Consider the following 112,467-nt stretch of genomic DNA (forward strand, 5'->3'; position numbering starts at 1 on the left):
ACGCGGCCGCGCTGCTGAACCAGACCTTCAACACCGACGCCGTCCAGGACGAGATGCTCGTCGGCGTCGCGAAGATCACCGTCGCCACCGAGTAGTCCTCGCTGACGGCCCCGTCGGGCCCCACCACCTCGACGTTCCCGGTAGAGCCCCGTCCCGCAGCTGCGGGGCGGGGCTCTCCGCGTTGCCGGGGCAGGGCTCCCGGGTGACCGGGGCGGGGTCTGCGGGTGGGCGACCCGTCCTCGTCGGCCGGCCCGCGCCTCCTCGTGGTCCCGGCCCGCGCCTCCTCGTGGTCCCGGCCCACGCCTCCGCGTGCTCGTGACCAGCGCCTCCTCGTGGTCCCGGCCCGCGCCTCCGAGTGGTCCCCATCGGCGCCTCCGCGCGCCCCCGCCAGCACGACGCGACCACTCGGGCCGACGACGACCTCCTCCCCCGCAGCCGAGGACGAGGAGGAGCGGGTCGGCAGGCACCAGGAACTCCCGACCCGCGCCTCCTGCGCCGGGCACTCGGCAGCTCGCACGATCCAGGAACGGCGGGCCCCAGGTTCCTGAACCGTGCACGGATCAGGACGCCGCCCACCCCTCTCGCGCGGATCAGGACCGATGTTCCTGAACGAGGGAGGAAGAGAGAGACACACACGGCGGCGGGCGAGGCGCAGAGGGCCGGACGCAGAGAGGCCCTCCCCGGCGAACCGGGGAGGGCCTCTCGTGCTGCGCGACGACTAGAGCAGGTCGTACTCCGTCAGGAACGCGGTGGCGACGGACGCCGAGTCCTTCTTGTCGACCTGCACCATGGCGAGGTACTCGGTGAGGTTCTCGGTGGTGAGCGCCTCCGAGACGCCGTTCAGCGCCTCCTCGACGGTGTCGCTGGACTTGTCCTCGCGGATGATCGGCACGATGTTCTCCGACAGGAACAGGTTCTTCGTGTCGTCGAGGGTGACGAGGTCGTTCGTCGTGATCGCCGAGTCGGTCGAGAAGAGGTTCGCGACCTCGACGTCGCCGTTCTCGAGCGCCGCGAGCGTCAGGGGGCCGCCGGCGTCGAGGGGGACGAACTCCTTGAACGTGAGGCCGTAGACCGACTCGAGGCCGACGACGCCCTGCTGGCGCTCGGCGAACTCGGGGCCGCCGGCGAGGCGCAGCTCGCCCGCGACGGGCTCGAGGTCCTCGATGGTCGAGAGGCCGTACTGGTCGGCGGTCGCGCGGGTGACGGTGAGCGTGTCCTTGTCCTCGGCCTCGGACTGCGGCAGCGAGACGATGCCCTCGGGCAGCACGTCCTGCAGCGCGTCGTAGACGTCGTCGGGCGAGGTGACGCCCTCGTCGACGCCGTCGGTCGAGAGCGCGGCGAGCAGGGCGCCGTTGTACTCGGGCAGCAGGTCGATCGAGCCGTCGTCGAGGGCCTTGAGGTACACCTCGCGGGCGCCGATGTTGAAGGTCCGCTTGACCGTGACGCCCTTCGCCTCGAGCGCCTGCGCGTAGATCTCGCCGAGCAGCTCGCTCTCGGGGAAGTTCGCCGAGCCGATCGCGATGGTGTCCGAGTCGGTCGACGAGCCGCCTCCGGTGCTGGCGGTCGGGTCGGAGCAGGCGGACAGCGCGAGCACGCCGACGCCGATGACGCCCAGGGCGCCGAACAGGGTCTTCTTCATGGGAGGTGGCCTTCGATCTCGTGCACCTGACGGAGGATCCGACCGGTGCGGGTGTGCGGTGTGGGGTGACCCTGGAGGTGCAGGTCGGGTCGAGGAGGCGCGGGCCGGGAGGCGCGCACCGGGTTCAGGAGGACGCGCGGTCGCGTGCCGAGAGGGCGGCGCCGTCGCCGGGGGCGAGGGCGGCGCTGTCGGTGTCGCCGTCGCCGGCCGCGAGCGCGTCGCGGTCGCCGGCCGCGAGGGCCGTGCCGACGCGACGCCGCGGGATGCGCCCGGTCAGCCCGGGCGACACGACCAGCCGCTGCGCGCCGGCGGCGAGCAGGTCGAGCACGATCGCGAGCGCGGCCACGACGACGGCCCCCGCGACGACGCGGCCGTAGTCGTTGAGCGACAGCCCGTCGATGAGCAGCCGGCCGAGGCCGCCGATGCCGACGTACGCGGCCACCGTCGAGGTGGCGACGACCTGCAGCAGGGCGTTGCGCAGGCCCGACGAGATGAGGGGCAGCGCGATCGGCACCTCGACCTTGAAGAGCACCTGCAGCGGCCGCATCCCCATGCCGCGGGCGGCGTCGATCGCGGCGGGGTCGACCGCCCGGATGCCGGCGTAGGTCGTGGTGAGGATCGGCGGGATCGCCAGCACGACGAGCGCGATCAGCACCGGGCCGAAGCCGAGGCCCATGATCACGACGAGCAGGATGATGAGGCCGAGCGTCGGCAGCGACCGACCCGCGTTCGCCGCGTTGATGGCGATGAACGACCCCTTGCCGGTGTGGCCGATGTACAGCCCGAGCGGCAGGGCGACGGCCGCCGCGACGACGAGCGCCTGCACCGTGTACCAGAGGTGCGTGACGATCAGCGAAGGGATCGAGGCGCGCACGCCGCCGCCCTGCCAGTTGGCGGGGTCGAGCAGGTAGCCGAGCAGTCCGTCGCTCATGCGGCGATCCTCCCGGCCGCGCGGGTCCAGGGCGTCACGCGCCGCTGGATCAGCACGATGACGCCGTCGCAGACCGCCGCGAGCAGCACCGAGAGCACGATGCCGACGACGATCGGCGGCGCGTAGTCGAGCTGCTGGCCCCGGGTGAAGAGGGCGCCGAGGCCGCCGACGCCGATGAGGGCGCCGACGCTGACGAGGCTGACGTTGGCGACGGTCGCGACGCGCAGCCCCGCGAGCATGACCGGCAGGGCGATCGGCAGCTCGACCGAGACCAGGCGCCGGAGGCGGCGGTAGCCCATCGCGGACGCGGCCTCGGTCACGAGGGGGTCGACCGACTTGAGCCCGTCGGCCACCACCCGCACGAGCAGCGCGACCGTGTAGACCGTGAGCGCGATGATGATGTTGAGCGGCGACAGGATGCGGATGCCGACGATGGTCGGCACGAGCACGATCAGCGCGATCGAGGGCACCGCGTAGAGGATGCCGCTGAGGTTGAGCAGCGGGTGGTAGAGGAACCCGAAGCGCACCGCGAGGTAGCCGATCGGCAGCGACACGACGATGCCGATCAGCACCGGCACGAGCGCGAGCACCACGTGCTGCGAGAGGGCGGCCTCGATGACCGCGACGTTGTTCTGCAGGTACTGGATCACGCCGGGTCGACCTCCCGTCGACGGCGGGCCCCCAGCTGCTGCATGAGGGCGGTGTGCCGGATCACCCCGTCGGCGACGCCGTGCTCGTCGACGCGGACGACGACGCCGACCGGCGACGTGATCGCGAGGTCGGTCACGAGGCGCAGCGAGTCCGTGACCTGGAACGCGCCTCCTGTGGGGGTCGGGGAGGCGGTCGACCCGAGACCGGGACCGGTCCAGCCGAGCGGGCGCCCGGCCTCGTCGAGCACGAGCTGCTCGGGCCCGGCGGCGACCTCGGAGAGCGGGGCGACGTCGAGGCCCGCGGCCGAGTCGAACGAGAGGCTGCGGAACCCGCGGTCGCGGCCCACGAAGCCCGCGACGAAGTCGTCGGCCGGCGAGGCGAGCAGCTCGCGGGGCGTGGCGAACTGGGCGAGCCGGCCGCCCTCCTGGAACACCGCGACGTTGTCGCCGAGCTTGATGGCCTCGTCGATGTCGTGGGTGACCATGGCGATCGTCTTGCCGAGGTCGCGCTGCAGGCGCAGGAACTCGGCCTGCAGCCCCTCGCGCACGATCGGGTCGACGGCGCTGAACGGCTCGTCCATGATCATCACCGGCGGGTCGGCGGCGAGCGCGCGGGCGACGCCGACGCGCTGCTGCTGGCCGCCCGAGAGCTGCACGGGGTAACGGTCGGCGAGCGACGCGGTCAGGCCGACGCGCTCCATCAGCTCGACGGCGGTGGCGCGCGCCTTCTTCTTGCTCGTGCCCACGAGGGCCGGCACCGTCATGATGTTCTCGACGATGGTGCGGTGCGGGAACAGGCCCGCCGCCTGGATGACGTAGCCGATGCCGCGGCGCAGCAGCGCCTCGTCCTGGCCGGCGACGTCGACGCCGTCGATCAGCACCCGCCCGGTGGTCGGCGTGACCATCCGGTTGATCATGCGCAGCGACGTGGTCTTGCCGCAGCCGGAGGGGCCGACGAGCACGGTCAGCTCGCCCGTGGGCAGCTCCATGTCGAGCCGCTCGACGGCGACGGTGCCGTCCGGATAGACCTTGCTGACGCCCTCGAACGTGATCATGGGTGTTCTCCTCGCCTGTCGGAACCGTGGTGGCCGGGTGATCGACATGACCGGTAGAACAGCCATTCGCCGTCCATTGTCCCCGATCCGACGCCTCCTCGCCCTCATCGAGTCGTGATCGTGATGCGGGGCGTGCCCCGTTCGGGGGGGCACGGGAAGTCCTGGGAGCACGATTCGACGCCGACGCCCCCCTCGTCACCCGGACGGGGACACGTAAGACATCCTCGTTTCTGTCAAGATCCTGAGATGACCACACCCGAACCGCCTCTCGGCGGGCAGCAGCACCCTCAGCCTCCCTACCAGACCGACGCCCCCACGCAGGCGTACCCGCCCGCCGCCACCGGCACGCTTCCTCCGCAACAGCCCGGTCAGCCATTCCCGAAGAAGCCGGCAGGACTCGCGATCGCCGCACTCGTCGTCGGGATCGCGGCGTTCCTCACGGGCCTCGTGCCGGTCCTCGGTGCGATCATCGGCATCGTGGCGGTCGTGCTCGGCATCATCGCCCTGCGCAAGCAGCAGTCGAAGGGGATGTCCATCGCCGGGATCGCACTCGGCGGCGTCGCGGTCATCTCGTCGATCGTCGCCGCCGTCGGCCTCGGCGCCGCCGTGAGCAGCCTCCCCGACGCCGCGCCCGTCGCCGCTGTCACCGAGAGTTCGGCGCCGTCCGAGCCCGTCGCCGAGGACCCTTCAGCAGCAGCGGCACCCGCACCCGCACCCGAGGAGCCCGCCGTCGAGGCAGCCCCCGAAGAGCCTGCCGTGCCCGCGGACTACGCGACGGCCCTCATCAAGGCGGGGATGTACTCGGAGACGATGTACATGAGCAAGGCAGGCCTCTACGACCAGCTCACGAGCGAGTACGGCGAGAAGTACTCCCCGGAGGCCGCCCAGTACGCGGTCGACACCCTCCAGGCGGACTACAACGCGAACGCACTGGCGAAGGCCAAGACGTACCGCGACACCATGGCGATGTCGCCTGAGGCCATCCGCGACCAGCTGACGAGCGAGTACGGCGAGCAGTTCACGCCCGAGGAAGCCGAGTACGCGATCGCCAACCTGAACAACTGATCGACACGACACACGCCTCGTCAGGAGGGCCTCGCCGACCTCGGCGAGGCCCTTCGGCGCTCAGGCCGACCTCGGCGACTCGGCGACGACGGCGAGAGGGCGACAGCCGTCCTTCGTGAGCCGCTGGAAGACCATCACTGACCACTCGTCCCGGTGGGGCGAGCCTGCTGGGCTCGCGTGCCCCATTCGGGGGCATACCGACCCGTCTGGGGGCTGGCAGGCTCAGGTGATGAGCACATCGAGTCCGCTGGGGGGCGGGCCGCACGAGCCCCAGCCCCCTCACGCCCACCAGCCCGGCCCCTACGGCAACACCGCGACCACCACGACCACGGCAGGCGGCGCCCCCGGGGCGAGCACGCCCAAGAGCCTCGCGCTCGCCGCCCTGATCGTCGGCATCGTCGCGTTCCTGACCGGCCTCGTCCCCGTCTTCGGCGCGATCGTCGGCATCGCCGCGATCGTCCTCGCGGCGCTGGCGCTGCGAAAGCGGCAGCCGAAGGCCCTGGCCGTGACGGGTCTCGCGCTCGGCGCGGTCGCCGTCGTCGCGTCGATCCTCGTCACGGCGGGCATCGGCGCCGTCCTCGGCGGCGCGGCCGACGAGCCGATCGCCGCGGTCACCCCGACCCCGGACGAGGAGGCGGCAGCCCCGTCGACGACGCCCGACGCGTCCCCTGCGCCCTCCGTCTCGCCCTCCGCCTCAGCCCCGGCCGACTCGGACGTCCCGCCCGAGTACGCCGCCGCGCTCGAGGTGGCCGAGACGCGCGCCGTCTCGCTCCGCAGCAGCAAGGCCGTCACCTACGCCGCGATCATCAGCAGCGGCGCCTCGGCCGAGGCCGCCGACTACGCGATCGAGGCCGTCGGGGTCGACTGGAAGGAGAACGCCCTCCTCAAGGCGAAGCAGTACCGGGACGGCGGGATGCCCGTCGAGACCATCCACGACCAGCTCACCAGCGAATACGGCGAGGCGTACACGGTCGAGGAGGCCGACTACGCGATGGCCGCCCTCGACGGCTGAGCCCTCTCCTCCCTCCCGGCGAGGCTGACGAGCCGACGCGAACGGCTGTTCCCCGCCCCGGGAACGGCCTTTCGCGTCGTCTCACGGACGGCGGGCGAGCCTGCGGGAGGCGAGGCGCGCCTCCTCGGCTCGCAGCCCGGCCCGGCCAGACTCGGTCCATGGACGACCGCGAGACCGACGACCGCATCCTCAAGGCCCTGGCAGCCGTCACGGGCGAGCAGCGTCGCGCCCTGGAGCAGGCGCGCGACGCCGTGGCGCCGCGAGAGGCGTCCTTCGGCGAGTGGCACGGCGGCCAGCGCGGGGCGAACGGCCAGATCCGCATGCCGTGGGCGACCTCCGGGCCGGAGCTGACCCTCGCCGTCGAGGCGGCGGAGGCGGCGGGCCTGCTGGTCCCGTTCCCGTGGACCACGTGGGAGCGGGGCCGCGCCTACCTCTCCGACCCGGCCACCTGGCCGGGCATGACTCCCGTCGACGGGGTCAAGACGTTCGTGACGGCCCTGCGGGCGAACCGCTTCTCGGAGGGCGTGCTGCTCGAGGCGGCCGACGACGGCGTCCTCCACCGGGCCCTCGAGGCCGTGCTCGAGGGCTGCCCCGACCTGGCCTGACCGGGCCCCGTGCCGAGAGGCCCCGGATCGACCCTGGGCGAGGCCCCGAGGGTCGATCCGGGGCCTCTCGCCGGCCGACACCCGTCGGGCAGCGCGGCGGCGCCGGGCGTAGCGTCCAGGCCATGAAGGCACTCCAGTACACGAAGATCGGCCAGCACCCCGAGGTCGTCGAGATCGAGAAGCCGACCCCGGGGCCCGGCCAGGTGCTGCTGCGGGTGACCGCCGCGGGCGTCTGCCACAGCGACGAGTTCGTCATGGGCCTCAGCGAGGAGGACTACACGGCGGGCGGCTACCCCCTGCCCCTCACGCTCGGCCACGAGGGAGCGGGCGTCGTCGACGAGCTGGGCGAGGGCGTCGAGCACCTGCAGGTCGGCGACGCGGTCGCCGTCTACGGGCCGTGGGGCTGCGGCCGCTGCCGGCCCTGCTCGCAGGGCAAGGAGAACTACTGCGTCAACGCCGCCGCCGAGGGCATCAAGCCTCCCGGGCTCGGTGCGCCCGGCTCCATGGCCGAGTACATGATCGTCGACGACCCGCGCCACCTCGTGCCGCTCGGCGACCTCGACCCGGTCGAGAACGTGTCGCTCACCGACGCGGGCCTCACGCCGTACCACGCGATCAAGACGTCGCTGCCGAAGCTCGGCGCCGGCACCTTCGCCGTCGTCATCGGCACGGGCGGGCTCGGGCACGTCGGCATCCAGATCCTCAAGGCGCTCTCGGGCGCGCAGGTCATCGCCCTCGACGTCAGCGACGAGAAGCTCGAGCTGGCCACCCACGTCGGCGCCGACCACGTGCTGATCAGCGACGGGGACGCCGCCGACGGCATCCGCGAGCTCACCGGCGGACTCGGCGCGGACGCCGTCTTCGACTTCGTGGGCGCCGCGCCCACGATCGCCCTCGCCACGTCGGTCGCCGCCACGGAGGCGGACGTCACCATCGTGGGGATCGGCGGCGGCACCGCGCAGGTCGGCTTCGGCTCCATCGCGTACGACGCCGCCGTCCGGGTGCCGTACTGGGGCAGCCGCTCCGAGCTGATCGAGGTGCTCGAGCTGGCGCGCGCCGGCCGCGTGTCGGTCGAGACGCAGCGCTACTCGCTCGACGACGGCCCGAAGGCGTACGAGGCGCTCGCCGCCGGGACCGTCCGGGGCCGCGCGGTCATCGTCCCGTAGCGCGCGTCGAGTCGGCGGGCTCGCGGGCTCGCGGTGCTCGCGGTGCTCGCGGTGCTCGACGAGTTGCCCCGGATGGTCGCCCCCGAGTCGGCGAGGCAGCCATCCGGGGCAACTAGGCAGGCTCGGGTCGAGTCGACGAGCTCGTGGTGCTTGGCGGGCTCGTGATGCTCGCGGGCTCGACGAGTTGCCCCCGATGGTCGCCCCCGAGTCGGCGAGGCAGCCATCCGGGGCAACCCGTCACTTCGTCGAGCGCGAGCGCGCGCGGACGGTCCGCGAGCGCGCCGCTCCGTCGTTCGGCTGAGCAGCGGACGCCGCCCGCGGCACGGCGGCTCATCCCTCCGGACCGAACCGGGCGTCGCAGGGAGGGGACCGGCCCGGACGGCTCGACCCGCGCCTCCTCGGGCTCGTAGCGTCCGGAGGGTCGGCACCGCGACGCACCGTCGCACCCCGCCGGCCCGACCGAGGAGCACCTCATGGACCACGACCGCACCACCCCCGACGCCCGCATCGCCGGGCACGCCGGCTCGACCCCCCACAGCACGCCCGGCACCGGCCGCGGTGCCTCGTTCCGTCGCGCCGGCGTCGTCGCCGTCGTCGCCTGTGCCGTGACCGGCTCGGCTCTCGGGCTGGGCGCGGCGGGCGCCTTCGCGACCGACGCCGCCGCTCCCTCGTCCGAGCAGGTCGCCGCCGACGCCGCCGCACAGGCGGCCGGTGCGTCGGAGGGCACCGCCGCCGCGCCGAAGATCACCTACGACGCCGCCGACCTCGCCGCCTTCGCCGCCTCGCCGTACGCGGACGACGCGCTGAACCTCGCCGTCGTCTGGGGCACGCCCGACCTCGTCACGGCGCAGGGCAAGGCGGGTGCCGCGATCGCGGCGGGCACGCCGCTGCCGTTCGGCCCCGACGACGCACCCGGCGCCTCGTACACGGACGACCAGCGGCTCGAGGCGTTCTTCCTCGCCGGGTCGAGCTGGCCGCAGGCCCTCGGGCTGGCCGTCGCGTGGGGCGAGCCCAGCATCTACACGGTGAAGACGACGATCGGCGGCACGCTCCTGGCGCACGAGCAGGTTCCGGCCGCGCCCGCGACGTTCACCGAGGACCAGCAGGTGGCCGCGTTCTCCGCCGGCGGCTACACCGAGGCGAACGCGGTCCAGCTCGCGGAGACGTGGCAGAGCGGCTCGGTGCGCGAGGCCCAGGCCCGGGCCGGTGCCGCCCTGCTCGCCGGCGAGACGCTGCCGGTCACCCCCTGAGCCGCGCCGTGACGACGCCGGCCCCCGCCGCCCAGGCGGTTCCAGGCCCTGCCGCCGAAGCGTCACCCGGCCCCGCAGCCGGGGCCGCACCCGGCCCCGCCGTCCAAGCCGCACCGGGCCCCGCCGCCGAGGCGCCCCTGCGGCGCCGCATCGGCGTCGAGATCGAGCTGCTCGCCCCGGCCGGCGTCGATCGCGGCGTGCTCGCCCGCCGGGTCGCCCTCGCCTCGGGCGGGGCGGCCCGGCGGGTGTTCCACACCGACTCCGAGCCCTCGCTCGTGCCGGGCATGGGCCACTTCTGGCACCTCACGCCCGCGTGGGAGGTGACCGGTGCCGACGGCGCGCCCGTCGCCTCCTTCGTGGACGACGTCACCCTCGTCGACGACCTGCGCCGCGAGCACGAGGAGGCGCGGGCCGGCCGGGCAGCGACCGCGACCGCTCCCGGTGCCCGCGGCCCGCACCTCCCCCCGCCGTCCCGCGACCTGTGGCGGGTGCTGTCGGACGACCCCCGCCTCCTGCGCCTCGTGGGCGACCACGGCGACGCTGACGGCCCCTTCTCGCGGGCGCTCGACGCGGCCGCGCGGGTCTTCGGCACCGACGTCGAGGTCGTCGGCGGCGTCCGGCGCCTGCGCGACCGCTCGGGGGCCAGCATCGCGATGGCCGCCCCGCTCGCCCCGGGCCGCGAACGGCCCTGCGAGATCGTGACGGCTCCCTTGACGGTCGACCACGAGGCCGCGCTGGAGGCGCTGCTCCGGCCGGCGCGCGAGCTCGGGTTCACCGTCCCCGTCGAGGCCGCCGTGCACCTGCACGTCGACGGGGCGCCGTTCCGGTCGGCGCACGCGTTCGCCAACCTGGTGCGCTTGTCCGGCCACTGGCGCGCGGCGCTGCACGTGCTGCTCGAGACGAACCCGGCCTGCACCCGGCTGGCGCCGCTGCCGCCCGCGCTGCTCGCCCTGGTCGAGTCCGAGGCGGCGGACGCGACGACCCGAGGAGGCGCCTCCCCCGCCCGGCGCTGGCACCGCCTCCAGCAGGCCGCGGCCGGCACCGGCCTCGTGAAGTACATGGACGTGAACCTCACCGCGCTGCTGACCGACAGCCCGGTGCGCGACACGGTCGAGGTGCGGATCCTGCCCGGCTCGCTCTCCGCCTCGGCGATCACCGGGCGTGCACGGATCGTCGAGGGGCTGCTCGACCGGTGCCTCGAGGAGGCGCCCCTCCCGCTCCCGACGACCCCGGACGACCCTGCGCGGGCCGCGTCCGAGCTGAGGCGGCTCGCGGGGATGTGACGGGCGACCGGCCCGGGCCGGGCCGACCGGACCCGGGCCGGGCCGGCCTGCGCTAGAACGCCTCGATCGCGCTCGTCGTGAGCTGCTGGAGGTCCGTGTTCGCGCACGCCTCGAAGCTCGCGCCCGAGGCGGCCACGAAGATCGAGCGGACCGACCCGGGCGGGTAGACGCGGAAGCCGTCCGTCGCGGTGGGCCGGCAGGTCGCGGCGTCGTAGCCCCCGGTCTGGACGATCCTGACCAGCGCCTGCACCTCGCCGCCGGGGGCGACGCTCTGGGTCTCGTGGGGCGTCCCGCGGTCGAGCGCGGCGGAGGCGCCGATCTGGGTGCCGTCGCCGCCTCCCACGAACGAGACTCCCGGCCAGCCCTGCAGGGTGCAGGTGCGGTCGCCGGTGTTCGCGAAGATGAACGCGATGCCGTAGCTGCCGGCTGCACCACCGCCTCCGTCCGCGATCTCGGCGCTCAGCTCGTCGACCGTGCAGCGGGCCGACGCGTCGCCCGTGGCGCCGTCGCCGAGGTCGCCCCCGCCGCCCGAGGCGCCGTCCGGCCCCGGGGTCGCGCTCGGCTCGGCCGGGGCCGACGGGCTGGTCGCGCCCGCCGTGGCGGAGGCGGTCGGGGAGGGCGAGGCGGGTGCGGCGGGTGCGGATGCGCTCGTCGTCGTGCCCGGATCGCCGGAGGTGCAGCCCGAGACGAGCAGGCCGAGCGACGCCGCGAGCACGAGGGGCAGGAGGACGGGGGCGGTTCTGGTCATGTCCCCGATCGTGCACTCGCTGCAAGGACGCGGTTCATCCTCATGGCCGAGAAACGCGCCCCGGGCCGGAGCTAGCGTGTGGACGTGCAGACAGCAGACGTGCAGGCCCCGGCAGCGCAGGCCCCGACGGCGCGGACCGCGGCAGCCCGGACCGCCGCGGCCCAGGCCCAGGCCGTGGCGTCGCAGGCCGCGGCCCCGGCGGACCGCCGCGGGTCGTCGCCGATCGCCCGCCTCCGCGCCGTCTCGCCGTTCCGCGACCTCGGCCCGGGCCTCCGCCGCGTGCTCCTCCTCGGGCTCGGCGTCGCCGCCTACCTGACGGCCCTGACCGTGGCCCTGCAGTTCGACTGGTACCCGCGCAGCATCCCGGGCTACGTCGTCCTCGGCCTCACGGCGCTCGTGGCGGCGGCGACCACGCGGCGGTTCCCGCTCACGTCCCTCACCGTCGTGTCGGCCGTCACCGCGGTCACCGCCTTCGGCCTCGTGCCGGAGGGCTACGGCGTCCGCGCGCCCGAGCTGCTCGTGCCGCTCGCGGTCACGGTCTTCATCGCGGTGTCGAACGGGTGCCCGGCGTTCGCGCCGTCCGCCTCCTTCGCGGTGCTGGCGGTGCTCGCGGTCATCCCGTGGCCGGTGGTCGTGGCGTCCTGGCAGATCGGCGGCTCCGTGGTCGACGCGTTCGACTGGGCGGTCTTCTACGACCGCTCGACGCAGCTGGGCTACCTCGTGGGCTGTGCGCTCGTCATCGCCGCCGCGCTCGCCCTGCAGCGCCAGCGCCGCGCCACGGCACAGCTCGCGGCCCGCAACCGCGAGCTCGTCGCCCTGCGCGCCGAGGAGGCCGTCCGGATCGCCGAGCGCGAGCGCACCCGCATGGCCCGCGACGTCCACGACGAGGTCGCGCACCACGTCGCCGCGCTCGTGATCGGCGCCCAGGCCGCGATCCGCGTCGCCGACCAGCACCCCGACCGGCTCGTCGCCGCGCTCGACGACGTGGTGGTCGGGGGCAAGGACGTGCTGACCCGCATCCGCAGCGTCGTGCGCGTGCTGAAGGCCGCGCCGGTCGGGCCGGTCGCCGACGCGTCGGGCGACCTCGACGTCGAGCTGGACGCGATGGCCGGCAGGCTGCGGGCCATCGGCTACCGCGTCGACTGCACGGTGCTGGTGCACGGCCAGCTGCCCGCTGCGCAGCGCGTCGCCGTGCTCGGCGTGGTGCAGGAGTGCCTCACGAACACGATGCTGCACTCGTCCGCCGAGGAGGTGCGGGTCGCGATCACGGAGGGGCCCACGGCCTGGCAAGTGGTCGTCACCGACCCCGGCCCCGCGGCCGAGCGGTTCCCGGACGTGCCGCGCGGCGGCGCCGGCATCGCGAACATGCGCGAGCGGATCGTCGGCCTCGGCGGCGTGCTCGTCACGGGGCACGACGCGGCCGGGACGGGCTGGGCCGTCCGGGCCGAGCTGCCCCGCGGGGGCGTGTCGTGACGCTGCGGGTCCTCGTCGTCGACGACCAGGCCATCGCCCGTGCCGGCATCGCGACGATGCTCGACGCCGAGGACGACCTCGTCGTCGTGGGCCAGAGCCGGGACGGCGAGGACGCGGTGCGCGACGCCCTCGAGCTCCGGCCGGACGTCGTCGTCATGGACATCCGGATGCCCCGCCTCGACGGGATCGCGGCGACCCGGCGCATCGTCGCCGAGCCGTCCACGGCCGTCGTGCTCATCACGACGTTCGACGACGACGAGCACCTGTTCGACGGCATCGCCGCGGGCGCGTCGGGGTTCCTGCTCAAGGACTCGGGGCCCGACCTCATGGCCGCGGCCGTCCGCTCGGCGGCCCGCGGCGACTCGCTCATCGACCCGGCGATGACGCGGGCGCTGATCGAGCAGACCGTCGCGACGGAGGCGGTGCGCGGCTCGGCGGACTCGCCCGCCTCGGCGGGGACGCGCGCCTCCCCCTCGCGACCGGACGCCGCCCGCCCGGTGCCGCCGCTCCTCCGTGCCGCGCTCGACGGCTTGAGCGACCGCGAGCTCGACGTGCTCGACGGGGTCGCGCGGGGCCTCAGCAACGTCGACATCGCCCAGGAGCTCTACCTCAGCATCGCGACCGTCAAGACGCACATCTCGAACCTGCTCGCGAAGACCGGCACCCGCACGCGCGTGCAGGCCGCCGTCTTCGCGTACGAGTCGGGCTTCGCGCGGGCGGGCGGCGACGCAGGAGGCGCCGAGCGCTGACCCGGGACGCGCGCCGTCCTGCGCGTCGCGGCCGTCGCCTCCTCCCGCGCGTCGCGTCGCGTCGCGCCGGGTCGCGCCGCCTCGCGTCGCGCCCCGGTTCTCGACGAGTTGCCCCGGATGGTCGCCGCGACGACCCGACGGCGACCATCCGGGGCACGTCGTGTCCCCTCGGGCAGGCGTGCGGGGCGTGCCGGGCGGGGCGTCGGCGGCGTCGGCGGCGGCGGCGGCGGCGGCGTCGGCGTCGGGGTCGGCGGCGGCGTCGGCGGCGTCGGGCAGACTGCCGTCATGCAGCTGCACACGACCACGACGGGCGACGGCGAGCGACACGTGGGGCTGGTGCACGGCCTCGGCGGCGACGGGGCCACCTGGCAGCCGCTCGTCGACCGGATGCTGGCGACGGGCCGGTGCACGGTGACGACGGTCGACCTGCGCGGGCACGGGCAGAGCCCGCGGGCGTCGTCGTACCGCCTCGACGAGTTCGCGGCCGACGTGGCCGAGGCCCTGCCGACCGGGCTGCACGGCGTCGTGGGGCACTCCCTCGGCGGGGCGGTGCTCGTCCGTGCCGTGGAGCACCTGCGGCCCCGGCGTGCCGTCTACCTCGACCCGGGGTTCCACCTCGCGCTGCCGACCACCGGTCTCGCCGGGCGGCTGTTCTGGGCGGTGCCGCCGCTGACGCTCGGCGTCGCGGGGCTGGCCCAGGCCCGCAAGGGCAAGGAGGTGCGGGCCGGGTACGACGCGGCCACGACCGCCCTGCTCGACGGCGCCCGCGAGCGCTTCGACTCGCGGATGGCGATCGGGGTGCTGCGGGACGTGGCCCACTCGCCCGTCGAGGTGGCGCCTCCTGCGGTCCCGTCGACGATCGTGCTCTCGGACGACAGTCCCGCCGTGCTGCCCGACCCCGTCGCCCGGTCGCTCGAGGCCGTCGGCTGGGAGGTGCGCCGCCTGGCCGGCGTGCACCACGACATGCACCTCGAGGCGCCCGACCGCGTGTCCGAGCTGGTCGCCGCCCTGATCTGACTGCCGGGGCCGCTGGTCGGCCCGCCCTGCGCCCTGCCCGGACGGCGGACGGGCGGGTCCGTCGTGCCCGGGCTGTCGCCGCGGCCCGGCCTGGACGGACTCGCCCGCCCCGGCACGAGGAGGCGGCGAGCAGACGATCCGGTTCGGATGACTTCCGCAGGTGCTCCCGGGGATCTGCACATCGGGGGCCAGCACGATGGGCGCATGCCCGACTTCAAGCGCCTCCTGGGTGCCGCCGCGAAAGCGCTCGGCGACTCGAACTCCTCCTCGTCCTCCCGCACCGGCCAGCCGCCGAGGCAGGGCTCCGGCTCGGGCACCGGCTCGGGCTCCGGCTCCGGCACCGACTGGCGGGACCTCGTCCGCACGGCCGCCGACAAGCTGACCGGCGACGGCAGCCAGCACGGAGGCGGCGGCCAGCAGCAGGGACACGGCCAGCAGGCCTGGGGCCAGGGCCAGCAGCAGGGCCACGACCAGCAGGGCTGGGGCCAGGGCCACGGCCAGCAGCAGGGCGGCCACGACCCCCGCCAACAGCGCCCGGCGTCGCAGCAGCAGCCCGGCGGCCCCTCGGGCGCCGGCGCCCCGCGCGCGACCGAGGCCGACCGCGTCGCCCTCGGCAAGTACGACTACCTGCTCCGAACCGCCGAGCCCGAGCAGCTCGAGCAGGTGCACCGCGACGCCTTCGCGCGTCTCACCCCGCAGCAGCGCGAGCTCGTCCAGGCCCGCCTCGTCGAGGAGCTGCCCGCCCACGAGCAGCCCCGCAGCGGCGGCACCGACGACCTCGCCCGGGCGGCCACCCGCGGCGAGACCGCGCACCCCGGCCTCATGCAGCGCGTCTTCGGCGGCCACGGCCGCCCCGGTTCGGGCGCGGCGGGCACCGCGTCCGGCGGGCGCCCCGGCTCGCGGGCCGGCACCTTCGCGGCGGGCGCCGCGGCCGGTGCGGGCGTGGCCGCGCTCGGCGGCCTGGCCCTGGCGGTCGCGGGCGGCGCGGCCGTGAGCAGCGTGGCGGGCCCGCTCCTCTCCGGCGCGCTCGCGGACGGCGTCGACTTCGGCGGGCTCGCCGAGAACTTCGGCCTCGAGGGCATCGCGGGCCTCTCCGAGGGCCTCGGCGGCCTGACCGAGGGCGTCGACGGCGTCGCGCAGGCCGGCGAGGACCACCTCACCGGTCTCGGCGAGCAGGTCGGCGGTCTCGGCGAGCAGGTCGGCGGTCTCGGCGACGGGTTCCAGATCCCCGGGCTCGGCGATCTCGGCGGCCTCTTCGACCGCTGAGCCGAGCGGCGCCCAGGCCGCACGGCCACCGGCGTCTGCGCGGATTCCGAGCCTGCCGGGAGCATGATCCTCGAGGAGGCGCCACCCGGCCGCCCCCAGAGAGGAACGCCATGACCGACATCACCGGCAACGACCCCTTCCACCGCCTCCCCGAGGTGCCGAGCTTCACCGTGACGAGCAGCACGGTCGAGGACGGCGCGCCCTTCGCGCAGCAGCAGTACTCGGGGGCCTTCGGCGTCCCCGGCGGGCAGGACGTCTCGCCGCAGCTCTCGTGGTCGGGCGCGCCCGAGGGCACGAAGAGCTACGCCGTCACGGTCTACGACCCCGACGCCCCGACGCAGTCGGGCTTCTGGCACTGGGCCGTCGCGAACGTCCCCGCCTCGGTGACCTCGCTGCCCGAGGGCGCGGGCGACGCGTCCGGCGCACAGCTGCCCGAGGGCGCGTACCAGCTGCCGAACGACTCGCGGGCTCCCTCGTTCATCGGCGCCGCGCCTCCTGCGGGCCACGGTCCGCACCGCTACTTCGTGACGGTCCACGCGCTCGACGTCGAGGACATCGAGGTGCCCGCCGACGGCACGCCGGCGTACCTCGCCTTCACGATGGCGTCGCACATCCTCGGGCGCGCGACGCTCGTCGCGACGGGCGAGATCCCCGCCGCCTGACGCACCGCGCCCCGCTCGCGCTGCTCGCGCGCCCCGCTCGCGGGTACGAGCGCTCGCGCGCATGATCGAGTTGCCCCGAACGGCCGCCCCCGACCTCGTCGGGCGGCCGTTCGGGGCAACTCGTCCTCCTAGGGCACGCGCCGAGTGCGTGCATATGGTTTCGCTGTGAAGTCTTTTCATGGTGAAGCTAGTGTGACGTCATGAGGCCGAGACGCGCCTCCTCGACGGAAGGCACCCCATGACGACCTCGCACTCCCCCGCCGCCGACGGCCGAGCGGCCGGCACCGGCCGCCGCGTGCTCGTGACCGGCGCGAGCATCGCCGGCCCCGCACTCGCCTGGGGCCTCGCGAAGTCCGGCTTCGACGTCGTGCTGCTCGAGCGCTCGGCCGAGCCCCGCGAGACCGGCCAGAACATCGACGTGCGCGGACTCGGCCGCGAGGTGCTCGTGCGCATGGGAGTCGAGGAGGCGGTGCTTGCGAACACGACCGGCGAGGACGGCACGCGCTTCGTCGACGAGACCGGCCGCCCCTACGCCGTGTTCCCCAAGGAGCACGGGCAGGACGGCCCCACCGCCGAGGTCGAGATCCTCCGCGGACGGATGGCCGGCATCCTCGTCGACGTCGTCCCGGCCGAGGTCGAGCGCCGCTTCGGCGACTTCGTCGTGGGCGCCGAGCAGGACGCGACCGGCGTCGACGTCACCTTCGACAGCGGCGCCGAGGAGCGCTTCGACCTGTTCCTGGTGGCCGAGGGGCGCAGCTCGCGCACCCGCCGCCTCCTCTTCGCCGACGAGACCGAGCTGCGCGACTTCGGCGTCAGCATCGCCTACGGTACCGTCGACCGCCGGCCCGACGACGTCGACACCTGGGACTGGTACACCGCCACCCGCGGCCGCGTCGCGTCGGTGCGGCCCGACGACGTCGGCACGATCCGCGCGAGCATGTCGTTCGAGTCCGAGCCGATGGGCTTCGAGGGCCTCCCGACGGAGGTGCAGCTCCAGCTGCTGAGGGAGCGCTTCCGAGGCGCGGGCTGGCAGACGGAGCGGATCCTCGACGGCTTCGCCGCCCGGCCCGACGAGTTCTACACGCAGCGGATGGAGCAGGTCGTGATGTCGACCTGGAGCCGCGGCCGCATCGCGCTCGTCGGCGACGCCGCCTGGGGCTCGGGGCCCACCGGCATGGGCACGACGCTGTCGCTGGTGGGGGCGCACATCCTCGTCGGCGAGCTCGCGGCCTCGCCCGACCGGCCCCGGCAGGCCTTCGCCCGCTACGAGCAGCAGATGCGCCGGTACGCCGACAGCGCCCAGGGGCTGCCGCGCGGCGGGGCCCGGCTGATGCACCCGTCGTCGGAGGCCGGGGTGAGGGCGATCCGGACGATGCACCGGGTGACCGCGTCGCGGCCGGTGCGGCGGTTCTTCCAGGCGAACCTGCTGACGAGCGAGAAGCACGTGCCCGTGCTCGCCGAGTACCCGCAGCTGCGTGCGTAGGGCGGCGGGGCAGGGTCGGCGCGGGGTCGTGGCCCGGGTCGGCGGCGGGACCGCGGCCCGGGTCGAGGCCGGCGGCGGGACCGCGGCCTGGGTCGGACGCGGGACCGGGCCCCGGGTCGGCGGTGGGAGGATCGACCCATGACGACGCCGAGGACGCAGGTGCTGGAGGCGCTGCGGCACTACGCCGTGACCTACCAGGAGTCGGCGCACCAGCTCGCCCGCCGCATGGACCTGCCGACCGTCGACGGCACGGCCCTCGGCGAGGTGATCTGGGCCGAGCGCGAGGGCGTGCCGCTGTCGCCCGCCAGGCTCTCGCCGCGCATCGGCCTCACCTCCGGGGCGACGAACGCCCTGCTCAACCGGCTCGAGGCGCAGGGCCTGGTCGCCCGCAGCCGCGAGAGCAGCGACCGCCGCGTCGTGACGCTGCGCGCGACCGCGCTGGCGCACGAGCGCATCGACCCGTTCCTCCGTCGCGGGGCAGCCGCGCTCGAGGTCGCCCTCGACGAGTACGACGACGCGGAGCTCGAGACGGTGCGCGGGTTCCTCGTGCGGCTCGCGGGCGTCCTGCCGGACGCCTCCGACGGTCCGGTGACCACCGCCTCCTGAGCTCGAGGGCGCGTCCGCGCGTCGGCACTTGTCCGCAGGCGGGGAGCCGCGGCGCGGTCAGGCCTCGATCAGCGACGGACGGTCGTCGACGACCTGCTCGAGCCCGCCCACCGGCACGATGCGCTTGGTGAACAGGCCGGCCCGGCGGTAGCGCTGAGCGAAGACGACCCCGTGGGCGGACCCGGACTCGTGCACCTCGAGGAACACGGCCTCGGACCGCCCGTCGGCGCCCGTGTAGTAGCCGTCCCACACGATCACCGCGCTCTGCAGGCCGACCACGGACGACACGACCTGGTAGGTCTGCTCGAGCGCGTCCTCGAGCCGTTCGGCCATGCAGCGCTGCAGCTTGCGCTCGCGCCCGTCGTCGGTCAGGGCGAAGGGGAGCATCGCGCCGCGGGGCGGGATGGACGCGACGGCGTGCTCCCGGGCGACGGGGAGGAGGGCGGAGGTCGAGCCGGGAACGTGATCCATGCTCGGAGGCTACGAAGGGCCGGGCGGGGAGCGCCATGCCCACAACAGGGGTGCGTGGGTGCGCCCGCGCGCTTCGTCGAGTTGCCCCGAACGGTCGCCTCCGACCCCGCCGAGCAGCCTTCCGGGGCAAGTCGTCCCCTCGGGCACGTGGGCGTGCGCGAGCGCATGTCAGCGAGTTGCCCCGAACGGTCGGCCCCGACCCCGGCGATCGACCGTTCGGGGCAACTCGTCTCCTGGGGCGACGGGGCGGACGCTCCTAGGGGGCGAGGCGCGGGGCGCGCTCGAGGGTCAGCCACTCCTCGTCGCGGACGTAGCCGAGCGACTCGCCCGCCCGGATGATCGCCGGGTTCTCGGACGAGCCTCCGGTGCGGAACCGTCGCACCCCCTCCTCGACCAGGGCGAGCACGGACGCGGCCTTCACGGCGGTGCCGAGCCCCCGCCCGCGGTGCCCGCGACGGACGACCGTGACGTCGGTCTCGGCGGGGGCGTCGCCGGTGTCGGCGGCGGCGGCCACGAGGTCGACGACCGTCACCGCGAGCAGCTCGCCGCCCTCGGACAGGGCGCCCCACGCACGACGCACGGGCGTCGGGGTCGCCGCCGCCCGGTCGAAGGGCTCGTGCTGCGTGGCCGCGCCGCCCGGGTAGTCGCCGGCGGTTGCGCCGTCGAGCTCGAGGACCGCGTCGACGTCACCGGCGGTCAGCTCCCGCACGACGAGCTCGGGGCCGACCCGTCGCACGAGGTCGAGCAGGCGGTCGCGGTCGACGCTCGCGGCGTCGAGCCGGGCGCCGAAGGAGCGGGCCGTCACCTGCCACCCCTCGCCGAGCAGCACCGGGACGTCGGGCGACCCCGCGGGCAGGACGATCGGCTGCAGCACGGGCCGATCTTGTCATGCGTCGGCGGACGACCCGCCCTGCGACGTCGGCGCGGGCGCCTGCTCGCCCCGCTCCTCCTGCGACCCGCCCTGCTCGCGGTCCGCCCCCGCGTGCCCGGAGCCCAGCAGCTTGAGCCCCATCACGCTGCCGACGATGCCCGCGAGCAGCAGCACGCGCACCACGGTCACGGCCTCGCCGCCGGTGAGCATGCTCCAGCTCACGGTGAAGGCCGCGCCGAGCCCGGCCCAGATCGCGTAGGCCGTGCTGATCGGCACGTGCCGGGTGACCCAGCCGAGCGTCGCCATCGAGGCGACGAGGCCCAGGACGAAGACGACGGAGGGGCCCAGCACCGTCAGCCCGTCGCTCCGACCCAGCGCGGTCGCCCAGACCGCCTCGAGCGCGGCGCTGACGACGAGCACGAGCCACGGCATCAGCTGACCACCTTGAGGCCGACGACGCAGCCGATCAGCACGGCGAGCAGCAGGGCCCGGGCCACGGTCAGCACCTCCTGGCCGCGGACGACCGCGACCACGACCGTCAGCACGGCGCCGATGCCGACCCACACGGCGTAGGCCGTGCCGACCGGCAGGTCGCCCATCGCCAGCGCGAGGCCGACCATGCTCAGCACGAGCGCGACGACGAAGAGCGCCGTCGGCCCCTTCTTCGTGAAGTTCTGCGACGCGCCGAGCGCCGAGGCCCAGACGGCCTCGAGCATCCCGGCGACCACCAGCAGCACCCAGGCCATGACCGACTCCTCGTCCGCACGACGTCGGTCCCGCGCCCGGCCCTGTGGGCGGGACGAGCAGGAGGCGACGGGTTGTCGCACGATCGTGCGAGATCAGTTCTAGCACGTTCTCGCACAGTCGTGCCAGGATGATCGGGTGCCTCGCAGCCTCGATCTCGACGACCGCCGCCGCACCGTCTCCGAGGCGGCGTGGCGGGTGCTCGTGCGCGACGGGGCCGCCGAACTCTCGGTGCGCAAGGTGGCCGCCGAGGCCGGGCTGCCCCCCTCCTCCCTGCGCTACGCGTTCCCGACCCAGGCGAGCGTGCGCGATGCGGCGGTGGCGCTGCTCGTGTCTCGGCTGCGCGAGCGCGTCGACCGCGCCGCGCGCTCTGCCGGCGGACGCGACGGCGCCCGCGCCGTGCTGCTCGAGCTGCTGCCCCTCGACGACGAGCGCCGCGTCGAGATGCAGGTCACCGTCTCGTTCGTCGCCCTCGCCCTGACCGACCCGTCGCTGCGGGCGGCGCACGAGCGGACCCACGAGGCCGTCCGCGAGGTCTGCGCGCAGGCGCTCGCTCACCTCGGCGCGGGCGTCCGCCCCGGCGTCGCGGGCGACGCCGTCGCTCGCACCGACGTCGAGCTCACCCACGCGGTGGTGGACGGCCTGGCCCTGCACCTGCTCGCACAGGCTCCCGGGACCGACGCCTCCTGGGCCGTCGCCGCCCTTGACGCGCACCTCGACGCATTGACGCGCTGACGCGGCGACGCCGAGCCGCACCGCACCGCACCGCGTCGCGCCGCCGAGCAGCCTGGCCGGATCGAGCCGAGGTGAACATCAGGTGACGTTTGCGTGAACTGCAACCTTGTGATCAGCTATGAGTTCGCCCACACCGACGTGGTCGAGGAAGGCCGAGATGACCACCGATCACCGCACCCCCACCGAGACGTCGCCGCGACGAGGGCTGACCGCCTTCCTCGCGGCCCCGCCGCCCGCTCCCCGACTCGACGACGCGACCGTGGCGCGTCGCTACCCGCGCCTCCGCCTCCAGGTCTTCGTCGGCATCTTCATCGGGTACGCGGCCTACTACCTGATCCGCAACAACGTGCCGCTCGTCTCGACGATCCTCAAGGACGAGAACGGCTTCAGCACCGTCGGCCTCGGGGTCATCACCAACGGCGTGCTGCTCGCCTACGGGTTCAGCAAGTTCCTCAGCGCCATCGTGAGCGACAAGAGCAGCGCGCGCTTCTTCCTGCCGATCGGGCTCGCCCTGTCGGCCCTCGCGAACCTGTTCATCGCGTTCGTGCCCGCGGTCGGCGCCTCCGTGGCGTTCTTCGCCGTCGTGATGATCGTCAACGGCTTCTTCCAGGGCATGGGGTGGCCGCCCAGCGGCCGCACGCTCGTGCACTGGTTCTCGACGTCCGAGCGCGGCGGCAAGACCGCGATCTGGAACGTCGCGCACAACGTGGGAGGCGCGGGTGCCGGAGGTCTCGCCGGTGTCGCGCTCGCGTCGTTCGGCACCTGGCAGAGCGTGTTCTGGTTCCCCGCGATCGTCTGCCTCGTCATCGCCGTCGTGGCCCTGGTGCTGCTGCGCGACACCCCCGAGTCCGAGGGCCTGCCCCCCATCGAGGAGCACCGGCACGACCCGGCCCCCGTCGAGACCGACGCCGCCGACGAGGGCGCCTCGACCTGGTCGACGATCCGCCGCTACGTGCTCACGAACCGCACGATGGTGAACCTCGCCCTGGCCAACGTGTTCGTCTACACGCTGCGCTACGGGGTGCTCGTCTGGGCGCCCGTGTACCTGTCCGAGGTGCGCGGCGCGAGCCTCGGCGAGGGCATCGCCGGGTTCTCGTTGTTCGAGCTCGCGGGCATCCCCGGCACGCTGCTCTGCGGCTACGTCAGCGACAAGGTGTTCCGGGGCCGCCGCTCCCCCACGGGCATCCTCTTCATGACCGCCGTCGGCGTCGCCGTCGCCGTGTACTGGCTGTCGCCGGCCGAGGGCCCGTTGTGGGTCTCGCTCGCGATGCTGGTCGCCATCGGTGGCCTCATCTACGGCCCGGTCATGCTGATCGGCCTGCAGGCCCTCGACCTGAGCCCGCGCTCGGTCGCCGGCACCGCCGCGGGGTTCACGGGGCTGTTCGGCTACGTGCTCGGCGCGACCCTCGCCTCCACCGGCATCGGCCTGGCCGTGCACGCCTTCGGGTGGGACGTCACCTTCGTGCTGATCCTCGCCTGCGTGGTGCTCGCGATCGTGCTGCTGGCGGTCGTCGGCCGTGACGAGCGCGCGCTGAACGAGCGCAAGCGCGCCCGCGACGCGACGGAGGCGGAGGCCCGCTAGCCGGGACCGCTCCGGCCCGAGCACCACCGAGCAGCCCCGGCACCCCCGGGCAGCACGGACGCCCCCGCACCGAGCGTGCGGGGGCGTCCGTGTGAGACAGGGCGCGCGGTCGGCGCGGACCTGCGGCGACCTACGCGAACGTGGCCGCGTCGATGACGAAGCGGTAGCGCACGTCCGACTTCAGCACGCGGTCGTAGGCCTCGTTGATCTGGTCGGCCGAGATGAGCTCGGTCTCGGGCAGGATGCCGTGCTCGGCGCAGAAGTCGAGCATCTCCTGGGTCTCGCGGATGCCGCCGATGGCCGAGCCGGCCCAGCTACGACGTGCGGGGATCAGGGCGAAGGCGGGCACCTCCAGCGGCTCCGACGGGGCCCCGACGTTGACGAGCGTGCCGTCGACGGCGAGCAGGCCCAGGTAGGCGCCCATGTCGACCTTGGCCGACACGGTGTTGACGATCAGGTCGAACGAGTTCGCCAGGTCGGTGAAGGTCTGCTCGTCGCTGGTCGCGTAGTGCGCCTTCGCGCCGAAGCGCAGCGAGTCCTCCTCCTTCGAGGTGGTCTGCGACAGCACGGTCACGTCGGCGCCGAGCGCCGCGGCGATCTTCACGCCCATGTGGCCGAGGCCGCCCATGCCGACGATGGCGACCTTGGTGCCTTCGGTGACGCCCCAGTGGTGCAGCGGCGAGTAGAGCGTGATGCCGGCGCAGAGCAGGGGCGCGACCTTGTCGTAGTCGAGCGACTCGGGCACGCGCAGCACGAAGTCCTCGGTCACGACGACGGCCTGCGAGTAGCCGCCCTGCGTGATCGTGCCGTCGGCCGGGTCGACGCTCGTGTAGGTGCCGGTGTTGCCCTTCGCGCAGTACTGCTCGTCGCCGCGCTGGCAGTACTCGCACTCGCCGCACGAGTTCACCATGCAGCCGACGCCGACGCGGTCGCCGACGGAGAACTTCGAGACCTCGGAGCCGACCTCCGAGACGGTGCCGACAATCTCGTGGCCGACGACCTGCGGGTACTGGATCTCGCCCCACTCGCCGCGGACCGTGTGGATGTCGCTGTGGCAGATGCCGGCGTAGGCGATGTCGATCATGACGTCCTTCGGGCCGACGTCGCGGCGCTCGATGGTCGTCGGGACGAGGGGCTCGGTGGCGGACGGTGCCGCGTAGGCGTTGACGGTGCGCATGGAGTGCTCCTGTGGTGGGGTGTCGGTGTGTGTCGCCGAGAGGGGCGGAGGAGGCGCGGGTCGGCCCGGTCGAGCCGCCAGCGGCACGAGGGCACGACACGTCTCGGGCGCTCAGGCCCCGGCGCCGAGATCGACGCTACCCCCGCGCCTCCCGCGACGCGCCTCCCTCGGGGGGGTCCTGTCGCCCCCTCCCTCCCTGCCCCGCGGCGTGTGACGCGGGGCGGGCGCCCGAGCAACGGTCATGTGACGCGTCGCGGGCCCCCGAGGGCCGTACGCCCCCGCGACGTGACACCTGACACCCGCTCACGCCACGAGCTGCCCCGCGCCGCTCACGCCACGCGCGACCCCGCGACACGAGGAGGCGGTGGGCAGGTCCCGACGACCTGCCCACCGCCTCCTCGTGTCGGCCCGACCGCCGCTACTGCGGCGCGAGGCTCTGCAGGAACGCGAAGTGCCCGCGCAGCGCCTTCGACCCCGTCGGGGTGAGCTCGACCCAGGTTCGGGCCTGGCCACGGGGCCGCTGCACCCGGCGGAGCTCGACGTAGCCGGCGTCCGTGAGGGTGCGGAGGTGCTTGCTGAGGGTGGCGTCCGAGACGTCGAGCCCCTCGCGGAGGACGCCGAACTCCACCTCGCCGCCCCGCGCGAGCATGGCGCAGATCTGCAGCCGCTGGGGAGCGTGGACGACGGCGTCGAAGACGGGTTCCGGGGCGGTCACGGGGCGGTCACCGTGCGCCGCCGCCGGGCAGTCCGGCGGCGAGGTCGGCGCCGAGGCGGCCGCGGGCGGCGGCGTCGGCGAGGGGGCCGAGGGCCATGGTGACGGCACCCGCCACGCCGGCGGCGACGCCGACCTGCCAGAGGGGCTCGTCCTGGGCGATCACGACGAAGGCCATGCCGGCGACGGCGACCACCAGGGCGACGATCGACCACGGGGCGCCGAGCGTGAGGAACCTCCACCGCTCGGGGTTCGCCCGGGCCACGCCGACGTCGCGGACGCGGCGGCGGGCCAGGGCGATGAGACCGAGGACGCCGAGCAGCATCCACGCGGAGCTGTCGGGGGCGCCGAGGCCGTAGACGACGGCGGCGATGCAGAGGCCGCGGAGCACGTGCACCCACCAGGGCGAGCGGACGCGGGCGGCCATGCGGGCCTGCGCGTCGTTCGCGACCTGGAACGCGGCGACGGGGTCGACGGGCTGGGACGGGTTGTCGTTCGAATGGCTTTCCATGTCGGCAACACTAAGTGTTTCCGAAACGGAAAGTCAACCCCTCTCGATGCGCAGGAGGCGCCTCCTCGTCTCGCAGGCCCGTCGCGTCGGACGACGGGCCGCCCTCAGCTCGTCTCGTCGAGCAGCCGTGCGAGCTCGGGCCACAGGCTGCCCGCCCACAACTCGTGCACGCGCCGCCACGACCACAGCTGCCCGTCGAGGCGGGCGCTGCCGACGGCCGGCTCGGGCTCCGGGAACGGCACGAACGCACAGTCGCCCCGCTCGCGCACGAGCCTCTCGGACTCGGCGTTGAGCCGACCGATCTGGGTGCGCACGAGCCCGCGGGCCCAGCGCGACGTGAGGCGCAGCCGGTCGATCGGCGGGATGCCCGCGACCAGCACGGGGCTGAGAACGCTGCCCGGGTGCCGCGCCCCGTCGAGCACGCGGTCGAGGTCGCGGCGCCACGCGGCAGCCGACGTCATGAGCAGCACGTCGCTGAACCCGAGCGCGACGACCACCGCGTCGACGTCGCCGAGGCGGGCGGTCGACTCGTCCGCGGCCTCGCGCACCGTCAGCACCGTGGCCGAGCCCTCGACCCAGGCGAACGGCCGTCCTCTGGCGGTGCCGACCGCGGCGGCGACCCGGCTGAGCGTGCCGAGGTGCTCCTCGAGCACGCCGAACCGGCCGGCGTCGGCGTTGCCGACCCAGGCGACGCGGTCGGCGGTGACGTCGACCGGGGCCGCAGGAGGCGCGGCGGAGGCAGGCGGGAACGTCCCCTTCCGCACCGCCCGCCGGAACAGGGCCAGCCGGATCCGCAGCGCCGGACGCAGGGCCGTCCACACGAGGTCGCGGAGCTGCAGCCCCGCCGCTCGTGCCGGGGTCGCCAGGGGGTCGGTCATGTCCCCTCCTCCTCCTTCTGCCGTCCCGACCCTATGCCCGCGGCGACGCGCCCCGAGCGGCGGGCCCCGCCGAGCGCCCGCGCGGCCCGCGGCGGCGACGGCAGCGGCGAGTTGCCCCGAACGGCCACGTGCGCGCCGCGCGGGCAGCCATTCGGGGCAACTCGGTCGCTCGGCGCACGCGCACACGGGCACGCACACGCGCACGCCCGCGCCCGCGCCCACGCCTCACTCGAAGCGCGTCGAGGCGACCGCCGTGCTCCGCCGCACCGTGCCGAAGGTCGCCGTGACCGACACGACCGCCAGGAGCGAGGCCGCCGCGAGGGTCGCCACGTACGACCAGTCGGGCCAGCCGACGCGACGGTCGCCGCCGCTCAGGCCGGTGATGATCGTCCAGGCCACGACGAAGCCGAGCACGACGGCGGCGAGGGTGACGGCGAGGAGCGGGACGGCCGCCTCCTTCACGACGATCGAGCGCAGGGTGCGCACCGGCATGCCGACGAGGCGGAGCAGGCCGAAGGTCCGCCGTCGGTCGAGGACTCCGGCGACCGTCGCGACCGTGAGCGAGGCCGACGCGACCAGGGTCGCGATCGCCATGCCGACGTTCGCCATCGCGGCGAAGCTCGCGGCCGTGCTGTCCGAGGTGTCGATCACCTGCTCGGCCCGGGTCGAGGGGTAGCCGAGGACGGGCAGGTCCGACGTCTCGAGAGCCGTGCGGGCCCGGTCGACCGCCGCGGACGAGCCGTCCGTCAGCACGAGCAGCTGTGTGGGCACGGCCGCGTCCCGCACCGAGGGGTCGACGGCCTCGACCTGGTCGACGACGCCGCGCAGCACGGTCACGACCTGCGCGCCGGAGGGCACGGCGACGCCGATCGCCTCGGCGTCGGCGGCGTCGAGCACGAGGGTGCCGTCGAGGTCGTCGACGATCGCGCCCGCGACGACGACCCTCGTCACCCCGGCGACGTCGGCCAGGCCGGCCACCTCCGAGCGCATCTCGGCGATGGTGAGACCAGGCACGGACGCCCCGCCCGAGCCGTCCTCGCTCCCGTCCCCGAGCCCCGGGTCCACCCCGACCTGCACGACGCTGCGGTCCAGCGCCGTGAGCTCGACGTCGGGCCCGCCCGCGAAGGCCGTCGTGGCGGCGACCGCGAAGACGGACACCATGAACACGGCGATGACGAGCCCGCTGACCGACCGGAACGTCGCCCGCGGCGTCCGTGCGATGCGGCTCAGGGCGACCATGCCGGAGGCGCTGCGAGCGTGCCGCAGGGCGACGCGGCTGACCAGCAGGGTCGCCCACGGCCCGGCGAGCACCAGCCCGACGCTCGTGACGACGAACCCGCCGACGAGCAGCAGGTCGAGCCCCGGCACCGCGACTCCGGCGAGCCCGGCGACGGAGATCCCGAGCAGGGCGGCGAGCCCGACCGCGAGCACGAGGAGCCGCGTGGCTCGGGGCCGCTGCTCGGCCGTCTCGCGCGCCGTGCTGAGCGGGCCGCGGTCGGACCGCGTCGCACGCCGCACCGCGACCGCGACCGAGGCGGCGGTCGCCACCACGACCGCCAGGCCGGCGACGAGCGGCGAGGTCACGAGGTCCGAGGCGAAGAGCCGCCCGTCGTCGATGCGCAGCTGCGCCGCGAGGGGCACGAGGAGGCGCGCGAGACCCGTGCCCACCAGCGCGCCCCCGAGGGCGGTCGCCCCCGTCTCGACCGCGGCGATCCGTACCGTGTCGCCCCTCGTCGCCCCCATCAGCCGGAGGGTCGTCCAGCGTTCGCGCCGCTGGGCCGCGCCGAGGTCGGTGACGATGCCGACGAGCAGCAGCACGGGGAACAGGATCGCGACGCTGCCGACGAGCGCGACGACCTGGTAGTTCGAGTTGCCGCCGTAGGGCCGCCCCGTGAACGACCGGACCACCGCGGCGTCGGACGTCTCGGCGAGCTCGTCACGGGACGCCCCCGTGACCGCGACCAGCGCGTCGGGGCTGCCCAGCGCCTCCGTGCCCACGGTGCCGGCCACCGTGCCGAACCGGTCGCCGAGCTGGTCGGCGGGGAGGGCCGCGACGAGCTCGGCCAGCGCCGGCGAGAGCCACGTGGTGCCCGGTGCGGGCACGGCGCCCACGCCGGGGACGGGACCGACCGGGCTCGTCGCGCCTGCCGCCTCCTCGGCGGGCCCGGCGAGGTCGATCCGGGTGACGACCTGCCCGCGGACGAGGTCGCGGCCCGTCGCGGCGAGCACGGCGTCGGCGGGGACGTCGCCCGGGTCGCCGACGTAGGTGAGGCCCGCGTCGCCTGCCCCGAACTGCGTCCAGGCGGTGCGCTCCTCCCGCTCGCCGAGGGCGTGGTAGGCGCCCAGCAGGAGCAGGAACAGGGAGACCCCGACCGCCACCCCGGCCACCATGCCCAGCAGGCGGCCCCGGTCGCGGCGCGTCCCCAGCGCGAGCCGGGCGGCGGTCGACCACCTCACGACGACACCGCGCCGGAGGTGCGGACGGCCCCCGTCCCGCCGCTCAGCCTGCCGTCGCGCACGACCACCTCGCGGTCGGCGTGCGCGGCCGTGCGGGCGTCGTGGGTCACCAGCACGACCGTGGTGCCGGTGTCGCGCGCGAGGTCGGTCAGCACGGTCATGACCCCCTCGGCCGCGTACGAGTCGAGCGAGCCGGTCGGCTCGTCGGCGAACACGACCCGGGGGCCGGACACGAGGGCGCGCGCGATGGCGACCCGCTGCGACTGGCCGCCCGAGAGCTCGCCCGGCACCGTGTCGGCGAGCTCGGCGACGCCCAGCCGGCCGAGCCAGGACCGCGCCTGCCGACGGGCCCGTCGCCGGCCCTCGCCCGCGAGCATGAGCGGCAGCGACACGTTGTCGAGCGCCGTCAGGTCGGGCAGCAGCTGCCCGAACTGGAACACGAAGCCGAACTCGGCGAGGCGCAGGCGGGCTCTCTCGGGCTCGGAGAGCTCGCTGACGACGACGTCGCCGAGGGCGACCGTGCCGCGGTCGGGGCGCACGACCCCCGCGAGCGCGTGCAGCAGCGTCGACTTGCCCGAGCCGGACGGCCCCATCACGGCGAGCACCTCGCCGGCGACGACGTCGAGGTCGACGCCGCGCAGGGCCGGGGTCGGCCCGAACGACACGTGCACGTCGCGGGCACGGAGGACGACGGTGTCGGCCGCACCGCCGGGCGCCTCCGACCCGGCGCCGGCCGGCTCGAGGTCGGCGCGGGTCACGGGAACCTCACCGCCGACCGCAGCTCGGCCAGGCGCGCCGCCGTGAGGTCGATCCAGCGCAGGTCGGCCTCGATGTGGAACAGGGCGTGGTCGTGCAGCAGCACGTCGACGAGGTCGGCGCCGCGCTTGGCGCGGGTGTGCTCGCGCATGCGGTCCATGTGCTCGGACCGCTGGGCGTCGAGCAGGCTCTCGGCGTCGTCGTCGAGCAGCAGGGCGATGACGGTCTTGGCGAAGAGGTTGCTCTGGAGCGCCTCGGACGGGACGTCGGGCGTGTGCATCCACCGCCGGAGCACCTCCCTGCCCTCGCCCGTGACCTCGTACCGCTTGCGGTCGGGCCCGCCGCCGCTCTCCTCGCCGAGGGTGCGGATGAGCCCGTCGCGGATCATCCGGGCGAGCGTCGAGTACACCTGCCCGTAGGCCAGCGGCTTGCGACGGCCGAAGTGCCGGTCGTAGTCGTGCTTGAGGTCGTAGCCGTAGGTCGGCTCGACGCTGAGCAGCCCCAGGAGGGCACGTGAGTTGTCCACGTGCCAACTATACACTCAGTATCTAGTGGCCTCGCCGGCCGTGCGCGGCGACTCGCCCCGGACGGCGACCCCGACGGTTCCTGCCCAGCCGTCTGGGGCTGATGGTCCGTTCCGGGACGCGACGACCGCCTCCTGCGCCCGCACGTCGCGAGGGGGCGTCCCGACCCGGGACGGCCGCACCCCGAGGAGGCGCGCGACCAGCCCCACGAGCCGCCACAGCACCGCGCCCAGCAGGGCTCCCGAGGTGTTCGCGAGCACGTCGTCGACGTCGGTCGACCGGTTGCCCCCGACGGTCTCGTGCAGGACGAGCTGCAGCAGCTCGACCGAGACGCTCGCCACCAGGGCGATCGCCGTGACCCGGGCGACCCCGCGGAGGCGCCCCCGCCCCGTGACCACCCGGCCCGTCAGGAAGGCCCCGAGGGGCACCGTCATGACGATGTTGAGCCAGAACGAGCGGAGGTGCACCGAGCCCAGCGGCTCGAGGTTGACGGAGTCGCGCCACGACGTCTGCCAGACCGGCTCGAGCCCCGTCACGAACGGGAAGAACGTGATCGCGACGAGCGCGCCGAGGTACGCGACGAACGAGGTGCGCCACAGCGTCGTCGTCAGGTCGGCGCCGGCACGACGACAGGCGAGGCCGACCAGCACGACGGCGACGATCGTCGCCGGCACGACCGACGCGACGGCCGGCACCACGAGGGGCGGGGATGCGGGGTCCATGGTCACCTGTCCTTCCGCCGCCAGTCTCGCGGGCGGGCCCCGCCTGCCGCGTCGCCCTCAGGGCTGAATCGTCGAGGGCCTGAGCCGACCCGCTCCTCCTCCGGGCCCGTCCCCCCGCGCCCGACGACGCCGCCCCGTGCCCCGCGTCGGGAGTGTCTAGTCTGTTCGTACGGACCGCTCGACACACGACGACGATGGGGGCACGGATGCAGCAGATAGAACGGGAGTCGCCGACTCCGTACTACGAGCAGCTCTACCGGATCCTCCGCGGGCAGGTCGAGTCGGGCGAGTTCCCCGTCGACGAACGCCTGCCGAGCGAGCTCGAGCTGTGCCGCGACTTCGGCCTCTCACGGGCGACGGTGCGGCAGACGCTGCAGAAGCTCGAGACCGACGGCTGGGCGCGTCGCGTGATGCGCCGCGGCGTCTTCGCCGCCCGCCCCGCGGAGTCGACGGGCTGGTTCGTGCAGGACTCGCAGGGGTTCCTCGAGTCGCAGGTGCGGCAGGGGCAGCGGGGCATCACCACCGAGGTCGTGAGCGCGGGCACGGTCGCCCCGCCCGAGCACGTGGCCCAGGCGCTGCAGGTCGCGCCCGGCGACGAGGTCTTCGCCCTCGAGCGCGTCCGCTCCCGCGACGGCCGGGTCGCGATGTTCAGCACGAACTGGTTCCCGGCCGCGGTCGGTGAGACGATCTCCGCCGCGGGCGACGTGCTCGACGGCACCGGCTCGGTGAACCAGACCCTCCGCGAGAACGGGTGGGTGACGGCGGGGGCGCGACGGGTCGTCGAGGCCCTGCGCGCCGGCCCGCACGTCGCGGCGGCGCTCGGCGTCGCCGACGACGAGCCGGCGCTCCGCGTGCGCTCGTCGTCGTGGGGCGCCGACGGCGTCCGGTTCGACTACTACGAGACCTGGGTCCTCACGGACGTCATCCCGCTCGAGGTCAACGTCACCGCGAGCTGACCACGCCGCCCCCGGCGAGCGCCCGCGCCGGGTCGACGCGCCAGCCGAGGGCCCGTGCGGCCAGCATCGCCGCGCCGACCGCGGTCACCTCGGGCTCGCCGACGACCGCGACGGGCCCCGCGTGCGTCGCCTCCTTCAGCCCGAGCCACCCGGGCGACCGCGTCCACCCGCCGGCCAGGCTCACCGCCCCCGTCGCCTCGAGCGCCCCGGCCCGGCGCACGGCCTCGACCGAGCGCCGACCCGCCTCGGCGAGCGCGACGAGCACCGCCGACGCGCGCAGCGCGGGGTCGCGGGGGGCGTCGTCGGCCCACGAGGGCTGGCCGCCTCCCCTGCCGCCGGGCACGAACCAGGCCGTCCCGGGCTCGGCGACCACCGCCTCCGTGCCCTGGAGCACGTCGCGGACGTGTCGGCGGACGTCGGCGTCGCGGGTCGCCCACTCGACGTTGCGGGCGAGCTCGTCGACGCGCAGCAGGGTGGTGCCGGTCGACAGGATGCCGGGGGCGAGGTCGACGTGCTCGCGTCGCGTCGCGACGACGAGCGGCGTCGTGGCCACGACGACCTCGGCGGTGCCCATCGAGTCGAGCACGGTGCCGGGCGCGGCCTCGTGCACGCCCCACCCGCCGACCGGGTGGTCGTGGCCGCCGACGACGACGACCGCGTCGGCGGCGACCACGCCCGCCTCGCGCAGGCGTCGCGACGCCAGCGGGCCCACGACGCCGCCGGTCGGGAGCACCTCCGGCAGCAGCCCCGACGAGCCGAGCGCGAGGGCCACGCGGTCGTCGGCCCAGGCCCGGTCGGCCGACGACCACGCCCCGGTGCGGGAGGCGAGGGTCTCGCTGAGGAACGGCCGCCCGGTCCAGCGCACGGAGGCGAGGTCGGTCAGCGACGACCACCGGTGCGCGTCGGCCGGCGCCGTCCGGGCGCGCGACCACGCCCACCCCACGAGGGCGAGGACGGGGCCGGTCTGGGCGTCGAAGCGGTCGTCGTCGAGGAGGTGCGGGCGCAGCGAGCGGAACAGGTCCTGTCGACGAGGGTCGAACCAGGGCAGCGCGGTGGTCAGGGGGCGCAGCTCCGCGTCGAGCAGCACGCCGTCCTCGCCCACGCCGGCCGCGCACACGGCGACGACCTGCAGCTCGGCGCCGCAGAGCTGCTCGACGAGCCCCTCGAGGGCGTCGACGAGGTCGTCGGCGTCGATGTCCGCGCCCGGGGCCGTGCGGGGCGTCGGGCAGGCGACCCGGGACACCACCTGGCCCGAGTCGACGAGGGCGACGAGCTTGGTGTTGGTGCTGCCCACGTCGATGCCGCAGACGACGGGGCGCCGTGTGCCGTGGCTCATGCGCGCCTCCTCGTCCTCGCCGCTGCTGGATCATACGGCGAGCGGCGAGGGACGAGGTCAGAGCGCCCGGGCGACCGCCTTCGCGAGCGGGTAGCCGAGGGCGGCCTTGGCCGACTCGTGCTGGTCGAGCACCTGGGGCTGCGGGGGCACGGACGGCAGGTCGACGACGTGCGCCGGCCAGCTCGGGAACGCCCCGGTGAGCGCCGAGGCCGCCTGCATCGACGCCCCCTTGGCGACGTACTCGTCGGGGGTGGGCACGGCGACCGGCACCGACGAGAGCTGCGCGAGCACGACCTGCACCGCCTCGCTCTCGGCGGCGCCGCCGATCAGCAGCAGCCGTCGGGGCTCGAGCCCGCAGGCGCGCAGGTTGTCGAGCATGGTCAGCTGCCCGGCGAGGGTGCCCTCGACCACGGCGCGGGCGAGGTTCTCCCGGGTCAGGTTGGTGAGGGTCACCCCGTGCAGCGAGCCCCGCGCGTCGGGCAGGTCGGGGGTGCGCTCGCCCTCGAAGTACGGCAGCAGGGCCAGCCCGCCCGCCCCGGGCTCGGCACGGAGCGCCAGGTCCGACAGCTCGGCGTGGCCGCAGCCGAGCAGGCGCGTGCCGACGCCGAAGTTGCGGGCCGCGTTCAGGGTCGCGACGAGCGGCAGGTGGTCGCCGGTCGCGTCGGCGTAGCTGCAGACGAAGCCGTCGTGGTCCTCGACCGGGTCGGCCGACCGCAGGTAGACCACGCCCGAGGTGCCGAGCGAGAGCACGGCGTCGCCCTCGGCCAGCCCGAGCGCGAGCGCGGCGGCCGCGTTGTCGCCGCTGCCCACGCCGACGGGGATGCCGGCGGGGACGCCCGGCAGGCCGCGGCGGGTCGTCCCGGCCCGCCCGAGCGGGTCGAGCACCCGGGGCAGCACCACCCGGCGGCCGAAGGCGTGCTCGAGCAGCTCGAGGTCGTACTCGCCCGTGGCGCCCGACCAGTAGGCCGTGCCGCTCGCCTCCGAGCGGTCGGTGACGAGGCCGTCGAAGAGCGCGCCGTCGCCGCGGCCGGTGAGGCGCCAGGTGAGCCAGTCGTGCACGATCGCGACGGCGGCCACGCGCCGGGCGGCCTCGGGGTGCTCGTCCCGAAGCCAGCGCAGCTTGGGCGCCGTGTCCGAGAGGGTGAGCGGCAGGCCGGTGCGGCGGATCCACTCGCCGCGGCCCAGCTCGTCGTTGAGGGCGACCATGGCGCCGTGCGATCCGGTGTCGTTCCACAGCGGCGACGGGCAGACCACCTCGCCGTCCGTGCCGAGGAACACGGGCGTGTGCTGCTGCCCGCTGACCGAGACGGCCGAGACGTCGGCCAGGCCGCCCGCCCGGGCCACGGCGACGAGCAGCGCCTGCCACCAGGCCTCGGGGTCGACGATCGTGCCGTCGGGGTGCGGGGCCCGGCCCTCGCGCACCCGCTGCCCCGTCGCGAGGTCGCTGACGACGACCTTGCAGGCCTGGGTGGACGAGTCGATGCCGGCGACGAGGGTCACAGCGCCGCTCCCGCCACGAGGTGCTCCCACCGCGGGCGCACGCGCTCGCGCCACAGGGCGAGGGCCCGGTGCCGCTCGGGGTCGGGCACGACCTCGACCGGGTCGCAGGCCTCCCAGCTCGACGGCTGCCCCGAGGCCAGCGCCTGCGCCCCGCGCGAGACGACCTCGGCCGAGCGCGCGACGCTCAGCGGCCGGCCGAGCAGGTCGGCCTTGAGCTGGTTCCAGAGCGGGTTCCGGCTGGCGGGCCCGATGACCTTGACGCGCTCGGGGGTCGACCGGAAGAGCTCGAGCACGTCGGCGAACTGCAGCACCATGCCGAGGAAGCAGCCGAGCACGACGTCGTCCGCCGAGGTGTCGCCGCGCAGGCCCGAGATCGCGCCCGTGGCGGTCGTGTCCTTGCGCGGCGGGGGGCTGCCGCGGAACCAGGGCAGCACGAGCGGCACCCGGTCGAGGTCGACGCCCCCGGCAGTCCAGCGCCGGTGCGCGGCGGCGACGGCGGTCGTGAGCCCGGCCGGGTCGAGCCCGAGCAGCGCCTGCAGGGTCTCGAAGGCCGCCCCGCCCGTGGGGATCGAGGCGAAGACCGTCGTGTCGTCGCCGACCACGGCGACGCCGTTCGCGAGCTTCGCGAGGCGGGCGTGGTCGTCGCGCAGCGGCGCCTCGCGCAGCATCAGCAGGCCCTCGGTCGTGCCGGTCGAGTTGAGCAGCTCGCCGCGCCGCAGGTCGGCCCCGACGGCTCCGACCATGTGGTCGTGGCCGGCCACGTGCACGCGCACCTCGGGCCGCAGCCCCGTCTCGCGGACGAAGTCCGGGCTGACCGCGACGCCGTCGGAGGCCGCCCGCAGCTCGGGGAACACCGTCGGGTCCACGCCGAACAGCCCGCACACCTCGTCCGACCAGGCCCGCGAGTCGAGGTCGAGGGCCATCGTCCGGCTGGCCAGGGAGGGCTCGGACCACAGCGCACCCGTCATGCGGGCGGCGAGCAGCTCGGACACGTTCAGCCACCGCACCTCCTCGGGGTCGACGTCCGACCGGTCGAGCAGCCAGGCGACCTTCGAGATGCCGTAGGAGGCGCTGGTCGGCAACCCGGTGACCGCGAAGACCCGGCGGCGTGCGGAGTCGTCGAGGGCCGCGACGGCGGGGGCGCCGCGCTGGTCGTGCCAGAGGACGACGGGCGAGGCGAGGGAGCCGTCGGGGCGGACGAGCCCGCCGCTCTCGCCGACGCCGGTCACGGCGACCCGCTCGACGGCGGCGCGCCCCTCGGGGCCGAGCTCGTCGACGAACCCGGTCACCATGCGCCAGAGCACGGCGACGTCGTAGACCTCGCCGGCGTCGTCGCGCTGCGTCGGCGTGGGGTGCCGGACGACCTCGAGCGCCTCGCCGTCGGCGCCCAGCCGGCTGATCTTGACGCTGGTGGTCCCCACGTCGATCGTCATCGTCGAGAGCACGACGGCCTCCTGCCTACGCCGCCGGGTTCAGCACGCGGATGCGGCGCTCGACGACGTCGCGGATCGAGACCACCGCCTCCTTCGACACCCTGATCAGCGACGCCTCGTCGTTGTTCGCGGTCCACGCCTCGCCGAAGGTGCGGATCATCGCGTTGCGGAGGTCGCTGGCGACGTTCACCTTGACGACGCCGAACTCGGCAAGGCGGCCGAGCTGCTCGGAGGGCAGCCCGGAGCCGCCGTGGACGACGAGGGGCACGCTGCTGGCGTCGCGCACGTCGGCGAGCAGGTCGAAGTCGATGCGGGCGTGCGGGGCGACGCCGTGGACGTTGCCGACCGAGACGGCGAGCATGTCGACGCCGACGGCCTCGACGAAGCCCGGCACCTGGGCGGGGTCGGTCGTGGCGGCGTGCTCCGGCCCGATGTCGTCCTCCTTGCCGCCGATGCTGCCGAGCTCGGCCTCGAGGGCGATGTGCGCCGGCGTCATGGCCCTGGCCGCGGTCGACGTGGCGACGTTCTGCTCGTACGAGGCCTCGGAGTCGTCGATCATGATCGACGTGAAGCGCGCCGCGAGCGCCGCCTCGACCGCCTCGAGGGACTTGCCGTGGTCGAGGTGCAGCGCCACGGGCACGCTCGTCGACGCGAGGCGCCGGGCGACCATGTCGTAGATGTACTCGTAGCCCGACAGCGCGACGTTGGTCGGCGCCACCTGGATGAACGTGGGCACGCCGACCCGCTCGACCGCGTCGATGATGCCCATCGTCGTCTCGAGGTTGGTCGTGTTGAACGCCCCGGCCACCTGCCTCCGTGCCGTGCATTCGCTGATGACGTCCATGCCGCTGACTAGTGCCACGGGTCCGCTCCTTCGTCGAGTCGTGGGCGGTGGGCCCGCCTGGCGGCACAGTAACGCGCTGCCGTCCGCATTGTCCAGCTTGTACGTACAAACAGGCATGTAGAAACAGAATCGGGCCAATTCGCCGCGAACGTCTTGCGAGGCCGGGATCAGCGGATGTATGTTCCGTCCGTACAAGCCGTACACCAACCCGACGGCGGACCACGCACTCCGGCACCCGCCTGCTGCTTCAGAGAGGAAGCCTGCACATGCGATCACGAGCGAAGACCCTCCCCCTGGTCGTGGGGCTCGGCGCCAGCGCCGTCCTGCTCGCCGGGTGCGCCTCCGGCGACACCGGCACGTCCGGCTCGTCCGACCCGGCCGACATCTCGCTGAGCTACTCGCAGCCCCACACCGACCCGTTCCAGAACGCCGAGAACGTGGGCTCGATGGAGCGCTTCGCCGAGCTGGGCTACAAGACGATCCCGGCGACCAACGCCGACCGCGACGCCGCCCAGCAGCTCACCGACATCCAGACGCTGGTCAACAAGGGCGCCCAGGGCCTCGTCATCTCGGTGGGCGACGCGGACGCGATCGTCCCCGCGATCGAGTACGCGAACGACGCGAGCGTGCCCCTCGTCGCCATCGACGAGGCGCCGGCCTCGGGCGAGGTCGCCATGATCGTGCGCGCCGACAACGTCTCGATGGGCGCGATCGCCTGCGAGCAGCTCGGCTCGCGGGTCGAGGCGGGCACCACCGTCATCACCCTCGACGGCGACCCCGTCACCTCGAACGGCCGCGACCGCACGAACGGCTTCAACGACTGCATGGCCGAGAACTACCCCGACGTCGACCTGGTGAACGTCGCGACCGAGTGGGACCCGGCGAAGGCCGCCTCCGGCATCGAGACCGCGATGAACCAGTACGACGACATCTCGGGCATCTACAACCAGAGCGACGCGACGTTCTTCCCGACCATCCTCGACACCCTCGACTCGCTGGACGCGCTCGCGCCCGTCGGCGAGGACGGGCACATCGTGCAGGTGTCGGTCGACGCCAGCCCGATGGCCATGACCGCCATCCGCGACGGCTACCTCGACGCCGCCGTGGCCCAGCCGATGACGGACTACATCGACTACGGCGTCGACTACCTGACCCGGGCCGTCGCGGGCGAGACCTTCGAGCCCGGCGAGACCGACCACGGCAGCGAGATCGTCGAGCGCAACGGCAACCTCGTCGACCTGCTGCCCACGCCCGTGGTCACGGCCGAGAACGTCGACGACCCGGAGCTCTGGGGCAACAAGGAGTTCGCCCTCGAGGCGTTCGGCGCGCAGTAGCCGGCCGCCCCGCACCGACCCCCTGGACAGCACCACCGAGACGGAGACGTCATGACCACCACCACCGGCCCCGTGCCCGCCGTCGAGATCGCGGGCGTGAGCAAGACCTACGGCGCGACGAGGGCCCTCCGCGACGTCTCCGTCTCCGTGCTGCCCGGCCAGGTGCACGGCCTGATCGGGCGCAACGGGGCCGGCAAGTCGACCCTGCTGCGCATGATCACCGGGCTCGAGCAGCCCGACACCGGCTCCGTCTCGTTCTGGGGCGAGCCGGCCCCGTCGCCGGCCGACCGGGCGGGCTGGAAGCAGCGCGTCGCGGCGGTCTACCAGCGGCCGTCCGTGTTCCCGAACCTGACCGTCGCCGAGAACCTCTTCGCCGGGCGGCTGCCGACCCTGCGCGGCGGCGTCTCGTGGCGGCGGGTGCAGCACGACGCCGAGCGCATCCTCGGCGAGTGGAACATCGACCTCGACCCCCGCACGTCGCTCGCCGACGCGCCCCTCGAGGAGCGCCAGATGCTCACCATCGCGAGGGCGCTCGAGGCGGGCACCCGCATCGTGCTGCTCGACGAGCCGACCGTGCAGCTCGAGGGCGCCGCGATCCGGCGCCTCTTCGACAAGGTCGCCGAGCTGCAGGAGGCGGGCGTCACCTTCGTGTTCGTCTCGCACTTCCTGCGCGAGGTCACGGCGATCTGCGACTCGGCGTCCGTCCTGCGCGACGGCCGCCTCCTCTGGTCCCGCGAGGGCGACGACATCCGGTCGGACGACCTGGTGGAGGCGCTCCTCGCCGGGCAGGAGCAGCGCCGGTACCGCGTCGCCACGGCCGCGATCGACCTCAGCCACACGCCCGCGATCCGTCTCGACGCCGTCAGCGACAAGGCAGGCGACGTGGACGGCCTCTCGCTGACGGTGGGACCGGGCGAGCTGGTCGCGATCGGCGGCAGCGGCGGCAGCGGCAAGTACGCCGCCGGCGAGGTCATGGCCGGTCTGCGCCGGGCGACGTCCGGCCGGGTCGAGGTCGACGGCGAGCCCGTCAGGTCGGGCGACGTCAAGGCCAGCCAGCGGGCCGGCGTGGGCTTCGTGCCCGCCGACCGCCACAAGGACGGCTACGTGCCGCAGCTCAGCGTGGCCGAGAACATGACCATGGGCGTGATGGACCAGCTCGCCCCCGCCGGCCTGGTGTCGCCCCGACGCCGCACGGCCGTCTCGCGCGAGCTGATCGCCGACGTGGCCCTGGTGCCGCCGGACCCGTCGCTGCCGGTGTCCGGGCTGTCGGGCGGCAACCAGCAGAAGGTCGTGCTCGCCCGGGCCCTGGCCCGCAAGCCCCGCGTGCTGGTGCTCATCTCGCCGACCGCCGGCGTCGACATCGCCGCGAAGGACGCGATCTACGGGCTCATGGTCCGGGCCCTCGAGGACGGCGTCGCCGTCGTCCTCATCTCGGACGACGTGGAGGAGCTGCTCGTCAGCTCGCGCGTCGTCATCATGAGCGACGGCCGCGTCAGCGCCGAGCTCCTCGAACCGACCGAAGAAGACATCGTCAGAGCGATCGAAGGCCTCGAATGACAACCGTGAGCAAGTCCCCCACCACCCGCGCGGCCGCCCCGACCGGCGGCGGCCCCGACGGACCGAGCACCGGCCAGCGCGTGCTGGGCGGCGTCGTCAAGAACGTCCGCGAGCTGAGCGTGCTGCCCGGCCTGGCCGTCGTCGTCGTCATCGGCGCCGTGGTCAGCCCGGCGTTCCTGTCGCCGGCGAACCTGACGCTGATCCTGCGCCAGTCGTCGGAGCTCGGCATCGTCGTGATCGGCCTGACGTTCATCCTGCTCACCGGCAAGCTCGACATCTCGCTCGAGTCGACCGTGGGCCTCGCCCCGATGGTCGCGGCCTGGCTGATGATCCCCGCCGCGGTCGGCGGGCTCGGCACCGAGATCAGCCCCCTGACGGCCATCGCGATCACCGTCGCCATCGGCCTCCTGATCGGGCTGGTGAACGGCCTGCTCGTCGTCAAGCTCGGGCTCGACCCGTTCATCGTCACCCTCGCGATGCTCATCCTGCTGCGCGGCGTCACCCTCGGCATCAGCCAGGGCAAGACCCTCGCGGGGCTGCCCGACGCGTTCCGCTACATCGGCTCGGCCCGGTGGGCGGGCATCCCCGCGGCCATCTGGGTGACGGCGGTGCTCTTCGTGCTGGCCGGGCTCCTCCTGCGCTACACCTCGTGGGGCCGGGCGCTCTACGCCATCGGCGGCAACCCCGAGGCGGCCAGGGCCGCGGGCATCCGCGTCGACTTCGTCCTCATCACCGCGTTCGTCGCGGCCAGCGGCCTCGCGGCGTTCGCGGGCCTCATGCTCGCCGGGCGCCTCGCGTCGGTGACGAGCGGCATGGGCGAGAACCTCATCTTCAGCGCGCTGGCCGCGGCCGTGATCGGCGGCGTGCAGCTGACCGGCGGCCAGGGGCGCATCATCGGGGCGCTCATGGGCGTGCTGCTGCTCGGCACCCTGACCAACGTGCTGACCCTCGCCGGGGTGCCGACGTTCTGGATCAACGCCGTCTACGGCGCCGTCATCCTCTTCGCCCTGCTCGTCGGCCGCTTCGGCGCCCGCCCGGGCGTGCGCTGAGCCGCGCGACGTCGGCAGCTGCCAGCATGAGCACCACCAGCCACACCACCAGCGGTGCCCGGGGCACCACCACCAGCACCACCACCGGAGAGGAAGGGCACACCGTGTCGGAGTTCCGTGACATCAGCTCGAGCGTCGTCGAGGAGCTGGGAGAGGTGTTCCGGCGCGTGCCGCTCGAGAACATCGAGGCCGCCCTCGACGCCCTGGAGTCGCACCAGCGCATCTTCGTGCTGGGGATCGGCCGCGAGGGCCTCGGCTCGAAGGCGTTCGCGATGCGCCTCACGCACTTCGGCAAGACCGTGCACTGGGGCTGGGACGACACCACCCCGGCCGTCGAGGCCGGCGACCTCTTCATCATGCCGACCGGCCCGGCGAACATCCCCCACCTGCACTACGTCGCCGAGCAGGTCAAGAAGACGGGGGCCACGCTCCTGGTGGCCACGGCCATGCCCGACGGGCCGACGTCGCAGCTGGCCGACATCGTGCTCACGGTCCCCGCGCGCACCTACGGCGCCGAGGGCGACGTCGTCGACACCGTGCAGCCGATGGGCAGCCTGTTCGAGCAGTCGCTCTGGATCTTCTGGGACGTGCTCTACCTCATGCTCGTGCGCCGCACCGGTGCCCGTTTCGAGGACCTCGTCGCGCGGCACCGCAACTTCGAGTGAGGCGGCGGGGCCGCCGGGCCTAGGGGCCGGCGCGCCTAGGCGGCGGGGCCCATCCCGCCGGGCCTAGGCCGCGGGGCCGGAGCCGGAGCCGCCGGGCCTAGGCCCCGCTGACGCCCCGCATGAGCGCGTGCCGCGTCATCGACCCGGCGAGCTCGGTCAGCGCCGTCGTCACGACCGCGAGGTCGGACCGCTCGGCGACCCCGTCGAAGACCTCGAGGTAGAAGCCGATCTCGCCGTCGATCAGCTCGACGCCGGCGGGTGCGATCACGAGGAAGCTGCTGCGGCGGTCGGTCGGGTGCGCGGCGCGGTCGAGGAACCCGGCGCGGGTCATCCGGTCGACGAGGCTCGTGACCGAGCCGGACGAGAGGTCGAGGTACGCCGCGAGGTCGCGGGGCGTCACGTCGGTGCCGCCGTGCACGAAGTAGAGCGCCCGCAGGTCCGAGACGCCGATGTCGTGGGCGGTCGCGACGATCTTGAGCAGCGCCTCCGCCCGCATCTGCACGGCGCCGAAGGCCTGCATGAACGCCGCCACGGAGCCGGCGCCGTCGACGCTGGCGGCGGGCGGGGTCGTGTGCCCGGGTCGGGTCGAGAGGGTGGGGGTCGTCATGGTTCGCTCCTGCGTCGTGTGCGGCATCCGTGCCGACACTTAGACTACCGAGAATCTCGACGATCGAACCACCCCCGTTGCGGTGTCAGCACTGTGGGGGACCTCCCTCGCGATCGCGTGGCCAGTTGCACAACACGTCTTGCGCAACGACCCTTGCGCATCTACCGTGGCCCCATGACCCCGCGCGACGACCGCCGCTCCACGCTCACCGACGCCGCCTCGATGCGCGTGCTCGCCCACCCGACGCGGCTGCGCCTCCTCGCCCTGCTCCGCGAGCGCGGTCCGCAGACCGCGGCGCAGCTCGGCGACGTCGTCGACGAGGCGCCGGGCACGGTCAGCTACCACCTGTCGAAGCTCGCCTCGAGCGACCTCATCCAGGCGGCCGAGCCGCAGAGCGCCGACCGTCGCGAGCGCTGGTGGCAGGCCACCGCTCCCCTGACCTCGTGGGAGCCGGCCGACCTGCTCGACGACCCCGACCGCCTCGCGGCGTCGACGGCCCTCGAGAAGTCGATCGCGCAGGAGGGAGCGGCGCGCTACGGCGACTACGTCGACACGAGGGCGAGCCTGCCGCGCGAGTGGGTCGCGGCCGCGGCCAGCGGCGACCGCAGCATCCGCCTCACCGTCGACGAGCTCGCCGCCCTGCGCGCCGAGCTCGAGGCCGTCGTCGAGCGCTGGGTCGAGGTCGGCGCCGCCCACGACCCGGCCGACGACGACGGGGCCGAGTCGGTCCTGCTCGCCTACCAGGCCTACCGGCGCCCCGGAGGCGCGGGCGCGTGACCGAGGACGCCCCCGCTCCCGACGCGGTCGCGTCCCCGGCGCCCGACCCGTCCGCGAGCTCGACAGGGACGGGCGCCTCGGCCCCGCCCGAGACGTCCGGCCGCGCCGCGCGCACCGCTCTCTCGGCCCTCGTCGCCGCCCACGCGATCTCGCAGACCGGCAACGTCGTGACCGCCTTCGCGGTGCCGTTCTCCGTGCTGGCGCTCGGCGGCTCGGGCGTCGAGATCGGCGTCGCGGCGGCCTTCGCCACGGCCCCGGTGATCATCGGCGGCCCGCTCGGCGGCGTGGTCGTCGACCGGGTCGGACACCGTCGTGCCGCGATCGTGGCGGACGTCGTGAGCGGCGCCTCCGTCCTAGCGATGCCCGTGCTGGCGCTGACGGTCGGCCTGCCGTTCTGGGCCCTGCTGACGCTGCTCTTCGTGGGCGGGCTGCTCGACGCCCCCGGCCAGACAGCCCGACGTGTCATGCTGCCCGGGCTGACCGAGCGCGCGGGGGTGCGCATCGAGCGGAGCGTCGGCCTGATCGACGGCTCCGAACGGCTCGCGAAGCTGCTCGGGGCGTCGCTGGCCGGGCTGCTCGTGGCCGCCGTCGGGCCCGTGCCGTCGTTGTTCGTCAACGCGGCGACGTTCGCCGTGTCGGCCGCGCTGACCTGGCTCTTCGTCCCTGCGCCCGCTCCGGTGCGCGACGGAGCGCCCCCCGCCGACCGCACCGACCCTGCCGACGCGGCCCGCGCCTCCTGGTGGTCCGACCTCGTCGAGGGAGCCCGCTTCGTCGCCCGCGACCCGCTGATGCGCCTGATCGTCGGGCTCGTGATGATCACGAACCTGCTCGACGCGGCCCGCGGCTCGACCCTGTTGCCCCTCTATGCGAACGACCGACTAGGAGGCGCCGCCGCCCTGGGTCTGCTGGTCGCGACCATGGGCGGCTGCGCCCTCGTCGGCAACGTCGCGTTCGGCTTCGTCGCGCACCGGGTGCCGCGCAGGGTCACCTTCGCGGTCTGCTTCACGCTCGCCGGCGGGCCGGCGAGCGTCGCCTACGCGCTCGGGGCTACCCTGCCCGTGCTGGTCGGCACGACGGCGCTGGCGGGGCTCGCGGCGGGGGCGCTCAACCCGATCCTCGGCACGGTCGAGCTCGAGCGGACCCCCGAGCACATGCGCGGCCGCGTCTTCGGGCTGATCAACGCCGGGGCGTGGGCCGGCATCCCGGCCGGGGCGCTGCTCGGCGGGCTCGCGGCCGACACGATCGGGCTGGGCGTCGCCTTCGGCGCCGTCGCCGTGGTCTACACGGCCGTGACGCTGGTCCCGCTGACGGGCGGGTCGTGGCGCCTGATGGAGCGGGCGGACGAGCTCAGGCGCCGGTCGGCGTGAGCGGTGCCGCCCGTCCGGTGACGAGCTCGAACAGGGCGGCGAGCCCTCCGGCCAGCAGAGCGACGGTGAGAGCGATCAGCCCCCACTCGCTCGTATCCCCGCCGGCGGCAACGGCCACGACGAGTGCGCACCCGCCCCCGGCGCAGAGACCGGTGGCGACCACGACGAGAGGCACCCTGAGGAGGTGGCGCTCGGCCCCCGAGAGGCAGTGCACGCCCAGGGCCACGGCACCGGTCACGCAGCCGTGGACGATGCCCAGCGGGAGGCTGAACGGGATGACGAACATGACGACCACGAACGAGACGTCGCGACCGGCGCCGGGCCACTCCCCGGTCGCGGTGTCGTTCCAGGCCGGCCCGACGACGAGGAGGAGGGTGAGCAGCACGGCCACGACCGCGCCGACGCCTCCGCCGAGCCCGACGACCGCGAACCCGAACGCCGCCCCGCGGCGGTTCTGCGCCTGAGGGCGCCCCGTCACGACAGGTGACGTCGCAGTCATCCGTGCCCCCGATCAGTCGCGCCCCTCAGCCGGAGTCTGGCGAGGACAGCTGCGCTCTGACAGTCCCCGTCAGGGGCACAGCCCCGTGTCCTGGAGACCACCTGGCCAGCCTGCAGCGAAGTCGATGCGCCCGCAGGGAGAACGGCGGCCTGTCCGCTCAGCTGTCGGCCGGCGTGACTGTTACAGGGGGATGCCAGCCACGAGCAGTTCACCGGCAACACCGGCGGCGGCGACCGCCTCACCGCCGCCGGTGCCATGCCGTCCCCGCAGACGCTGACCTACGACGCCGCGAATCAGATCACCGCAGCTGGGTAGGCCCGGAGGCGCCGAGAACTACACAGCGAACCTGACTTCGGCGTTCACGATGCGCTGTGAATCGATCCGAGCCCCTGGGAAGACCAGGGAGCGAGCGTCCATCAGACGATGGGTCACGTTCGTGGCGGTGCGGGTTTTGCTAGCCGGCGACGTCCATGGTCGTGAGCTTCGCGCGGCGGCGGCGGGCCAGGGCCGTCAGGGTGGTGCCGAGCAGCGGGACGGCAGCGCCGATACCGATCGCTTCGGCGCCGTCGCTACCCGTGCACGCCAGGCCCGAGGGAGTTGCGACCGGAACGGTCCGTTGTTGATCTCAGATGCTCTGACAGAGACGCTGAGCCCGACGAGTCGCCCCGGCTCAAGCGAAGCGCCAAGCCGTAGATCAAGCCCAGCGGGCTCTCGAACCACTTCGGCTCGACGAGCAGCGCCGGCTGATTGTTTCGAAAGTCAGCTCGCGCTCCACGCCTGATGACTCGCTGCAGATGAGGGAGTGCCGTTTCCAAGCTGAGCCAATACCAGGCTTGCAGTTCATCGATCAGCCTGAGTTGCCACGAAGTGAAAGGTGACGCATCCCAACCTGGACTTGGCAGGTGCTCAGCTGACCCGTGACTTGCATTCCACCAGATGGGATACGGAAGCACTCTCTCGAGATGCACTTCCATCAAGTGGGCCTCGAACCAAGTACCTGCAGCGAGGACACGTTCGGCTACTTCTTCGGCCTGGACAGGCAGGTCGATACCCGACCGCTCCACGTATGCGGCAGCGTTGACCTGCAACGCATCGACCTGCCTCTGAAATAGCTCTCGTGCATCGACCTTCGAGAGCTCTGAGGTGAAGATCACCAGCTCACGCTACCCAGAGCGCACGAAGCACGAGGCTCAGGGGTCACATCTCTGCCGCGGAATCCGGCTCTTCGTTCACTGCTTTCATCAACTGTGGGATCAGAGGCTCCAGGGCGTTCGACACACTCCGAGCAAGAGACCCGCCACGAGGGCTGCCCTCGACGAACCAGCTCTCGGCGCCTTCCCGCACAGCCGACTGGACTCCCCGCACACCGAGCAGTGCCCGCGTCACGGTGTCCTCCAGAACGGCTTCGAGCTCACCGCCGCGGATGTACTCCGCGACGGCGACGTCTACCTGCCACCGACCATCCTCGGGATCGCTCGACCAGACGACGTCGACACACCGGAAGTCGTCATCGCTATTGATGTGCCAGGACACTTCCCGGATGCCGTCGTGACGCTCGCTCTGCTTCGTGATCTTCCCCATGCTTCGACTTTCCTCAGCCGGAGGCGCTGCCGCCTCATCGAGATCGACAGATCCTGTTGATCGGATCTCGTCAGGGGTTGAGGCAATGTCTTCCCGTTGGCGATCGGATGTTCCCACCGTCAGATTCTTCTCGAACGCCTCAACGATGTAGTTGACGTCCTCGTCTCGCCCGTCCAGGAGGCGGAGTCCCCATCCGTAGACGAGTATCAACGGGCTTGCATATCGCGCCGGAGCAATCTCCAGGTTCGGCTCCTTGTTGCGCCAATTTCTCTGACTCTCTTTTCGGACTACTCGCTTTGCCGCGGGGAGCGCAGCCTCGACAGCGAGCCAGTACCACGCGGAGAACTGGTCGACCAACTCCAACTGCGGTGATGTGAACGGGGACCTGCCCCGTTCGGCTTCGGGCAGCACTTCCGCCGTCGGCGCGTTGGGGTCCCACCACACTGGCAGCGGCGCGGGCCGCTCCTTTACTCCGGTGACGAGATGGTGCATGAACCAGGATGCGGCCGCAGCGACCTGTGACCGGCGCACATCGAGCGAGTCGGAAGCCTTCGGCATGCTGATCTCGGCGCGCTGCGCGTAGGCCCTGGCGTTTGGCTCAAGCGTCGCGGTGTAAGCGTCGAACAGCTCTTGCGCCTCGCTCTTGGACAGCAGCATCGACGCAATCATGTCGTCAAGGTACCCAGGTCGTGTAGCCGATGCCTTGGCGCTCCAATCGGTCGAGGAGCGCAGGGTCAGGACCAAGTGAGTTGTTGGAGTGTGTGAAGAAGTGCCACTCGACGGACTCGACACCGGAGGTTCGGTCTTGGTTGGTTTCCAAGAAGCCTGCAGACCGGTCGCCCGGTAGACGGTCGTTCATCGGGACACCTTCGCGAGCCCGTCTTGGTGGGCTGGGGTCAAGTAGCGCCTGGCCTGCGGATTCGCGTATGCCTGTCCCGCAAAAAAGCCCGGTGACGGGGGCCTAAACGCTACAGTCATCGGATGCTCATCGGCTACGCCCGCGTCTCGACCTCGGGACAAGATCTCGCAGCACAACGTGACGGTCTCGCAGCACTCGGTGTTGACGAGCAACACGTGCATGTTGACCACGGCCTGTCGGGCACAACTCGAGCCCGGCCAGGCCTTCGCGAGGCAGTAGCCGCGTGCCGTGCCGGCGACGTCTTGGTCGTCACAAAGCTCGACCGTCTCGCCCGCTCCCTGCGGGACGCGACCGACATCGCCGACGAGCTCACGAAGAAGGGCGTCGCGCTCAACCTCGGCGGAGCGGTCTACGACCCCACCGACCCCGTCGGCCGGCTGCTCTTCAACGTCCTCGGCATGGTGGCCGAGTTCGAAGCTGACCTCATCCGAGCCCGCACCCGGGAGGGCATGGCAATCGCGAAGGCCGCCGGCAAGCTTCGCGGTCGCAAGCCCAAGCTCACTGCCTCGCAGGAGAAGCACCTCGTCCAGCTGCACCGCACCGGTGCCCACACCACGAGCGACATCGCCGAGTTGTTCGGCGTCGCTCGTTCGACGGTCTACAGGGCCATTCAGCGAGCCGATCAGCAGTGACCTAGAGGAGAGGACGGCGCGCCCTTAGGGCCGGCGGCTCAGTGGTGATCGGTGCCCTTGGAAGAGCCGGCCTTCCGCACCGCCACGAGGGAACCAATTGCGAGGACGAACATTGCGATGGCCAGGGCGCCGAACAGGAGCCGTCCGGTTAACCGAACAGGAGCCGTCCGGTTAAGTCGGGTGCCCGAAACAGAAGGACAACGGCAAGGACCACCTCCTGGCTCGCGGACGAGGCCGGCGCGTTCCGACATATCTCACGATCCTGGGGATGCGAAGGAAGGCTCTGGTCCGTTGAGCTGATCGGCCGCAGGGTGGGCTGTGGTCATCTCAGGGGTGGAGGTCTCGTCATCCTCGAGTCCCGTCTTGTGTGTCGGAACGATCACGGGACCCTCGGAGGCCGAGCACGCGCCTCCCTGATCCGTACGGTTGAGACATGAGAACTTCTTGGGCGATCAGCGCCGCAGCAGCCGTGGCCGTGTCGATGACGGCAGTGCTCGCGGGGTGCACGTCGACCGAGGCGCCCGCGGCCGAATCGACGGCAAGCGACCCGCAGGCGACCTCGTCACCTGCACTGGAATCCGGCTCCGACGCACTCGCCGGCGTCGACTCGATCGTGGTGTCCTCTGCCGGACTGTCCCTCCGTGACGCCGACTCCGAGGTCGCCTCGATCGATCTTGTCGGAACCACGCTCGACGACGCCCTCGAGACCCTGACCCAGGTGTTGGGTGCGCCGCGATCCAGCGATGTCGAGGCGGGGTCCTGTGTGAGTGCGCAGACCGCCTGGGCCTGGGGTGACAACACGGTCATCGGCACCGCCGACGCCCTCACCGATGAGGGCACGCTGACGTTCGGAACGAACCAGACGTCCGTCGAGACCGCTGACGGTCGCACGGTCCGCATCGAGACACCCACCGGCGCCGCTGTCGGCGATCCCGTCGCGCCCATTGCCGACGGTCTGGACGCCAGCGTGAAGGACACCTTCGACACTGTGCCCGAGGAGGAGCGCCTCTCGGTCGTCTACGACCTCGCCCGAAGCGACCAGGTGGACGGCGAGTGGAACCCCTACGGGGCCTCCGTCTACAGCGAGAAGGGCGTCATCGAGGCGATCCGAGGCCCGGGGCACATCAAGAGCACCTGCTAGGCGACTCAGAACGGTAGGGGGCCTGCCGGTCGATGGACGGGTCATCGGATCTCGCCTGAGGCCACGAATCGTCTCGAGACAGCGTCGAACGACGTGCTGAGCGTCTCAGAAAGGGATGGTTCAACAGGACGTGACAGGCTGCGGTGATGACTGACTCACCTGTTGCTCGGACAACTCTGATGGATCAGAACCTCGGCGGCGTCACCAGCGTCTCGCACGTGGAGGTGCGCCGAATCTCGATTGCGCCCACGACGACCGGCGGTGCGCACACGCATAACGGGCCGGTTTTCGGAACGATTGAGAGCGGCTCCGTCACTTTCCAGATCGGCACGGGCGCGGAGATCGTCTTGCGGGCTGGTGACGTCTTCTACGAGCCGGCCGGGGTCGTGGTCTCGAAGTTCGATACTGGTGGTGAGCCCGTGGTGTTCCTCGGCTACTTCCTCCTCGACGATGGCGCCGTTCCTGAGATCGAGTTCACCTCGTAGGACTGTCCGGTAGGGGATCCTCTTCCGTTCCGATGACGGCGGCTCAGGCGGCCCGTCCTCGTCGGATCAAGGCAGCTTTGACGACACCGATGACGAGGAGCAGGCCTAGGGCTGCTGGGCCGTAGGTGAGCCAGGTGAGAATCCATGCATCAGCTGCTCCTCGAGCGGTCTCGATGACTGACGCAGTCATATAGGTGCACTCGCGACCCAACGGCCAGGCGGAGAAGGAACCGGAGACAAGCTGTGTCTCGATCGAGGAGTGGTCAAGGTACGGACCCTCGACGGCGCATTTGTAGGTCGCGCCCTTGTAGACGTAGAGCAGCCGGGCGGCAAGAAAGAGCGTTCCTGACGCGGCGAGGAGCACGACACCAACGAAGCCCTGCACGCGGTAGGACGTGAAAAGAGGGCGCATATACCTACTCAAGAGGCAATGTGTGCGAGGCACATCCATCGGGCGGGCGACTCGATGAGATGCAGCCCGCGCCGTTCCGATAGACGATCGCTGTTCTGTTTCCTGCGTGAGGCAAACAGAGCCCAACGAGCGCTCTGGCCGGTTTGCCTTCTAGATTTGAGTCGTGTCCATCCTCGGAAGTTCTCCCTCTCGCGACGTCGAGAAACGAACGACTTGGGTTCTCAGTTCGCACCCTGCCATTGGCCAGGTCGAGGGCGTGTCCGTGTGCGTCGAGCGCGTCGAGCTCACTGCGGAGCGCGTGTGGCTTCACGCGCGCGCCGTGTCGAACACGGTCACTGAGGAGCTCACCGCTGACTACTGGACTGCCAGCCGAGCATGGCGTGAGGTCGTAGGACACCGCGGGTGGGACGCAGCTGGCGAGCCACCAGCGGAGCCGGGATTGATGCTGCAACAGGTCGACGTAATGCTGAGCGATGCGAAAAGTCGCCCCGTGCCGGGAAGAACCGTGTCGGTTGGTGGCACCGGCACCGAATGGGTCATCTCGTGGTCGTGGCCGTTCCAGGCGGGAGACGAGCTGGCGTTCCTAGCTAGTTCCCCAGACGGTCGATCGACAACACTCTGCGTAGACATTCGGCGCTAGCTGTTCTCACCTTCAGGCGGTCCCGATAAGGGATCGGCCACCGGGGCGACCTCGTAGGGTCGTTGCATGGATCAGGGCGAAGTCGTCGAGCATGTCGCCCTCAGGGCTCGGTCGGCGGGCCGCCCGATTGTGGTCGGTATCTCGGGCTTCTGCGGGTCGGGGAAGTCCACGCTTGCGCGTCGCATGGTCGAGGCTCTGCTTGGCGCCGTGAGGATGCGCGGTGACGACTTTCTCGATCCTGCACGCTCTCACCTCCGCTCGGCGGACTGGGACGGAGTGGATCGGCAACGTCTCGTTTCGAGTGTCTTGGAGCCCTTCCGCGGCGAGCAGCAGGGCGAATTCCAACGGTATGACTGGGCGGTAGGGGCCCTTGGCGCTCCGGAGCCGGTTCCTCGCGCCGAGATCCTCGTCGTCGATCTCATCGGCCTTTTCCACCCTGAGGCCTTGCCTTCCCTCGACGTCACGGTCTGGTGCGATGTCGAGCTCGACGTCGCCGTCAGCCGCGGCATGGCCCGCGACAGGGAACTAGGCCGACGCCACGAGGTGCTGTGGACCGACGTCTGGGCTCTGAACGAACGCGACTTCGCCCAGGAATTCATGCCGCGAGAGCACGCAGAGACGCTGTACGCATCGTCTCAGTAGGGGATCGGCTTTTGAACCGGTCAGAACCCGTGAATGGAACAGAAGTGGCACTCTTGGGCCATGACTCCCAACGGCGACGTCAGTCCGGCTAAAGCTCAACTTAGAAGGGCGTTCATCGGTATGGCCGTGGGCGTCGTCCTCATCGTTGCTTTCCTTGTGGTCAGTGCTGTGACGAACCGGCTTGGCCTAATAGGGGTGGGCGTCGGGGTGGTGTTCGTTGCTCTGAATGCCGGTCGAGCCATCTGGGTGATGAAGCGACGCGAGGGAAAGAACTAGTGCTCTGCTCTAGCCGGGGCCATGGCATTCGTTCAAGTGCACGGGCCGTCCGATAGGGGATCGGTAGGCGGGGAGAGGAGAGGCGGGCACCGGTCCCCGGTTGGGGGATTTCATGACAAGCCCTCATCGTATTGAATGCTGTCCTGGCTTGACGATGGGGTGCGGCATGAGTGACGACGGTTTTACGGAGCTATCGGCAGTGGCGAGTGGGCTGGCGGACATGTACCGTCCAAGTCCCGCTTGGCGAGGTAGCCCATTTAAGTGGGTGCAATCACTTCCGCCAGGGCGGCGCGGAGCCGTTGGGCGCCAGCTATTCCAGCAGTGGGCACGTAACCAGGGTCTGCAGGCTGAGACACACACATCGCCAGACCGGCAAATCTTTGTGGTCGCAAACGGCGCTCAAGTACAGGTCAAGCTTTCGACCCTTTGGCGGAACGGGTTCTATCGCTTTCAGCAGATCCGAGATCGAGATTTCGACTTCTGTCTATTCCTCGGGCTGTCTCCGCAGTCCGTGCATGCGTGGCTTGTCCCAAAGGAAGTCCTCGATGTGCATGTGATCGGGCACCTCGGGCAGCACACAGGAGCCGGCGCAAGCGAAACGGCTTGGGTGACGGTCTACCCCGAGGAAGTGCCAGGGTGGCTCGAGCCATTTGGTGATTCACTCGAGCGGGTTCGTTCGATGCTTGTTTCGGACTAGGTGGACGAAGCAAGCACGCTCATTCAGCGTCGTCCGCTTCTTCAGGGTGCCCGATAGACGATCGTGGTCTGGGACGGCCGTCCGCGGCACGGTCGACGTGAAAGCATGAGTCATGACGTCAGATAACGCGCCCAGAGACGGTCGGACAACGTGGCGAGTCATGCTCGTCGTTGCGCTGGTCATCGCTGCTACGTCGGTCATCTTGATTGCCGTCGACCCTCACCAGGTGGGCATGTACTTCACGCTGATCGGCATGCTCTGCCTGATCTGGGTGAGCATCAGGAATCTGCGGCGACTCAAGTAGGTCGCTGCGCCCGATAGACGATGGTCTTCTGGGCGTTGGCCCTAGCGTGTCAACGCGTCACAAGGAGCGACAGGGCCACGACGAGTGCAACCACCCCGACGAAACCCGCGGTGACCAAGAGGCGGACCTTGAACCGGGCCCAGGGCAGAGCCACGAAAGCTGCGGCCACAACGGCTGTTCCGATCCCCATGCTCTTGGCTGCCTGAGCCACCCCCTCGGCAACCTGCGCCTCTGACTCACAGCCGGTGTCGGCCGTGCCGCACCACCCGATGAAGCCCGGAATCGCGGTGAAAGTGAGTGTGCCCACGGCGAGGAGACTCATCCAGGCCACATGCGCGACCGCGAGAGTCGCTCGGCTCGGCCGTTGCTCCTCAGCTGACATGACACTCCTCGGCAACAGGTTACGAAGCTGATTGGTCTGGTGCGCTCCCCAGTGAAGGGGGTGAATCGTGCCCGGTAGGGGATCCCGACGCGGGCACACGGGCTGCAGCCGAGGGAGCGCGAGCAGGTAGAAGGATCAACCAGCTCGCTCTCGCAAGATTCGGTCAACGATTTCTTGGTCGAGCTCGATCCGCCGCTGACGATCCGCGTACTCAGCTCGAGGGTCGCTTTTGCGGTCCCAGATCTCCCACGTGCGCTTGAGCTGCCGGGCGCGCGCCTTCAAATCGTCGGTACTGAGCTGGACTAGGTCCTCGTAGGTCTCACCGGTCATGGTTCCGAGACTAAGTGGGGCATCGCGACCTGTCGCGTATGACGATCGTCTTCCGTCCGCGTTCAGTGGTTCGAATGGCCGCCAGGGCGCGAGGTGCGGACAGTCCTGACTATGGCGATGACGAGGAGCGTTAGACCAAGGAGTGCCGGGGCGTAGATGAACCCGGTGAGCAGCCAGGTGTCAGCTGTGCCTCGGGTGGTCTCGATGACGGAGTCAGTGACGTAAGTGCACTCGCGAGCGAGCGGCCAGGCGGAGAAGGAACCCGCAACTAGGTGGGTTTGGAACTGTGAATCTTCGAGATACGGGCCCTCGACGGCGCACTTATATGTCGCGCCTTTATAGACGTAAAGCAGTCGGACAGCGAGGAGGAGTGCTCCCGACGCGGCGATGAGCGCGGCGCCGGCCAGCCCCTGGAAGGGATAGGACATGAACAAGCGGCGCATCGACCTAGCTAAGGGCCCATGGCCGTTAGGCACATCCACCGCGAGAGCGACTCAAGGGAAGCAGCCCATGCCGTGCTGATAAGGGATGCGCCCGCGGACTGAGGGGCGATCAGAACTCATCGCGCTGAGTCCTCCGTGCGGGCCTGTATGCTCCGACCGTGCAACCAGAGACGGTGCTTCTCCACGATGCGACGAGACCGAGCTGGGCGGGGTTGGGGCCGCGGCCGATCCGGGCGCGTGTCTGGCCGAGCCGCCGAGAGGGGCCGGCTGCGACGGTCTTGTTGTCCCACGGCACCGGCGGCGCCGGGGAGGACCTCGATTGGCTGGCCGCGCCGTTGAACGAGGCAGGCTACCTCGTCGCTTCTGTCGACCATCACGGCAACAGCTACAACGACGAGTACCTCGTCGAGGGCTTCACCCTGGTGTCTGAGCGGCCGAGAGACATCAGCTACCTTCTGGACCACGTCCAGAGCCAGTACGACGTTGACGAGCGCCGGATCGGCAGCGCCGGCTTCTCCCTCGGGGGCTACACCGTCGCCGCTCTGCTCGGTGCGGAGATCGACGCTCGGGTCATGAGCGCCCTCTTCGTCGGACACGTCCGTGCCCCGCACGTGCCCGAGTTCCCGGACCTCATGGAGGCATTGCGCGCGAAGTACTCGATGGAGCAACTCGAGCTCCTGGCCCGGTCCGCTGCGAGTCCCGTCCGCGATCCTCGCGTGCGCGTCGGAGCCCTCTTCGCACCCGGCATAGCAGAGGTCCTCACGCCTGAGTCCCTGAGGATGATCGAGGCGCCCGTGCTCGTGCGCTGGGGTGACGTCGACGACATCACGCCCCCTTCGGAGAACGCACGCGTGTACGCCGATCTCATGCCTCGAGCGGAGGCTTCCAGCGTGGGCCCGACCGCGGGCCACTACATCTTTCTCGGTGACCGAGATGATCCTTCCCACGTCCGGGACGCCGCCGCCGCGGACACTGTCGACTTCTTCGCCCGCCACCTCTGATCAAGACCAAAGAGAAGGCAGGGCGCTGAGCGGCACATCGGCCCCCTTCACCGTCCTGGAAACGGCTAAAGGACGGAGGCAGCAGTGTCCGATAAGGGATCGCCAGTCGGGCCAGGGACCGCCGCCCGCCCGCCGGGCTCTCACTCGGACGGCGATCGCGAAGGGGAGGCCGGTCGAGCACGGGGTGTCGACGCCCCGAGTGCTGCTCTCTGCAGGGTGTGCAACGGTAGAGGTGGGACCCCGCAGACCTCTCGGCCAGGGGTGCCGGAAGGAACACATCATGACCGTCTTCGTAGCTGTTGCCTTGTCCGTTCTCGCGTTCGTCATCGCCCGTCTCGCCGGACGGGGAACCGTCGGGGCCAACGGGCTGGTGGGCATTCGCACGCCGGCGTTGCGGTCCTCAGACGCGGCATGGAGAGCAGGGCATCGAGCCGCCGTGCCCGTCCTGGCCGCTCTGACCATCATCTCGGCCACGGCGGGAGCCGCCATCCTCGCCACCACGTGGGGCATGGGCTCTGACGTCACGAACATGGCCGGGCTGTGGGTCATCGGCCTTGTCGTCGCCGGAATGGTCCTCGCAGCGATGCGTGCCGACTCAGTCGCGGCCACCACAGACCCTGGGACGCGCTGACGGAGAGGTCAGCTGAGGGCCCCCTTGACTCGCGGCGACTGGTCACGGCACCGGGATGGGGGTGATCCAGTGATCGGTCCCCACCGAGACATCCAGGCGGACGCTGAGAGGGTCCTCCCTTGACGGCAATGGGATGCTCCCGCTGCTGGTGACGTCACGTGTGCAGTCGCCCGAGCAGAACGTGCCGAGAGTGATCGTGAACTCGCCGGCGGAGCAGGCGACGCAGAAGCGCAGTCGTGTCGAGGACGGGTCGGGCCTGGCCACGTCGAAGGTGGCCGCACCGGTGCCGTGTTCGTGCAGCGACGGGGGCTACGCCGCCTCTCCCCCGCCGGGCTGCACGTCGGCGCCGAACAGCACCGAGGCCTGCTCCCGCGGGGCGAACAGTCGCTCGAAGTCGCGCTCGTTGGGCACCCAGATGTCGCGCCACAAGTCCTCGTGCGAGCGCCCGAGCCGTCGGTCCCGGGCGATGCCGCGCTCGGTCGCCGTGTCGAGGTCGACGTCGCACCACACCGCGACGTCGACCGCGGGCAGAGCCTCCGGGTGGAACAGCCCGATCACGTCGACGACGAGCACCTCGGCGCGGGGCAGGCGCTCCGACGGACCGAGGGCCCGGGCGGACCAGTCGTACCGGCGGAACTCCCCTGCCTGCCCATCGCGGAACGGCACCAGGACGGTCGAGACGAGCCGCGCCCGGTCGACGCCGTCCCAGTCGCTCGACCGCCGGTGCGACCGGACCGGGTCGAGGAAGTCGTCGCCACGCATCCTCACCGCGCTCGGCAGCACCTCGACGAGGCCGCGGGCCAGCGTCGACTTGCCCGATCCGCCGTAGCCCGAGATCCCGACGACGACCGGACCAGCGGCCTCGGCCGCCCGCGCGGCGATGAGGTCGGCGAGACCGGCGAGATCCGTGCGCTCCATCCGACGAACCTACGAGAGCACCAGCACCACCGGCACCAGCACCAGGACACGTACCCACGCGCGCGGCCCCGCACCCGAGATCCCGACCACCACCCTCTCGACCTGCCCTGCCTCCACCCTGTAGCGTCCAGGCAGAACGGTCCCCGAGGCGAGACCCGGTCGACGCCCCGCGCGGCGGCCCCGACTCCCTCATCGACGAGCACGCCCCGACCTGGTCGGGCCCGCTCCCGCACCCCCAGGATCCATGGCCACGCAGAGCTGAGTCGGCGCCTCGAGCGCCGACCCCCGACGCGAGCAGCACGCTCGCCTCCTCTGCCTGCCCGGCCCGCGCCTTCTCGTGGGTCGACGACCCCCAAGGACCTGTCCCCGTGCGCTTCCTCCCTGCCCGTTCCCGGGCCTCGCTCGCGAGCCTCCGCGAGCACCGACCCGTCACCGTCGCCGTCCTCGTCGACACGATCGGCGCGGGCCTGACCCTGCCGCTGACGATCGTGTACTTCACCGTCACCACCGACGTGCCGCTCGCCGTGCTCGGCACCCTCGCCGCCGTGAGCGCGCTGGTCGCGCTGCCCGTGGGCCTCGTCGGCGGGGTGCTCACCGACCGGTTCGGCGCGAAGGCGTCGATGATCGTCAACAACCTGATGTCGGCCGCGGGCTTCGCGCTCTACCTCGTCGCCGACGACCCGGCGACGATCGCCGCCGCGATGTTCCTCACGGGTGCGTCCGAGCGCCTCTACTGGACGGCGTGGACCGCCTACGTGCACGACCTCGCCGCCGGCCGGCCCTTCGAGCGCTGGTTCGCGTTCCTCGAGGCGACCAAGGCCGCCGCGCTCGGGACGGGCGCCGTCGTCGCGGCCGTCACCCTCGCCCGCGGCGGGGACGGCCTGCGCTGGCTGATCGTCGCCAACGTGGTCTCGAGCATCGTCGCGGCGGTCGTGTTCGCGTCGCAGCGCACCGGCGGGCGGGCCGCCGCGGCCACGCCGCCGACCCAGACCCCGAAGGAGGCGCCCCACGGCACCCTGCGCGACTTCGCCCTCTCGAGACCGATGCGCCTCATCACGCTCGGCCAGCTCCTCCTCGGCCCGGCGATGGTCCTGCCCAACGTCGCCCTCAGCGTCTGGTTCGTGCAGCAGTGGGGCATGCCGGCGACGGTCGCGCCCGTGCAGTTCGCGGTGGCGACGGGCCTCTGCGCGCTCTTGCAGACCTCGGTCACCCGGTGGGTCGCGGGCAGGGACCGGGGCACCCTCGTCGCGGTCGGCGCCCTGCTGACCGGCGCGACCGCGGTCCCGCTCGCGGTGCTGCCGCCGCAGAGCGGCGTCGCCGCCTGGGCCTGGGTCGTCGCCGTCGCCGTGGTGCTCGCGGCGGCCGACATGCTGCTCGTGCCCGCCGCGAACGCGGTCATGGCCGAGGCGCCTCACCCGCGTGTGCGGGGTCGTGCGATCGGCGTGTTCCAGACCGCGAGCTCGGTCGGCACGGCGCTGTTCCCGCTGACGCTCGGCCTGGTCGAGACCGACCGGCCGTGGCTGCTCTGGGTGGTGACCGTCGTGGTGTTCGTCGGGGCAGCTGGGGCGTGGCGGGCGGCGGTCGCGGCCCTGCCCGACCGGGTCCGCCGGGCGACCGCCGCGGACGTCGACGCGTGAGGGCGGACCGGCCCCTGCACGGGGGGTCGATCTCGTGCATACCGAGCAGTACCCCTGCCCTAGGCTCAGGCTGAGCTCGGTCGTCACCCGTCCCGAGAGACCGAGCGGCGGCCCATCGGCCGGGTGCCCGGACATCCCCCTCCGCAGCCCCGCTGCCCCGTGAGAACTGGACCCCCGCCCATGTCGCGCCTCCGGACGCCCTCGGCCTCTGCCCCTGCCCGCTCCCTCCGCGCGGGCCTCGTCGCGACCCTGGCAGCGGTCGCCCTGCTCCCGCTCTCGCTGGGCGTCGGCGCGTCGGCCGCGTCGGCGGCCGAGGTGACGCGGACCATCAACGTCGGGTCGGTGCCCCTCGACGTCGCCGTGAGCCCCGACGGATCGCGCATCGCCGTCGCGAACTCGGACGACGAGACCGTCTCGATCATCGACCGGTCCACCCTCGGCGTGATCGCGACCGTCCCGGTCGGCGACCGTCCGGGTCGCATCGCGTTCTCGCCGGACGGCGGCACGGCGTACGCCCTCGTGGGCGAGTTCTCGTCGTCGATCGACGTGATCGACGTGGCGACGAGCCAGGTGGTGGGCTCCATCCCCGGCGTGGGCTTCCTGACCCTCGACTTCGCCGTGACGGCCGACGGCAGCACCGCCTGGGTGGCCCAGTTCGGCCGTGGCGGCCTGGTCCGCGTCGACCTCCGGGCGCGAGCCGTGACGGGGTCCTACCCCGCCGGCAACGCGTTCGTCTCCCTCGTCGTGAGCACGGACGGCTCGACGGTCTTCGCCCGTGAGGCGAACAGCTCGACGGACACGAACGGCCTGGTGAGGAAGTTCGACACGCGCACGAACACGGTGACCTCGAGCGCTGCCCTGGGCAAGTCGGGCACGCTGGCACTGACGCCGGACGGTTCGGCCCTGTGGGCGACGTACGGCGAGCCGGCCATCGCGATCCTGGACACGGCCACGAACACCGTCTCGGCGACCTTCCCGGTCGACGGCGTGCCCGACCGCATCGCGTTCAGCCCGGACGGCGCGACGGCGTACGCCACGATCCCGACCTCGGGGAGCGTGCTGGCGATCGACACCGCGTCGCGGAAGGTCGTCGACACCACCCAGATCGGCCAGTACCCCAGCGGGCTCGCCCTCACCCCCGACGACGAGCTCCTCCTGGTCTCGGACGCGTTCGGCAGGTCGGTCTCGGTCGTCGAGCTGCCCGCCGCACCGGTCTTCACGGCGGCGTCGCCGGCGACCACCGCCACGGTGGGCCAGGCGTACTCGTACGTCTTCGCCGCTTCCGGCGCACCGGACCCCACCTTCGCCGTCGCCTCCGGCGCCCTGCCCGCCGGGCTCACCCTGACCGACGACGGGACGCTCTCGGGCACCCCGACGACCGCCGGCACGAGCACGTTCACCGTCGCCGCCGTCAACGGCGTCGCCCCGGCCGCGACGACCGGTCAGATCACCGTGACGGTCGCGCCCGTGGCCGCACCGGCGCCCGCCCCGGCTCCTGCGCCGACGCCCGACCGCCTCCCTGCGCCCGCCGTCACGAGCCCGACCCCGGGGCAGGCGGTCACGGGCCCGGTGACCTACCGCGGCACCGGCACCCCGGGCTCGCTCATCGCCCTCGTCAGCTACGAGGGCGACACGCCCCCGCAGTCGTCGGGCCCGGTCGAGGAGGCCGTCGCCGCTGCCGACCCGATCCGCGTGGCGGACGACGGCACCTGGTCGCGCACCCTGACGGTCGCGCCCGGCGGCTACACGACCTTCGCGGTCGAGTTCCTCCGCGACGCCGACGGCACCGTGACGAACAGCTCCCCGGCCTCCGACCCGGTCTCGTACACCGTCACCGCGGCGGCGGCCCCTGCCGTCGCCGCACCGACCGCGCCCGTCGCCTCGGGCGCCTCCTCGGGCCCGTCCGCCACGAGGCTCGCCTCCACCGGATCCGACACGGCGGGGCTCGTCGCCGAACTCGGCGCCCTGCTCGCCGCCGCGGGCACCGCCCTCACCGTCGCGTCCCGCCGGCGCCGCGCGGCGATCACCGCCCGCGACTAGGCACGACCGCCCGGAGCCCCCTGCGTCGCCCGACGCGGGGGGCTCCGTCGTGCGCTCGGGTGCGCGAGACCGCAGCCGCCGGCACGACCGGAGCGCCGCCTCCTCGAAGGATCCTCAGCGATCTCGCCGGTGACCCGGCTACTGTCGCCGAACGGCAACACGCGTCGCCCAGAGGCGGCGCCGGCCGACACCCGCAGCACCCGCGACACCCGACATCGACGGCAAAGGAGCCAGCTCATGGACAGACTCACGAACAAGATCGCCCTGATCAGCGGAGGCGCACGAGGCATGGGCGCCTCGCACGCCCGCGCGATCGTGGCCGAGGGAGGCAAGGTCGTCGTCGGCGACCTGCTCGACGACGAGGGCCGCGCGCTGGCCGCCGAGCTCGGCGACGCCGCCCGCTACGTCCACCTCGACGTGACCTCGCCCGACGACTGGGCCGCGGCCGTGCAGACCGCGGTCAGCGAGTTCGGCGGCCTCAACGTGCTCGTCAACAACGCCGGCATCGTCAACTTCGGCCGGCTGGGCACGTACACGCTCGACCAGTGGAACACCATCCTCGGCATCAACGTCACGGGCGCCTTCATCGGCATCACGGCAGCCAAGGAGGCGATGGTCGCGTCGGCCCCGTCGTCGATCGTCAACATCTCCTCCACCGCAGGGCTCCAGGGCACCACGGCGCTGCACGGCTACGTGGCGTCGAAGTTCGCGATCCGCGGCCTGACGAAGTCGGTCGCGCTCGAGCTCGGCAGCGAGAAGGTGCGCGCGAACTCGGTGCACCCGGGCGTCATCCGCACGCCGATGACCGACGGCCTCGAGCTCGGCGACCAGCTCGGCGCCCTGCACCGCATCGGCGAGCCCGAGGAGGTGTCGGCCCTCGTCGTCTACCTGGCCAGCGACGAGTCCAGCTTCCAGACCGGCGCCGAGTTCGTCATCGACGGCGGCGAGCTCGCGGGCGAGAGCGACAGCGTCAGCGAGTGACCCCGCGCCGGGCCGTGCCCATCGGCCCGGCCCGGCCTCGGTCGGCGGCCCCACGGCCGGGCGGACCAAGGCGACCTGAGACCCCGAGCTAGCCTGACCGCATGGACGCGGACGACTGGGAGGAGCGCGTCGCCGCGCTCTGGGCCGACGACGAGATCGACGCCGAGCAGCGGCTGGCGCTGATGCGACCCCTGGCCGAGGCGGCACCGCACCCCGCGCTCGGGGCGTTCGAGCTCGGCGGGGCGCACGACTCGGCCGGGCACGAGGCCGAGGCCGACGTCCACTACGCGGCCGCGACGGAGGCGGGACTCGCCACCGCAGATCCGGCCCGGGCCGCCCAGATGACGGTGCAGCACGCCTCCACGCTGCGGAACCTCGGCCGGATCGACGACGCCATCGTGATGCTGCGCGACGCCCCCGAGCACCCGGCCACGGGCGCGGCGCCGAGGGTCTTCCTCGCGCTGGCCCTGCACAGCGCCGGCCGCGCCGACGAGGCCCTGCGGGTCGCGATCGAGGCCGTCGAGCCGACGCTCCCCCGGTACCACCGCTCGGTCCGCGCCTACGCGGCCGCCCTCACCGGCGACTGAGGCGCCGGCCCGTCGCGCACCGCGCCTCGCGCCCAGCAAGCACACCGCGCCTCGGCGACGCATCTCCCCCTGTCGTGCGACGACCCTGCCCCCTCCGACGGATGCGGCGGCACGCCCCCTCGGGCCAGCATGAGACATGCCGTTCACGCCCAGCCACGCGATCGTCGCCCTGCCCTTCGTCCGGACCCCGCTGCCCTGGGGCGCCGTCGCCGTCGGCTCGATGGCTCCGGACGTGCCGCTCTTCTTCCCCCTCGGCCCGAGCTACCAGCAGACCCACGAGTTCCCGAGCCTTCTCGTCGTGTCGGTGCCGGTGGGCCTGCTGCTCTACCTGATCTGGAGGCGCTTGCTGCGGCCCGCCATGTCGACCCTGCTCCCCCGGGTGGTCGCGTCGCGCCTCCCTGCCTCCTGGGCCGCCGGGGCGACGGGCTCCGCACGGCGGCTGCCCTGGGTGGTGCTCGCGGTCGCCCTCGGCGTCGGCTCGCACGTGGCCTGGGACCTCTTCACGCACCACGGCCGGTTCGGCAGCACGCTCATCCCGGCCCTGGCCGACCAGTGGGGGCCGATCGCCGGCACGCAGTGGCTGCAGTACCTGTCGTCCGTCGGCGGCCTCGCGGTGCTCGCGGTCGCGGCGACCCGGCACCTGCTTCGGACGCCCGCCCTGGCACCGGCGCCGCCCTCGCGCATCCGCAGCGTGTTCTGGGTGCTCGTGGGCGCCTCCCTCGTGGCCGGCCTCGTCGGGGCCGTGCTCGTGCACGGGCTGCTGCCCGGCTCCGCCGACACGGCGAAGGCGTTCACGTTCGTCGCGGGCACCCTCGCCGGGGCGCTCATCCTGCTGCTGACGGCCGCGGCATCCGTCGTCGTGCTGCTCGTGCGGCGGCGCGCCGCCGGCCGCGTCACGACGCGGTGATCACCCGCGCCGCGAGCTCCGAGCCGAGCATCGTGTCCATCGCCGAGTCGACGAGGTGTTCCCCGTGCGGGCGCTCGATGCGCCCGGACGCGACGAGCGCGGCGATCCCCTGCATGGTCGCCGCGAAGAGCATCTTGAAGGTGACCCGGGGCCCGTCCTCCGCCTCGTCTCCCGGTGCCGGCCCCAGCGCCCCGTCGAGCGTCCCGAAGAGGACGCCCGCCGCCTCCTGCACCCCCTGCGACTGCTGGGTCACCTTGGTCTCGAACATGAGGTCCATGAGCGCGGCGTCGTCGACGGCGAAGTCGACGTAGGCGTGGGCGACCCGGCGGAGGCGGTCCGGGAGGGGGCCGCCGGCGTCGAGCGCCCGACGGACCGCGGCCGTGAGGCGCTCGAAGCCGAGCTGCGCGAGCGCGTCGAGCAGGGCCTGCCGGTCGACGAAGTGGCTGCGCGGGGCGCCGTGGCTGACGCCGGCCCGCCGCGCGAGGTCGCGGAGAGACAGCCCGGCCACGCCGGACTCCCGCACGACCGCGGTCGCCTCGTCGAGCAGCACGGCCCGCAGGTTCCCGTGGTGGAACGGTCGTTGCGTCATCGCCCCATCCTAGACGGCGACTAGGCATTGCCTATTTTCTAGACACCGCCTACATTGGCCTCATGACAACTCTTCCTTCCCTCCTGGTGTTCGGCGCCACGGGGCAGACCGGCCAGCACTTCACGCGACTCGCGCTCGAGGCGGGGCACAGCGTCCGGGCCCTCGCCCGGACGCCGAGCAAGCTCGCGATCACGCACGACGACCTCGACGTCGTGCAGGGCTCGATGGACCAGGTCGACGACACCGCCCTCGACGCCCTGCTCGAGGGGGTCGACGCGGTCGCGATGATGGTCGGCGACGTCGCGGCGCAGAGCACGCGCAAGGTCAACACCGAGTTCGTCCGACAGCTCGTGCCGGCCATGCGCCGCAGCGGCACCCGCCGCCTGCTCTACCAGGCGGGCGGCCTGAGCGCCGCCCCGGGCACCCGCCTGCCGCTGCCGCTGAGGGCCGTGCGGAGCACCGTCGCGCGCAGCTACATCGGCCAGCACGAGGACAACGAGGCCGTGATGCGCTACCTCGACGACGACGCCCGTGACGTCGAGTGGATGGTGCACCGAGCCGGCATCGGCGCCGACGGCCCCTCGAAGGGCGAGCTGCGCCGCTCCCGGTCCTGGATCAGCATCGGCACCTTCGTCGACTGCGCCGCGTACGACCTGCGGATGCTGGGCGACGACACCGCGGTGCACACCTGGGACGGCTCGCGATACCGGCGGGCGTGACCGTCGGGCAGGCCCCGCGGCCGCCCCTTGGTCGAGAGGCGGCCGCCCCCTAGAGTCGACGCGAGACGCACAGGTCTCGTCGGAGGGGGAGAACGATGACACCGCGAATCACGTCCGCGACGACCAAGGTCGGCATCGTCCTGGTGGCGGTCATCGTCAGCTTCGGCGTCGGCCTGGGGGTCGCGCTCCTCGCCGGCCAGGCAGCGGGCACGGCGGTGCTCCTGGCCGTGACGGTCGCCACGGTCGTGTTCTGCGGTCGCACCTTCCGCGCCGCGGGCGAGCCGATCCGCCCGGCCCGACCCGCGTGGAAGCTGACCGGCGGCGCCACCTCGAGCGTCGTGCTGACGGCGTTCTTCGTCTGGCAGGCGCTCGGCGACGTCGTGGGCACCTCCTCCGACGGTCGTTCGGCCGCCAGCACGGTCATGTCGACGGTGGTCTACGCGGCCCTGGCCGCGGCCTACCTCGTGTCCGCTCTCACGCAGCGGGCCGCCCGGTCGCACGAGCGGAGTCGCGGCACCCTCGGCTGACGGCGCCGGCGCCGGCGCGTGCGCTGGCGCCACGCCTGGCGACCGCGCCTGTGGCCCCTCCCGCGCTCCCGCCCGCCGACCCGGTCAGACGGCGAGCGACTGGACGGCGTTCCAGAGGTCGTTCTGGAAACCCGCCGCGACGCGAGACCCCGGCGGGAAGTAGTGGTGGGCGCTGGAGCCGAAGATGAGCCACGGCTTGTCGTGACGAACGGTCCCGGCGGGGATCTCCTCCGCGCCGTCCGAGCGAGTGACCGTCCACGTCTGTCGCCGAGGCGTGTCCTCCGCCACCACGCGGTAGCGGTTCCCCTCGTCGGTCTCGAACTCGAACGAGGGCTCCGCGCCGAGATCGTGGTCGCGGCTGACCTCGACACCGTCGACCAGGACTCGCGCGATGTTCGGCCGGTTCGTCATGGTGCGAGTGAACCAGGCACGCGCCGCCACGTCCGCCACTAGCGCGACACCGGCTGACACACCGCCAGCACCGCCAGCACCGCCGACACCGCCGACACCGCCGCCCCACGATGCTCCTCGCGGCGGATGCCGCCGTCGGTCGTCCCTGATGGACTGGGCGCATGACCGACGAGGCCGCCGACCGACCCCGATCCCGACTCCGCACCCGCGCCTCCGGCCCCACCCTCGTGGCGGCGACCGCCGCGGGGCTGTGGCTCGTGAGCGGGGCCCTGGCCGTCGTCGTCAGCTGGAGCGGCCTGCTGCCCGCCAGCGTCGGCGCGGTCCTGCCCGCGACGATCCCGTTCTCGCCCGGGGTGCGCCCGTGGGCCTGGGGCGTGGGGACGAGCCTGCTCGCCGCGGCGGTCGTGTTCCTGGTCGCGCGCCTCCTCGTCCCGCTCGCGACCCGCGTCGACGACCGCACCGCACGGGTCGCGCTCGCCTGGTTCGCGATCGTCCTCGCGGGAGGCGCGGCCGGCCTGGCCCTCGATCTCGCGACGATCGTGGCGGCGCTCCCGGCACCGCGCCTCCGCATGCTGCTCGACGGACTGGGCACCGACGCGACCGTCGGCGCCTGGTGGGGCGTGGTCCAGGGCTGGCTCCCTGCCCTGCTCGTACGGCGACGGGCGGCAGCCCTGGCCCCCTCGGAGCCCGAGCCCGACGACGAGCTGACGGCCGGACGCACGGCCGCGACGCCGTCACGAGCCCGGCGTCGCCAGACCCTCCTCGTCGCGACCGCCGTCGTGGCCGTCGCGGCGGTCGTCGCCACCGGAGCGCTCGGCCAGCGGGCCGCCCGCGTCGCGTCGGCGCAGGAGGCGGCGGTCGCCGAGGGCGCGGACCCTGCCCTGGGCGCCCTCCCCGACCCGTACGCCGAGGGCACTCCCGTCCCGACGCTCGATCCCGGTCGCGACCCGGACCGCGACCCCTCGTGGTGCACCCGCGACCAGGCGATGATGCTGCTCGGCGAGACCGGCGCGGCGACGGGGCACCGCAGCCAGACGCTGCGGCTGACGAACTACACGGACGCCCCCTGCGTGGTCGAGGGCTACCCCGACGTGGCCTTCGCCGACCAGAACGGCCACGAGCTCGCGGTCACGGCCGAGCAGGGCGGGTCGTTCCTCGCCGAGGACCGGGGCTACGCCCAGTTCGAGCTGCCGGCGGGGGCCTCGGCGGTCACGACCCTGGGCTGGGACGCGGGCGCCACCTCCGGCGCCCTCGTCGCCCGCACCCTGTACGCCGCGCCGTTCGCGACCGACGAGCGCGGCTCGTGGCCGGTCGAGCTCGACGTCGTCGCCGGCTCCGTCGTGCACGTGACGGCGTGGTCGCTCGAGACGGGCGCGACGCCCTGAGCCGGGCCGCCCCGCCCAGTCACGGCGCGACCGTGGGGCCCGAGAGCGACTACCCCAGGTCAGCCCCTCGAGGACCCTGCGGAACGGGCCTGCGTCGCGCGGAAGTTCTCTGCCGCGTCCGAGAGCGTCGCCTCGGCGTCGGCGTGCAGCTCGCGGGCGACCGCCTGCAGGTCGCCGCCCGTCGAGATCGCCGCGCCGATCCTGTCGGTGACGGCCTGGATGACCGTGACGAGCACACCGGCGTGGGCACGTGCGACGAGGGGGTTCAGCGCAGGATCGGTCTCGAGGAGGGCCGCCGCGATCGCGTCAGCCTGGTCGTGGCGGAACTGCAGCGCGTATCGCCGCAGCACGTCGCTCACCACCGACTGCGTCGGGTACTGGCCTCGAGCGAGGAGGGGATCCTGCCGCATGAAGTGGTCGATGTCCCGGTGCACGAGGTCGCTGAGGGCCTCGGCGGGAGTGAGGCCAGGATCGCGCTCGGCGACGAGGCGGCGCGAGTGCTCGAGCATCTCGTCGGCGAGGTCGAGGACGAGGTCGGGCTTCGTCGGGAAGTAGTTGTAGACGGTCTGGTCCGCGACCCCGGCTGCCGAAGCCACGTCCGAGACGGACACGGCGTCGTAGCCGTGCGCGGCGAACAGTACGGCCGCGACGTCGGCGAGTCGGGCGCGCATCTCGGCTTTCTTGCGCTCGCGGAGCCCCCGGGACTGTGTCACGCACCCAGCATCGCACGAACAGTGGTGTCACTCCAACTTTGTGCTACCGTGCGAATCGTGTAGTCACTACACGTTTCGATCGAGGGCCCGAGGACGGGCCGGAGCGGGAGGCACCATGGACACGGAGACGGACGAGCAGACTGACGCGAGCACGGAGCCGGGCGCGGACACGACGCGGCGACGGGGGCGGGTCCTGGTGTCGGGAGCGAGCTTCGCCGGGTTGACGACCGCGATCTGGATGAAGCGGCTCGGGTACGAGGTCACGGTCGTCGAGCTCGCGCCGGGGCTCCGCAAGGGCGGGACGCCGGTCGACCTGCGGGACGACACGATGGCGATCTTCGACCGGATGGGCATCCTGGCCGCGGTCCGCGCGAAGGCGCTGCCCCCGCGGACCACCGAGTTCGCGGACGCGCGTGGCACGACCATCGCCAGCACACGACCCGAACCCGATGCCGCGGCCGTCGTCGTCGACGAGTACGAGGTCCACCGCCACGACGACGTCGAGATCCATCGCGACGACCTCCTCGACATCCTGATCAGCGAGCTGGGCGACTCCGTCGAGATCGTCTTCGGCGACTCCGTGACCGATCTCGCCGACACGGCCGACGGCGTCCTCGTCACCTTCCGCGACGCTCCGGCCCGGGAGTTCGAGATGGTGCTGGGGTGCGACGGCGCCCATTCGACGGTGCGCAGGCTCCGTTTCGGCCCCGAGTCCGATCACAGCCACTTCTTGAACCACTACACCTCGGTGACGGTGGCGGAGGGAGCGCTCATCACGCCCTGGACCTCGCGGATCCAGAACACCCCGGGGCGCACCCTGCTGCTGAACGCCTACGACGACACCACCGACATCGTCTTCGTGTTCCGCTCCGAGCACGAGATCCCGTACGACCACCACGACGTCGACGAGCAGAAGGGGATCGTCCGCGACCGCTTCGCCGATGCCGGCGAGCCGTTCACGGCCGACGTCGTCGACCGAGCCCTCGGCGCCGACAACTTCTACTTCGACAAGCTGAGCCAGAACAGGCTGCCCCGCTGGTCGTCGGGTCGTGTCGCGCTCGTCGGCGACGCCGGTTACTGCCCGTCGCCGGCCGCCGGCATGGGGGGCTCGGTCGCGATCCTCGGGGCGACTGCCCTGCACGACGCGATGGTCGCGACCACCGGTGACGTCGAGAGCGCGTTCGTCGAGTACGAACGGCGCTTCCGCCCGACCGCCGAGCGGATCCAACGCGAGACGGAGCAGTTCGGCCTGCCCCTGCTGTTCCCCGACACCGCCGAGGCCATCGCCGCACGCGACGCGCAACTGCGCGCACTGTGACGCGGCAGCGGGGAGGGACGCGACCGGACCGGCGCTGGGGCCGCCCCGCCGCCTCCTCGGGGCCCCGCGTGCTCGAGTGCGGAACCGCTCGGGGCGGTCCCGCTCAGGCCCGGTCCGGCTCAGGCCCGGAAGGCCCGGGCGCCGGCGAGAAGGCGGTCGAAGGCCCGCTCGGCGGCCGGGTCGACCTCGCGCCGCGAAGCGTCGGCGTCGTACCAGTCGACGATCTCGCGAGCGCCGGCGGCCCAGGACGTCGTCGCGTGCCAGCCGGGCACGAACGCCTTGACCTTCGCGTTGTCGAACACGACCGAGTGGGCCTTGTCGCCCAGCAGGCCCGGGCCCCACTCGGGCTCGACGACGGCGACGCTCTCGCTCGCGACGTGCACCAGCCGGGGCTCGTCGACGCCTGCCGCGGCGGCGAGGGTCGTGTAGATCTGGTCCCAGGGCAGGGCCTCGTCGGAGGTGATGTGGAACACGTCGCCGACGGCGGCCGGCAGGCCGAGCAGCCCGACGAACGCGCGGGCGAAGTCGGCGTGGTGGGTGAGGGTCCAGAGCGACGTGCCGTCGCCGTGCACGACGACCTCGAGGCCGCGGCGCATGCGGTCGACGACGGTCCAGCCGCCGGTGACCGGGAGCGCCGTGCGGTCGTAGGTGTGCGACGGGCGGACGATCGTGGCCGGGAACCCGTGGTCGCGGTAGGCGGCGACGAGCAGGTCCTCGCAGGCGATCTTGTCGCGGGAGTACTGCCAGAACGGGTTGCGCAGCGGCGACGACTCGCGGATCGGCAGGGCCGCGACGGGCTTCTGGTACGCCGACGCCGAGCTGATGAAGACGTACTGGCCGGTGCGCCCGGTGAAGAGGTCGATGTCGGCCTGCACCTGGTCGGGCGTGAAGGCGACGAAGTCGACCACGACGTCGAACGACCGGTCGCCGATCGCCCGGCGGACCGAGGCAGGGTCGGACACGTCCCCCGTCAGCACCTCGACCCCGTCGGGCACGGGCCGGGTCGACGACGACCCGCGGTTGAGGACGGTGAGCTCGTGGCCGAGCTCGAGGGCCCGGACGGCCGCCGCCGAGCTGATGATGCCGGTGCCGCCGATGAACAGGACTGTCGACGCTGACATGGTGGGGCCTTCTTCCTTCGAGGTGGAGGGCCCCAGTGTGCTCGCCCCGCGGCCGGTCGGGTCGGCAGCGGCCCGCCGAGCCGGTCGGGACCTACTTCTTGACCGCGCAGGTGACCTGGTCCGCGCTCTGCCCCGAGACGGAGGAGGGGAGCGGGGTCGCCGCCGGAGCCGGAGCCGGGGCCGTGGTCTCGGCCGGCGCGTCCGTCGTGCCGGCGCCTGCGCCCGGCGTGGCCGCGTCGCCGGCGTCGGGGGCCGCGGTGGTAGACGACGGGGTCGGCGCGGGCGCGGGCGCCGGCGCGTCAGGGTCGATGATCGCGGAGCGCCCGAGGCTGTCCTCCCCCAGCACGACCGGCTGGCCGGCCTGCAGCACCGAGTTGAGCAGCGCCGCGGCCTCGGTGTCGACGACGACGCGGTTGCGGTTCGCGGGGTCGTCGGCGACGGGGTACTGGACGAACACCATGTCGGACAGCCCGACGGTGTTCACGGCGATGGCGATCTGCGCGAGCGTCGTGGGGCTCGAGAGGGTGTCCGAGAGCGTCATGTTCTCGAACGCGGTCCGTGCCAGGCGCAGCACCTTGGTCGGGTCCGTCAGCGTGCCCGCCGAGACGACCTGGCGGGCCAGGGCCGACATGAAGGTCTGCTGGTTGCTGATGCGGCCGAGGTCGCTCGCGTCGCCGACGCCGTGCCGCGAGCGCAGGAACGCGCCGGCCTCCACGCCGGAGAGGGTCTGCGTGCCGGCCGGCAGGTCGATGGCCGGCACGACGTCGTCGTCCTTGATGGGGGTCGCCAGGCAGACCTCGACGCCGCCCACCGCGTCGGCCATCGAGACGACGCCGCCGAAGGCGATGCTGCCGGCGTAGTCGATCTGCAGCCCGGTCAGCTGGCCGATCGTGCGCGCCACGCAGGCGAGGCCGTACTGCTCGCCGCCGCGCGACAGCGCCGTGTTGAGCATGGCCTTCGAGGAGGCGGGGGTCGTCTCGCCCGAGTCGTTCGTGCACTCCGGGATCGGCAGCATCAGGTCGCGGGGGAAGCTGATCACGGCCATGTTCGTGTGGTCCTCGGAGATGTGCACGAGGACGGTCGTGTCGTTGTTGCCGACGCCGGTGCTCGCCGCCTGGTTCGCCGGGTCGTCGAAGCCGCCTCCCTGGCCGGTCCGCGTGTCGGTCGCGACGAGCAGCATGTTCACCTCGCCGGACTGGGCCGTGAGCTCGGGGACGGGGCTCGCCGTCGTCCCGGGGACCGCGAGCGAGACGGTCGGCTGGGCCGTGCCCAGCACCTGCCACGTCGCGATGGCCGCCACGGACGTCGAGCTCACGAGGCCGACGACGACCGTGATGCCGAGGAGGCGGGCGACCAGACCGACCGGACCTCGCCTCCTGAGACGCCCGTGTCGGGCGACGCCGACCGTGCCCTGCGGTGCTCCGGTGTCGCTCATCTCCGCCCCCTGCTCCTCGGCCCCCGTCGAGGCGTCCTGCACAGCATCATGCCGTACCGCCCCTGGAGGGCGGTCCGCTCCCGCCGCGCGCCCGCGGTCCGCCCCCGCCGCGTGCCCGCGGACCGCCCGCATCGCGCGACACCCCGAAACCGGCACCACACCCCCATTTCTCGAGGTGTGGCGCCGGTTTCGGGGTGTGGCGCAGGGAGAACTGCGCTCCGCCCCGCGGTGCCCCTCCCACGCGGGGTCGTGCCCGCCCGGCCGCGGCGACAGGATGGCTCGGGGGGCTCGACGTCATGCTCCGGGGAAGCGAGGGCAGGGTGGACGACGAGCGACGCCACGGTCGGACGACGCCGGCGGAGCGCAAGGGCATCCTCGCGGCGTCCGCGATCGCGCTGGTCGGGCTGGGCGCGATCGCCTGGACCGTCAGCGGCGCAGGCTCGACGGACGGCCCCTTCGCCTGGGTGTCCGTCGTCGTCGGGTACCTCATCGGCGCCTGGTGCCTCGCGTTCGCCGGGTGGTTCACGGTGACCTACCTGCGGCAGCGGCGGTCCGCGCGCCGCTTCAGCGACCCGTTCGGCGACGGCGACTCCGAGGCGATCGCCCGGGCGGCGTCGGAGGCGGGCCTGGCCGACGTGCGGACCGTGCTCTTCGTCAGCCCGCGGGGCATCGGGCGGAGTCGGATGGCCGCCGAGTACCTCCGCGCCCTGACGCTGGGGACGCACGACATCGAGGCGGCCGGGGTCGCACCCGAGCCCGCGTCGGCGCTCGACCACGTGCTGCTGGTCGCGGTCACGGCCGTGGACCGGGCGGTCTTCGACACCCGCCGCCCCCCGCAGAGGGTGTCCGCCGCCCTGGTGGACCGCGCCCACCTCGTCGTCCGGATCGGGTGCCCCGGGGCGTTCCGGGTCCCGAGCGGGGTGGCCGTCCGCGACTGGGACGTCCCCGACCCGCTCGGCGGGGACCTCGAGCAGGCCTCGCAGGTGCGCGGCCAGCTGAGGCGCCACGTCGAGGAACTCGCCGGCGAGCTCGGTCTCGCCCATCGGTCGCTCGACCTCCGCGATCGGGTCGTCCCGGGGCAGCGCCACGTGTTCGCCGCGGCGCGGGCGGCGGAGCTGCGTCCGCCCGTCGAGCGGGACGACGAGTCGGCGTGGATGTCCACGCACGCCGAGGCCCGCCTTCTGGTCGAGATCGCCGACGCACCCGAGCGCGCGGCCGAGATCAACGGCCGCGGGCCCCGACGGCCCGACTTCGTCGTCCCGTGGCTGATCTCGGCGGGAGCCGCCTCGTCGGCCTTCGCCCGGGAGCTCGAGTGGCGGGCCCTGGGGTCGCCCTCTCCCCTGTCCGCCGCGGAGGACGCCGTGGCGCGCGTGGTCGACGGGCTCGTGACGATCGGTGCGCTCCGGCCGTTCTCCGACGCCCGGCGACTCGAGCTCCGGCGTTCGGGTCGTGCCCAGCGCGACGTCGACGACCCGCCGGAGCGCTGGCCCGTCGGGCTCGCGGGCGAGTACCCGGCGATGGCGGAGGCGCGGTCGACGGCAGAGGACCTGGCCACCTTCGAGGTCGTGCCGGATCGCATGCTCGCGGCGTACCCGGATCTCGACGTCGAGGGCGACGCCTGGGCGGCAGCCGCGGCCGCGGCTCGCGCCGTTCGGCGAGGATGAGGCGTGATCAGCGACCTGAGCCTCCCCGTCCACCTCTCGGCCCGCGGCGCCGACGTGCTCCTGCGGCGGGCTGCGCCCGACGACCTGCGCGCGATCATGCGGCTGCTGTCCGACGACCCGATCAGTGCGGGCCGAGGTGACGTCGCCGGCGACGAGGACGCCGCCGCGTACGCGACCGCGCTCGAGCGCATCGTCCTCGACCCGAGCAACGAGCTCCTCGTGGCGGTGGACGACGGGCGGGCGGTCGTGGGCACGCTGCAGCTGACGGTCATCCCGGGCATGGCACGCCGAGGGAGCACCCGGCTGCTCGTCGAGGCGGTCCGGGTCGCGAGCACGCAGCGCTCGTCGGGCGTCGGCAGCGCGCTGATGCGGTGGGTGGTCGAGGAGGCCGCCGTCGAGCTCGGCACGCCGCTCGTGCAACTCACCTCCGACGCCGCACGGACCGACGCACACCGCTTCTACACGCGACTCGGCTTCGTCGACTCCCACGTCGGCTTCAAGTACCCGGTGACGCTGCCGGACCCCGTGACGCAGCCGGACCCCGGGGCCGACCGCCGCACCTCCTGATCGGAGCCCGTCGACGGACGGTCCGTCAGGCGCGAGGCGAACGCTCGTCGAGCAGTGCCGCGAGCCGTTCGAGATCGCCGCGCACGGCGTCGGCGTCGGACTCGAACTCGGCCTGCGTCACGCCGTCTCGGCGGAAGAGGGTGAAGACGGCCTCGCTGCCCTGGTCGTTGGCCACGACGCGGAAGGGGTTGCTCACCACCGAGCCGTCGGGCAGGGTCACGTCGTGGTCGAGGATGCCGAGCTCCACCGGCCCCGTGAAGGCCACCTCGACGACGCCCATGGGCGAGTCCGTGAACCACCGCCCGTCCTCCTGACGGATGCCGGCGCTCAGGCCGGCCGCCCACGCGGGCAGGTTCTCCGGGTCGCCGGCGACGCTCGACACGGCGGCGACGTCGTGGTCGAGCGCACGGGAGATGTGGACGACAGGCCAGGTCATGTCGGCAAGCTAGCAGCCCGTCAGCCCCCCTCCTCTGGGGAGCCCGCCGCGAGCACCGGGTCCGTACCGTGTCCACGGGGAGGGCCATGTCGAGCGAGAGAACACAGCCGAGCCGCACGGATCTCGTGCTGGCGCACGCGACCTGGATGACGCTCCTCGCCGTGGGCACCCTGACCGCCGCGGCGATCCCGGGCTTCATCGGATGGTGCGGCACAGCTCGGACCGGTTGCCGATCGGAGGCCGAGGTCGCCGCGGGCATCCTGCAGGCCGTCACGAGCATGGGCGTCGGGGCCGCTCTCGTGGCCGTGGTCTTCGTCGTCCTGCCGTGGGCACGTCTGAAGGTGCGCCTCCTGGTCACGGCCGGCCTCGTCGCCCTCGTCGCGCTCGCGGTGGCCGCGTGGCTGTCGTGGACGCGGTGAGGGGCACGTCGTCGTGAGCGACGGACCGAGGAGGCGCCCCCTCCTTCACCTGCTCTGGGCCGGACCCGTCGGGCTCCTGCTCGGCATCGTCATGGGCGCTGCCGGTTTCTGGGCCTGGTGCGGCACCGAGCAGTGCGCAGAGACGGACCCTCCTCACTACGTGATGGACTCGGTGGTGGCCTTCGCTGCGGCCGGCGTCGGCGCAGCCCTGGGCGGGCTCATCGTCGTCACGGCGACGCGGGGGGCAGGGGTGCGGACTCGCCTGACGGCTGGCGCCGGCGTCTTCGTCGTGGTGATGCTGCTCGCGGTCTGGTACTTCCGGCGTTTCACGGCCTGAGCGTGGACCGCACGCACCAGGCACTACCTGCTGAGCACGGCCGGGGGCTGATCGGCTACCGGACACGGAAGCGAGCCCACGCGTCCGCCGGCAGGTCCGGGCGACCGGGGACGGCACGGCGTTCGAACGCACACGATCCATCAGCGTCGAGGGCGACCGTGCGCCAGAACCGCGCCGCGGCCTCGTTGCGCTCCTGGTAGGCGACGGCCCACCGACCAGGTCGCGCCTCGGTCAGCTGCACCACGGCGGTGCGTCCGACATGAGAACGTCGCGCGGCCTTCACGACGAAGAAGCTGCTGATGACGTGCTCCTCGGCGTCGAGCCCGCGCAGGACGGCGAGCCCGATCGGATGCTGCCCGAGGCGGAAGACGTGGGCGGACTAGCCCGGTTCCGAGAGGCCGGCGTCCAGACGTTCCTGGCGGTACCGGCCTCGTCCGTCGGGGAGCGCGCCCGTGAACGCGGACATCTCGTGGCGGAACATCGTCCAGAGCTGTTCGAGCTCGGGGCGGTCGCGCTCGTCGGCGGTCGTGACGGTGAGGGGCTGAGGAGTGGTCATACAAGAAAACCTCCACCGATCCGGCAGAGGTCTCGTGGACCAGTTTACCGCCCCGTCCCACTGGTCACTGCTCCGCCGCGGCACCGACGTCGGCGCCCCAGACGACCTCGTCGTCGACGAGCAGCGACGTGGGCGCGAGTCCGAGCCGCCCGGCGACCCGCTGCGATGCCGTGTTGTCGGGGTGGATCGAGGCCCGCAGACGCTCGACGCCGCTCAGGCTCAGCCACGTCACGACGGCGGCGGCCGCCTCGGACGCGACTCCGCGCCCCTGCTCCGACGGCGTCACCACCCACGCGAGGTCGGCGACGAGGTCGGGGCCGTCCTGTGTCAGCGTCGCCTGGACGAAGCCGACGGCCGCCCCGCCGTCGACGGGCCGGATGATCCAGTTCGACCACCCGGCTCGTCCGTCGTCGGAGCGGCCTCGCGACTGACGGCGGTAGCGCGCCTCGAGCTCGCCCGGCGTGGGCGACTCACCGCCGGTGAACCGGTACAGGGCTCGGGGCGCCAGGGCGGTCACCATCTCGCTCGCGTGCTCGACGGTCAGCGGCTCGAGGGAGAGGCGCTCCGTCCGGAGGGCGACAGCTCGGGGCCACGACATGAGAAGAGCTTGGCAGGGTCGGTCTGCCCGTCGTGAGCGTGACTCGGTTCACGGCCTGCGGCGTGCACCCCGTCGGTAGCCGAGGCACGCCGCGACCAGCAACAGCCCGATGACGACGACGACCGCGCCGACGAGGCTGGCGGTCGAGAGGACGTGCAGACCGTCCGCGGTGAACACCGTGTCCGAGAGGGGCGCGTACGCGAACCACCCGAACGACACAGGTCGCGCTGCCTCGACGGCCAGGACGACCACGCCCGCGACCGACACGGCGCATCCGAGAAGCAGGAGGAGGCGGGAGGCTCGGTCGACACGACGCGTCATGTCTGGACCATGGCGCCGGTCCACCCCGAGGACGCGCCGAGGGGTGACCCGCGTCGGACCGTCTCAGGCATCTGGCCGCGACTCGGCGGCCCAGGCACGACCCACGCCCTCAGGCTCCGAGCGACGCGATCCAGCTCTGCACCGCGACCGCCGCGGCGCCGCGTGCCCAGGCGGCGAAGTCGGCGTCCCCGGTCAGCACCCGCACCTCCGTGGCCTCGGGGTCGCGGTCGGCGGCGAGGCCGGCCCGCAGCTCCTCGGCGGCGACGGGCACGTCGACGAGGCCGACGCCCTCGCCCGAGAGCACCACGGTGCCGACCATGCCGAGGTTCGCCACCGCGGCGACCAGACGCCCGAGCGACCGGCCGGCCGTGCGGACGACGCCGGACGCGGCCGGGTCGCCGGAGGCGGCGAGCGCCAGCAGCTCGTCGTACGGGACGGGCCGGCCGAGCTCGGCGGCGGCCACGGCGCACAGGCTCGGCGTCGACAGCATCGCCGTCGAGCAGCCGCGGTGCCCCTCGGGGCAGATCGGCCCGGAGGGGTCGAGGGGCACGTGCCCGCCCAGCCCGAGACCCGTGTCGGGCGTGATCACCTGTCGGCCGTGCACGACCAGCCCGTAGCCGACACCGGCGCCGATGGTCAGCACCGCGAGGTCGTCGACGCCGCGCCCGAGACCGAACCAGTGCTCCGCCTCGGTCAGCGCCACCACGTCGTTCTCCACGACGACCGGCAGTCCGAGCCGCGCCGCCAGCATCCCGCCGAGGTCGACCTCCCGCCAGTCGAGGAACGGCGCCCGCCGCACCACCCGCTGCCCGGTCACCGTGCCGCCGACGGTCACCCCGACGCCCGCGAGCCCCACGGCACCCGCGCCCGCCTCGACGCCTGATCCGGTACGTGACGGATCAGCCGCAGCACGAACACCACCACCGACACCCGCGCCCCTCACGGCACCCGCACCCGCCTCGACACCTGATCCGGCACGTGACGGATCAGCCGCAGCACGAACACCACCACCCCCGCCCGAAGCGCCCGCGCCCGCACCTACATCAGCCCAGGCCCCGGCCCCCGCGCCGCTAGCGAACAGCACCGCCACCAGCCCCACCAGCGTCTCGACGACCTCCTCCGGCGACCGCCCGTCGAGGTCGACGTCGACCGACGCGAGCGTGCGTGCCCGCAGGTCGGTGAGCACCCCGAACGCCTGGTCGCCGGTCAGCTTGACCCCCACGAAACGGTGCCCGTCGACCCGGACGTCGAGCGGCCGCACCGGGCGCCCCACGGCCCCCGCCGCCTCGACGGCACCCTCGACGAACAGCCCCGAGTCCAACAACGGCTTGCTCAGGCGCGTCAGGCTCGCCGGCGACAGCCGCAGCCGCCGCCCGAGCTCGGCCCGCGCGACCGGCCCGTGGATCAGCACCTCGCGCACCAGCTCGCGCCCCGACTCGCCCCCGCCCCGCACCGGCTCCGCCGTCATGCCCACCATCCCGCGTCGTCGCCGTGACGGTCGTCACGACTGCCGCGGACCCCGATCCGCAGACCGCGACCCGCCGAGCATATCCACCGGACCCGGCCCGCAGGAGGCGCCCACCGCATCCTCGACTCCCCTTGACACCCCCATTACTTCCGTCATAGAACTAACTCATGCAGCGTCGCACCGACTCGTCCGCGCCCGAGCTCCACCTCCGTCAGGGAGGCACGAGCGTCGTCCTCGACACCTCCGGCGCCGGCCTGCCGAGCATCGTCCACTGGGGCCCCGACCTCGGCGACCTCAGCCCCGCCGCCCTCGCCGGCCTCGTCCTCGTGGCCCGCCCCCAGCGCGTCTCCGGAGCCCTCGACGAACCGGCCCGCCTGACGCTGCTGCCCCTCGAGTCCGACGGCTGGCAGGGCACGCCCGGCCTCGTCGGCAGCCGGGCCGGCGCCTCCTTCTCCCCTGCCTTCGCCGTCACCGACCTCGACGTCGCCGAGAGCGACACCGACACACACACCAGCACAGCCGGCACCACCCTCACCGTCACCGCCGACGACCCCGCCGCCGAGCTCCGCCTCGTCGTCACCCTGCGACTCGACCCGCACGGCCTGCTGCACCAGCGCCTCCGCCTCACGAACACCGCCGCGGGCTCGACGAGCCCCGAGTGGCAGGCCGAGACCGCCTCCGCGGCCGCCGCCCTCGACACCGCCGCGACCTACGAGCTCGGCGAGCTCGCCGCGACGTTCCCCCTGCCGCACACCGCCGGCGAGGTGCTCGACACCACGGGCCGCCACCTCCGCGAGCGCACGCCCCAGCGGCACGCGCTCACGGTCGGCCGGTACGACCGCGAGAGCCGCCGCGGCCGACCCGGGGCCGACGCCAGCCTGCTCGTCGCCGCCGGCACCCCCGGCTTCGGCTTCGAGCGCGGCCTCGTCCACGCCGCCCACCTCGCCTGGAGCGGCAACCACCGCGTCAGCGTCGAGCGCCTCGTCTCGGGCGCCGCCCACACCCGCCTCGCCGAGCTGCTCACCCCGGGCGAGGTCCGGCTCGGACCGGGCGAGAGCTACGAGACGCCGGAGGCGCTCGGCTCGTGGGGAGACGGGCTGACGCAGCTCTCGGCACGGTTCCACCGCCTCCTGCGCGCCCGGCCGCAGCACCCGTCGACGCCGCGCCCGGTGACCCTCAACACGTGGGAGGCCGTCTACTTCGACCACGACCTCGCCCGCCTCAGCGCCCTCGCCGACGCCGGCGCCCGGGTCGGCATCGAGCGGTTCGTGCTCGACGACGGCTGGTTCCACGGTCGGCGCGACGACACCACCTCGCTCGGCGACTGGTGGGTCGACGAGACCGTCTGGCCCGACGGGCTCGCGCCGCTGATCGACCACGTCACCGGGCTCGGCATGCAGTTCGGCATCTGGGTCGAGCCCGAGATGATCAGCCCCGACAGCGAGCTCGCGCGGGCGCACCCCGACTGGATCCTCGGCCCCGGAGAGGGCCGCCTGCCCGCCGTCGCCCGCCAGCAGCAGGTGCTCGACCTGTCGAACGCCGACGCGTCCGCCTACCTGCTCGACGCGCTGGACGCGCTGCTCCGCGACCACGACATCGCCTACCTGAAGTGGGACCACAACCGCGACCTGCTGGAGGCGGGCGCCGGCTCCCCGGCACGGCCGGCGGTGCACGAGAACGTCCTCGCGCTCTACCGCCTGCTCGACGAGCTGCGCCGCCGGCACCCCGGCGTCGAGATCGAGAGCTGCGCCTCCGGCGGGGCCCGCGTCGACCTGGGGATCCTCGACCGGACCGACCGCATCTGGACCAGCGACTGCATCGACCCCGTCGAGCGCCTCGTCAACCAGAAGCACACCGGCCTGCTCGTGCCCTACGAGCTGATGGGCGCCCACGTCGGCGGGCCCCGCTCGCACTCGACCGGTCGGCGGCACGACCTGTCGTTCCGCGCCGGCGTCGCCCTGCCGGGGCACTTCGGCGTCGAGTGGGACATCAGCTCGTCCGACGTCGACGACGCGACCCTCGACGAGCTCGCCGCCTGGATCGCCGTTCACAAGGCGAACCGCGAGCTGCTGCACACCGGGGTCGCCGTGCACGCCGACCTGCCCGACCCGGGCACCGACGTGCGCGGCGTCGTCGCGGACGACGGCAGCCGGGCGCTGTACACGTTCACGCAGGTGACGACGAGCGCGAGCTACCCGCCCGGGCCGATCACGCTGCCCGGCCTCGACGACGACCGCGAGTACCGCGTCCGGCTCGCGGCGCCGACCGACGTGCTCGGCGGCCCCGGCCAGTCGCCGCTCGCCTGGGCGCTCGACGGGGTCGTGCTGACCGGCCGTGCGCTGGGGCTCGGCGGGGTGCAGGCGCCGGTGCTGTTCCCCGAGCAGCTCGTGCTGCTCGAGGCCGTCGCCCTCCCCTCCCTCGTTCAGGAACACCGGTCCTGATCCCCGCGGGAGGGGGACGCGGGTTCCTGAACGGTGCACGGATCAGGATCGCCGCACCCGCGCCTCCTGAATGATGGAGGCGGCACCTCACACCCCCCGGCAGGACGAGACTCGACGCATGACCGACTCCACCTCCCCCGCCCCCACGACCGAAGGAGGAGCGGCGCAGCACCCCGAGGCCCCCTGGTGGACGTCCGCCACCGTCTACCAGATCTGGCCCCGCAGCTTCGCCGACGGCGACGGCGACGGCGTGGGCGACCTGGCGGGCATCCGCAGCAAGCTGGGGCACCTGCACGACCTCGGCGTCGACGTGCTCTGGCTGTCGCCGATCTACCGCTCGCCGCAGGCCGACGCCGGCTACGACATCAGCGACTACGACGACATCGACCCGCTGTTCGGCACGCTCGACGAGTTCGACGAGCTGCTCGCCGAGGTGCACGCGCTCGGCATGAAGCTCGTCATGGACCTCGTCGTCAACCACACGAGCGACCAGCACCCGTGGTTCGCCGAGTCGCGGTCGTCGGTCGACAGCCCCAAGCGCGACTGGTACGTCTGGCGCCCCCGGGCGGCCGACGGCTCGCTGCCGACCGAGTGGCGCAGCTTCTTCAGCGGCCCCGCCTGGCAGCTCGACCCGGCGACCGACGAGCACTACCTGCACATGTTCGCGGTCGGCCAGCCCGACCTGAACTGGCGGAACGCCGAGATGCGCGCCGCCGTCCACGCGATGATGAACCGGTGGCTCGACCGCGGGGTCGACGGGTTCCGCATGGACGTCATCAACTTCATCGCCAAGACCCCGGCCTCGCTCGAGCCCGGCGCGGCGGGCTTCGAGATGGACCCGTCCGTCCACGACCACCTGCAGGAGATGCACCGCGAGGTCTTCGCGCACCGCCCCGACCGCCAGCTGATCACGGTCGGCGAGATGCCCGGGGCCACCGTCGACGACGCCGTGCTCTTCACCGACCAGCAGCGGCACGAGCTCGACATGGTGTTCCAGTTCGAGCACGTCGACCTCGACCACGGCCCCGACTCGAAGTTCGACGTGCGGCCGCTGCGCCTGAGCGCCCTCAAGCGGTCGCTCGCCCGCTGGCAGGAGGGCCTCGCCGACCGCGGCTGGAACAGCCTCTACCTCGGCAACCACGACCAGCCCCGCCTGGTCTCGCGCTTCGGCGACGACGGCCCGTACCGCGTCGAGTCCGCGACGGCCCTCGCCGCCGTGCTGCACCTGCACCGCGGCACGCCCTACGTGTACCAGGGCGACGAGATCGGCATGACGAACGCGGGGTTCACCTCGATCGAGCAGTACCGCGACGTCGAGTCGCTGAACTGGCACGAGGAGGCGCTGGCCGCGGGCGCCTCCGAGGCCGACGTCCTCGAGTCGCTCCGCTCGCGCAGCCGCGACAACGCCCGCACGCCGGTGCAGTGGTCCGCGGGCGCCGCCGCGGGCTTCACGACGGGGACCCCGTGGATCGGGGTGACCGCGAACAGCGCCGAGGTGAACGTCGAGGCCGACCGCGCCTCCGGCGAGCGCAGCGTCTTCGAGTTCACCCGCCGGCTGATCGCCCTGCGGCACGAGCTGCCCGTGGTGCAGCTCGGCGCCTTCGCGCTGCTGGCGCCCGACGACGAGCGGCTCTGGGCGTTCACGCGGACGCTCGGCGACGAGCGGCTGCTCGTGCTCGCGAACTGCTCGGGCGAGCCCCTCGACCTCGACCCGGCGCTCGACCCGGTGCTGCGCCGCCGCTCGGTGCCCGACCTCGTGATCGGCAACACGCCCCACGGCATCGGCTCGCTGACGCTCGGCCCCTGGGAGGTGCGGGTGCTTCGCGGCTGACCGCTTTCCGCCGCCCCAGGGCGCACGTTGACGCGAATCCCCTCTTGCGCCGATGCAGGTGACGCAATAGCGTCGGGTCATGCAGAGCAGCGAGGTGGTCCAGCCCGGTGAGCGAATCGTCCTCGACGACGTCGACCGCCGCCTCCTAGCCGCCCTCGCCGCCGACGGGCGCGGCTCGTGGGCCCACCTCGCGGCCGGCGCGGGCTGCTCGGTCTCGACGGTGCAGCGCCGCTTCGCACGGCTCGTCGACGCCGGCGTCATGACCGTCATCGCCGCGGCCGACGTGCTCGCCTCGGGCCTCGGGGTCTCGGTGATGACCCGCGTGCAGTGCGGCCCCGCCGACGTCGAGGCCGTGGTCGACCGGCTCCGCCGCCGGCCCGAGGTGCGCTTCGCGACCACCGTCTCGGGCTCGACCGACTGCGTGGTCGAGTTCGTGGTGCCCCGGTTCGCCGACCTGCAGGCGCTGCTCGGCGAGCTGTTCCCCGAGCCCGGCATCCGCACCGAGGCGCTGCCCGTGCTCCGCACCTTCACGGTGCCCTTCGCCTCGTTCCCGGGCGCGGCGGCCGGGCCGACCACGCCCGCCGCCTCCCCCCGCACTGCCACCACGGAACCCGCCCCCGGCGACGACGCCCCCGCGACGTCCCCCGGCGACGACACCCCGAACGCGGCGGCCCCCGACCTCGACGAGTCCGAGGGCGTCGTCCCGGTCGCGGCGACGGCCACGGACGCCGAGCGGCAGGTGCTCGACCTGCTCGTCGTCGACGGCCGCCTGCCGGTGGCCGACCTGGCCCGCAGCATCGGCAAGAGCGAGACCGCCACGGGGCGGCTGCTGCAGACGATGATCTCGTCGGGCCGGCTGCGCGTGGGCCCGCTGGTCACCCCCGACCTGCTCGGCCTCGACACCGAGCTGATGGTGTGGATCTCGGTCGCCCCCGACCAGCTGGGCGCCGCCGCCCGGCAGCTGGCGCGGCACGGGTCGGTGCACTACGCCGCCGCGACCGCGGGCCGGTTCAACCTGATCGGCCAGGCCTTCCTCGGCGGCTTCGCCGAGGTCTACGACTTCACGACGACCGTGCTCGGCGCCCTCCCCGGGGTCCGCGAGGTCGACGTGAGCGTCCAGATGACCACGCACAAGCGCATGTGGACCCCGCTCGTGGGCGGCCGCTTCGCCCGGGACGACACGGACGGCGACCCCGCCGACTGACCCGAGGAGGCGCGTCGCCGACCCCGCGACCGTCTCGTCCGCCTCCCCCCGCCCTCCACTCCCCCGACCCCGACCTCTCGCACGTCGACCGTCCGCCTCGCGGACGTCTCCGGCGCGCCCTCGAGCTGTACCCCGAAGGAGCACGATGACCACCGACGACACCGCCCAGCCCTGGCAGTGGGACGAGCCGACCTGGCGCGGCCACGTCGAGCGCGTCCGCGCCGGCCGCTCGCTGCTGCCCGCCGCCGGGCCCGACCGCTGGCCGGGCGGCGCCGCCGTCGCCGTCGCGATCTCGTTCGACTCCGACCACGAGACCCCGTCGCTGCGCGACGGCGAGACGTCGCCCGGCCGCATGGCCCAGGGCGAGTACGGCGCCCGCGCGGCCGTGCCGCGCATCCTCGAGCTGCTGCACCGGCACGAGGCGCCCGCCTCGTTCTACGTCCCGGCGGTCTGCGCGCTGCTGCGGCCCGACGAGGCGCCCGGCTACGTCGAGCGCGGCCACGAGGTCGCGGTGCACGGGTGGATCCACGAGCGGAACACGCAGCTCGGCCACGACGACGAGCTCGACCTGCTCGGCCGGGCGGTCGACGTGCTGACCGCCCAGACCGGCGTGCGGCCCACGGGCATCCGCACCCCCTCGTGGGACTTCAGCGACTCGACCCTCGACGTGGTGCGCGAGCTCGGCTTCGCCTACGACTCGTCGCTGATGGCCGACGACGTGCCCTACGAGCTGCTGCACCGCGGCGAGCGCACCGGCGTCGTCGAGATCCCCGTCGAGTGGATCCGCGACGACGCCCCCTACCTGATGATGGACAGGTTCGGCGGCCTGCGCCCCTGGATGGCGCCCCGCGACCTGCTGCAGATCTGGATCGACGAGCACGACGCCGCCCGCGCTGCCGGCGGCGTGTTCCAGCTGACCCTGCACCCGCACATCATCGGCCACCCGTCCCGGCTGCTCGTGCTCGACCGCCTGCTCGAGCACATCCGCTCGACCGACGACGCGTGGATCACGACGCACGCGGCCCTCGCCGAGCACGTGGCGCCCGGCCTGCGCGACTGAGCCGCCGCCTCCTCGGGTCCCGACCCGACACCCGACCAGCACCGCCCCCCGAACCGACTCACGGAACCACCCGACGACACCGGAGGACATCATGAGCACCGAGAGCACCGCGACCGACCCGCACGACGCCCCCGACGCCGCAGCGCCGGAGGCCGTCCACGACACCAAGCTCAGCCGCCGAGGCAAGAAGGCGATCCTCGCCGGGGCCATCGGCAACACCGTCGAGTGGGTCGACTGGGCGATCTACACGACCTTCTCGTCCATCTTCGCGCACCACTTCTTCCCCGCGGGCGACGACGTCGCGGCGCTGCTGGCGACGCTCGCCATCTTCGCCGTCGGCTTCGTGATGCGCCCGGTCGGGGCGGCCGTGCTCGGCGCCTACGCCGACCGGCACGGCCGCAAGAAGGGCCTGATGCTGACGATCGGCATGATGGCCGGCGCCTCGCTGCTGATCGGCATCACCCCCGACTACGACAGCATCGGCGTGCTCGCCCCGCTGCTGCTCGTCCTCGCCCGGCTCGTGCAGGGCTTCTCGGCGGGCGGCGAGTTCGGCTCGTCGTCGGCGTTCCTCGTCGAGTCGGCCGCGCCGCGCCGTCGGGCCTTCGCCGGCTCGTGGCAGCAGGTCTCGGTCGGGGCCGGCGTGCTGATCGCCTCCGGCATCGGCGCGATCATCACCTCGTCGCTCTCCGAGAGCGCCGTCGACTCGTGGGGCTGGCGCGTGGCGTTCGTCTTCGGCGCGGCGCTGGGAGTCGTGGGCCTGTGGCTGCGCGTCTCGGTCGAGGAGACGGACTCGTTCCAGACCGCCCGTGACGAGCGCGACGCCTCGCCCGAGAAGCACCGCAACCCGCTCGTGGCGATGGTGCGCGACCACCCCCGTGCGACCCTGCGCGTCTTCGGCATCACCATCGCCGGCACGCTGCTCTACTACATGTGGGTCTCGTACATGCCGACCTACGCGGCCGTCACGACGGGCATCCCGCTCAGCCAGGCGCTGCTCGCCAACGTGATCGCGATGGTCGTGTTCCTCGTGCTGCTGCCCTTCGCCGGCATCCTCTCCGACACGATCGGCCGCAAGCCCACCATGGCCGCCTTCGCCGGCGGGTTCCTGATCTTCGCCTGGCCCGCCTTCATGCTGCTCGACGGGTCGTTCGGCATGCTGCTGCTCGTCGAGATCGTGGGCGTCGTGCTGCTGCTCGGCTACTCCGCGAACTGCGCCGCGATCATGGCCGAGCAGTTCCCGCCCGAGGTGCGCGCGACGGGCATCGGCCTGCCCTACGCCCTCGCCGTCGCCCTCTTCGGCGGCACCGCCCCCTACATCACGACGTGGATGAACCAGAACGACCTCGGCCACCTCGTCTGGGTCTACTGCGCGATCGCGGCCGCCATCGGCCTCGCGGTCTACCTGACGATGCCCGAGACCAAGGGCAAGGTGATCAAGTGAGGCGCCACGTCGTCGTCACCGGGGCCGCCAGCGGCATCGGGCTGCAGACCGCGGTGCGCTTCGCCGCCGACGGCGACCGCCTCACGCTGGTCGACGTGCGCGAGGCCGAGCTCGTCGAGGCCGCCGCGACCGTGCGGGCCGCCTCGCTCGGCGCCGCCGCGACCTGGTCGGACGAGGAGGCGGTGCGCACGACGACCGCCGACCTCACCGACCCCGAGGCCCCTGCCCGCGTCGTCGACGAGGCCTGGTCGGCGGCACCCGTCGACGTGCTCGTCAACGCGGCCGGCGTCTACCCGGCCACGCCGTTCCTCGACCTGGACGCCGCCACGTGGGACGCCGTGCAGGCCGTCAACGTGCGGGCGCCCGTGCTGCTCACCGTCTCGCTGGCGCGACGCGTCGTCGGGGCCGGGCTGCGCGCCTCCGTCGTCAACATCTCGTCGGGCGCCGCGCTGCGCGCCCGGCCGGGGGCCGCGCCCTACAGCACGTCGAAGGCCGCCCTCGAGATGGCGACCCGCGCCTCCGCGCTCGAGCTCGGCCCGCTCGGGGTGCGCGTCAACGCCGTCGCCCCCGGGTTCGTCGTCGTCGACAGCACGGCCAACCCGGTCAGCGACGAGTACGCGGCGGCCGTCGGGGCCAACCCCCTCGGCCGCCCCGGCGACCCCGACGACATCGCCCGCGCGGTGCTCTGGGTCGCGGGCGACGAGGCCGCCTGGGTGACCGGCTCGGTGTTCCGGGTCGACGGCGGCTCGTCGACCGGAGCGCACACCCTGCCCCTGCACTGGGGCGACCAGCGAGAGAAGGAGAACGCATGAGCACCACCACCGGGCACGAGCCCTCCCCCGCCGCTCCGCGCGCCTACACGGTCGTCGGCGCCGGGGCCATCGGCGGCACGCTCGCGGTGCACCTCGCCGCGGCCGGCGTGCCCGTGCAGCTCGTCGACGCCGACCCCGAGCACGTCGCCGCGATCCGCGAGCACGGCCTGACGCTCGTCACGCCGGCGGGCACCACCACCGTCGAGCTGCCCGTCTGGACGCTCGACGACGCCCCCGCCGAGCTCGACCGCGTGCTGCTCGCCGTCAAGGCCCAGGCCACGGAGGCGGCGGCCGCCTGGATCGCCCCGCGCCTGTCCCCGACGGGCTGGGTCGCGTCGCTGCAGAACGGCCTGAACGAGGCCACGATCGCCGCCCACGTCGGCGAGCAGCGCACCGTCACCGCCTTCGTCGACCTCTTCGCCGACGTCACGGCGCCCGGCGTCGTCACCGACGGCGGCCACGGCGGCATGGCCCTCGGCGAGTGGGCCGGCGGCGTGAGCCCCCGCGTGCAGCAGCTCGCCGACGACCTCGCCCACTGGGGCACGCCCGTCGTGACCGACAACGTCGCCGGGTTCCTCTGGTCGAAGCTCGCGTTCGGCGCCATGCTCGTCGCCACCGCCCTCGCCGACGAGGACATGAGCGTGCTCATCGACCGGCACCGCGCGGTGATGTCCGAGCTCGCGGCCGAGGTGGTCGCCGTGGCCGACGCCCAGGGCGTCTCGCTCGAGGCCTTCGACGCGTTCCAGCCCGACGCGTTCCGCCGCGGCGTCGACCCGGCGACGACGGAGCGCTCGCTCGACGGCCTCGTGGCCTGGCTGGCGACGCAGTCCAAGACGCGCAGCGGCATCTGGCGCGACGTCGCGGTGCGTGGACGCCCCACGGAGGTGCCCGTCCAGTACCAGCCGGTGCTCGAGGCCGGCCGCGCCCACGGCGTCGCCCTGCCGCACGTGGCCGCGCTGGTCGCGGCGATCGGCGAGCTCGAGCGCGGCGAGCGCCGGATGGGCGAGGAGTCGCTGGTGGAGCTGGCGGGTGCGGGCGCGGGCCCTCTCGCCGGCGGCGCGGCGGCCGACACCGACGCGGCGGCCGACGCCCACGCCGACGCGGCGGCCGCCCCGGCCGGGGCCCGCTCGTGACCGCGGCGGACGCACGACCCGACCTCCGCGAGCTGGGCGACCACGTCGCCGGGCGCCGCGACCGCATGGTCGCCGACCTCGTCGCCTACGCGGGGCTCGAGACGCCGTCCGACGACGTCGGGCTCCTCGCGACCGGCCTGACCTGGGTCGAGTCCTGGCTGGGCGACGTCGTCGGCGCCCCGACCGCCCGCGCCGTGCACGACGGAGGTGCCCACGGCGACACCGTGAGCCTGGAGTACGAGGCGACCGCCGCCTCCTCGGGGCCGTTGCCGTGGGTGACCGTGCTCTGCCACTACGACACCGTGTGGTCGGCGGGCACGCTCGAGGGCTGGCCCGTCGTCGTCGACGGCGACCGGGTGACCGGCCCCGGGGTCTTCGACATGAAGGCGGGGCTCGTGCAGTTCGCCCACGCCCTCGCCGCCGTCGACGCCCTGGGCGCGGCGCGGCCGCACGTGCGCCTCGTGCTCAACGGCGACGAGGAGATCGGCAGCCCGTCGTCGCGCGGCGTCATCGAGGACGCGGTGCGCCGCGGCGGCCCGGTGCTCGTGCCCGAGTCCGCGGCCGGCGGCGCGGTCAAGACGGCGCGCAAGGGCGTCGGCCTGTTCGAGGTCGAGGCGTTCGGCGTCGAGGTGCACGCCGGGCTCGACCCGCGCGCCGGGGCGAGCGCCGTCGACGAGATCGCCCGGGTCGTGCTGCAGCTGCACGCCGCCGCCGACCTCGACGCCGGCACGTCGGTCAACGTCGGGGTCGTGCACGCCGGGACGCGCTCGAACGTGCGGGCCGGCCACGCCCGCGCGTCGGTCGACGTGCGCGTGACGTCCGCGGCGGAGTCGGCCCGGATCGACGGCGTCCTCGCCGGGCTGCGCGCCCACGACCCGCTCGCCCGCCTGGCGGTCTCGGGCGGGTGGAACCGGCCGGTGATGGAGCGGTCGGAGGCGACCGCGTCCCTGTACCGGACCGCCGCCTCCCTGGCCCACGAGCTCGGGCACGAGCTGCCCGAGACCAGCGTCGGCGGGGCGAGCGACGGCAACTTCGCGGCGGCGCTCGGGCACGCCGTGCTCGACGGGATCGGGGCCGTGGGCGACGGCGCGCACGCCCGCCACGAGTGGGCGAGCGTCTCGGGCATGGTCGAGCGGAGCACGGTCGTCGCCGCGCTGCTCACCGAGCTGGCCCGGCAGGGCTGACGCGCCGCGGGAGGCGCGGGTCCCGCCCAGGTGACCCGCGCCTCCTCGGCTACAGCCAGCGCTTGAGCTTGAACGCCCCCCAGAGGCCGCCGCCGATGCCGACCATCAGCGCGAGCGCGAACGGGTAGCCCCACTGCCAGTGCAGCTCGGGCATGACGTCGAAGTTCATGCCGTAGATCGCGCCGATCAGGGTCGGGGCGAAGAGGATGGCGGCCCACGCCGAGATGCGCTTGGTCACGTCGTTCTGCACCTGGGCGACGAGCGTCGCGTTCAGCGAGAGGGCGTTCTGCAGCACGGCGCGGAACGTGTCGGCGCGGTCGACGACGCGGATGACGTGGTCCTGCACGTCGCGCAGGCGGCGCTCGAGCTCGGTGCCGACCTGGTACTTCTCGCCGCCGCGCAGCAGCCCGTCGAGCATGCCGACGAGCGGGCGCGTCGCCTTCTGGAAGTCCGCGACCTCGCCGAACAGCTCGTAGATGCGCCGCGAGACCCCGGCCTCGCCGGCGAACAGCTGCTGCTCGATCTCGTCGATGTCGTTCTCGAGGCCCTCGACGACCGGCGCGTAGGCGTCGACGATCGCGTCGAGCACCGCCCAGAGGATCGCCTGCGGCCCCACGCGCAGCAGGTCGGGCTTCGCCCTCAGCCGCGACACGCTGCGGGCGAGGTAGCGCGAGTCGATGTCGGAGACGTGGTTGATGCCGATCAAGAAGTCGGGTCCTACGAAGAAGTGGATCTCGCCGAAGGCCACCCTCTCTTCGGCGTCGACGTAGACCGCGGGGCGCACGACGACGAAGAGCGTCGTGCCGTACCGCTCGAGCTTGGCGCGCTGGTGTCCGTGGCCCGCGTCCTCGACGGCGAGCTCGTGCAGGTCGAAGCGCTCGGCGAGGGAGGCGAGCTCGGCCTCGTCGGGCTCGCTCAGCACCACCCAGGCGGTGCCGTGCGTCTCGGCGAGCGCCGTGTAGGTGTCGTCGAGCGACTCGGGGCTCGCGGCGACGCGTCCGTCGACGTAGACGTCGTTGATCAGCAGGGGCATCCGCCCAGTGTCGCAGTCCGGCGGGCCGGTGAACCGACGAGAACGGCTGTTCCCGCCCCCGTGAAGAGCCGTTCGCGTCGGCTCACCGGCGCCGAGGCGACCCAGGGGCAGCAGGCAGGGGCAGGGGCAGTCCGGTCAGCGGCCGTTCTTGACGTGCTGCGCGATGGTCGCGGCCGGCAGGGCCGAGTTGTAGACGGCGGTGTCGTCGAGGCTGCCCGCGAACCAGTAGTTCGCCGAGCTCGCCGGGATGTTGGGCCAGCCGGCCAGGTTGTCGTAGCCGACGCGCCAGTAGCCGGTGTTGGGCTCGCCCGCGGCGCCCGTGATCGAGCCGATCGCGACGCCGTCGACGTAGAGCGTGAGCACGCCGCCCGTGGTGAGCGTCCCGGCGACGTGGTGCCAGGTGCCGTCGCGGTAGTTCTTGTTCGTGGCGGTGCTGACGGTCTTGGTGCCGCCGTTGTAGGTGCCGACGGTGATCACGCCGGTGCCCGAGACCCAGAGCTGGCGGTCATAAGAGCCCGAGAGGCCGGTGGCCTGGTTGCCGAAGCCGATGATCTTGCCGCCGGTGCTGTTCGCGGGCAGGTTGATCCACGACTCGATGGTGAACGCGGTCGGCGCGGTGACGGCGGGGGCGTTCGTCGCGACGGAGCCCGAGGTGCCGTTCAGGGTGACGTAGGGGCTCGAGCCGCAGGTGCCCGAGACGCGGGCCACGCCGGAGGACAGCGTGCCTGCCCGGCCGGTCGACGAGCTGTCGAGGGCGGCGGTGCCGGAGCCCTCGTTGTAGCCGTACGAGAAGACGGGCGAGTCGGTGACGGCGGGCATCAGGCAGTCGTAGGCCGAGGCGGCGGCGAAGCTGCTCTGGTTGGCCGCCTGCGACGAGAAGGCCGCGCCGGCGCCGCCCGAGACGACGAGGGTCAGGGCGAGCCCGCCGACGAGGCCGGCCACGGCCAGCGAGCCGGCCGCGCCGCGCAGGCGACGGAGGCGCTGTTCGCGACGGCGGGCGAGGCGACGGCCCCGGCGCGACGCCGGGTCGAGGGCGACGGGGGCGGCTGCGTCCTCGAGGTCGGAGGCGGCGCCTCCTTCGCCCTTCAGCTCGCGGCGCAGCGGGCGGTCGGCCCGGGCGCCCAGCACCAGCAGCATTAGGACGCTGCCCGTGACGAGCAGGTGGCCCCACTGGTGGCCGGCGGCCCAGACGAAGGGGGTGCCGATGTAGGGCACGCGCAGGTAGCCGACGCCGACGACGGCGCTGCGGTCGATCGGGGTGGAGTCGGCGGCCGGGTTCGCGTCGCCCTTCGTCACGATCTGGGTGCCCTGGCCGTTGTCGTCGTAGCGGTGCAGGCGCAGGTGGTCGGCGCGGTCCGGGTCCTGGAACAGCAGCACCTGGCCGCGGTGGATCGACGACTCGGCCACGGGCTTGGCGACGACGACGTCGCCGGGGTGGATGCGCGGCTCCATCGAGCCGGTCATGACGGTGGTGGGGGTCCAGCCGACGACCGCGGGCACGGCGGCCCAGAGCAGCAGGCCGACGAGGGTGCCGAGCACGGTGCGCGACAGCACGCCGACGACGATGCGCGCCCAGCCGAGGCCGGCGCTCGCCTCGCGACGACGCGTCCCGACGACCGTGACGGAGGCGGTGGGCGTGTGACGGGGGACGTCGTACGTGGTCATGGCTTCCTCTCGTCGCGTCGGGGGCGGGTCGGTGGCGGGTGGTGCAGGAGGCGCGGTGCAGGAGGTGCGGTGCGTTGCGGCCGGCGGGTGGCTCACGCCGCAGGGGCCCGTGGGCGGTCGGGTGGCTCACGGGCCCCTGCGTCGACGGGTCGGGCCGTCGGGTCGCGGGTCCGGCCGTGACGGCCGGGGGCTCCTCCGCCGACGGGCTCAGGGTGCCGGCGGAGGTGTCCCGCCGCTGCCCGGAGGGGGGAGGTGGGCAGCGGCGGGAGGGGCCCGTCGCGGCCCGGGGGGAGGCCTGCGGCGGGGTCGTGCCCCGTCGCCGCCCACTGGGAGGGAGACGACGGGAGTCGGGGGCTAGCTGTTCTGGGCTTCCCAGGTCAGGCCGAGCGAGGCGGTGCCGGACTGCGTCGTGTTGGGCGCCGTGTTCGAGACCGTGTAGGTGACCTGGTAGACGCGGGTCTCCGAGGTGGTCGTCTGGGTGCCGGTGGTGCCCGTGGGGGCCCAGGTGCCGACGCCGTTGCTGAAGTTCGTGTAGCTGCTGCCGAAGCCGGCGAGCGTGCCGTTGTAGAGCGACGAGCCCGAGGCGAGGGGGGTGAAGCCCGAGCACGAGCCGAAGCCGCCGCCGGTGCCCTGCACGACGCTGAGCGTGATGTTCGAGGCGAGGTTGTTCGTGGTGGCGGCGCCGGTGCCGTACAGCTTGACGGTCGAGGCGAGGGTGCCGGTCGAGGTGACGGCGATGCAGTTGCTGCCGGTCTGGCCGGGCTTGAGGTTGGTCGCCGTGAAGAGGGCGGTGTTCGAGTCGTCGTCGGTGAGGGCGACGGAGCCGGCGGTCCAGTTGCTGGTCGGGTTGACCGTGGTGGACGAGAAGGCCGAGTACGAGGCCTGCGAGACGACGACGCCGCTGGCGACGAGGGCGGCGGGGATGGCGATCCAGGCGGCGAGGCGGGCGGCGCGGGGGGTGGGACGGGACATCGTGTGCTCCAGGGTGTGAGAAGAGGTGGTGAGTCAGTTCGTGGTGCAGATCGTGGGGGGCAGAGCGTCTCGATCCCCGTGTCTCCCGGTTGTCGAGAGGTTCGGTGTCCGTGTGGCTTGCTGTCCAAGTGGTACGACAATCAAGTTATTCGGGTGTCGAGTAGTACGCAAGCCGAATGATGCCCCCAGTGGAGGGGGCATGTCTCGCTCGTCGAACAACTTGATCGGCGAGGTATAGTGGGCCCACGACCGATGAGCCGCCGCCCCCGCCGCCGCGGTCTCCCCCACTTCCCCGCACCTCCTCCCCCTCCCTAGGAGCTCCGCGCATGACCGACATCTCCCCCCAGCCCGCCGCGGGCACCGCCCCTCCCCGCGACGCCCACGGCCAGGTCGACGTCGACGACGTCCTCGTCGCCTTCTCGACCCTCCTGGCCCAGAACGCCCGCGTCGAGCGCCTGGTCGCGACGCACTTCGGCATCGGCACCACCGACCTCAAGTGCCTCGTCTTCATCTCGGGCAACCCCGAGAGCACGCCCAAGAGCGCGGCCGAGGCCCTCGAGCTCTCGACCGGGGCCACCACGAGCCTCATCGACCGGCTCGAGAAGGCCGGCTTCGTCACCCGTCAGGCGCACCCCACCGACCGTCGCAGCGTCGTGCTCGAGCTCGCCCCCGAGGGGCAGGCCGCCGTCGCCGAGACCGGCGCCTTCTACCGCAGCGCGTTCCGCGACGCCGTCGACCCGCGGCAGCTCGACTTCCTCGCCGCGGTGATGCGCGCCATCGGCGACTCGCTGACCCGTCGCGCCGTCGACGACGACACGACCGGGGCCCAGACCGCCTGACGGCCCGGCCCGGCGCGCTTGACACCCCGGGTGGGGCCGGCGCCCCGGCCCGGCCCGCCCGCCGACGCGGGTCGTAGGGTGGCGCGATGGATCCCTCCGACGTGCTCATCGAGGCCTTCGACCGCCTCCCCGCCATCGCCTCCGCCGCCGTCGACGGGCTCTCCGTCGACGACCTCGCCTGGCGCGCCGACCCCGAGGCCAACACGATCGCCTGGCTCGTCTGGCACACCGCCCGCGGGCAGGACGTGCAGATCGCCGACCTCGCCGCCTCCGACCAGGTCTGGACCGCCGACGGCTGGGCCGACCGCCTCGCCCTCCCGTTCGACCACGCCGAGATGGGCTACGGCCAGTCGCCGGCCGAGGTGGGCGAGGTGCGTGCCGAGGGGCACCTCCTCGTGGCCTACCTCGAGGCCGTGACGCTGCGCACCCGCGGCTACCTCGAGGGCCTGGACGCCGCCTCGTACACCGACGTCGTCGACGACGCGTGGGACCCGCCGGTCACGGCCGGCTCGCGCCTGGTGAGCATCCTCGGCGACTGCACGCAGCACCTCGGCCAGGCCTCGTTCGTGCGCGGGCTGTTCGACCGGCGCTGACGCGGGCGGGGGCGACGCGGGCCGTGCGCGGATCGGCCGGGTCTCGGCGTGAGTGCACCGCGAAGGAGGCGCCGGTCGCCTCCTCCGGACCGCCCGCCTACCGCAGCGACTCGGGAGCGACCTCGGCCGGCACCGTCCAGCCGTGCCTCGTGGCCAGCTCGTCGAGCACCGCCCGTGCGGCCTCGTACTCGCCCAGGAGGACGGGGTCGACGACGGCGTCGGCGTGCGGCCAGTCGACGTCGGGCTCGCCCCAGCGCCAGGCGTCGAGGGTGGACGCGGCCGCCCGCGTCGCACTGAGGGCCCGCGCCAGGGCCACGAGGTCGTCGTGGCGCAGCGTCCGCCCCTCGGCGCGGGCCCAGCCGGCGAAGGCGGCAGGGACCTCGACCACGGCGGCACGGGCGACCCGTGTCGCGGCTCGTCGCCGAGCGGCGGCCCGCTCGTGCGCGTGCCACCCCAGCACGCCGTAGGCGGTGATGCCCGCGGCGGCGGCACCGACCGAGCCGAGCCCGGCCCACGACGGCCACTCGACGAGGTCGAGGCCCCCCACGGCCACGACGACGCCGACGCCGCCGCCGAGGGTCGCGGCGACGCCGACCAGTGCGGGGAGGGCCGAGGCGAGGGCGCCGCGGGGCCAGGTGAGCGCGTCGCGCAGGGCGGCCTGCAGCTCGGGCCGAGGGAGCGACTCGTCGACGACCAGCCACCGGGTGTCGGTGCGGGGGTCGCGCTCGAGGGCGGACTCCCCCCGGACCCGCGCGGACTCGCCGCGGACGAACTCGTCGCCGTGCCCCGGAGTCCCCTCCGGCACGTCCTCGAGGAACTCGCTCACCGCTGATCCGTCCCGTGACGGATCAGCGACGACGTTGGGGTACCCGACCTCCTCGCCCACGGCGACCAGCGCCTCCTCGGCTCGCGCCCGCGCCGCCCACAACGCCGTCTCCGCAGGGTGCTCGCCGGGAACAGCACCGACGTCGGGCACGTCGTCGTCGGCGGGGTCCTCTCCCCCGGTCGCCCCGGCGTCGAGGCGTCCGTAGAGGCAGTCCGACAACCGCCAGCGGGCCGCCTCGAGCTCGCCGACGAGCGCCAGCGCCCCGACCACGCGCCACACGTCGGCCGCAGGCACGCCGTCGGTCGCAGGCACGCCGTCGGCCGCGGGCACGCCGTCGGTCGCCCAGCGGCGCACCGCGTCGTCGACGGGCACGACGTGGGGGCTCCGCTGCGGCTCGGGAGCCGGCTCGTCGCGTCGCCAGGGGGCGTCGAGCAGGGCGATGCCCGCCACCGCGGCGACGAAGAACCCCACGAGGCCCAGCGCGGCCGCGACGGTGATCCGGGCGGGGAGCTCGGCGAGGTCGAGCTCGCGCGTCACGACCACGGTCCCCACGACGGCGGCGGCCAGCACCACGAGGGCGACGAGCCCCGGCGTCCACGCCAGCACGCGTCGCGGCGCGGTCCGGTTGGTCGGCGCGTTCGCCGCACGGTGGGCGCGCACCGCCTCCGCGGCCTCGGTCGGCGACAGCGCGGGGTCGACGACGTGCCAGACGTCACGGTCGCTGATGCGGACCCGGACGATGCCGGGTCTCTCGCGGGTCGGGGCCACGCTGCGAGCCTGGGGCGCACCGCACCACAGGGCCCCGACCCGTCCACGGGACGCCGACGGGCGCCCACCCGTGAGGGCGGGCGCCCGTCAGGGTGCCGGAGGAGGCGCGGTGCGGCCTAGTTGCCCGCGAGCCGGTCGACGAGGGCGTCACCCGAGCGCGCGTCGATCATCTCGGCCTCGATCTCGGCGCGGTCGAGCAGCTCCTCCATGCGGCGGCGACGGGGGCGCGTGATCAGCGTCACGACGGTGCCCTCCTTGCCGGCGCGGCCGGTGCGCCCCGAACGGTGCAGGTACGTCTTGTACTCGTCGGGCATGTCGGCCTGGACGACCAGCTCGATGTCGTCGACGTGGATGCCGCGGGCGGCGACGTCGGTCGCGACGAGCACGTTGACGCGACCGGTGGTGAGCAGGCCGAGGTTGCGCGTGCGGCGGGCCTGGTTCAGGTCGCCGTGCAGGCTGGTGGCGCGGATGCCCGCGTCCTCGAGCTGGTCGGTGAGCTGCTCGGCGAAGGCGCGGGTGCGGGCGAAGACGAGCGTCTTGCCGGGGCCCGACGCGAGCTGCTCGATGACGGCCGTCTTGTCGCGCTGCTCGATGACGAGCACGCGGTGGTCGATGGTCGAGCTGGCCTGGTCCTCGCCGGCGACCTCGTGCACGGCCGGGTCGACGAGGAACTCGTCGACGAGCTTCGCGACGCCCTTGTCGAGGGTGGCGCTGAAGAGCAGCTTCTGGGCGCGGTCGCCGTTCGGCTTGACCTGGGCGGTCTCGCGGATGATGCGCTGCACCGGCTCGAGGAACCCGAGGTCGCACATGTGGTCGGCCTCGTCGAGCACCGTGATGGTGACCTCGCTGAGGTCGAGGCGGCCCTGGTCGATGAGGTCCTCGATGCGGCCGGGGGTGCCGATCACGATGTCGACGCCGCGGTTGAGCGCGCCGACCTGGCGGGCCTGGGGCACGCCTCCGTAGACCTGGGTGGTGAACAGGCCGACCGAGCGGGCGATGGGCTGCACCGTGCGGTCGATCTGCATGGCCAGCTCGCGGGTCGGGGCGAGGATGAGCGCACGGGGGCGACGGCCCATCTTGCGGTTCTTCGCGCCGTTGTTCTCCATCAGCTTCTCGACGAGCGGGGCGCCGAAGGCGATGGTCTTGCCGGAGCCGGTGCGGCCGCGGCCGAGCACGTCGCGACCCGCGAGCACGTCGGGGATCGTCGCGGCCTGGATCGCGAACGGAGCCGCGGCGCCCATCGACGCCAGCTGGCGCTCGATGTTGTCGCCGAGCCCGAGGTCGCCGAAGCTGACGCCCTCGACGTCCTGCGCGGTGAGGACCTCGGCCTGCAGCTTCTCGAGCTTGACGTCGTCCTCGGGCGTGTAGTGCGTGCCCTGGTCGCGCTTGGGGTAGAAGTCGCTCCGGTCGTTGCGCTCGGCGGCGCCGGGGCCGCGGTCGTAGCTGCGCGGGGCGCGCTCGTCGCGGCCGCCACGGTCGTAGCTGCGCGGCGCGCGATCGTCGCGGCCGCCACGGCTGTCCCGGCTGTCGCGACCGCCGCGGCTGTCGCGGTCGTAGGAACCGCCGGAGGCGCGTCCAGCGCGCTCGGGACGGTCGCCCCACGACCGGGTCGGCTGGTCCTCGCGCGGCGGGCGCCCGGCGGGCGTGTAGTTCTTGGGCGCGCGGTCGTCACGGCGGGCGGGGCGCTCGGCGCGCTCGTCGCGGTCGTGGCCGCGCGCCGGGCGGGCGTCGCGGTCGTAGCCGCGCGCCGGGCGCGCGTCGCGGTCGTAGCCGCGCTCGTCGCGACCGCCGCGCTCGTCGCGACCGCCGCGGTCGTCGCGGGCGGGACGGTCCGAGCGCTCCCAGCTGCGGGCCGGACGGCTGTCGCGGCCCCAGCGGGCCGCCTCCTTGCCGCCGTCCCGGCCGAAGCGGGGGGCGCCTCCGTCGCGGCCGCGCTCGGCGTTGCGGGCGTCGTGGTCGCGGGCGCCGAAGCGGCTGTTCGAGCTCTTCTCGCGGGGCTCCCAGTTGGGGCGGCCGCTGCCGCTGCGGGGCGCCTCGCCGCGGCGCTCGGCGCGCGCGTCGCTGTTCCAGCGGTCCTTGCGCTCGGGGGCGCCGGCCTCGTCGGGGCGGTGTCCGCGGTGCTTCTGGCTCTTGGAGCCGGGCTTGCGGTGCGGGTCGGTGCCTCGGGAGCGTGACGGAGTCTTGTCGTAGGGGGGCATGGTGTTCTTTCCGGGCTTGTGCGATGACGCGAAGTAATGCCCGGGCAGCCATTGACCAGGACCGTTCACAGACGTGAATTCATCCCGACGAGATCCGTCGAGAATCCGGCCCACAAGACGTACAAACCCTCATGTGCTCCGCGCTGCGTCCCTCTCGGGAGACTGCTGCGGGGCGTGCGCGCCACAGGCGCGCGGTCTTGAGCCGACGGGTCTACGATACCCGACCCTCCCCCGGAACAGAACCCCCGCCTCCTGCAGGCCGCCCACGCCCGCCCGGCCCAACGCCCGGCACCGCCCCCACCCATCTCGAATCCGAGAGCGATCGGCGCGGCGGAACCCGAGACCCCCCGGAACGACGCCCGGCACACCGCACCCGATCTCAAATTTGAGAGCGATCGGCGCGAACGGAGCCCGAGGCCCCCGGAACGACGCCCGCCCGGGCCCTAACGCTCTCGCTTTGCGCCTCACCGCCGGCGACGGCCGGCCCGCAGGCGGGGCCCGTCGCCCGCGAGTTACTGAGCCCGAGCGCCGCCCTCGTCCGCGCGCCGGTCCGCCCGCCGCTCGCGCCCGCCCTCGTACAGCGAGTACAGCACCGGCAGCACGACCAGCGTCAGCACGGTCGACGACACGAGCCCGCCGATCACGACGACGGCGAGCGGCTGCGAGATGAAGCCGCCGTGCCCGGTGATGCCGAGCGCCATCGGGGTGAGCGCGAAGATCGTCGCGGTCGCCGTCATGAGGATCGGCCGCAGCCTGCGCGACGCCCCCTCGAGCAGCGCCTCGCGCACCCGCAGGCCCCTCGCCCGGTACTGGTTGACGAGGTCGATCAGCACGATCGCGTTGGTCACGACGATGCCGACCAGCATCAGCACGCCGATCAGCGACGCGACGCCGAGCGGGATGCCGGAGGCGAGCTGCAGCAGGATCGCGCCGGTCGCCGCGAAGGGGATCGAGACCAGCAGGAGGAGCGGCTGCAGCAGGCTGCGGAACGTCGCCACCATGACGATGTAGACGATCAGGATCGCGACGAGCACCGCCAGGGCCAGCTGGGAGAAGGCGTTCGACTGGTCGGCGACGGCTCCGCCGACGACGGCGTCCGCCCCGGCGGGCAGGTCGAGGCCCGCGATCGCGTCGTCGACCTCGGTGCCGGCGCTCGAGAGGTCGTCGCTCGACGGGGTGACCGTGACGGTGGCGCTCCGCACCGCGTCGGTCGTCGTGACCGAGGTCGGCCCGGTCGTCTGCTCGACGGTGGCGATCGAGTCGAGGCGCACGGGGCCCGTCGCGCTCGGCAGCTCGAGGCCCCGCAGATCGTCGAGGGTCGCGGGCGGCGTCGGGTCGACGGTGTAGATGTCGACCGAGCTGTCGTCGATCTCGAGCGAGCCCACGCGGAACGGCTGCACGGCCTGCGAGACGATGCCGCCGACGGCGACCTCGCTGAGACCGATGGCCGCGGCCGCGTCGCGGTCGACGACGACGCCGATCACGGGCTGCGCCGCCTGGAGGTTCGAGCCGGCCTCGGCCGTGCCCGGCAGGTCGCTCACGGCGGAGAGCACTGTCTCGGTGGCGGTCTGCAGCGTGTCCGGGTCGGGCGCGGTCACGTCGACGGTGATGTCGTTGCTCGTGCCGAAGCCGCTCGAGGCGGCGAGCTCGATGTCGCCCGCGTCGGCGACGTCGGCGAGCCGCGAGCGCACCTCGGCCTGCAGGGCGTCCTGGTCGGCGTCCTCGTCGGTCGTGATCGAGTAGGTGACGGTGCTGTCGCCGGTGCCCCCGAAGAAGCTGGCGATCGAGGTGCCGCTCGAGCCGATGGTCAGCTGCACGGTCTCGATGCCGTCGACGTCCTCGAGCTGTGCCTCCACCTGCGTGGCGGCGTCCGAGAGCACCTGCAGGCTCGACGCGGGCGCGAGGGTCTGCGTGACGGTGAACGTGTTCTGTCCGCTCGCCCCGAGGAAGTTCGTCTTCATCAGCGGGACGGCCGCCGCCGTGCCGCCGAGCACGAGCAGCGCGACGAGCAGGGTCACGACCGGGCGGCGGAGGGTGCCGCGCAGCACCGGCACGTAGACACGCCGCAGCCGGTCGAGCGGCGTCGTGTCGGTCGGGTCGGAGGCGGCGGTCGTCAGGCGCTCCTGCGCCGGCCCGCCGGCGGCCGCGCCGGCGGCCGCACCCGCACCCGCACCGGCACCGGCACCCGCGTGCTTGTGCACCTTCGGCGCCCGGAGGAACCAGTACGCGAGCACCGGCACGATCGTCAGCGAGACGAACAGCGAGGCGAGCAGGGCGATGGTCACGGTCAGCGCGAAGGGCCGGAACAGCTCGCCGGTGATGTTGCCGACGAAGGCGAGCGGCAGGAACACGACGACGGTCGTGATGGTCGACGCCGTGACGGCGCCCGCGACCTCGCGCACGGCCGCGGTGATCGACGCGACGCGGTCGGCGCCTCCTGTGAGGTGCCGCTTGATGTTCTCGATGACGACGATGGAGTCGTCGACGACGCGGCCGATGGCGATCGTGAGGGCGCCCAGCGTGAGGATGTTGAGCGTGTAGCCCGCCGCCTGCAGCCCGATGAAAGTGATGAGCACGCTGGTGGGGATGCTGATCGCGGTGACGATCGTCGACCGCACCGAGAGCAGGAACACGAGGATGACGACGACGGCGAAGGCGAGGCCGAGCAGGCCCTCCTCGGCGAGCGCGTCGATCGACTGCTGGATGAACGGCGCCTGGTCGAAGACGATCGTCAGGTCGACGTCCGAGCCGAGGTCGGCGGCGAGCGACGGCAGGGCGTCCTGCACGGTGGTCGACACGTCGACCGTGTTGGCGTCGAGCGTCTTGGTGACCGCGATGGTCAGGGCGTCCTGCCCGTCGACGCGGCTGATCGAGGTGACGGGCGCGCCGCTGAGCGCGACGTCGGCCACGTCGTCGATCGTCACGGCCGAGGTGCCGCCGAGCAGCGGCAGCGCCGCCACCTCGTCGGTGCTCGTGAGGCGCTGGCCGGCCTGGATCGAGAGGGTCTGCCCGTTCTCGGTGATCGTGCCGCCCGGGATCAGCGTGCCGTTGGCGTCGAGAGCGTCCTGGAACGCCTGCGTGGTCAGGCCGGCCGCGGCGAGCGCCGTGCTGTCGGGGGTGATGACGACGCGCTGGCCGGCGTCGCCGTAGATCGACGCCTCGCGCACGCCGTCGAGCTTCTGCAGGTCGGGCACGGTCGTGCCCGTGAGCCGGTCGACGAGCGCCTGGGTGCCGTCGGTCGAGTAGCCGGTGACGGCGATCTGGATGACGGGCAGGTCGTCGAGGCTGCCGGTGACCACCTGCGTGTCGACGCTGTCGGGCAGCGTCAGCCGGTTGATCGCCGACTGGATCTTCTGCTCGGCGGCGCCGAGGTCGGTGCCGTAGGTGAACTCGGCCGAGACGGTGCTCTGCGAGGTGCTCGACGTCGCGGTGGTGCCCTCGAGCCCGGGGATGATCTGCACCGCCTGCTCGATCGGCGTCGAGACGTCGTCGTTCACGACCTCGGGCGTGGCGCCCGGGTACGAGCTCACGATCGCGATCTGGGGGAACTGCACGTTGGGCGCGAGCTCCTGCTTCAGCGAGGTCAGCGCGATGCCGCCGAAGACGGCGACGACGATCGTGACGAGGGCGATCAGCGCACGGTTGCGCAGGCTGAAGACGGACAGAAGATGCACGGGGCTCCTGGTGAGCGACGGAGGTGGCGGAGGAGACGGAGGTGCACGCAGTGCACCGTGGTCATTCTCACCGCGCTCACTGACAATCCGTCTAGACGACCTCGGCCATCAGCGCCCCGCGCGGCGCCTGCACGCCGTCGATGCCGTCCCAGGCCGCGACGAGCGCGGCGAGCGCCCGGTCCGTCTCGTCGTCGGGGTACGAGAACGGCACCCGCAGGAACCGCTCGAAGGCCCCGTCGACGCCGAACATGGGCCCGGCCGCGAGCAGCAGCCCGTGGCGCCGGGCGGCGAGCACGAGCTGCGAGCTGACGGGCGCGCCGAGGCCGACCCACGTGGTCAGCCCGCCGGCGGGCGAGGGCACGGTCCACCCGGGGAACGCACTGCGCAGCCCGGCCACGACGCGGTCGCGACCGTGCCTCAGCTGGCGGGCCCGCGCCTCCAGCACGCCGTCGAGGTCGCCGAGCAGGTCGGCGACGATCAGCTGCTCGAGCACCGGGGTGCCGAGGTCGCCGGCCGAGCGGGCGCGCACGAGCCGCTCGACGAGCGGTCGCTCCGCACGGATCCACCCGATGCGCAGGCCGCCCCAGAGCGACTTGCCGACCGACCCGATCGTGACGGCCGGCCCGTAGGCCGCCATCGGCAGGGGCCGTGGCCAGCCGCCGAGAGCCGAGGAGGCGCCCCCCGGCCCCCCGACGACGAGCTCGGCCATCGTCTCGTCCGCGATCACGACCGTGCCCTCGTCGGCCGCAGCCTCGAGCACGCGGACGCGCTGCTCCGCGGGCATCGTCGCGCCGGTCGGGTTGTGGAAGTCGGGCATCAGGTACGCGACGGGCGGGCTGGTGCGCCGCAGCGTCTGCATCAGCGTCGCCTCGTCCCACCCGTCGTCGACGGTGACGCTGACGGGCGCGAGCCGCGCCCCGGCGGCCCGGAGCGCCTCGAAGGCGTGCGGGTAGCCGGGCGTCTCGACGACGGCGCGGTCGCCGCGGCCGACGAGCACGCGGGCGAGCAGCGCGATGGCGTGCTGCGCGCCGAGCGTCACGACGATCTGGTCGGCGCTGGTCTCGAGGCCGCGGGCCCGGTAGCGGGCGGCGATCGCCTCGCGCAGCACGGGCCGTCCCACGGTGTCGAAGCCGGGCTCGGAGAGGTAGGCGCCGAGGCGTCCCGCGGCCCGCTGGGCGGCCTCGGCGATCCCGTCGACGGCGGGCATCGCCGCCTTCGTGAAGTCGAGCACGTCGCCCTCGGGCGCCGAGCGCGGCACGCGCGCCCGGTCGGGCAGCCGGACGACGCTGCCGCTGCCGCGCAGGCTCGTCACGTGGCCGGCGTCGCGCAGCGTCGAGTAGGCCGCCGCGACGGTCGTGCGGCTGACCCCGAGGTGGGCGGCGAGGTCGCGCTCGCTGGGCAGGCGGGTGCCCACCGCGAGCCGCCCGTCGAGCACGAGCAGCCGGATGCGGTCGGCCAGCGCGGCGTACCCGGGAGCCGAGGAGGCGCGCCACGAGTCGAGCAGGACGCCCAGCGCCCGCGACGACACGGCCGGCCCGTTCGTGGTGATGCTCATGCGGCGCTCCCGTCCATGCGGCCACACTAGGCCGATTGGACCCTTGCCACCAGGCCGCCTGCCCGATTGGATCGGTCCATGCTCCTGACCCGCCGCCTCCTGCAGCTCCTCCTCGGCCTGTTCCTCTACGGCGCCGCCATCGCCCTGATGGTGCGGGCGAGCATCGGCGTCGCCCCGTGGGACGTGCTGACGCAGGGCATCGTGGCGCAGACCGGCCTCGGCTTCGGCCTCGTCGTGTTCCTCACGAGCGCCGTCGTGCTGCTGCTGTGGATCCCGCTGCGACAGCGACCGCGGTTCGGCACGGTCGCGAACGCGCTGCTGGTCGGCCCCTTCGCCGACCTCGGGCTGCACGTGCTGCCCACGCAGACCGTGTGGTGGGCTCAGGGGCTCACGTTCGCCGCCGGCCTGCTGCTGCTCGCGGTGGCGAGCGGCCTCTACATCGGCGCCGACTTCGGCCCCGGGCCCCGCGACGGGCTCATGCTCGGGCTGCACCGCCGGCTCGGCCTGCGCGTGGGGGTGGCCCGCACGGTGATCGAGCTGACGGTGCTCGCGGTCGGCTGGCTGCTGGGCGGCCAGGTCGGCATCGGCACGGCGGTCGAGGCCCTGCTGATCGGCCCCCTCGTGGCGGTGACGCTGCCGCTCTTCGCGCCGCGCGCGGCACGCGGCGCCGCGACCTCGGGCGTGGTCGCGGACTCGGCCCCGGGCTCGGCCACGGACTCGGCCCCGGACTCGGCCACGGGCCCGACCACCGGCCCCGTCCCCACGGCGACCTCGCCGACCGCCTGACGGATCGGGAATGCGCGGCCTCCGCGGCGGGTTGACAGGCCCTCGCCGCGGAGTAGAGTCGCCGCTCGTGACTGACGAAGCCCGGTCGCCGAAGCGGTGGCTGATCGGTGAACCCCTCCCCTCGGAGAAGCTCGAGGGGCAGCTCCTCCCGAAGCACCTCGCCCTCCCGATCTTCGCCAGCGACCCGCTGAGCTCCGTGGCGTACGCGCCGCAGGAGCTGCTGATGATCCTGCTGATCGGCGGGCTCGGGTTCCTCACCCTCGCACCGTGGGTGGCGGTGGCCGTCGTCGTGCTGCTGCTCGTCGTCGTCGCCTCGTACCGCCAGCTGATCAAGGCCTACCCCTCGGGAGGCGGCGACTACGAGGTCGCCCACCGCAACCTCGGCGAGAAGGCCGGCCTCGTCGTGGCCTCCGCCCTGCTCGTCGACTACGTGATGACCGTCGCCGTCTCGGTCGCGTCGGGCGTCGACAACATCATCTCGGCGGTGCCCGAGCTGGCCCCGGTGCGGGTCGAGCTCGCCGTGTTCTTCGTGCTGCTGCTGGCCGCCGTCAACCTGCGGGGCGTGCGCGAGTCGAGCAAGGCCTTCGCCGTGCCGACCTACCTGTTCGTCTCGAGCGTGTTCGTCATGATCGTCATCGCGCTCGTCCGCACCGCCCTCGGCGACCCGCCCGTGGCCGAGAGCGCCGAGTACACCGTGCAGGCCGACCAGCTCACGCAGGCGGCGTTCGTCCTGCTGCTGCTGCGCGCCTTCTCGAGCGGCTGCTCGGCCCTGACCGGGGTCGAGGCGATCGCCAACGGCGTGCCCGCGTTCCGCCGCCCGAAGGTGCAGAACGCCCAGAAGACCCTCGTGCTGATGGGCGGCATCGCGATCGTCCTGTTCGCCGGCCTCGTCGCCGTCGCCCTGATCGCGAAGGTCCACTACGCCGAGGACGCCTGCGACCTGCAGGGCTTCGTCGACTGCACGGGCACCCCGCAGCGCAGCCTCATCGCGCAGATCGCGAGCGCGGTGTTCGGCGGGTCGCTGTTCGGCGTCCCCTTCTACCTGATCCAGACCTGCACGGCGGCCGTGCTGCTGCTGGCGGCGAACACGGCGTTCAACGGGTTCCCGCTGCTCGGCTCGATCCTGGCCCGCGACCAGTACGCCCCCAAGGCGCTGAACACCCGGGGCGACCGCCTCATCTACTCGAACGGCGTGATCGTCCTCGCGCTGGTGGCCTGCGCCATCCTGCTCGTCTACCAGGCCAGCGTCACCGGGCTGATCCAGCTCTACATCATCGGCGTCTTCGTCTCGTTCACGCTCGGCCAGACCGGCATGGTCGTGCACTGGACCCGCATGCTGCGCGAGGGCTGCGCCGACCGCGGCGCCGTGTACCGCGCCCGCGGCATCAACGCGTTCGGGGCCCTGCTCACCGCCTCCGTGCTCATCGTGGTGACCGTGACGAAGTTCACGCACGGCGCCTGGCTCGTGTTCGTCATCATGCCGATCCTGTTCGTGCTGATGCTCGGCGTGAACCGCTACTACCGCGACGTGCGGGTCGAGATCGAGCCCGACGCCACGACGCAGTTCGGCGCGCACGGCGACCACGCGATCGTGCTCGTCGGCACGATGCAGAAGCCGGTGCTCAAGGCGCTCGACTACGCGATCGCGGCGCGGCACGAGTCGCTCGAGGCGGTGCACGTCGGCGTCGACGACGAGGCGACGGCCCTGCTGCAGCGGCAGTGGGCCGAGCAGGAGATCGAGGTGCCCCTGCGCATCGTCGCCTCGCCCTACCGCGACATCAGCATGCCGCTGATCAAGTACATCAAGGCGCACCGGGCCGAGCACGGCTCGGAGGTCGTCACGATCTACACGCCGATCTACATCGTCGGCCACTGGTGGGAGGCGCTGCTGCACAACCACAAGAGCCGCCGCATCCGCCAGAAGCTCATGCTCGTGCACGGCGTCACGATCTCGCTCGTGCCGTGGCTGCTCGACTCGTCCGAGATCCTCTACGGCCGCCGGTCGCGGCCGATCCCCGGCCAGGACCGCCGCGGCGAGCCCATCCGCCCCCTGCCCCGCCGCCCCCTCCAGCCGGCCGGGTCGGTGACCGCAGGAGGCGCGGGTCCGGCAGGCAGGGCCGGCGCGGCCGTCGAGGGCGGTGCCGTCCACCGCGGCCTCGTGGTCGGCGCCGAGCACGACGGCGGGGCCGGGCACGACGGCGCGGCCGGCGGCCACCCCGACGTGCCGCGCGCCTCGGGCCCGAAGCAGACGCCGCGGGCGGCGGGCAAGGGCCAGAACGTCGGCAACGCGCGCCGGGGCGACGCGGCGCGCAAGGCGCGGTCGGCGGCCCGCAACGGCACGGGCCCGCGACGCAAGAAATGACGTCGCCGCCATTCGACTGATACATCACCCACGAGATATCGTGGGGCCTGCCCTCGTCCCCGAGGGCGGCCCCTCGCTCCGTGAGGGCGCCCGGCCTACCCCCGGAGCACGACCATGGACGACCTCTCGACCCTCGGCCTCCACCCCGGCGACGACGTGGCGACCGGGCCCGTCCCGACCGGGCCGGTGGTGACCGGGCCGGCCACGACCGGGCGGCGCCGGGGCCGCCGGCGTTGTCGGTCGCGGGCGGCGCCCGCCGCGATCGCGGCGGGCGTGTCGCTCGTGCTGCTCGTCGTGGCCGCGGGCGTGGCCGCCGGCGCCTTCGCCCTGCACCTCGCCTCCGCCTGGGACGACTCGACGACGACCCTCGACCGGGCGTTCCCGGCCGAGGCCGAACGCCCCGCCCCCACGACGGACGGCGCGCTGAACGTGCTGCTGATGGGCTCCGACTCCCGGGGCGACGAGACGACGCTCGACGTCGCGGGCCCCTCCGGGCAGCGCACCGACACGATGATGCTGCTGCACGTCGACGCCGACCGGCGCCACGCCTCCGTGATGTCCCTGATGCGCGACGTCTGGGTGCCCGTCCCCGGCCACGGCGACGCCAAGCTGAACGCGGCCTGGGCCTACGGCGGCAGCCCGCTCACGGTGCAGACCGTCGAGAGCCTGCTCGGGGTGCGGATCGACCACGTCGCGATCGTCGACTTCGAGGGCTTCGCCGGCATGACCACGGCCCTCGGCGGCGTCGACGTGGTCAGCGAGAAGGCCTTCCGCAGCACCGCCCGCGACCGAGCACGCAGCTACGAGTACGTGCAGGGCGTCAACCACCTCGAGGGCGACGCCGCACTGTCGTTCGTCCGCGAGCGCGCGGCCTTCGCCGACGCCGACTACCAGCGGGTCCGGAACCAGCAGGCGTTCCTCCGCGGCGTGCTCGACTCGCTCGTCAGCCGCGCGACCCTCACCGACCCGACGCGGGTCACGGGCTTCGTGACGGCCGTCGCGCCCTACGTGACGGTCGACGCGGGGCTGGACGCCGCCTCCCTGGTGTCGCTCGGCGCGAGCCTCCGCGGCGTCCGTCCCGACGACGTCGACTTCTTCACCGTGCCGGACGCCGGCACGGGCACGTCGCCCGACGGCCAGTCGATCGTCCTGCCCGACGAGGCGGCGATGCCCGCCCTCCGCGACGCCCTCCGCGACGACCAGGTGCGAGCGTTCCTCGAGGCCCGTCCGGGCCGCCCGTGACCGGCCGTCGGGGCTAGGGGCACATGCTAAGATCGATGCAGTTTTGCAACGTCACCTGTCGGTAGTTCCCGGTTCGTCCGACACCGTTTCCGGGCCGAATTCACGAGGGGGTCACGCATGGGGCGCGGCCGTCAAAAAGCCAAGCACACCAAGGTCGCCAGAGAGCTGAAGTACTTCAGCCCTGACACCAACTACGGTGCGCTCGAAAAAGAGCTTGCGACCAAGAGCGATTCCGACGAGTACGTCGACCGGTGGGCCGACGACTTCGACGACGACTCCGAGGTCGACACCGACCTCGACGAGGGCCAGGCAGGCCACGACCAGAGCAAGACCGCCTAGGCGCGACCGTGGCCCTGGTGTGGGAACAGGTCGTGGTCGACGCCGTCGACCCTGAGGCCCTCGCGGCCTGGTGGCGCGAGGCGCTCGACTGGGTGACCGTGAGCGAGCCGGGCGACGAGCCCGAGCTCCGGCCGGCCGCCGACTCGCTGCCCGGGCTCCTGTTCGTGCGCGTGCCCGAGCCCAAGTCGGTGAAGGACCGGCTGCACCTCGACTTCCGCCCCGACGACCAGGCCGCCGAGGTGGCCCGGCTCGAGGCCCTCGGCGCGACGCGCGTCGACGTCGGCCAGGTCGACCCGTCGTGGGTGGTGCTCGCCGACCCCGAGGGCAACGAGTTCTGCGTGCTCGGCTCGCGTCACGATGGCTGACGCGCCGCGATTCGTCGGGGCCCCGGGCGTCACGCACCTGAGCTGGCGGCGTCGCCGGGCGCCTCACATCTGAGCCTCCGGCGTCGAAGGACGTGCGGCGGCAGAGCCGCCGCCGTCGCGGGACGAGACCCCCCGGACGCGCTGGCGTCACGAGACCAGGCGCGACCGAGCACTCCGGCCCGTGCGCATCGGGCGCCGAGGTGCCGACGAGCTGTCCGTCGAGCCCGTGCGTGCGGCGGCTGACGAAACGCCCGTCGGGCGAGGGGACAGATCAGCCGACGAACTGCCCGAGCACCGGCAGGAGCCCGACCGCGACGACGAGCACGAGCCCGCCTGCCGTGAGGAGCGCGACGCGCTTGCCGCCGGTGACGGCGGAGGCCTCGCGCGGCGGGACCGGCGCGAGCGGGACGCGGGTCACCCGGGTGACCCGAGCGGCGGGGCCGGTGGTGTGCGTGTGAGTGGTCATGTGGTCGACTCCTTCGTCGTCCGTCCCGACATCGTCGTCGAGGTGCGCCCCGGAGGGCGTGGACCGAGTGTACGTCCGATCCTCGACCGGCACCACGGCCGGGTCGCCGCTGCGGCCCGGGGGCCGGCTCTCGCAGCCGACCCGCGCCTCCCGCGCTCTTATCGGCCCGGCCCGACCCGCGCCTCCCGCGCTCTCGTCCGCCCGGGCCGACCCGCGGCTCCCGCGCTCTCGTCATTCAGGAACGCGGGCCGCGACGTTCCTGATCCGTGCACGGTTCAGGACGCCCGGTCCCCCCGTCGCGACGATCAGGACCGATGTTCCTGAACGAGGGAAGAAGAAACCAGCGCAGGGGCGGGGCTAGGCGCGGTAGCTGCCGACGAGGCGCACGGCCCCGCCGTCGACGCCCTTGGCGCCCTGCTCGAACCCGGTGAGGTCGCGGACCGCCGTCGAGACGGTGCCGACCTGCCAGGTGCGGATGCCGTCGGCCTCGAGGGCCGCCGTCACGGCGCCGGCCGACGCGGCGTCGACGACGGCGATCATGCCGATGCCGAGGTTCCAGGTGCCCTCGCTCGACTCGAGCGTCGACCCGGCGAGGTCGCTGAGCACGCGGAACACCGGGTCGGGCGACCAGGTGCCGCGGTCGACCTCGGCCGACGAGCCGAGCGGCAGCACGCGGGCGAGGTTCGCGGCGATGCCGCCGCCGGTGACGTGGCTGAGCGAGTGCACCGCGCCGGCCAGCGCCGGGTCGTCGAGCACGCGCAGCAGGGGGGTCGTGTAGAGGCGGGTGGGCTCGAGCAGCTCTTCGCCGATGGTGCGCGAGAACTCGGGCAGGCCGTCGGAGTACCCGAGGTCGCTCGACGCCAGGATGTGCCGCACGAGCGAGAAGCCGTTCGAGTGCAGCCCCGACGAAGCGAGGGCGAGCACGACGTCGCCGTCGCGCACGAGGTGGGCGCCGAGCTGCGAGCCTGCCTCGACCGCGCCGACGGCGGCGCCGGCGACGTCGTAGTCGTCGGGCCCCAGCAGCCCGGGGTGCTCGGCGGTCTCGCCGCCGACGAGGGCCGTGCCCGTCTCGCTGCAGGCGCGGGCGATGCCCTCGACGATGGAGGCGATGCGCGCCGGCACGACGCGGCCGCACGCGATGTAGTCGGTCATCACGAGCGGGCGGGCGCCCACGACGACGATGTCGTCGACGACCATGCCGACGAGGTCCTGGCCGATGGTGTCGTGCTTGTCGAGCGCCTGGGCGATGGCGACCTTGGTGCCGACGCCGTCGGTCGACGTCGCGAGGAGCGGCCGCTCGTACGCCTTGAGGAACGACACGTCGAACATGCCCGCGAACCCGCCGACCCCGCCCACGACGCCCGGGCCGTGCGTGGCGGCGACGGCCGACTTCATCAGCTCGACCGCGCGGTCGCCGGCGGCCGTGTCGACCCCCGCGGCGGCGTAGGAGGCGCTGGTCGAGGGGGCAGGAGAGGTCGCCATTCGTTCATCCGTTCGGTGTCGCTCTAGACTGTCGCGGTAACCCCAACTCTACGGTCTGGAGCCAGATCCGCATGTGCGGCATCGTCGGTCTCGTCGCGCACGAGCCAGCTAATCAACTCGTCTACGACTCCCTCCTCCTGCTGCAGCACCGTGGGCAGGACAGCACGGGCATCGCGACCGCCGAACGTGGCATCTTCCACGTGCACAAGACCAAGGGGCAGGTGCGCGAGGGCTTCCGCACCCGCGACATGCGGGCCCTGCTCGGCACGATGGGCCTCGGCCACGTGCGCTACGCCACGAAGGGCGCGGCGACGAACGAGCAAGAGGCGCAGCCGTTCTACGTGAACGCGCCCTACGGCATCGTGCTCGTGCACAACGGCAACCTGACGAACACGCGCGAGCTCACGAGCGAGCTGTTCCACGTCGACCGCCGGCACCTGAACACCAACAGCGACACCGAGCTGCTCGTCAACGTGCTCGCGCACGAGCTGCAAGAACAGGTCAACGGCACCGACCTCGACCCCGAGCAGATCTTCGCCGCGGTCACCCGCGTGCACGACCGCGTCGAGGGGTCGTACGCGGCCATCGCGATGATCGCCGGCCACGGGCTGCTCGCGTTCCGCGACCCGTTCGGCATCCGCCCCCTGGTGCTCGGCCGCCGCAAGGCCGCCGACGGGCAGCGCGACGAGTGGATCGTCGCGAGCGAGTCGCTCGTGCTCGAGTCGGGCGGCTACGAGATCGTCCGCGACGTCGCGCCCGGCGAGGCCGTGTTCGTGTCGCTCGACGGCGAGATGGTGTCGAAGCAGTGCCACGCGGCGCCGCGCCTCGTCCCCTGCTCGTTCGAGTACGTCTACCTCGCGCGTCCCGACTCCGTCATGAACGGCATCTCGGTCTACGACGCGCGCCTGCGGCTCGGCGACCGCCTGGCCGACACCGTGGCCCGGTACGCGCCGACGGGCGACATCGACGTCGTCATGCCCATCCCCGACTCGTCGCGCCCCGCCGCGATGCAGGTCGCCCAGAAGCTCGGCATCGAGTACCGCGAGGGCTTCTACAAGAACCGCTACGTGGGCCGCACCTTCATCATGCCGGGCCAGGCGGAGCGCAAGCGCTCGGTGCGCCAGAAGCTCAACGCGATGTCGAGCGAGTTCAAGGGCAAGAACATCCTCATCGTCGACGACTCGATCGTGCGCGGCACCACCTCGCGCGAGATCGTCGAGATGGCGCGGGCCGCCGGGGCGAACGAGGTCACGTTCACGTCGGCCGCGCCGCCCGTGCGCTACCCGCACGTCTACGGCATCAACATGCCGTCGCGTCACGAGCTGATCGCCCACGACCGCAAGATCCCCGAGATCGCGCGCGAGCTCGGCGCCGACCACCTCATCTACCAAGAAGTGGCCGACATGCAGGCCGCCATCGTCGAGGGCAGCGACGTCACCGACCTCGAGATGAGCTGCTTCACCGGCGACTACGTCACCGGCACGGTCAGCCCCGAGTACCTCGCCTGGGTCGAGGCCAACCAGCTCAGCTGACCCCGGCTCTCTCTCCTCGTTCAGGAACACGGCTCCTGATCCGTGCCCGGACGGCGTGGACGTTCCTGATCCGTGCACGACTCAGGAACCCCGCCTCGGCACCTCCTGAGCACCGGAGCCGAGGAGGCGCGCAGCCGCCGCCGTCCCGCGTCCCGTCCCCGAGGCCCCCGGCGGCACGCCCGCCGCTCACCCGCGCGACGGTGGCCGGCGTCGGCGGCGGTCAATAGGCTCGGCGCATGAGCGACGACAGCTCCCCCACCGTGCCCGTGCCCGCCGACCCCGCGCCCACGGGCCCGGGCGCCGTCCCCGCCCTGGCGATCCGGGGCCTGCGCAAGCGCTTCGGCGAGAAGGTCGCGGTCGACGGCATCGACCTCGAGGTGCCGGCCGGCTCGTTCTACGGCCTGGTGGGGCCGAACGGCGCCGGCAAGACGACGACCCTGTCGATGGCGACCGGCCTGCTGCGTCCCGACGCCGGCGGCATCGAGGTGCTCGGCGCCGACGTGTGGCGCGACCCCACCCACGCCAAGTCGCTCGTCGGCGTGCTCAGCGACGGCATCGCCCTGTTCGACCGGCTCACCGGCGAGCAGCTGATCACGTACCACGGGCTGCTCAACGGCATCGACCGCGAGACCGTCGCCGGTCGCGTGTCCGACCTGCTCGACCTGCTCGACCTGCGCGAGGCCGCGGGCACGCTCGTCGTCGACTACAGCGCGGGCATGACCAAGAAGGCGGCGCTGGCCTGTGCGCTGGTGCACGCACCGCGCCTCCTCGTGCTCGACGAGCCGTTCGAGTCGGTCGACCCGATCTCGGCGGCGAACATCCGCGACATCCTGCACGGCTACGTGCAGGGCGGCGGCACGGTCATCGTGTCGAGCCACTCGATGGACCTCGTGCAGCGCATGTGCGACCACGTCGCCGTCATCGCGGCGGGGCGGGTGCTCGCCGCCGGCACGATCGACGACGTGCGGGCGGGCTCCACCCTCGAAGATCGCTTCGTCGAGCTCGTCGGCGGCCGCCAGCACAGCGAGGGGCCGTCGTGGTTGCGCACCTCCTGAGCCTGCGCTGGCGGGTGATGGGCAACGGGCTCCGGCGCAGCGCCTGGCAGATCGTCGCCCTGGTGATCGGCGCCCTCTACGGCGTCGGCGTGCTCGTCGCGCTCGTCGCGGGCCTCGTCGCCCTGTCGTTCGCCCCCGAGCGGTGGGGCTGGACCGCCGCCGTGCTCGTCGGCTCGGTCGCCGTGCTGGGCTGGGCCGTCGTGCCGCTGCTCGCCCGCGGCGTCGACCAGACGCTGAGCGTCGAGAAGCTGCGCTCGTTCCCGATCCCGGCCGACCGCCTCCTCGTGGCCCTGCTCGTCTGCGGGGTGCTCGGCATCCCCGGCCTCGTCACCACGATCGCGGCCCTGGCCACCTCGCTGAGCTGGCTGCAGCACCCGCTCTCGGCCGTCGTCGCACCGATCAGCGGGCTCGTGGGCGTGCTCACGTGCGTCGCCGCCTCCCGGGTGGTCGAGTCGGCGTCGAGCGCGCTGGCGTCGCGGCGTCGCTACCGAGAGGTGATGGGCGTGGTCGTGTTCGTGCCCGTCCTCATGGCCGGTCCGCTGATCGGCCTCGCCGGCCAGGGCATCGGCTCGGCGGCCGAGCAGCTGCCGCGCATCGCCGAGGTCGCCGCGTGGACCCCGCTCGGCGCCGCCTGGGCCGTGCCCGGCGAGCTGGCGCTCGGACGACCCGGGGAGGCGCTGGCCAAGTCCGCGATCGCCGTCGTCTCGCTCGCCCT

108 protein-coding genes (1 of these 108 only partly in view) are annotated in these 112,467 nt (G+C 73.3%); 60 read left to right on the forward strand and 48 right to left on the reverse strand.

The window, feature by feature from the left end; all coding sequences use genetic code 11:
• Positions 1-718 precede the first annotated feature (718 nt).
• The 4 genes from FHR78_RS14140 to FHR78_RS14155 form a co-directional block, all read right to left on the reverse strand.
• Positions 719-1,639, reverse strand: a complete 921-nt coding sequence (locus tag FHR78_RS14140; protein WP_166761208.1) for an ABC transporter substrate-binding protein — start codon at positions 1,637-1,639, stop codon at positions 719-721.
• A gap of 124 nt (positions 1,640-1,763) precedes the next feature.
• On the reverse strand, positions 1,764-2,570 hold the full coding sequence (locus FHR78_RS14145) for an ABC transporter permease (protein ID WP_166761209.1): 807 nt from the start codon (positions 2,568-2,570) through the stop codon (positions 1,764-1,766).
• Complete coding sequence (locus FHR78_RS14150; protein WP_166761210.1) at positions 2,567-3,220, reverse strand: ABC transporter permease subunit; 654 nt, start codon at positions 3,218-3,220, stop codon at positions 2,567-2,569. The genes FHR78_RS14145 and FHR78_RS14150 overlap by 4 nt, the downstream gene beginning before the upstream one ends.
• On the reverse strand, positions 3,217-4,275 hold the full coding sequence (locus FHR78_RS14155; RefSeq protein ID WP_166761211.1) for an ABC transporter ATP-binding protein: 1,059 nt from the start codon (positions 4,273-4,275) through the stop codon (positions 3,217-3,219). Before FHR78_RS14155 ends, FHR78_RS14150 begins: the two co-directional genes overlap by 4 nt.
• A 246-nt stretch (positions 4,276-4,521) precedes the next feature.
• On the opposite strand from FHR78_RS14155, the gene FHR78_RS14160 reads away from it, so the two are divergent.
• The 6 genes from FHR78_RS14160 (at position 4,522) to FHR78_RS14185 (ending at position 10,656) form a co-directional block, all read left to right on the forward strand.
• Positions 4,522-5,340 carry an Ltp family lipoprotein gene (locus tag FHR78_RS14160; RefSeq protein ID WP_243862628.1) on the forward strand — a complete coding sequence of 273 codons (819 nt, stop codon included), beginning with the start codon at positions 4,522-4,524 and terminating at the stop codon, positions 5,338-5,340.
• Between the two features lie 229 nt (positions 5,341-5,569).
• Positions 5,570-6,352, forward strand: a complete 783-nt coding sequence (locus FHR78_RS14165; RefSeq protein WP_166761212.1) for an Ltp family lipoprotein — start codon at positions 5,570-5,572, stop codon at positions 6,350-6,352.
• A 158-nt stretch (positions 6,353-6,510) separates the two neighbouring features.
• Entirely contained in the window at positions 6,511-6,957 is a 447-nt protein-coding gene (locus FHR78_RS14170; protein ID WP_166761213.1) for a DUF6508 domain-containing protein, read from the forward strand.
• Between the two features lie 122 nt (positions 6,958-7,079).
• Positions 7,080-8,123: an NAD(P)-dependent alcohol dehydrogenase gene (locus tag FHR78_RS14175; protein ID WP_166761214.1), complete on the forward strand. Its 1,044-nt coding sequence runs from the start codon at positions 7,080-7,082 to the stop codon at positions 8,121-8,123.
• A 473-nt stretch (positions 8,124-8,596) separates the two neighbouring features.
• Positions 8,597-9,373: a hypothetical protein gene (locus FHR78_RS14180; RefSeq protein WP_166761215.1), complete on the forward strand. Its 777-nt coding sequence runs from the start codon at positions 8,597-8,599 to the stop codon at positions 9,371-9,373.
• 8 nt (positions 9,374-9,381) lie between these two features.
• On the forward strand, positions 9,382-10,656 hold the full coding sequence (locus FHR78_RS14185; protein ID WP_347878230.1) for an amidoligase family protein: 1,275 nt from the start codon (positions 9,382-9,384) through the stop codon (positions 10,654-10,656).
• 52 nt (positions 10,657-10,708) lie between these two features.
• Here the strand turns inward: FHR78_RS14185 and FHR78_RS14190 are convergent, their stop codons facing one another.
• On the reverse strand, positions 10,709-11,404 hold the full coding sequence (locus FHR78_RS14190) for a DUF4232 domain-containing protein (protein WP_166761216.1): 696 nt from the start codon (positions 11,402-11,404) through the stop codon (positions 10,709-10,711).
• Between the two features lie 84 nt (positions 11,405-11,488).
• On the opposite strand from FHR78_RS14190, the gene FHR78_RS15705 reads away from it, so the two are divergent.
• From FHR78_RS15705 to FHR78_RS14225, 7 genes are all read left to right on the forward strand, one after another.
• Positions 11,489-12,877, forward strand: coding sequence for a histidine kinase (locus FHR78_RS15705; RefSeq protein ID WP_166761217.1), 1,389 nt, complete (start codon positions 11,489-11,491; stop codon positions 12,875-12,877).
• Positions 12,874-13,626: a response regulator gene (locus FHR78_RS14200; RefSeq protein WP_166761218.1), complete on the forward strand. Its 753-nt coding sequence runs from the start codon at positions 12,874-12,876 to the stop codon at positions 13,624-13,626. Before FHR78_RS15705 ends, FHR78_RS14200 begins: the two co-directional genes overlap by 4 nt.
• Before the next feature lie 285 nt (positions 13,627-13,911).
• Positions 13,912-14,643, forward strand: a complete 732-nt coding sequence (locus FHR78_RS14205) for an alpha/beta fold hydrolase (protein WP_166761219.1) — start codon at positions 13,912-13,914, stop codon at positions 14,641-14,643.
• 204 nt (positions 14,644-14,847) lie between these two features.
• Complete coding sequence (locus FHR78_RS14210; protein ID WP_208393290.1) at positions 14,848-15,909, forward strand: hypothetical protein; 1,062 nt, start codon at positions 14,848-14,850, stop codon at positions 15,907-15,909.
• 110 nt (positions 15,910-16,019) lie between these two features.
• Positions 16,020-16,571: a YbhB/YbcL family Raf kinase inhibitor-like protein gene (locus tag FHR78_RS14215; RefSeq protein ID WP_208393291.1), complete on the forward strand. Its 552-nt coding sequence runs from the start codon at positions 16,020-16,022 to the stop codon at positions 16,569-16,571.
• A 238-nt stretch (positions 16,572-16,809) separates the two neighbouring features.
• Complete coding sequence (locus tag FHR78_RS14220) at positions 16,810-18,054, forward strand: FAD-dependent monooxygenase (RefSeq protein ID WP_166761220.1); 1,245 nt, start codon at positions 16,810-16,812, stop codon at positions 18,052-18,054.
• Positions 18,055-18,192: 138 nt separating this feature from the next.
• Positions 18,193-18,660 (forward strand): MarR family winged helix-turn-helix transcriptional regulator, encoded by a 468-nt coding sequence (locus FHR78_RS14225; RefSeq protein WP_166761221.1) that lies wholly within the window; start codon positions 18,193-18,195, stop codon positions 18,658-18,660.
• Positions 18,661-18,717: 57 nt separating this feature from the next.
• Here FHR78_RS14225 and FHR78_RS14230 read toward each other — a convergent pair whose 3' ends face one another.
• The 4 genes from FHR78_RS14230 to FHR78_RS14245 all read right to left on the reverse strand — a co-directional run bounded on the left by FHR78_RS14230 (position 18,718) and on the right by FHR78_RS14245 (position 20,748).
• On the reverse strand, positions 18,718-19,131 hold the full coding sequence (locus FHR78_RS14230; protein ID WP_166761222.1) for a hypothetical protein: 414 nt from the start codon (positions 19,129-19,131) through the stop codon (positions 18,718-18,720).
• A gap of 256 nt (positions 19,132-19,387) precedes the next feature.
• On the reverse strand, positions 19,388-20,005 hold the full coding sequence (locus tag FHR78_RS14235) for an acetyltransferase (protein WP_347878231.1): 618 nt from the start codon (positions 20,003-20,005) through the stop codon (positions 19,388-19,390).
• A 12-nt stretch (positions 20,006-20,017) separates the two neighbouring features.
• A complete protein-coding gene (locus FHR78_RS14240; protein ID WP_166761223.1) occupies positions 20,018-20,434 on the reverse strand; it encodes a DMT family transporter in 417 nt (138 codons plus the stop codon).
• Positions 20,434-20,748, reverse strand: a complete 315-nt coding sequence (locus FHR78_RS14245) for a DMT family transporter (RefSeq protein ID WP_166761224.1) — start codon at positions 20,746-20,748, stop codon at positions 20,434-20,436. Before FHR78_RS14245 ends, FHR78_RS14240 begins: the two co-directional genes overlap by 1 nt.
• A gap of 136 nt (positions 20,749-20,884) precedes the next feature.
• On the opposite strand from FHR78_RS14245, the gene FHR78_RS15310 reads away from it, so the two are divergent.
• The gene (locus FHR78_RS15310) at positions 20,885-21,481 is read left to right on the forward strand and encodes a TetR family transcriptional regulator C-terminal domain-containing protein (RefSeq protein WP_166761225.1); all 597 of its coding nucleotides are present in this window, start codon (positions 20,885-20,887) and stop codon (positions 21,479-21,481) included.
• 157 nt (positions 21,482-21,638) lie between these two features.
• Complete coding sequence (locus FHR78_RS14255; RefSeq protein ID WP_166761226.1) at positions 21,639-23,063, forward strand: MFS transporter; 1,425 nt, start codon at positions 21,639-21,641, stop codon at positions 23,061-23,063.
• A 130-nt stretch (positions 23,064-23,193) separates the two neighbouring features.
• Here the strand turns inward: FHR78_RS14255 and FHR78_RS14260 are convergent, their stop codons facing one another.
• From FHR78_RS14260 to FHR78_RS14295, 8 genes are all read right to left on the reverse strand, one after another.
• Complete coding sequence (locus FHR78_RS14260; RefSeq protein WP_166761227.1) at positions 23,194-24,240, reverse strand: NAD(P)-dependent alcohol dehydrogenase; 1,047 nt, start codon at positions 24,238-24,240, stop codon at positions 23,194-23,196.
• Between the two features lie 418 nt (positions 24,241-24,658).
• Positions 24,659-24,955, reverse strand: a complete 297-nt coding sequence (locus FHR78_RS14265; protein WP_166761228.1) for a transcriptional regulator — start codon at positions 24,953-24,955, stop codon at positions 24,659-24,661.
• 7 nt (positions 24,956-24,962) lie between these two features.
• On the reverse strand, positions 24,963-25,463 hold the full coding sequence (locus FHR78_RS14270; RefSeq protein ID WP_166761229.1) for a hypothetical protein: 501 nt from the start codon (positions 25,461-25,463) through the stop codon (positions 24,963-24,965).
• 104 nt (positions 25,464-25,567) lie between these two features.
• Complete coding sequence (locus FHR78_RS14275) at positions 25,568-26,341, reverse strand: hypothetical protein (RefSeq protein ID WP_166761230.1); 774 nt, start codon at positions 26,339-26,341, stop codon at positions 25,568-25,570.
• 225 nt (positions 26,342-26,566) lie between these two features.
• On the reverse strand, positions 26,567-28,798 hold the full coding sequence (locus tag FHR78_RS14280; RefSeq protein ID WP_166761231.1) for an ABC transporter permease: 2,232 nt from the start codon (positions 28,796-28,798) through the stop codon (positions 26,567-26,569).
• On the reverse strand, positions 28,795-29,556 hold the full coding sequence (locus FHR78_RS14285; RefSeq protein ID WP_166761232.1) for an ABC transporter ATP-binding protein: 762 nt from the start codon (positions 29,554-29,556) through the stop codon (positions 28,795-28,797). The genes FHR78_RS14280 and FHR78_RS14285 overlap by 4 nt, the downstream gene beginning before the upstream one ends.
• Positions 29,553-30,080 (reverse strand): helix-turn-helix transcriptional regulator, encoded by a 528-nt coding sequence (locus FHR78_RS14290; RefSeq protein ID WP_166761233.1) that lies wholly within the window; start codon positions 30,078-30,080, stop codon positions 29,553-29,555. The genes FHR78_RS14285 and FHR78_RS14290 overlap by 4 nt, the downstream gene beginning before the upstream one ends.
• A gap of 15 nt (positions 30,081-30,095) precedes the next feature.
• Complete coding sequence (locus FHR78_RS14295; protein ID WP_166761234.1) at positions 30,096-30,800, reverse strand: VanZ family protein; 705 nt, start codon at positions 30,798-30,800, stop codon at positions 30,096-30,098.
• Between the two features lie 206 nt (positions 30,801-31,006).
• On the opposite strand from FHR78_RS14295, the gene FHR78_RS14300 reads away from it, so the two are divergent.
• The gene (locus FHR78_RS14300; RefSeq protein ID WP_166761235.1) at positions 31,007-31,756 is read left to right on the forward strand and encodes a GntR family transcriptional regulator; all 750 of its coding nucleotides are present in this window, start codon (positions 31,007-31,009) and stop codon (positions 31,754-31,756) included.
• Here the strand turns inward: FHR78_RS14300 and FHR78_RS14305 are convergent.
• From FHR78_RS14305 to FHR78_RS14320, 4 genes are read right to left on the reverse strand one after another with little or no spacing between them, the layout of a single operon-like run.
• Entirely contained in the window at positions 31,743-33,092 is a 1,350-nt protein-coding gene (locus FHR78_RS14305) for an FGGY family carbohydrate kinase (RefSeq protein ID WP_166761236.1), read from the reverse strand. The genes FHR78_RS14300 and FHR78_RS14305 overlap by 14 nt on opposite strands.
• A 57-nt stretch (positions 33,093-33,149) precedes the next feature.
• Entirely contained in the window at positions 33,150-34,592 is a 1,443-nt protein-coding gene (locus FHR78_RS14310; protein ID WP_166761237.1) for an FGGY family carbohydrate kinase, read from the reverse strand.
• Complete coding sequence (locus tag FHR78_RS14315; RefSeq protein WP_166761238.1) at positions 34,589-36,037, reverse strand: FGGY family carbohydrate kinase; 1,449 nt, start codon at positions 36,035-36,037, stop codon at positions 34,589-34,591. Before FHR78_RS14315 ends, FHR78_RS14310 begins: the two co-directional genes overlap by 4 nt.
• Positions 36,038-36,050: 13 nt before the next feature.
• A complete protein-coding gene (locus FHR78_RS14320) occupies positions 36,051-36,887 on the reverse strand; it encodes a class II fructose-bisphosphate aldolase (protein WP_347878232.1) in 837 nt (278 codons plus the stop codon).
• A gap of 248 nt (positions 36,888-37,135) precedes the next feature.
• Between FHR78_RS14320 and FHR78_RS14325 the strand changes: the two genes are divergently transcribed.
• The 4 genes from FHR78_RS14325 to FHR78_RS14340 are packed head-to-tail and all read left to right on the forward strand — an operon-like array spanning position 37,136 to position 41,474.
• Positions 37,136-38,203 carry a sugar ABC transporter substrate-binding protein gene (locus FHR78_RS14325; protein ID WP_166761239.1) on the forward strand — a complete coding sequence of 356 codons (1,068 nt, stop codon included), beginning with the start codon at positions 37,136-37,138 and terminating at the stop codon, positions 38,201-38,203.
• 51 nt (positions 38,204-38,254) lie between these two features.
• Entirely contained in the window at positions 38,255-39,760 is a 1,506-nt protein-coding gene (locus FHR78_RS14330; RefSeq protein WP_166761240.1) for a sugar ABC transporter ATP-binding protein, read from the forward strand.
• Positions 39,761-39,765: 5 nt separating this feature from the next.
• On the forward strand, positions 39,766-40,809 hold the full coding sequence (locus FHR78_RS14335; RefSeq protein WP_208393292.1) for an ABC transporter permease subunit: 1,044 nt from the start codon (positions 39,766-39,768) through the stop codon (positions 40,807-40,809).
• 26 nt (positions 40,810-40,835) lie between these two features.
• The gene (locus FHR78_RS14340; protein ID WP_166761242.1) at positions 40,836-41,474 is read left to right on the forward strand and encodes an SIS domain-containing protein; all 639 of its coding nucleotides are present in this window, start codon (positions 40,836-40,838) and stop codon (positions 41,472-41,474) included.
• A 97-nt stretch (positions 41,475-41,571) separates the two neighbouring features.
• On the opposite strand, the gene FHR78_RS14345 is transcribed toward FHR78_RS14340, so the two are convergent.
• The gene (locus FHR78_RS14345) at positions 41,572-42,081 is read right to left on the reverse strand and encodes a MarR family winged helix-turn-helix transcriptional regulator (RefSeq protein WP_208393293.1); all 510 of its coding nucleotides are present in this window, start codon (positions 42,079-42,081) and stop codon (positions 41,572-41,574) included.
• A 174-nt stretch (positions 42,082-42,255) separates the two neighbouring features.
• Between FHR78_RS14345 and FHR78_RS14350 the strand changes: the two genes are divergently transcribed.
• A complete protein-coding gene (locus FHR78_RS14350) occupies positions 42,256-42,858 on the forward strand; it encodes a winged helix-turn-helix domain-containing protein (RefSeq protein WP_166761243.1) in 603 nt (200 codons plus the stop codon).
• Positions 42,855-44,225 carry an MFS transporter gene (locus FHR78_RS14355; RefSeq protein WP_166761244.1) on the forward strand — a complete coding sequence of 457 codons (1,371 nt, stop codon included), beginning with the start codon at positions 42,855-42,857 and terminating at the stop codon, positions 44,223-44,225. Before FHR78_RS14350 ends, FHR78_RS14355 begins: the two co-directional genes overlap by 4 nt.
• On the opposite strand, the gene FHR78_RS14360 is transcribed toward FHR78_RS14355, so the two are convergent.
• The 3 genes from FHR78_RS14360 to FHR78_RS14370 form a co-directional block, all read right to left on the reverse strand.
• Positions 44,206-44,703 carry a hypothetical protein gene (locus FHR78_RS14360; protein ID WP_166761245.1) on the reverse strand — a complete coding sequence of 166 codons (498 nt, stop codon included), beginning with the start codon at positions 44,701-44,703 and terminating at the stop codon, positions 44,206-44,208. The two genes, FHR78_RS14355 and FHR78_RS14360, sit on opposite strands and share 20 nt — an antisense overlap.
• A 590-nt stretch (positions 44,704-45,293) precedes the next feature.
• On the reverse strand, positions 45,294-45,878 hold the full coding sequence (locus FHR78_RS14365) for a hypothetical protein (protein ID WP_166761246.1): 585 nt from the start codon (positions 45,876-45,878) through the stop codon (positions 45,294-45,296).
• A 43-nt stretch (positions 45,879-45,921) separates the two neighbouring features.
• Positions 45,922-46,962, reverse strand: coding sequence for a hypothetical protein (locus FHR78_RS14370; protein ID WP_166761247.1), 1,041 nt, complete (start codon positions 46,960-46,962; stop codon positions 45,922-45,924).
• A gap of 324 nt (positions 46,963-47,286) precedes the next feature.
• Here FHR78_RS14370 and FHR78_RS14375 point away from each other — a divergent pair, with 324 nt between their 5' ends.
• The 3 genes from FHR78_RS14375 (at position 47,287) to FHR78_RS14385 (ending at position 49,482) form a co-directional block, all read left to right on the forward strand.
• Positions 47,287-47,856 (forward strand): recombinase family protein, encoded by a 570-nt coding sequence (locus FHR78_RS14375; protein ID WP_166761248.1) that lies wholly within the window; start codon positions 47,287-47,289, stop codon positions 47,854-47,856.
• Positions 47,857-48,289: 433 nt separating this feature from the next.
• On the forward strand, positions 48,290-48,997 hold the full coding sequence (locus FHR78_RS14380) for a hypothetical protein (RefSeq protein ID WP_166761249.1): 708 nt from the start codon (positions 48,290-48,292) through the stop codon (positions 48,995-48,997).
• A 179-nt stretch (positions 48,998-49,176) separates the two neighbouring features.
• A complete protein-coding gene (locus tag FHR78_RS14385; protein WP_166761250.1) occupies positions 49,177-49,482 on the forward strand; it encodes a cupin domain-containing protein in 306 nt (101 codons plus the stop codon).
• Between the two features lie 43 nt (positions 49,483-49,525).
• Here FHR78_RS14385 and FHR78_RS14390 read toward each other — a convergent pair whose 3' ends face one another.
• The gene (locus FHR78_RS14390) at positions 49,526-49,894 is read right to left on the reverse strand and encodes a hypothetical protein (protein WP_166761251.1); all 369 of its coding nucleotides are present in this window, start codon (positions 49,892-49,894) and stop codon (positions 49,526-49,528) included.
• Positions 49,895-50,600: 706 nt separating this feature from the next.
• Here FHR78_RS14390 and FHR78_RS14395 point away from each other — a divergent pair.
• Together FHR78_RS14395 and FHR78_RS14400 are read left to right on the forward strand one after the other, a co-directional pair.
• A complete protein-coding gene (locus tag FHR78_RS14395; protein ID WP_166761252.1) occupies positions 50,601-51,176 on the forward strand; it encodes a uridine kinase family protein in 576 nt (191 codons plus the stop codon).
• Positions 51,177-52,261: 1,085 nt separating this feature from the next.
• On the forward strand, positions 52,262-52,453 hold the full coding sequence (locus FHR78_RS14400) for a hypothetical protein (protein ID WP_166761253.1): 192 nt from the start codon (positions 52,262-52,264) through the stop codon (positions 52,451-52,453).
• Between the two features lie 49 nt (positions 52,454-52,502).
• Here the strand turns inward: FHR78_RS14400 and FHR78_RS14405 are convergent, their stop codons facing one another.
• Positions 52,503-52,835, reverse strand: coding sequence for a hypothetical protein (locus FHR78_RS14405; RefSeq protein WP_166761254.1), 333 nt, complete (start codon positions 52,833-52,835; stop codon positions 52,503-52,505).
• 135 nt (positions 52,836-52,970) lie between these two features.
• Entirely contained in the window at positions 52,971-53,165 is a 195-nt protein-coding gene (locus tag FHR78_RS14410; protein ID WP_166761255.1) for a hypothetical protein, read from the reverse strand.
• 616 nt (positions 53,166-53,781) lie between these two features.
• On the opposite strand from FHR78_RS14410, the gene FHR78_RS14415 reads away from it, so the two are divergent.
• Together FHR78_RS14415 and FHR78_RS14420 are read left to right on the forward strand one after the other, a co-directional pair.
• Complete coding sequence (locus FHR78_RS14415; protein ID WP_347878236.1) at positions 53,782-54,609, forward strand: alpha/beta hydrolase family protein; 828 nt, start codon at positions 53,782-53,784, stop codon at positions 54,607-54,609.
• A 280-nt stretch (positions 54,610-54,889) separates the two neighbouring features.
• Positions 54,890-55,240: an SdpI family protein gene (locus FHR78_RS14420; RefSeq protein WP_166761257.1), complete on the forward strand. Its 351-nt coding sequence runs from the start codon at positions 54,890-54,892 to the stop codon at positions 55,238-55,240.
• A 309-nt stretch (positions 55,241-55,549) separates the two neighbouring features.
• On the opposite strand, the gene FHR78_RS14425 is transcribed toward FHR78_RS14420, so the two are convergent.
• Positions 55,550-56,158, reverse strand: coding sequence for a uridine kinase family protein (locus FHR78_RS14425; protein ID WP_166761258.1), 609 nt, complete (start codon positions 56,156-56,158; stop codon positions 55,550-55,552).
• Between the two features lie 368 nt (positions 56,159-56,526).
• Here FHR78_RS14425 and FHR78_RS14430 point away from each other — a divergent pair, with 368 nt between their 5' ends.
• From FHR78_RS14430 to FHR78_RS14450, 5 genes are all read left to right on the forward strand, one after another.
• Positions 56,527-57,795, forward strand: coding sequence for an MFS transporter (locus FHR78_RS14430; protein ID WP_166761259.1), 1,269 nt, complete (start codon positions 56,527-56,529; stop codon positions 57,793-57,795).
• A 180-nt stretch (positions 57,796-57,975) separates the two neighbouring features.
• Complete coding sequence (locus FHR78_RS14435; RefSeq protein WP_166761260.1) at positions 57,976-59,835, forward strand: putative Ig domain-containing protein; 1,860 nt, start codon at positions 57,976-57,978, stop codon at positions 59,833-59,835.
• Between the two features lie 237 nt (positions 59,836-60,072).
• Positions 60,073-60,816 carry an SDR family oxidoreductase gene (locus tag FHR78_RS14440; RefSeq protein ID WP_166761261.1) on the forward strand — a complete coding sequence of 248 codons (744 nt, stop codon included), beginning with the start codon at positions 60,073-60,075 and terminating at the stop codon, positions 60,814-60,816.
• A gap of 101 nt (positions 60,817-60,917) precedes the next feature.
• Positions 60,918-61,403: a tetratricopeptide repeat protein gene (locus FHR78_RS14445; protein ID WP_166761262.1), complete on the forward strand. Its 486-nt coding sequence runs from the start codon at positions 60,918-60,920 to the stop codon at positions 61,401-61,403.
• Positions 61,404-61,539: 136 nt separating this feature from the next.
• Positions 61,540-62,310, forward strand: a complete 771-nt coding sequence (locus FHR78_RS14450) for a DUF4184 family protein (RefSeq protein ID WP_166761263.1) — start codon at positions 61,540-61,542, stop codon at positions 62,308-62,310.
• Here FHR78_RS14450 and FHR78_RS14455 read toward each other — a convergent pair.
• Positions 62,297-62,899, reverse strand: coding sequence for a TetR/AcrR family transcriptional regulator (locus FHR78_RS14455; RefSeq protein WP_166761264.1), 603 nt, complete (start codon positions 62,897-62,899; stop codon positions 62,297-62,299). The two genes, FHR78_RS14450 and FHR78_RS14455, sit on opposite strands and share 14 nt — an antisense overlap.
• Before the next feature lie 62 nt (positions 62,900-62,961).
• On the opposite strand from FHR78_RS14455, the gene FHR78_RS14460 reads away from it, so the two are divergent.
• Positions 62,962-63,618, forward strand: coding sequence for an NAD(P)-dependent oxidoreductase (locus tag FHR78_RS14460; protein WP_166761265.1), 657 nt, complete (start codon positions 62,962-62,964; stop codon positions 63,616-63,618).
• Between the two features lie 95 nt (positions 63,619-63,713).
• A complete protein-coding gene (locus FHR78_RS14465; protein ID WP_166761266.1) occupies positions 63,714-64,145 on the forward strand; it encodes a hypothetical protein in 432 nt (143 codons plus the stop codon).
• An 84-nt stretch (positions 64,146-64,229) separates the two neighbouring features.
• Here FHR78_RS14465 and FHR78_RS14470 read toward each other — a convergent pair whose 3' ends face one another.
• Entirely contained in the window at positions 64,230-64,556 is a 327-nt protein-coding gene (locus tag FHR78_RS14470) for a hypothetical protein (RefSeq protein WP_166761267.1), read from the reverse strand.
• A 161-nt stretch (positions 64,557-64,717) separates the two neighbouring features.
• Here FHR78_RS14470 and FHR78_RS14475 point away from each other — a divergent pair, with 161 nt between their 5' ends.
• A complete protein-coding gene (locus FHR78_RS14475) occupies positions 64,718-65,941 on the forward strand; it encodes a DUF4232 domain-containing protein (protein WP_166761268.1) in 1,224 nt (407 codons plus the stop codon).
• A gap of 59 nt (positions 65,942-66,000) precedes the next feature.
• Here FHR78_RS14475 and FHR78_RS14480 read toward each other — a convergent pair whose 3' ends face one another.
• Complete coding sequence (locus FHR78_RS14480) at positions 66,001-66,654, reverse strand: TetR family transcriptional regulator (RefSeq protein ID WP_166761269.1); 654 nt, start codon at positions 66,652-66,654, stop codon at positions 66,001-66,003.
• Positions 66,655-66,769: 115 nt separating this feature from the next.
• On the opposite strand from FHR78_RS14480, the gene FHR78_RS14485 reads away from it, so the two are divergent.
• Entirely contained in the window at positions 66,770-67,972 is a 1,203-nt protein-coding gene (locus FHR78_RS14485) for an FAD-dependent monooxygenase (protein WP_166761270.1), read from the forward strand.
• A gap of 119 nt (positions 67,973-68,091) precedes the next feature.
• On the opposite strand, the gene FHR78_RS14490 is transcribed toward FHR78_RS14485, so the two are convergent.
• Complete coding sequence (locus tag FHR78_RS14490) at positions 68,092-69,093, reverse strand: NAD-dependent epimerase/dehydratase family protein (protein WP_166761271.1); 1,002 nt, start codon at positions 69,091-69,093, stop codon at positions 68,092-68,094.
• Positions 69,094-69,184: 91 nt separating this feature from the next.
• A complete protein-coding gene (locus tag FHR78_RS14495; protein ID WP_166761272.1) occupies positions 69,185-70,528 on the reverse strand; it encodes an LCP family protein in 1,344 nt (447 codons plus the stop codon).
• Between the two features lie 320 nt (positions 70,529-70,848).
• Here FHR78_RS14495 and FHR78_RS14500 point away from each other — a divergent pair, with 320 nt between their 5' ends.
• Positions 70,849-72,192 carry a hypothetical protein gene (locus FHR78_RS14500; protein WP_166761273.1) on the forward strand — a complete coding sequence of 448 codons (1,344 nt, stop codon included), beginning with the start codon at positions 70,849-70,851 and terminating at the stop codon, positions 72,190-72,192.
• A 3-nt stretch (positions 72,193-72,195) separates the two neighbouring features.
• Positions 72,196-72,759: a GNAT family N-acetyltransferase gene (locus FHR78_RS14505; protein WP_166761274.1), complete on the forward strand. Its 564-nt coding sequence runs from the start codon at positions 72,196-72,198 to the stop codon at positions 72,757-72,759.
• Between the two features lie 25 nt (positions 72,760-72,784).
• Here FHR78_RS14505 and FHR78_RS14510 read toward each other — a convergent pair whose 3' ends face one another.
• The gene (locus tag FHR78_RS14510; protein ID WP_166761275.1) at positions 72,785-73,195 is read right to left on the reverse strand and encodes an SRPBCC family protein; all 411 of its coding nucleotides are present in this window, start codon (positions 73,193-73,195) and stop codon (positions 72,785-72,787) included.
• Positions 73,196-73,281: 86 nt separating this feature from the next.
• Between FHR78_RS14510 and FHR78_RS14515 the strand changes: the two genes are divergently transcribed.
• Complete coding sequence (locus FHR78_RS14515) at positions 73,282-73,614, forward strand: hypothetical protein (protein ID WP_166761276.1); 333 nt, start codon at positions 73,282-73,284, stop codon at positions 73,612-73,614.
• A 13-nt stretch (positions 73,615-73,627) separates the two neighbouring features.
• A complete protein-coding gene (locus tag FHR78_RS14520) occupies positions 73,628-73,951 on the forward strand; it encodes a hypothetical protein (protein ID WP_166761277.1) in 324 nt (107 codons plus the stop codon).
• Between the two features lie 379 nt (positions 73,952-74,330).
• Here the strand turns inward: FHR78_RS14520 and FHR78_RS14525 are convergent, their stop codons facing one another.
• The 4 genes from FHR78_RS14525 to FHR78_RS14540 form a co-directional block, all read right to left on the reverse strand.
• The gene (locus FHR78_RS14525) at positions 74,331-74,507 is read right to left on the reverse strand and encodes a hypothetical protein (RefSeq protein WP_166761278.1); all 177 of its coding nucleotides are present in this window, start codon (positions 74,505-74,507) and stop codon (positions 74,331-74,333) included.
• 64 nt (positions 74,508-74,571) lie between these two features.
• The gene (locus tag FHR78_RS14530) at positions 74,572-75,105 is read right to left on the reverse strand and encodes a GNAT family N-acetyltransferase (RefSeq protein ID WP_166761279.1); all 534 of its coding nucleotides are present in this window, start codon (positions 75,103-75,105) and stop codon (positions 74,572-74,574) included.
• Between the two features lie 48 nt (positions 75,106-75,153).
• A complete protein-coding gene (locus FHR78_RS14535) occupies positions 75,154-75,426 on the reverse strand; it encodes a cbb3-type cytochrome c oxidase subunit I (protein WP_166761280.1) in 273 nt (90 codons plus the stop codon).
• A 109-nt stretch (positions 75,427-75,535) separates the two neighbouring features.
• Positions 75,536-76,894, reverse strand: a complete 1,359-nt coding sequence (locus tag FHR78_RS14540; RefSeq protein ID WP_243862629.1) for an ROK family protein — start codon at positions 76,892-76,894, stop codon at positions 75,536-75,538.
• A gap of 167 nt (positions 76,895-77,061) precedes the next feature.
• On the opposite strand from FHR78_RS14540, the gene FHR78_RS14545 reads away from it, so the two are divergent.
• The 8 genes from FHR78_RS14545 (at position 77,062) to FHR78_RS14915 (ending at position 88,000) form a co-directional block, all read left to right on the forward strand.
• Positions 77,062-79,335, forward strand: a complete 2,274-nt coding sequence (locus FHR78_RS14545; RefSeq protein WP_166761281.1) for an alpha-galactosidase — start codon at positions 77,062-77,064, stop codon at positions 79,333-79,335.
• Between the two features lie 118 nt (positions 79,336-79,453).
• Positions 79,454-81,166 carry a glycoside hydrolase family 13 protein gene (locus FHR78_RS14550; protein WP_166761282.1) on the forward strand — a complete coding sequence of 571 codons (1,713 nt, stop codon included), beginning with the start codon at positions 79,454-79,456 and terminating at the stop codon, positions 81,164-81,166.
• A gap of 79 nt (positions 81,167-81,245) precedes the next feature.
• The gene (locus FHR78_RS14555; protein WP_166761283.1) at positions 81,246-82,370 is read left to right on the forward strand and encodes an Lrp/AsnC family transcriptional regulator; all 1,125 of its coding nucleotides are present in this window, start codon (positions 81,246-81,248) and stop codon (positions 82,368-82,370) included.
• A 145-nt stretch (positions 82,371-82,515) separates the two neighbouring features.
• Entirely contained in the window at positions 82,516-83,430 is a 915-nt protein-coding gene (locus FHR78_RS14560) for a polysaccharide deacetylase family protein (RefSeq protein ID WP_166761284.1), read from the forward strand.
• A gap of 91 nt (positions 83,431-83,521) precedes the next feature.
• On the forward strand, positions 83,522-84,871 hold the full coding sequence (locus tag FHR78_RS14565) for an MFS transporter (protein ID WP_166761285.1): 1,350 nt from the start codon (positions 83,522-83,524) through the stop codon (positions 84,869-84,871).
• Positions 84,868-85,683 (forward strand): SDR family oxidoreductase, encoded by an 816-nt coding sequence (locus tag FHR78_RS14570; RefSeq protein WP_166761286.1) that lies wholly within the window; start codon positions 84,868-84,870, stop codon positions 85,681-85,683. The genes FHR78_RS14565 and FHR78_RS14570 overlap by 4 nt, the downstream gene beginning before the upstream one ends.
• On the forward strand, positions 85,680-86,816 hold the full coding sequence (locus FHR78_RS14910; protein ID WP_208393294.1) for a ketopantoate reductase family protein: 1,137 nt from the start codon (positions 85,680-85,682) through the stop codon (positions 86,814-86,816). Before FHR78_RS14570 ends, FHR78_RS14910 begins: the two co-directional genes overlap by 4 nt.
• Entirely contained in the window at positions 86,813-88,000 is a 1,188-nt protein-coding gene (locus tag FHR78_RS14915) for a M20/M25/M40 family metallo-hydrolase (RefSeq protein WP_208393295.1), read from the forward strand. The genes FHR78_RS14910 and FHR78_RS14915 overlap by 4 nt, the downstream gene beginning before the upstream one ends.
• A 49-nt stretch (positions 88,001-88,049) precedes the next feature.
• Here FHR78_RS14915 and FHR78_RS14580 read toward each other — a convergent pair whose 3' ends face one another.
• The 3 genes from FHR78_RS14580 to FHR78_RS14590 form a co-directional block, all read right to left on the reverse strand.
• Entirely contained in the window at positions 88,050-89,033 is a 984-nt protein-coding gene (locus FHR78_RS14580) for a magnesium and cobalt transport protein CorA (RefSeq protein ID WP_166761287.1), read from the reverse strand.
• Between the two features lie 135 nt (positions 89,034-89,168).
• Complete coding sequence (locus FHR78_RS14585) at positions 89,169-90,698, reverse strand: signal peptidase I (protein WP_166761288.1); 1,530 nt, start codon at positions 90,696-90,698, stop codon at positions 89,169-89,171.
• Positions 90,699-91,052: 354 nt separating this feature from the next.
• Entirely contained in the window at positions 91,053-91,670 is a 618-nt protein-coding gene (locus FHR78_RS14590) for a hypothetical protein (protein WP_166761289.1), read from the reverse strand.
• A 326-nt stretch (positions 91,671-91,996) separates the two neighbouring features.
• Here FHR78_RS14590 and FHR78_RS14595 point away from each other — a divergent pair, with 326 nt between their 5' ends.
• Both FHR78_RS14595 and FHR78_RS14600 read left to right on the forward strand, forming a co-directional pair.
• On the forward strand, positions 91,997-92,509 hold the full coding sequence (locus tag FHR78_RS14595; RefSeq protein WP_166761290.1) for a MarR family winged helix-turn-helix transcriptional regulator: 513 nt from the start codon (positions 91,997-91,999) through the stop codon (positions 92,507-92,509).
• A gap of 86 nt (positions 92,510-92,595) precedes the next feature.
• Positions 92,596-93,102, forward strand: a complete 507-nt coding sequence (locus tag FHR78_RS14600) for a mycothiol transferase (RefSeq protein WP_166761291.1) — start codon at positions 92,596-92,598, stop codon at positions 93,100-93,102.
• Between the two features lie 97 nt (positions 93,103-93,199).
• Here FHR78_RS14600 and FHR78_RS14605 read toward each other — a convergent pair whose 3' ends face one another.
• From FHR78_RS14605 to FHR78_RS14620, 4 genes are all read right to left on the reverse strand, one after another.
• Positions 93,200-94,696 carry a hypothetical protein gene (locus FHR78_RS14605; RefSeq protein WP_166761292.1) on the reverse strand — a complete coding sequence of 499 codons (1,497 nt, stop codon included), beginning with the start codon at positions 94,694-94,696 and terminating at the stop codon, positions 93,200-93,202.
• Positions 94,697-94,812: 116 nt separating this feature from the next.
• A complete protein-coding gene (locus tag FHR78_RS14610) occupies positions 94,813-96,894 on the reverse strand; it encodes a DEAD/DEAH box helicase (protein ID WP_166761293.1) in 2,082 nt (693 codons plus the stop codon).
• A 512-nt stretch (positions 96,895-97,406) separates the two neighbouring features.
• Complete coding sequence (locus FHR78_RS14615) at positions 97,407-100,568, reverse strand: efflux RND transporter permease subunit (RefSeq protein WP_166761294.1); 3,162 nt, start codon at positions 100,566-100,568, stop codon at positions 97,407-97,409.
• 91 nt (positions 100,569-100,659) lie between these two features.
• Complete coding sequence (locus tag FHR78_RS14620; protein WP_166761295.1) at positions 100,660-102,123, reverse strand: PLP-dependent aminotransferase family protein; 1,464 nt, start codon at positions 102,121-102,123, stop codon at positions 100,660-100,662.
• Positions 102,124-102,201: 78 nt separating this feature from the next.
• Here FHR78_RS14620 and FHR78_RS14625 point away from each other — a divergent pair, with 78 nt between their 5' ends.
• The 5 genes from FHR78_RS14625 (at position 102,202) to FHR78_RS14645 (ending at position 107,217) form a co-directional block, all read left to right on the forward strand.
• Complete coding sequence (locus FHR78_RS14625) at positions 102,202-102,909, forward strand: YczE/YyaS/YitT family protein (RefSeq protein ID WP_166761296.1); 708 nt, start codon at positions 102,202-102,204, stop codon at positions 102,907-102,909.
• A 100-nt stretch (positions 102,910-103,009) separates the two neighbouring features.
• Positions 103,010-105,271 (forward strand): APC family permease, encoded by a 2,262-nt coding sequence (locus FHR78_RS14630; RefSeq protein ID WP_243862642.1) that lies wholly within the window; start codon positions 103,010-103,012, stop codon positions 105,269-105,271.
• Positions 105,272-105,385: 114 nt separating this feature from the next.
• Entirely contained in the window at positions 105,386-106,513 is a 1,128-nt protein-coding gene (locus tag FHR78_RS14635) for an LCP family protein (protein WP_166761297.1), read from the forward strand.
• A 117-nt stretch (positions 106,514-106,630) separates the two neighbouring features.
• Positions 106,631-106,852 carry a DUF3073 domain-containing protein gene (locus FHR78_RS14640; RefSeq protein ID WP_166761298.1) on the forward strand — a complete coding sequence of 74 codons (222 nt, stop codon included), beginning with the start codon at positions 106,631-106,633 and terminating at the stop codon, positions 106,850-106,852.
• Positions 106,853-106,860: 8 nt separating this feature from the next.
• A complete protein-coding gene (locus FHR78_RS14645) occupies positions 106,861-107,217 on the forward strand; it encodes a VOC family protein (protein ID WP_166761299.1) in 357 nt (118 codons plus the stop codon).
• Between the two features lie 271 nt (positions 107,218-107,488).
• Here the strand turns inward: FHR78_RS14645 and FHR78_RS14650 are convergent, their stop codons facing one another.
• Both FHR78_RS14650 and purM read right to left on the reverse strand, forming a co-directional pair.
• Complete coding sequence (locus FHR78_RS14650) at positions 107,489-107,683, reverse strand: hypothetical protein (protein ID WP_166761300.1); 195 nt, start codon at positions 107,681-107,683, stop codon at positions 107,489-107,491.
• Positions 107,684-108,040: 357 nt separating this feature from the next.
• Positions 108,041-109,165, reverse strand: a complete 1,125-nt coding sequence (purM, locus tag FHR78_RS14655) for a phosphoribosylformylglycinamidine cyclo-ligase (protein WP_166761301.1) — start codon at positions 109,163-109,165, stop codon at positions 108,041-108,043.
• A 71-nt stretch (positions 109,166-109,236) separates the two neighbouring features.
• On the opposite strand from purM, the gene purF reads away from it, so the two are divergent.
• The 3 genes from purF to FHR78_RS14670 form a co-directional block, all read left to right on the forward strand.
• Positions 109,237-110,697, forward strand: coding sequence for an amidophosphoribosyltransferase (gene purF, locus FHR78_RS14660; protein WP_166761302.1), 1,461 nt, complete (start codon positions 109,237-109,239; stop codon positions 110,695-110,697).
• Positions 110,698-110,933: 236 nt separating this feature from the next.
• A complete protein-coding gene (locus FHR78_RS14665; protein WP_166761303.1) occupies positions 110,934-111,752 on the forward strand; it encodes an ABC transporter ATP-binding protein in 819 nt (272 codons plus the stop codon).
• Positions 111,734-112,467 carry the start of a transporter gene (locus FHR78_RS14670; protein ID WP_166761304.1) on the forward strand. 841 nt of this gene lie beyond the right edge of the window, so the window shows 734 of its 1,575 coding nt (coding positions 1-734); the start codon lies at positions 111,734-111,736; its stop codon lies beyond the right edge, outside the window. The genes FHR78_RS14665 and FHR78_RS14670 overlap by 19 nt, the downstream gene beginning before the upstream one ends.

Origin of the sequence: Frigoribacterium faeni, assembly GCF_011761235.1 — a bacterium.
Classification (GTDB): Bacteria; Actinomycetota; Actinomycetes; order Actinomycetales; family Microbacteriaceae; genus Frigoribacterium; species Frigoribacterium faeni_A.

Bases quoted from the DNA above. Each gene is read 5' to 3' on its own strand.
- FHR78_RS14140 (WP_166761208.1), bottom strand. From the start codon at position 1,639: ATGAAGAAGACCCTGTTCGGCGCCCTGGGCGTCATCGGCGTCGGCGTG.
- FHR78_RS14145 (WP_166761209.1), bottom strand. From the start codon at position 2,570: ATGAGCGACGGACTGCTCGGCTACCTGCTCGACCCCGCCAACTGGCAG.
- FHR78_RS14155 (WP_166761211.1), bottom strand. From the start codon at position 4,275: ATGATCACGTTCGAGGGCGTCAGCAAGGTCTATCCGGACGGCACCGTC.
- FHR78_RS14160 (WP_243862628.1), top strand. From the start codon at position 4,522: ATGACCACACCCGAACCGCCTCTCGGCGGGCAGCAGCACCCTCAGCCT.
- FHR78_RS14165 (WP_166761212.1), top strand. From the start codon at position 5,570: ATGAGCACATCGAGTCCGCTGGGGGGCGGGCCGCACGAGCCCCAGCCC.
- FHR78_RS14170 (WP_166761213.1), top strand. From the start codon at position 6,511: ATGGACGACCGCGAGACCGACGACCGCATCCTCAAGGCCCTGGCAGCC.
- FHR78_RS14175 (WP_166761214.1), top strand. From the start codon at position 7,080: ATGAAGGCACTCCAGTACACGAAGATCGGCCAGCACCCCGAGGTCGTC.
- FHR78_RS14180 (WP_166761215.1), top strand. From the start codon at position 8,597: ATGGACCACGACCGCACCACCCCCGACGCCCGCATCGCCGGGCACGCC.
- FHR78_RS14190 (WP_166761216.1), bottom strand. From the start codon at position 11,404: ATGACCAGAACCGCCCCCGTCCTCCTGCCCCTCGTGCTCGCGGCGTCG.
- FHR78_RS14205 (WP_166761219.1), top strand. From the start codon at position 13,912: ATGCAGCTGCACACGACCACGACGGGCGACGGCGAGCGACACGTGGGG.
- FHR78_RS14210 (WP_208393290.1), top strand. From the start codon at position 14,848: ATGCCCGACTTCAAGCGCCTCCTGGGTGCCGCCGCGAAAGCGCTCGGC.
- FHR78_RS14215 (WP_208393291.1), top strand. From the start codon at position 16,020: ATGACCGACATCACCGGCAACGACCCCTTCCACCGCCTCCCCGAGGTG.
- FHR78_RS14220 (WP_166761220.1), top strand. From the start codon at position 16,810: ATGACGACCTCGCACTCCCCCGCCGCCGACGGCCGAGCGGCCGGCACC.
- FHR78_RS14225 (WP_166761221.1), top strand. From the start codon at position 18,193: ATGACGACGCCGAGGACGCAGGTGCTGGAGGCGCTGCGGCACTACGCC.
- FHR78_RS14230 (WP_166761222.1), bottom strand. From the start codon at position 19,131: ATGGATCACGTTCCCGGCTCGACCTCCGCCCTCCTCCCCGTCGCCCGG.
- FHR78_RS14240 (WP_166761223.1), bottom strand. From the start codon at position 20,434: ATGCCGTGGCTCGTGCTCGTCGTCAGCGCCGCGCTCGAGGCGGTCTGG.
- FHR78_RS14245 (WP_166761224.1), bottom strand. From the start codon at position 20,748: ATGGCCTGGGTGCTGCTGGTGGTCGCCGGGATGCTCGAGGCCGTCTGG.
- FHR78_RS14255 (WP_166761226.1), top strand. From the start codon at position 21,639: ATGACCACCGATCACCGCACCCCCACCGAGACGTCGCCGCGACGAGGG.
- FHR78_RS14260 (WP_166761227.1), bottom strand. From the start codon at position 24,240: ATGCGCACCGTCAACGCCTACGCGGCACCGTCCGCCACCGAGCCCCTC.
- FHR78_RS14270 (WP_166761229.1), bottom strand. From the start codon at position 25,463: ATGGAAAGCCATTCGAACGACAACCCGTCCCAGCCCGTCGACCCCGTC.
- FHR78_RS14275 (WP_166761230.1), bottom strand. From the start codon at position 26,341: ATGACCGACCCCCTGGCGACCCCGGCACGAGCGGCGGGGCTGCAGCTC.
- FHR78_RS14295 (WP_166761234.1), bottom strand. From the start codon at position 30,800: ATGGACCCCGCATCCCCGCCCCTCGTGGTGCCGGCCGTCGCGTCGGTC.
- FHR78_RS14300 (WP_166761235.1), top strand. From the start codon at position 31,007: ATGCAGCAGATAGAACGGGAGTCGCCGACTCCGTACTACGAGCAGCTC.
- FHR78_RS14305 (WP_166761236.1), bottom strand. From the start codon at position 33,092: ATGAGCCACGGCACACGGCGCCCCGTCGTCTGCGGCATCGACGTGGGC.
- FHR78_RS14325 (WP_166761239.1), top strand. From the start codon at position 37,136: ATGCGATCACGAGCGAAGACCCTCCCCCTGGTCGTGGGGCTCGGCGCC.
- FHR78_RS14330 (WP_166761240.1), top strand. From the start codon at position 38,255: ATGACCACCACCACCGGCCCCGTGCCCGCCGTCGAGATCGCGGGCGTG.
- FHR78_RS14340 (WP_166761242.1), top strand. From the start codon at position 40,836: ATGAGCACCACCAGCCACACCACCAGCGGTGCCCGGGGCACCACCACC.
- FHR78_RS14345 (WP_208393293.1), bottom strand. From the start codon at position 42,081: ATGACGACCCCCACCCTCTCGACCCGACCCGGGCACACGACCCCGCCC.
- FHR78_RS14350 (WP_166761243.1), top strand. From the start codon at position 42,256: ATGACCCCGCGCGACGACCGCCGCTCCACGCTCACCGACGCCGCCTCG.
- FHR78_RS14370 (WP_166761247.1), bottom strand. From the start codon at position 46,962: ATGCTGCTGTCCAAGAGCGAGGCGCAAGAGCTGTTCGACGCTTACACC.
- FHR78_RS14375 (WP_166761248.1), top strand. From the start codon at position 47,287: ATGCTCATCGGCTACGCCCGCGTCTCGACCTCGGGACAAGATCTCGCA.
- FHR78_RS14380 (WP_166761249.1), top strand. From the start codon at position 48,290: ATGAGAACTTCTTGGGCGATCAGCGCCGCAGCAGCCGTGGCCGTGTCG.
- FHR78_RS14385 (WP_166761250.1), top strand. From the start codon at position 49,177: ATGGATCAGAACCTCGGCGGCGTCACCAGCGTCTCGCACGTGGAGGTG.
- FHR78_RS14390 (WP_166761251.1), bottom strand. From the start codon at position 49,894: ATGCGCCCTCTTTTCACGTCCTACCGCGTGCAGGGCTTCGTTGGTGTC.
- FHR78_RS14395 (WP_166761252.1), top strand. From the start codon at position 50,601: ATGGATCAGGGCGAAGTCGTCGAGCATGTCGCCCTCAGGGCTCGGTCG.
- FHR78_RS14400 (WP_166761253.1), top strand. From the start codon at position 52,262: ATGACGTCAGATAACGCGCCCAGAGACGGTCGGACAACGTGGCGAGTC.
- FHR78_RS14405 (WP_166761254.1), bottom strand. From the start codon at position 52,835: ATGTCAGCTGAGGAGCAACGGCCGAGCCGAGCGACTCTCGCGGTCGCG.
- FHR78_RS14410 (WP_166761255.1), bottom strand. From the start codon at position 53,165: ATGACCGGTGAGACCTACGAGGACCTAGTCCAGCTCAGTACCGACGAT.
- FHR78_RS14420 (WP_166761257.1), top strand. From the start codon at position 54,890: ATGACCGTCTTCGTAGCTGTTGCCTTGTCCGTTCTCGCGTTCGTCATC.
- FHR78_RS14425 (WP_166761258.1), bottom strand. From the start codon at position 56,158: ATGGAGCGCACGGATCTCGCCGGTCTCGCCGACCTCATCGCCGCGCGG.
- FHR78_RS14435 (WP_166761260.1), top strand. From the start codon at position 57,976: ATGTCGCGCCTCCGGACGCCCTCGGCCTCTGCCCCTGCCCGCTCCCTC.
- FHR78_RS14440 (WP_166761261.1), top strand. From the start codon at position 60,073: ATGGACAGACTCACGAACAAGATCGCCCTGATCAGCGGAGGCGCACGA.
- FHR78_RS14445 (WP_166761262.1), top strand. From the start codon at position 60,918: ATGGACGCGGACGACTGGGAGGAGCGCGTCGCCGCGCTCTGGGCCGAC.
- FHR78_RS14450 (WP_166761263.1), top strand. From the start codon at position 61,540: ATGCCGTTCACGCCCAGCCACGCGATCGTCGCCCTGCCCTTCGTCCGG.
- FHR78_RS14455 (WP_166761264.1), bottom strand. From the start codon at position 62,899: ATGACGCAACGACCGTTCCACCACGGGAACCTGCGGGCCGTGCTGCTC.
- FHR78_RS14460 (WP_166761265.1), top strand. From the start codon at position 62,962: ATGACAACTCTTCCTTCCCTCCTGGTGTTCGGCGCCACGGGGCAGACC.
- FHR78_RS14465 (WP_166761266.1), top strand. From the start codon at position 63,714: ATGACACCGCGAATCACGTCCGCGACGACCAAGGTCGGCATCGTCCTG.
- FHR78_RS14470 (WP_166761267.1), bottom strand. From the start codon at position 64,556: ATGACGAACCGGCCGAACATCGCGCGAGTCCTGGTCGACGGTGTCGAG.
- FHR78_RS14475 (WP_166761268.1), top strand. From the start codon at position 64,718: ATGACCGACGAGGCCGCCGACCGACCCCGATCCCGACTCCGCACCCGC.
- FHR78_RS14485 (WP_166761270.1), top strand. From the start codon at position 66,770: ATGGACACGGAGACGGACGAGCAGACTGACGCGAGCACGGAGCCGGGC.
- FHR78_RS14490 (WP_166761271.1), bottom strand. From the start codon at position 69,093: ATGTCAGCGTCGACAGTCCTGTTCATCGGCGGCACCGGCATCATCAGC.
- FHR78_RS14495 (WP_166761272.1), bottom strand. From the start codon at position 70,528: ATGAGCGACACCGGAGCACCGCAGGGCACGGTCGGCGTCGCCCGACAC.
- FHR78_RS14510 (WP_166761275.1), bottom strand. From the start codon at position 73,195: ATGACCTGGCCTGTCGTCCACATCTCCCGTGCGCTCGACCACGACGTC.
- FHR78_RS14515 (WP_166761276.1), top strand. From the start codon at position 73,282: ATGTCGAGCGAGAGAACACAGCCGAGCCGCACGGATCTCGTGCTGGCG.
- FHR78_RS14525 (WP_166761278.1), bottom strand. From the start codon at position 74,507: ATGACCACTCCTCAGCCCCTCACCGTCACGACCGCCGACGAGCGCGAC.
- FHR78_RS14530 (WP_166761279.1), bottom strand. From the start codon at position 75,105: ATGTCGTGGCCCCGAGCTGTCGCCCTCCGGACGGAGCGCCTCTCCCTC.
- FHR78_RS14535 (WP_166761280.1), bottom strand. From the start codon at position 75,426: ATGACGCGTCGTGTCGACCGAGCCTCCCGCCTCCTCCTGCTTCTCGGA.
- FHR78_RS14540 (WP_243862629.1), bottom strand. From the start codon at position 76,894: ATGACGGCGGAGCCGGTGCGGGGCGGGGGCGAGTCGGGGCGCGAGCTG.
- FHR78_RS14545 (WP_166761281.1), top strand. From the start codon at position 77,062: ATGCAGCGTCGCACCGACTCGTCCGCGCCCGAGCTCCACCTCCGTCAG.
- FHR78_RS14550 (WP_166761282.1), top strand. From the start codon at position 79,454: ATGACCGACTCCACCTCCCCCGCCCCCACGACCGAAGGAGGAGCGGCG.
- FHR78_RS14555 (WP_166761283.1), top strand. From the start codon at position 81,246: ATGCAGAGCAGCGAGGTGGTCCAGCCCGGTGAGCGAATCGTCCTCGAC.
- FHR78_RS14560 (WP_166761284.1), top strand. From the start codon at position 82,516: ATGACCACCGACGACACCGCCCAGCCCTGGCAGTGGGACGAGCCGACC.
- FHR78_RS14565 (WP_166761285.1), top strand. From the start codon at position 83,522: ATGAGCACCGAGAGCACCGCGACCGACCCGCACGACGCCCCCGACGCC.
- FHR78_RS14910 (WP_208393294.1), top strand. From the start codon at position 85,680: ATGAGCACCACCACCGGGCACGAGCCCTCCCCCGCCGCTCCGCGCGCC.
- FHR78_RS14580 (WP_166761287.1), bottom strand. From the start codon at position 89,033: ATGCCCCTGCTGATCAACGACGTCTACGTCGACGGACGCGTCGCCGCG.
- FHR78_RS14585 (WP_166761288.1), bottom strand. From the start codon at position 90,698: ATGACCACGTACGACGTCCCCCGTCACACGCCCACCGCCTCCGTCACG.
- FHR78_RS14590 (WP_166761289.1), bottom strand. From the start codon at position 91,670: ATGTCCCGTCCCACCCCCCGCGCCGCCCGCCTCGCCGCCTGGATCGCC.
- FHR78_RS14595 (WP_166761290.1), top strand. From the start codon at position 91,997: ATGACCGACATCTCCCCCCAGCCCGCCGCGGGCACCGCCCCTCCCCGC.
- FHR78_RS14600 (WP_166761291.1), top strand. From the start codon at position 92,596: ATGGATCCCTCCGACGTGCTCATCGAGGCCTTCGACCGCCTCCCCGCC.
- FHR78_RS14610 (WP_166761293.1), bottom strand. From the start codon at position 96,894: ATGCCCCCCTACGACAAGACTCCGTCACGCTCCCGAGGCACCGACCCG.
- FHR78_RS14620 (WP_166761295.1), bottom strand. From the start codon at position 102,123: ATGAGCATCACCACGAACGGGCCGGCCGTGTCGTCGCGGGCGCTGGGC.
- FHR78_RS14625 (WP_166761296.1), top strand. From the start codon at position 102,202: ATGCTCCTGACCCGCCGCCTCCTGCAGCTCCTCCTCGGCCTGTTCCTC.
- FHR78_RS14635 (WP_166761297.1), top strand. From the start codon at position 105,386: ATGGACGACCTCTCGACCCTCGGCCTCCACCCCGGCGACGACGTGGCG.
- FHR78_RS14640 (WP_166761298.1), top strand. From the start codon at position 106,631: ATGGGGCGCGGCCGTCAAAAAGCCAAGCACACCAAGGTCGCCAGAGAG.
- FHR78_RS14650 (WP_166761300.1), bottom strand. From the start codon at position 107,683: ATGACCACTCACACGCACACCACCGGCCCCGCCGCTCGGGTCACCCGG.
- purM (WP_166761301.1), bottom strand. From the start codon at position 109,165: ATGGCGACCTCTCCTGCCCCCTCGACCAGCGCCTCCTACGCCGCCGCG.
- purF (WP_166761302.1), top strand. From the start codon at position 109,237: ATGTGCGGCATCGTCGGTCTCGTCGCGCACGAGCCAGCTAATCAACTC.
- FHR78_RS14665 (WP_166761303.1), top strand. From the start codon at position 110,934: ATGAGCGACGACAGCTCCCCCACCGTGCCCGTGCCCGCCGACCCCGCG.